Genomic DNA, 115,343 nt, shown 5'->3' on the forward strand with positions numbered 1-115,343 from the left:
AAAAGCCCCCGTGGCCCCAAGGTACCCAAGCCCAAAACATGGGTTAAAGGCACCGCGGTGAATGCGCATGTTTCAACGGACCGGATAATCAAGGCTGCCAAGACGAAAAGACCTTGAAAGGGCTGGCTGTAAAAGCGGAACCCATAGCAGCCGTTACCCAAATAACGGATATGTACTCGATCAAAGCCCAACATCCTGGCCGGCTCTTAGGCCGCCATCGAGGGCAAGCCCCCTCACACACGAGGCAAGCGGAGCCTGCATGACCGACTTCAATCTGCTGATTACCCTGGACGTTTTACTCGCCGAAGGCAGCGTCGCCCGTGCCGCCCAGCGGCTGCGCTTGAGCCCTTCGGCCATGAGTCGGGCCCTGGCGCGCTTGCGGGCGGCCACCGGTGACCCGTTGCTGGTACGCGCCGGTCGTGGCCTGGTGCCGACGCCACGGGCGCTGCAGTTGCGCGAGCAGGTCAGCCAACTGGTCCAGGATGCCCACGCCGTGCTGCGTCCGGCTCACGACCTGAACATGGCCGAGGTGCTGCGCACCTTTACCCTGCGCACCAGCGAAGAGTTTGTCGAACGCTTCGGCCCGGCCTTGCTGGCGCGTATCGCACGGGAGGCGCCTGACGTGCGCTTGCGTTTCGTCAATAAAAGCGACAAAGACAGCGTGCTGTTGCGTCAAGGTAGCGTCGACCTGGACATCGGCGTGGTCGATGCCGGTGCCAGCCCCGAGCTGCTGACCCAGGCGCTGTTTCGTGACCGCCTGGTAGGCGTGGTCCGCGCTGGCCATGCCCTGAGCCACGGCCCGATCAGCGCCGCACGGTTTGCCCAGGGACAGCACGTTTACGTGTCGCGGCGTGGGCAGGAGCGCGGCCAGATCGACGCTGCACTTGAAGCTCAAGGTCTGGTTCGACAGATCAGCACCGTGGTCGCCGGCTTCAACACCGCCATCGCCCTGGCGCGCGACACCGACCTGATCGCCAGCGTGCCGCAGCGTTACATCAGCGCATCGGCTCAGGGGCTACATTGCTTCGAATTGCCGGTCACGGTACCCACCTTCACCGTGGCGATGCTGTGGCACCCCCGTCAGGATGCCGACCTGGCACATCGTTGGCTGCGCGCTTGTTTGCGTGAGGTGTGCGGGCCATGAGCGGCCCGCAACGGGTACAATCGCCGCTGCCTTGACGCGAAACTCCAGGAATTTGCATGTTCAGCCTTACCCGTTACACCACGCCGTGCCCCGAACCGGTCAATAGCCAGATCCTGCAGATGGTGGTGGACAACCTCACCGACATCAGCAGCGTCGCGCTGGCACCCAGCAACTTGCTCTACAACATCTACCAGTACGCCATCGGTTTTGAGGTGCACCTGTACCTTGAAGCCTTGAATGGCGAAAAGGGCATTGCCGTCGAGCTGGTTGTGGCGATGCGCGACGAAACCGTTGTTGGCTTTTGCCTGTATCTACCGGTCAAGGACGATCCTCAAGCCTGTGGCATTGCCTTTATGGCGGTGCAGGCCGGCTTTCGTCGCCAGGGTGTGGCGACGAAAATGCTGGGCGAGGTGCTGGCGCGCTACCCCCACGCCGAGCTGGCCTGCGCGGTGGAGAAAGTCCCGGTATTCGAGGCCATGGGGTTTCAAGTGCGCGGCGCACGTGGCACCCAAGTGCTGATGAACACTCGGGACTATGGCACCGATGGCTTGATGGGCGTGTTGGATGTGGCAGCGATTTATCGCTCGCTGGAAGTGCGCCAGATCCACACTTACCTGCTGCAGAAGCACGGCAAGTGCGCCATGGTGGACGCCGAAAAACAGCGTGACCGGCATCTGGATCAATTGACGCGCAAGGTCCAGCTGTTCATTCAGGAGCGTTTTCCGACGATTTGACCCGCTTGACCATGCCCAGGATGGTCGCCAGCAATTCCTGCTGGGCCTCCTCGCGGCTGATCTCGCCAGTGGCTGCGGCATGAGACAAGGCTTCCGCCGCGCCGAGCATGGCGCGCAAGCCAGCCCTGGAAACGCTGCCCCCTGCGGCGAACAGTGACAGGGCGTTGTGGCATTTTTCCAGGAAGATCCCTTCATATTCACGCTTGAGCGCTTCCAGCTCCGGCGAACCGCTGAGCGCAGCAATCACCCCAGGGATCTCCCGGCCCTGCAACAGCACGCAATCGATATACCCCGAGGCGATCACCCAGGCGCGGTCTTCCAACGTCGCCTGGCTGGTTTCGATGTTATCGGTAAACACTTGGTCCTGGCGCGCATCGAAATCGGCATACAACGCGGCGAGCAATCCCGCACGCGTGGTGAAGTGATCGTAAACCACCGGCTTGGTCACACCCGCCAGTTCCGCCAGACGACCAAGGGTCAGGGCGTCGGTGCCTTCCTCACGGACCAGTTGCCAGGCCACGTCGAGTAGCTGGCGCAGACGATCCTCTCGGGATAAACGCCGACGTGGGGCAGGGGATTCGTTGCTTGACATGCCTATATACCAAAAGTAACTTAATGGGCGTAACTTACTAAAAGTAGCTTAATCCCGACCGGAGAAAAAGTCATGCACGCATTGATCGTAGTTGCTCATCACGACCGGCAATCGCTCACCCATGGCGTAGCGGCTCAAGTGGGCGCCGGTTTGACCGCCGCCGGCCATACCTTCGAAATTGCCGACCTTGCCGCCGAAGGGTTCGACCCACGTTACACCGCTGCCGACCATCGGGTGCACCGCGCTCATGCAACCCCGCCGGCCGATGTGCTGGCCGAAAAGGCCCGTATCGAGCGCGCCGACGCGCTGGTGATAGCCTTCCCGATCTATTGGTGGTCGATGCCTGCGCTGCTCAAAGGCTGGGTGGATCGCGTGTTCGTTAACGGCTGGGCGATTGAGTACGGCCCCGACACACCGGTCGTGAAAAAACTGCGTCATTTGCAGGTTCACCTGCTGGCCCTCGGTGCCGCAGATGACAGCGCCTTCGATCGACACGGTTATGCCAAGGCCATGCACACCCAGATCGACTACGGCATCTTTGATTACTGCGGGGCGCAGGTGCTGACATCCAAGCTGTTGCTGGACTCGGAAAGCGGGGGCGCTCAGGCGCATTTGCAAACGGCCAGAGCTGTAGGGCAGGGGATATTCGAGCGCGAGACGGTTGCGGGTTGATTCAGGTGTCGCGAAACAGGTCGTGGGCATCGAGCAAGCGATAGGCAATCTCGGGGCGTTTCTCCAGGCCGCGGCGGATCGCCGTCGGGATCGATTGACGGGTCTTGCGACACATGCCCGGCAGCTCGTCAATCACGATCTGGATCCCGCGCATACTCTTGACCTCGGTATGCCCCGGCGCAATATGCACGCGGATGCCCAATTGCTCGTACATTCGCTGCTGCATGTGTTCCAGGTCTTGCAGGCTCTTGAGGTTTTCAAGGCGCTCTAGGAGGATTTTCTCCTGCTGTCGCGTCAACTGGAGGATACGCAGGTCCGCGCCGTGTGCCTCCAGCAGTTGGTCACGCTCACACACACAGGCGCCGGGTGGGCAGGGTTGTCGAATGGTCATTGACGCTCCCGGCGAGGTTCAGTTGTAGGCGCGAGCAAGCTCGCGCCTACAGGTTTGTGTGTCAGCCGTTCAATTGAACGCCCAGGCTGGCCAAGGCTTTCCAGTAGTCAGGGTAAGTCTTGGCCACGCAGTCCGGGTCCTGGATGCGAATTCCCGAGACTTTCAGCCCGGCCAGGGCAAAGCACATGGCGATGCGGTGGTCGGCGTGGGTGTCGATCAAGGCAGTGCACGCAGTGCCGGCCAGAGCTGGGTCGCTCGCCACCAGCAGGTCGTCGCCCTCGATGGTCGCCAGGCCCGGGCGGATCTCATTGAGGCCGTCGTGCAGGGCCTGTACGCGGTCACATTCCTTGACGCGCAGGTTCGCCAGTTCAGTGAAACGCACCGGGGTGTTGTTGAACGCGGCAAGCACCGCCAGGGTCGGGATGGCATCCTGCATTTGCGAACCGACCACCGTGGCCTGCATGTTCGGGAACTGGGCGATCACGGCCTGGGCCTGGGCGTCCGGCTGGGTGAAATCCCGGGCCGCCACACCGATGTCGATACGGCCACCGGTCAGCACTTCGGCAGCCCACAGGTAAGTGGCGGCGGAGGCGTCGGGTTCGATCAGGTAATCATGGGCGGTGTAGCCGGTCGGGGCCACGCGCCAGGTGGTGTCGTTCACGGCTTCAACCTGGGCGCCAAAGGCGCGCATGCAATCCAGGGTCAGGTCCACGTAGCCACGGGCGCCAATGTCCTTGCCGGTCAGCGCCACATCAATCGGCGCCTCGCCACAGGCGGCGAGCATCAGCAGGGCCGATACATACTGGCTGGACAAGCCGCCATCAATCTCGAAGCGCTTGGCGTGTACCTTGCCCGTGCCATGCACGGTCACGGGTGGGCAGCCGGTGGGGCTGTCGACCTGAATTCCGTTTTGGCCGAGAGCGACCAGCAGCGGGCCAATCGGGCGTTTTTGCATGTACTCGTCACCGTCCAGTACCACGCTGCCTTGCACCGTGGCCACGGCGGCGGTGAGAAAGCGCATGGCGGTCCCGGCGTTACCGAGGAACAGCGGTTGGGCCGGCAATTGCAGCGAGCCCTGGCTGGTGACGACGAAGGTGGTGTCGTCTGGCTCATCGATACTCACCCCCATCTGACGCAGGGCTACCGACATGTGGCGAGTGTCATCGCTCTTTAACGCGCCGCTCAAGCGGCTGGTGCCCTTGGCCAATGCCGCCAGCAACAGGGCACGGTTGGTAATGGATTTGGAGCCGGGGGGCGCGACCTTGCCATTGAGAGGAAAGTTGGGCGGTGTAACGGTCACGGTTTTTTGCGAACTCAAGGTACAAGGCTCCTGGTCAAGGCGAGGTGGCGTGGAGTGGCCGACGTGCGGACCCGAATAATCAGGCAAACACGCCATGCTTGTCGAGCGAGCAGGTGATCTGCGTGAATTTTCTGGCATGTGCTCCGATTCAAATGTAGGAGCGAGCTTGCTCGCGAAATACGTTAACGAAAACACGTATTTGCTGAATGAACGCGGCGCCTGTAAGTTTTTCGCGAGCAAGCTCGCTCCTACAAGGGCAAGCCCGCCTTACCGCTGGCTCAGCCAGTAGTCATGCAGCGCCCGCGCAGCCGGTTCGATTTCGCTGACCTGCTGTTGATGGGCGTTTACATCCAGGTCCGCCGGCAGCTCGAAATTGTCCTGTTCGGCGCACCCGGTGATTTTCTCCAATTGCTCGGCTTGTTCAGCAGGCAGTTGCGGCCAGTTGCCAATCGTCACGCCGCGCACGTAACCAAAACACCATTCTTCAGCCAGCGTCACCGCCTGGTCTCGATGGTCGGTTTCATCGAAACGGGCTTTGAATGCCTGGGAGTCAGTGGCCAATTGCGCGGCCAGGGTATTCATATGGCGTACACACAGTTCGAGAAAAGCCTGGGCCTCGTCCATATTGTCCCATTCAGGGTTTTGCCCACCCCAGATCGCCGGGAACCACTCGGCCACGTCTACCTTGGCCGGGCTGGAAACCAGGGCGGTGAAATAACCGTCCAGTTCGGCCATGTTCAGCACCGAATGGTCTTCGCCGTATTTGAGCAAGGTGGCGTCAATGAAGTCGAAATCGGCGGGAGCGAGGGGTTGGGTGTGCATGGCATATCCTTAAAACGTCGAGCGCCGCTGACAGGGCGGCTTAAAGCGCAAAGGATGGCCTGTGCACCGGGTTTTATCCAGCGGCTTTTCCCTCACCGTGGCCAGTCCCGCTTTTGGCCGATGCGCCGTGGCGCACCCTTGATATAGTCTGGCCTTTCTTAATCGCCAGTCAGGGATCACTGCCATGTCCGAATACCAAGCCTTTGTCGTCGAACTGAGCGGCAACGTTGCCCATGTGCAGATCAACCGTCCGGAAAAGATCAACGCCATGAACGCGGCGTTCTGGACCGAAATCATCGACATCTTCCAGTGGATCGACGACACCGATGCCGTGCGCGCCGTGGTGCTCAGTGGTGCGGGCAATCATTTCTCCTCGGGTATCGACCTGATGATGCTGGCCTCGATAGCCAATGAGTTCAGCAAGGATGTGGGGCGCAATGCACGCTTGTTGAGGCGCAAGATCCTTGAGCTGCAAGCCTCGTTCAATGCGGTCGACAATTGCCGCAAGCCGGTACTTGCGGCAATCCAGGGCTATTGCATTGGCGGGGCGATCGACCTGATCAGCGCCTGCGATATGCGCTACGCGGCCGAGGGCGCGCAGTTCTCGATCAAGGAAATCGACATCGGCATGGCCGCCGACGTGGGTACCCTGCAGCGCCTGCCGCGCATCATCGGCGACGGGATGTTGCGTGAGCTGGCCTACACCGGTCGCCAGTTCGGCGCTGAAGAAGCACGCAGCATCGGCCTGGTCAATCGTGTGTATGCCGATCAGGACAGCCTGCTGGCCGGCGTTATGGAAATTGCCCATGAAATCGCCGCCAAGTCGCCGATCGCCGTGACCGGTACCAAAGCCATGATCAGCTACATGCGTGACCACACAGTCAATGATGGCCTGGAATACGTTGCCACCTGGAACTCGGCTATGTTGCAATCCAACGACTTGCGCGTGGCCATTGCGGCCCATATGAGCAAGCAGAAACCCGAATTCGTGGATTGATTGATATGACCCCAGGCTGGATTACCACAACGCTGCTGGACAACGACGCCGTCGGCGGCTGGGCCGTGGCCCGCAGCCGTGAGGGCTTTTTGCACGACGCCAACGGTCCTCTGTTCCCTCGGGCGTGGCTTAAACGCCAGGACCTGCCGGTGTTTGCTGAACACGGCATCGGTCACCTCGATGGTGAGCCGGTGTACTTACTGGAACTCGACAGTGCTGTCGACGTGCCGGAGTGCAGTTGGCAGGGGCTGCGCGGTTTCATGCTACAGGGCGATCACACCCTCTACCGAGTGCTGGGCTACGCCGCGCAGATCGGTACCTGGGCGCGTGAGCATCGCTTTTGCGGCAGTTGCGGCCAGGCCATGGTTCAGGTCCCGCGGGAGCGGGCGATGCACTGCGCACCCTGCGACCTGCGCAGCTACCCACGGATTTCGCCGAGCATGATCGTGCTGGTAACCCGTGGCGACGAGATTCTGCTGGCGCGCTCGCCACGCTTCGTCACGGGGGTCTACAGCACCTTGGCCGGCTTTGCCGAACCTGGTGAATCGGCCGAAGACTGCCTGATCCGCGAAGTGCGCGAGGAAGTGCAGATTGAAGTGAAGAATATCCAGTACATGGGCAGCCAGTGCTGGCCGTTCCCCCATTCGATGATGCTGGGGTTCCACGCCGAGTATGCCGGTGGCGACATCGTGCCCCAGGCCGACGAGATCGAGGATGCGCAGTGGTTCAACATCCACGAACTGCCGCCGTTGCCAGCGTCACGTTCGATTGCGCGTTACCTGATCGATCTCTATGTGGCCCGCCGCTTAGGCCACGCTGAACCAGTGCTGCCAGGCTAGGCGTACGGTCAGGCCCAGCACCACGGTGATAAACACCGGGCGAATGAATTTGGCGCCGCCGCTGATTGCGCTGCGTGCGCCAAAGAACGCGCCACACATCACTGACACGCCCATCGCCAGCCCGACGATCCAGTCTACCGAGCCATTGATGATAAACACCGTCAGCGCCGCCGCATTGCTGACGAAGTTCATGCTGCGCGCTACGCCGCTGGCCTTCACCAGGTCGATGGGGTGCAGCAGCATGGTGCTGACGGTCCAGAAGGCACCGGTGCCAGGCCCGGCCACGCCGTCGTAAAAGCCCAGGCCAAAACCCTGGGTGGCTTGCCACTTCTTCTTGATCGGCGCCTCGGCATCCACCGGCGCCTTTGGCGTACCGCCGAACAACAGGTACACCCCGCAGGCAAAGACGATCACCGGCAGCATCTTGTTCAGGGTTTCGGCGGGCAGGTAGTGGGCGACCACGGCACCGGTCAGCGCGCCAATCAATGTACCGACGATGGCATGCACCCATTGGCGTGGGTGGAACAGCTTGCGCCGGTAAAAGGTGAAACTGGCGGTGGCCGAGCCGAAGGTGGAGCTGAGTTTGTTGGTGCCCAGTACCAGGTGCGGCGGCATCCCGGCGGTGAGCAGGGCCGGCGTGGTCAACAACCCGCCGCCGCCGGCGATGGCGTCGATGAAACCGGCGATAAAGGCAACGACGGCAAGGACGGCCAGGGTGGTGAGGTCAACGCTGAGTTCGAAGGGCATGGGCAGGGCTTATTGTTGGAGGTGCGCTATGCGAAGGCCGCCATCTTACCTGCCGAATGCACGCAGAACCAAGTGTGGAGGCGGCGGGCGCTAGCGCCTGTAGGAGCGAGCTTGCTCGCGAAAAACCCATAGGCGCCGCGTTTATTCAGGAACCACGCGTTATCGTTGATGTTTTTCGCGAGCAAGCTCGCTCCTACAGGCATTCGGGCAAGCTGTACCCGTTTGGCTATTTGTGGGTTCCCAGCCACTCCAGCGCCGTACGCCAGATGCAAATGCCCAGGAAATACGCCGACATCAGCGACCACAATCCGAACGTCCACGGGTTGGTGTTGGGATAGTCCACCACCATCAAAAAGCTGCACAGTAACCAGATCGTAGTCACCGCAATATTGATCGGCATGAAGCGCTTGACCCGGAAAGGGTGCAAAAACTTCATCGGTGTCACGGTCAGCAAGGCCAGGCCGATCACGGTCAGCAACGTCACCCAGGCATCCGGCTGGATGATGTAGACGCACAGGGCGACCACGTTCCAGGCGGCGGGGAAGCCCACGAAGTAGTTGTCCTTGCTCTTCATGTTCACATTGCAAAAGCAGAACAGCGAAGACACCAGAATCACCGACACCGTAAACAGGTGAGTGAATTCCGGCAGGTCGATATAGCGGTAGATAAACAGCGCGGGGATAAACACATAGGTGAGGTAATCGATCACCAGGTCCAGAACCGAGCCGTCAAAGCTGGGCAATACCGTGCTGACATTCAGCCGTCGCGCCAGCGAACCATCGACGCCATCCACCACCAGCGCCAGGCCCAGCCACAGCAGGCACGCCTTGGGGGAGTTTTCCAGCAGCGCCAGGGTGGCCAGAAAGGCCAGTACCACACCGGTGGCGGTAAAGCCGTGGGCGCCCCAGGCTTTGAGTCTGGCTACATGCAGGGTCGATATCACGGGCGGTTCTCCAAAAGGTCAAACGGGGCAGCCGACAACTTAGCGCCGTCGAGTCTGGCCGGGGAATGCAGGTATCGACCGGGAAGGGGGGGATAAGGTTCACCGCCCGGTGTCTGCGTTAGCGTAGCAAGCGTAGGACGATTCGGCATCAACCCTGACGGAACACCAGGGCCTTTAACCCGCTTTGCGCATCAACATCGGGAAATTCCGGCGGGTTGTCCAGGCGCTGCACAAAGCGCAGGCCCGGTGCTTCGCGGGTCACGCCGTCGATCAGGAAGTCTTCGCCGAAGGCTGGATCGTTCATGCACGCCAGCACCGTACCCTGGGTGGTGAGCAAGTCCGGCAAGCGGCGCAGCACGCGCTGGTAGTCCTTGGTCAAAAGGAAGCTGCCTTTCTGGAACGACGGCGGGTCGATGATCACCAGATCGTATGGGCCGCTGTTGGTGACCTTGGCCCAGGACTTGAACAGGTCGTGGCCCAAAAAAGTGACTTTACCCAGGTCATGCCCGTTCAGGCGATGGTTGTCGCGGCCACGGCTGAGGGCTCCCCGGGCCATGTCCAGGTTCACCACATGGTCGGCGCCGCCTTCGATGGCGGCTACCGAAAAGCCACAGGTATAGGCAAACAAATTCAGCACGCGCTGGCCCCGAGCCTGTTCGCGTACCCAGTTACGCCCGTAACGCATGTCGAGGAACAGCCCACTGTTCTGCTTTTTGCCCAGGTCGATCAGGTAGCGCAGGCCGCCCTCGGTGATGTTCAGCTCATCGATGGCATCGCCCACCAGCCATTCGGTGGTGCTTTGCGGCAGGTAGCGGTGTTGCAGGGCCACAGTGCGCACGCCGAAAGCGGCCCAATCGATGTGCAGCAGCGTCTGCTTGAGGGCTTGCAGTTGCTCGGTTTCCTTGAACAAGGCCACCAGCACCACCCCTTGCAGCCAGTCCACCGTCAGTTGTTCCAGGCCCGGCCAGCAACGGCCACGGCCATGGAACAGGCGCCGGGTTTCCGCCGGCGCGTCAGCCAGGGCGGTCAGCAAGTGGGCATGCAGGGTAGCGAGTGCGTCTGGGTTCATCGTTGTGCGTCAGTCATCGGGCGGGCGGCATTTTAAACACAATTGGGTGGGAACTGGCTTGCTTGTGATGACCATAGGTATCTACACAGCTCTTTGGTGCGACGCCGGACCTGTGGGAGGGGGGTTGCTCCCGATGGCGGCCTAAGAGCCGACCGGGATGCTGGACTTTGATCGAGTACATATCCGTTATTTGGGTCACGGCTGCTATGGGTTCCGCCCTTACGGCGGGTCACTTTCGAAAAGCGCGAAAGTAACCAAAGCGCTCTTGCCCCACCACTCGGCACCTCGCTTAGGCTCGGTGTGCCCGTAATCCGCCATGGATTTGGGGGGCCGCCGCCACGCGCCATCCATGGCGCGGGGCGGCTAAACCGGCATCCCTGCCGGTTTACCCCCCAAATCCCTGTCGAATTCCGGCCAGCGTGGTTTGACGGGGCGCCTAAGATCAAGATCAAAAGCAGAGCAAGAGCAAGAGCGGCTCGCTTCGCATCGTGGTTACCGTCGGCGGTGGCTACAAAAGTTGTGTAGATACCCATGCTGCGATGACGGCCTGATAGTCGACGCTTATCTACCCGAGACTGCCCATTTGGATCGTGGGGCGTCAGTTAGCGCGTGGCAATCAGCGCCGGGCCGAATGACTCTTTCAAGAAAACCGGGGCGATATAGCGCTCGTAATGCGCCTCGGACAGTAGAAAAAACTCCCGGTCTATCGCATCGCGCAAATCCGCCAGGTGGCGCTCACGAAACTCCGGCAACAGCGCCAACCCATAGGCATCCAGCCTGGAAATCACCCGCGCCCCCCGTGCGATCAACTGGTATGCCCAACAATATGGCGACTGGTGCGGCATAAAACGAATCTTGCGCGCCTCCAACTGCTGTCGCAGGCAGTGCGCGTCAAAAACTTCCAGCTTGCTGGCCATCACCTGCACCAGCAATTGCTCCAGACGCAGCCACACCGCCTGTTTTTCCTCGGCGTTATAGCCATTCCATTGGATCACTTCGTGGTGATAGCGCTTGCAGCCCCGGCAGATCAGGTCACCGTAGACGGTGGAGCACAGGCCGACGCAAGGGGTCTTGATGGAGTGCGGCATTTTCAAGCCTTTGAAGAAAGTGTAAGCGTGTTTAGTCGGTGTTTCTTTGTCGCCAAGTGGGCAACGATGGCTTCAATCCATTGCGAGCGACACCCATGAGAACTCCGATCAAACCCTGGCTGTATGCCGTGATGTTCACCGCTGTTGCCGGCTGTTCCAGTCAACCCACTCAAAGAGACATCGCCATGCACAAACCCCTGGTATCCCTCGCCGTACTCAAGGCCAAGCCTGGCCAACAGCACGCTCTCAAAGCCGGCTTATTGAGCCTGATCGAACCGACACGAGCCGAACCTGGCAATCTGGATTACGTGTTGTTCGAGCGGCGTGATGAGCCCGGAACGTTCTATATGCGCGAGGCGTTCAAGAACCAGGCGGCACTGGATGAGCATTTTGCTACGCCATACTTCCAGCGCTTTGCCGCCACGGCGGATACTTTGCTCAGCGAGCCGTTGCAGTTGATTTTCCTGGAGCAGGTGTCGAACTGAAACCGTTGACTGTAGGAGCGAGCTTGCTCGCGAAGAACGTCAACGATAACGCGATCATGCTGAATGAACGCGGCGCTCTTGAGATCTTCGCGAGCAAGCTCGCTCCTACAGGGTTACGTCAGTCCCAGCTCAGCGCGCCGCCGGTCTGGTACTCGATCACACGGGTTTCGAAGAAGTTTTTCTCTTTCTTCAAATCCATGATCTCGCTCATCCACGGGAACGGGTTAGTCGTCCCTGGATACTCTTCCTTCAAGCCGATCTGCGACAGACGACGGTTAGCGATGAACTTGAGGTAATCCTCCATCATCGCCGCATTCATGCCCAACACCCCACGCGGCATGGTGTCGCGAGCGTATTCAATCTCCAGCTGCGTACCCTGCAGGATCATCTGGGTCGCTTCTTCCTTCATCTCGGCGTCCCACAGGTGCGGGTTTTCGATTTTGATCTGGTTGATCACATCGATACCAAAGTTCAGGTGCATCGACTCATCGCGCAGGATGTACTGGAACTGCTCAGCCACGCCGGTCATTTTGTTGCGACGGCCCATGGACAGGATCTGGGTGAAGCCGCAGTAGAAGAAGATGCCTTCCAGCACGCAGTAGTAGGCGACCAGGTTGCGCAGCAGTTCCTTGTCGGTTTCAACGGTGCCGGTTTCGAACTTCGGATCGGAGATCGAGCGGGTGTACTTCAGGCCCCAGGCGGCCTTTTTGGCGACCGATGGAATCTCGTGGTACATGTTGAAGATCTCGCCTTCATCCATGGCTAACGATTCGATGCAGTACTGGTAGGCGTGGGTGTGGATCGCCTCTTCGAAGGCCTGGCGCAGGATGTACTGGCGGCACTCCGGGTTGGTGATCAGGCGGTACACGGCCAGCACCAGGTTGTTGGCAACCAGGGAGTCGGCGGTGGAGAAGAAGCCCAGGTTGCGCATGACGATGCGACGTTCGTCGTCGGTCAGGCCTTCAGGGTTTTTCCACAGCGCGATGTCGGCGGTCATGTTGACCTCTTGCGGCATCCAGTGGTTGGCGCAGCCGTCGAGGTATTTTTGCCAGGCCCAGTCGTACTTGAAGGGCACGAGTTGGTTGAGGTCGGCGCGGCAGTTGATCATGCGCTTTTCGTCAACGGCGACGCGGGCGGAGGCGCCTTCCAGCTCGGCGAGGCCTTCGGCGACGTCGAGTTTGTCCAGGGCAGCCTTGGCGCGAATGATCGCGGCGGAGTCGTTGGCAGTCACGTTGCGCGCCTCCAGGGCAGCAGCGGCGCCGGCACCGTCGAGACGGTCCATGTTGGCTTCGCTTGCATGGCCGGCGTTGGCGCCTTTGATCACCGCTGCACCGGTGTCTTCGTTGTCGACTTCATCCCAACTCAGCATTGAAATACTCCCTTCTGATCTGTTCTGACGGTGTTCAACCCGTCCAAAAAATGTGCGATTTGCAGGCTACCAGGCATTGAAATACTGCGCTGAGTGTGGTCGGTATATACCGGTTCTGCACACTATGTAGTGGTCTGTTTTGTTTGTGGGCACACTATATGGTGTGTAACAAGGTTGGTCAACGCACAAGATGTGCGGTCATAAGTCGCTGTCAAACCTGAGGCGCCGGTCAGGTGGGCATGGAAGGTTATTTCTCTAATATATCCTAAAGGAATAGATAAATAGTTATTTATTCCTTTTAATGTTATCTCGCGAAGCGCATTTTGGGGGCCTGCGCATTCGTGCGGATTGACCCAACAGCCAAAAGGAAAGCCGACATGACCATCAAAGCGATCAACGTGCGCAACCAGTTCAAAGGCGTCATCAAGGAAATTCTGCTGGGGGAAGTGGTGTCGGAAATCGACGTGCAGACGGCGTCCGGCATTGTGACTTCGGTGATTACGACGCGCTCGGTACGTGACCTGGAATTGAAGGTGGGCAGTGAAGTCATTGCCTTTGTTAAGTCGACGGAAGTGTCCATCGCCAAGTTGTGAATGAATAATGTGGGAGGGGATTGCTTACCCCTCCCACGAATGTTTCGCTGGGCAAGTCAGCGCTGGCGCAAGGCACGTTCCATGCGCTGTATACCTTCCTCCAGCATCGCCCTTGGGCAACCGAAGTTCAGGCGCACGAACTGTTGGCTGTCATCGCCAAATTCAATCCCCGCACTCAGGCCGACCCTGGCCTGTTCCAGGAAGAACTGTTGCGGGTCATCCAGGCCAAATGCACTGCAATCGAGCCACGCCAGGAAGGTGCCTTGCGGTGCGTGCATCACCACGCCAGGCAGGCGGGTCTTTAGCGCATCGAGCAGGTAGTCGCGGTTGGCCTGCAGGTACTGCAACAGCGCAGCGAGCCAGTCGCCGCATTGACTGTAGGCGGCGCGGGTGGCTTCCAGACCCAGGGGGCTGACGCTGTCGACCATGCCGCAGCGCGCGTTAGTGAAGCGCTCGCGCAGCTCGGCGTTTTGCACCACGGCGAAGCAGGTCTTCAAACCGGCCACGTTATACGCCTTGCTCGCCGACATCAGCGTGATGGTGCGCTGGGCAATCTCGGGGCTGAGGCTGGCGGTGGGGATATGCCGACGACCATCGAAGCACAGCTCGGCGTGGATCTCGTCGCTGATGATCAGTGCGCCGCTGTCAAGGCAGGCGTTGGCCACGGCCAGCAGTTCTTCGCGGGGGAATACCTTGCCGATGGGGTTGTGCGGGTTACTCAGCAGCAACGCACCGGCACCGCTCAATGCCTGGCGCATCGCGGGCATTGGTGTGACGTATTCGCCGTTGATCAACTGGAACGGCATTTCGATGCGCGGCAGGTTCCAGTTACCGGGGGCCAGACGAATCGGCCGATAGTTGGGGGTTTGCAGCACCACCGCCTGGCCGGGTTGGACGAAGGCGTGCAGGGCCATGTTGAATCCAGGCTCGACGCCAGGCAGAAATAGCAGTTCTTCGGGTTGCACGCGCCAGGCGTACTTGGCCCAAAGGTCCGCGATGATGGCCTCGCGCACATCCGGGCCAGCCACGCTGTAGCCCAGAATCTGTTGGTCGAGGCGCGTGCGCAGGGCTTGCAACACGGCGGGCGGTGCGGCGATATCCATGTCGGCGATCCACATCGGCAGAACGTCTTGCGGGTAACGGCTCCACTTGGTACTGCCGGTGCCGAGGCGTGGGTGGATCGTGTCGAAATCAAAGCTCATGAAAAAGGCTCGTATCAAAGCGGCGGCGAAAAAGTGGCGCTGATTCTAGCGTCATTAACGTTATAAATGTGGGAGGGGCTTGCTCCCTGCCACGTTGGATCTATCCGCCGTTTTTTTGCCAGGCCGTTCCATGACCGACAAGTTCTGTAATAAAAACGCCACTGCACTGGGGATTGAATCGGGGAGGGGCTATTTTGGTGCATCTCAATAACCAGAGTAGCCATGGATGAAATACCAACCTTTCAGCCGTACCCTGATCGCCACCGCGTTGGTGTTGACGGTCAACGGTGTACAAGCCGCGTCCCAGGCACCGGTGGCCGGTGAAAATGGCATGGTGGTGACGGCCCAGCACCTGGCCACCCATGTCGGCGTGGACGTGCTCAAGGCCGGCGGTAACGCAGTGGATGCAGCCGTTGCCGTTGGCTACGCGCTGGCGGTGGTGTACCCGGCGGCGGGCAACCTCGGGGGTGGCGGTTTCATGACCGTGCAACTGGCGGACGGGCGCAAGACCTTCCTCGACTTCCGCGAAAAAGCCCCATTGGCGGCCACGGCCGACATGTATCTGGACAAGGCCGGCAACGTGGTCGAGGGCCTCAGCGCCAAAGGCCATTTGGCGGTCGGCGTGCCGGGCACCGTTTCCGGCATGGAATTGGCCCTGAGCAAATACGGCACTCTCAAGCGTGCCCAGGTGATTGCCCCGGCGATCAAACTCGCGGAAAACGGCTTCGAGTTGGAGCAGGGCGATATCGACCTGTTGCACACGGCCACCGGCGAATTCGAGAAAGATCAGGATTTGCGCGGGATCTTCCTGCACAACGGCCAACCCTTGCAGGTGGGCCACAAGCTGGTACAGAAAGACCTGGCCAAGACCCTCAAGGAAATCTCCGCCAAGGGCAGCGACGGTTTCTATAAAGGTTGGGTGGCCAAGGCGTTGGTGGATTCCAGCCAGGCCGGCAAGGGCATCATCACCCAGGCGGATCTGGACAAGTACAAGACCCGCGAACTGGCGCCCATCGAGTGCGATTACCGTGGCTACCATGTGGTCTCGGCGCCGCCACCCAGTTCGGGCGGTGTGGTGATCTGCCAGATTATGAACATCCTCGAAGGCTACCCGATGGCCGACCTCGGTTATCACTCGGCCCAGGGCTTGCACTACCAGATTGAAGCGATGCGCCATGCCTACGTGGACCGCAACAGCTACCTCGGCGATCCGGATTTCGTGAAGAACCCGATCGAGCATCTGCTGGACAAGAACTACGCCACCCAGCTGCGTGCCGCCATCGAGCCGCAAAAGGCCGGTGATTCCCAGGCGATCAAGCCGGGCGTGTCGCCCCATGAAGGCAACAACACCACTCACTATTCAATCGTCGACAAATGGGGCAACGCGGTCTCGGTGACCTACACCCTCAATGACTGGTTCGGTGCTGGGGTGATGGCGAGCAAGACCGGTGTGATTTTGAACGATGAAATGGACGACTTCACCGTCAAGGTTGGCGTGCCGAACATGTACGGCCTGGTCCAGGGTGAAGCCAACGCCATCGCACCGGGCAAGGCGCCGCTGTCGTCGATGAGCCCGACCATCGTCACCAAGGACGGCAAGGCGGTGATGGTGGTCGGCACGCCGGGCGGCAGTCGCATCATCACGGCGACCTTGCTGACCATCCTGAATGTGATCGACTACAAGATGAATATCCAGGAAGCGGTGGACGCGCCACGCTTCCATCAGCAATGGATGCCCGAGACCACCAACCTTGAGACGTTCGCGGTCAGCCCGGACACCAAGAAGATCCTGGAAAGCTGGGGCCATAAGTTTGCAGGTCCGCAAGATGCCAATCACTTGGCGGCGATCCTGGTAGGCGCGCCTTCCCTGGGTGGCAAGCCAGTGGGTAACAACCGCTTCTATGGGGCCAATGACCCACGGCGCAATACGGGGTTGTCGTTGGGTTACTAAAGCCTGGTACGGTAAAAAATGTGGGAGCGGGCTTGCCCGCGAAAGCGGTGGGTCAGTCTATGCATGTGCTAGCTGATACAGAGCATTCGCGGGCAAGCCCGCTCCCACAGGGGAAGTGTGTCAGCGCTTGAGCAACTGCTCTACTGCGGAAAATGCCGCCTGGCGACGCTGCTCCCAATCCCCGCGAATCACCACCACCGGCTGTTGATGCTCCTGCATCCACTCCAGGCTTGCCTGGAAAAACGCCCGGCGATCGGCCAGTTCAGGCTGGCAGCGCTGGCCGTCGGCGCTCCATTCCACGTCCTCGGGGGACAGCAGCAGGTGCAGGTCGTAATGCCGGGCGAGCAGCTCGTCATCGAGCCAGCCGGGATAGTCGCCAAACAGCGTCTGGCTCCAGAGTTTGTTAGTCAGCAGGTGGGTGTCGAGGATCAACAGCGCAGGGTGGCGAGCGCGGGCGGCATCCTCCCAGGCTAACTGGCCTTGGGCGATGGCGGGGATATCCGCCAGGCTCGTGTCACGCTGATGGTGATCGATGAAATGCCGCACGTATTCACCCACCATCAACCCGCCGAAGTGCGCGTGCAGCTGCGCAGCCAGCCAGCTTTTGCCGCTGGATTCGGGGCCTGCCAGTACCACCACCTTCATGCGTGCAACGCCGGGTCGGCGCGCCATTCGCGCCAGCCTTGTACGGCAATCACGGTAAACAATGCATAGAGCGCGGCGGTGAGGTAGAGGCCTTTGTAGAGGAAAAGGCCGACAAAAATCACGTCAACGACAATCCAGAGCGCCCAGCACTGCACGCGTTTTTGCGCCATCCACATCTGCGCCACTAGGCTGAAACCGGTGAGGGCCGCGTCGAGCCAGGGCTGGGCGGCGTCGGTCCAGTGGGCCATGGCGGCGCCAAGCAACAGGCTGCCGACCGCGCCCACCGCCAGGCTGGCCATGATCGCAGGCGCCCGCAAGCTGGTGACCTGACGGCCCTGTTTGACCTCGCCGGCACGGGTCCATTGCCACCAGCCATACACTTGCAAGGCGGCGTAGACCACTTGTAACAGCATGTCGGAGTAGAGCTTGACGTCGAAAAACACCCAGGTATAGAGCAGCACCATCACCAGGCCGATGGGCCAGCACCAAGGGTTTTGTTTGACCGTCAGCCACACAGCGATCACCCCCAGGGCGGCGGCGAACAGTTCAAGCCCGGACATGGTGGATCCTTGGGAGAGTGGGAGAGGGCGGTGATTGTACCCAGAGCTCACCGATCCTCAAAACACAGCAATACAAATGTGGGAGGGGGCTTGCGCCATGCCCTGTGTAGGAGCGAGCTTGCTCGCGAAAAAACCAGAGGCGCCGCGCTTACTCAGGAAGCACGCGTTACCGTTGACGTTTTTCGCGAGCAAGCTCGCTCCTACATGAGGCTAAGCAAGCCCCCTCCTACAATTTGCCCAGTGCTAGATTCTGAACTGACGCAACAGCCCGTCAAGCTGTTCACTCAAGCCCCGCAACTGCGCACTCGCTACGCTGGATTGCTCCGCCGCCAGCGCTGTGCTGTGGGACAACCCGGCCGCCTGGGTGACGTTCTGGTTGATGTCTTCTACTACATGGGCCTGTTGCAGGGTGGCGCTGGCAATCGACGCATTCAAACCGTTGAGGTTGTGCAGGGCCTGGCCGATAGCGGTGAGGCTGGCACCGGCCTGGCCGGCCTGTTCGATGGTCAGTTGCGAGGCGCTGTGGCTGTCGCTGATGACCTTGACCGCCGCTTCCGAGTGGCCTTGCAGGCGCTCGATCATTACCTGGATTTCGGCGGTGGATTTTTGCGTGCGCTGGGCCAGCAGGCGCACTTCATCGGCGACCACCGCAAACCCACGGCCTTGCTCACCCGCACGGGCGGCTTCGATGGCGGCGTTGAGGGCGAGCAAGTTGGTCTGGTCGGCGATGGAGCGGATCACTTCCAGTACCCCGCCGATTTGCGTGCTTTCGCTGGAGAGCGTGCGGATCACCTCCACGGCCTGGTTGATGGTGCTGGAGAGCTGATCGATCTGCTGCAAACTGCCGTCGATATTCACCTGGCCCTGTTGCGCCTGGGCCTGGGCATCGCGCATTTCGCTGGCTGCGTGCTCGGCGTTCTTGGCCACGTCCTGCACGCCGTAGGTGACTTCGTTGATGGCGGTGGCCACCAGTTCCATCTGCTGCGATTGCTGCTGGCTGCGGTCGTGGGCCTGGCTGGCGTTGTGGCCCAACTCGGTGGATGACTGGCCCAGTGCGTTCGCGCACGCCTGCAGTTGGCCGACCACCTGGCGCAACTTGGCGGTGAAGCCATTGAAGTGGCGGGCCAGTTGGGTGAGCTCATCGCTGCCGTGGGTGTCGAGGCTGCGGGTCAAGTCGCTTTCACCGCTGGCAATATTGCCCATGGCATTCACCGCCGCCTGCAACGGCTGCACGATACTGCGGGCGATCAGCACCACCAGCACGGCCATCATCAGCGCAATGCCCAGGCCGATCGCCGAGGCTTTCCATACCTGGGCTTTGAACTCGGCCTGCACATCATCCACATAGACGCCGGAGCCGATAATCCAACCCCAGGGTTCGAACAGTTGGATATAGGAGGTTTTTTCCACCGGTGCGTCGGCGCCCGGTTTCGGCCAGCGATAGTTGACGATGCCGGCGCCCTTGGCCTTGGCCAGGATCACGAACTCATTGAACACGGCGAAACCATCCGGGTCACGAATCGCCGAGAGGTTCTGGCCATCGAGTTTGGGGTTGGCCGCGTGCATGATCATCACGGGGGTGAGGTCGTTGATCCAGAAATAGTCATCGTGATCGTAACGCAGGCCACGCACCGCGCTCAGGGCTTGCTGCTGCGCGGCGTCGCGGGTCAGTACCCCGGTTTTCTCCAGGTTCTGGTAATACGCGAGCACGCCGCTGGCGGTTTGCACCACGTGCTGGGTCTGCTGGCGTTTGGCCTGGTAAAGTTCGCCGTGGATTTGGTTCAGCATCAGCACCCCCAAGGCCAGCAGCATCAACACGGCGACTATCAGGATCAGCCAAAGGCGGCGGCTGATCGACATGCTGCGCAAACTGTTCATCGTCCTGTCACTCCATGCTCTTTATAATTGTGGTGCTGCTTCGAGATTTCCGGCGTGTCTGATAGGCTTTCGGCCCGGAATCGAAAAACCTGAGTACTGCCTGATTTTTCACGGAATTTTTGCAGACCGGCGTTGAGAATCAACTGCGGGCGCTTGAGTGCGCTCGTCGTCAGTGAACTTTAAAAAAGACTAAGAGGCATGCCACGCGCATGACCTTTGGAGAGAGCATGGATTTTTGGACCGCCATACAGGCATTGATTCTCGGCATCGTCGAGGGGCTGACGGAGTTCCTGCCGATCTCCAGCACCGGCCACCAGATCATCGTCGCCGACCTGATCAATTTCGGCGGCGAGCGTTTCGAAGCCTTCAATATCATTATCCAGCTGGGCGCGATCCTGGCGGTGGTCTGGGAGTTTCGCCGCAAGATCCTCGATGTGGTCATCGGCCTGCCGACCCAGCCCAAGGCCCGGCGCTTCACTGTCAACCTGATCATCGCTGTGTTGCCGGCGGTGGTACTGGGGGTGATTTTTGCCGACCTGATCAAGCACTACCTGTTCAACCCGATCACTGTAGCGACTGCCCTGGTGGTCGGTGGTGTGATCATGTTGTGGGCCGAGCGCCGTCAACATGCCGTGCGTGCTGAAACGGTGGATGACATCACCTGGAAAGACGCCCTCAAGGTCGGCCTGGCCCAGTGCCTGGCGATGATCCCAGGCACTTCGCGCTCAGGTGCAACGATCATCGGCGGCCTGTTGTTCGGCCTGTCGCGCAAGACGGCTACCGAGTTTTCGTTCTTCCTGGCCATGCCGACCATGGTCGGGGCGGCGGTGTACTCGGGCTACAAGTACCGCGATTTGTTCCAGCCGGCGGACTTTCCAGTGTTCGCCATTGGCTTTGTCACTTCGTTCATCTTCGCAATGATCGCGGTCAAGGGCTTGCTCAAGTTCATCGCCAGCCACAGCTACGCGGTGTTTGCCTGGTACCGGATTGCCTTTGGCCTGGTCATCCTGGCGACCTGGCAATTCGGCTGGATCGACTGGACCGCGGTCAAGCCATGAGCATTCAGCATCCGCGCCTGAAGGCGCTGATCTTTGTGCTGCTGTGTGCCGCGCCACTGCTGGGCTCGGCGCTGCTTTGGTATCGCGGGGAAACGGTGATCCCGTTGATGGCCTACGGCGTGGTCAGCGTGGTGGCGTTTTTCCTGTACTGGAGCGACAAGCGCAAGGCGCAGACCGAAGGCTGGCGCACCCCGGAAAACATTCTGCATGCGGTCGAGCTGGCAGGCGGTTGGCCGGGGGCGTTGATTGCCCAGCAGGTGTTTCGGCACAAGACGCGCAAGGTGTCTTACCAGGTGTTGTTCTGGACGATTGTGCTGTTGCATCAGGTGTTTTGGCTGGACCAGCTGTTCCTCGGCGGTACGCTGCTTTCAATCCTCTAGCAACAAACCGACCTGCGTGCGCTTGGGCAGTTTGCTCACCACCAGTTGGTGGGAGCGCTGCAACAAACCACGCAGCTCGTCGGCGCCCAGCGGGTAGGGCGTATTCATGATGATCCACTGTGCCCGCGCCAGATACGGTGCGGGGTGGATGCCGGGGCGATCGACATGGCCCAGGAATAGTTCCTTGTCGACCTTGAACGCCAGCGACTCGCCGCGCAGGTTCTGCAAGGCGAACATCTTGTTGCCGGCAATCGAGAACACCCGCACGCCGCCCCATTTATAGTCTTCCCGCGCACCGGGCAGCGCCAGGCAGAACGCGGCCACTTGTGCTTCGGTCATGCTCATAACAGTCGATCTCCACAGCCTTTGAAGCCTTCCTCAAGGTAGTCGATCCACGCGCGGATGGCCGGCAGCACGCCGCGCCGATGCGGGTATACGGCCTGCAACCAGCCACCTGGCAATGACCACTGCGGCAGCAGTTGCACCAGGCGGCCGCTGGCCAGTTCTTCTTCGCAGTACATCATCGGCAGTACGGTGAAGCCGACGCCGAGCAAGGCGCTGGTCTTGCGCACGATAAAGTCCTCGATGCCCAGGCGAGCCTCCATGACCAGTTCGTGAGCGTTACCCTGCGGGTCAATGATGCGCTGATGCACCATGCGATCCGCCTCCAGTGCGCCGAGTATGGGCAGTTGTTTGAGGTCTTCCAGGGTTTCGACCTGCCGATCACGCATAAAGCCGGGGCTGGCGACCAGCACGGTATGCGCCTGGCGCAGGCGTTTGGTCACCAGCAACGGGTCTTCATCACCCAGTTCGCGTACGCGCAACGCCACGTCAATGCCCTCGGCGACCAGATCGACGCGGCGATTGACCAGGGTCATGTCCAGTTGCACTAACGGGTGTGCAGCAAGAAATCCAGCCACCAATTCCGGCAGAATCTGCTGGGCCAGGCCCACCGGGCAGCTGACCCGCAGGCGCCCACGCGGCTCGCTGGACATGCTGGCCACGGCCTCGTCGGCCATCTCCGCTTCCAACAGCATGGCCTGGCAATGGCGCAAGTAACGCTCACCCACGGCGGTCAGGGTCAATTGCCGAGTGGTGCGTTGCAACAGGCGTGCGCCCAGACGTTCTTCGAGCTCGGCAATGCGCCGCGACAGCCTGGATTTGGGAATCCCCAGCAGCCGGCCCGCTGCGGCGAAACCGCCGGCTTCGACGACTTTGGCGAAATAGTAGAGATCGTTGAGGTCTTGCATGGTCGGCCTATTGTCCTGTCAGTGGGACAAACTATCGCATTTCAGATGGCTTATCGACTATTGGTTTCATGAGTAGCATCACCACCATCTGATCGCCACTGTCGATCCCACCTCGGAGATCCACCATGAAACTGTTGCATATCGATTCCAGCATCCTCGGCGACAACTCCGCTTCCCGCCAACTCAGTGCCGGTGTGGTCAAGGCATGGCAAGCCGCTGAACCGGGTGTGCAAGTGACTTACCGTGACCTGGCCAGTGAAGGCATCAACCACTTCTCCGGCGCGACCCTGGGTGCACTGGGCACCGCGGCCGACTTGCGCGATGCCGCGCAACAGCACGAAGCTGAACTGAGTGCATCGTCGCTGGCTGAATTCCTCGCCGCCGATGCCATCGTGGTCGGTGCGCCGATGTACAACTTCACCATTCCTACCCAGCTGAAAGCCTGGATCGACCGGATCGCGGTCGCCGGCCAGACCTTTCGCTACACCGAAGCCGGCCCTGAAGGCCTGTGCGGTAACAAGAAGGTGATTATCGTGTCCACCGCCGGTGGTCTGCACGCAGACCAGGCGTCTGGCGCCGCCCATGAAGGCTACTTGAAACTGCTGTTCGGCTTCCTCGGCATCACCAACATTGAAATCGTTCGCGCTGAAGGCCTGGCCTACGGTGATGAAGTGCGCAGCAAGGCCTTGAGCGATGCCAACGTGCGTATCAACCAACAGTTGTTCGCCGCGGCGTAAGGCTTGTGTAAATTAAGCCGTTGCTCGGTTTCATTCTGAAGCCGGGCGCCTAAACTCTGTATTCTGATCGCCTGAGCGCGAGCGGAATACGGAGTTTTTTCGTTTGTGGCCCAGATTCTGCAGATATGGAGCCGATACCTGGACGTTTATTCGACATGCCGGTTCTTACGCAGCAAAGGTGGACATCCCCATGATGCGTCTTAGTGCTGTTCTGGTTCTTTCGCTGCTTGGCGGCCTGATTTCAGTGCACGCCGCACCGGCACCGCACCCGCATTGGAGTGTGGGGTTTCATCGCATGAGTGTGCTTGACCCGCTGGATTCGCAGCCGATGAAGGCCATCGCGTTTTACCCCTCCACCGATACCGAGCGCACCACGCCACTGGGCGCCTATCAGGTGGCGGCCAGTGAAGACGCCAAGGTTGCCATCGGCCGTTTTCCCATGCTGATGCTGTCGCATGGCAACACCGGCACGCCCCTGGCCTTGCACGATCTGGCGACCTCATTGGCGCGCAAGGGCTTTGTGGTGGTGGCGGTCCTGCACCCCGGCGACAACTATAAGGACCACAGCCGCCTGGGCACGGTGAGTAATTTGTATGGACGGCCAATCCAGATCTCCCAGGCGATCACCGCAACCCTGGCCGATCCGATGCTGTCGCCCTTCGTCGATGTCGATCAGATTGGTGTCATCGGTTATTCCGCCGGAGGTGAAACCGCGCTGATCCTGGCGGGCGCCAAGCCGGATTTCGAGCGTCTGCGGCGATACTGCCAGCAACGCCCGCAGGACCGCGATGCCTGCACCACCAAGGGTGAGTTGGTGGTCGACCGTGACGACTTGCAGCCACAGGCTGACCCGCGCATCCATGCCCTGATGCTGATGGCGCCACTGAGCCTGATGTTTGGCCGCCACACCCTGGCTGACGTGCACGTACCGGTGTTGCTGTACAGCGGCGATGGCGACCAACTGGTAGCGGTGGACAAAAACGCCGCCGCCCTGGCGCGCAAACTGCCAGAGCCACCGGACTTCAAGTTGCTGGCCGGGGCAGGGCACTTTGTATTCATGGCCCCGTGCGACAGTGATCAGTTGGCGACAATGCCGGGCATCTGCACCGATGCCGATGGCGTCGATCGCGAAGGGATTCACCGCGATATGGTCTCCGAGGCCGGGCGCTTTTTCAGCCGCACCCTCGGTGAGGCAACGCGTGCAGGCCTGCAAACGGCTGATCAGTAGGCGCGGCGCCTGAGCAGCACAGTCAGGGCGAGTGCGCTGACCGACAGCAACGCGGCGCAGAAGAAAATCCAGCCGTAGCCGAGGTTCAACGCCACGGCGCCCATCAACGGGCCGGCAATCGCCAACGCCAGGTCGAAAAACACCGCATAGGCACTCAGCCCCGCACCTCGGCTGCTGTCCGGTACTTGCTTGATGGCTTCAACGCCGAGTGCCGGGTACACCAGTGACAGGCCAAAGCCGGTCAACCCCGCACCGATCAAGGCGACGCCGGTGGACGGTGCCAGCCATAACAGCGCCAGGCCCAGGGTTTCGATGCTCATGCAGGCGATGGCGGCGGTAAAACCACCAAAGCGGCTGATGGCAGAAATGAACAGCAGGCGCGACAGAATAAAACACACGCCAAATACCGTCAGGCAATACGCCGCGCCGCTCCAGCCACGATTGAGGTAATAGAGAGTAATGAAGGTCGTCAGCGTGCCGTAGCCAATCGACGCCAGGCACAAGCTGGTGCCAAACGGCGCGATGCGCCCGAACACTGCCCAGAACGGCAGCCGCTCACCGCGCACCACCGGCACTGAAGGCTTATTACGGATCAGCACCAGCCCCAACCCCGCCAACACTGACAGGGCAATTCCCAGGCTGGTATAGCCATATTCCGCCACCATCACCACGCCGACTGGCGCACCAATGGCAATGGCGCCGTAGGAGGCAATGCCATTCCAGGAGATCGAGCGCGCGGTGTGTTCAGTGCCCACGGCGCCCATGCACCAACTGATGGTACCCACGCCAATCAGGCCCTGGGCCACGCCGAGTAACAGGCGACCGGCGATCAGAATACCCAGGCTCAAGCTCGGCAGACTTTCCAGCAGCGTGGCGATAAAGGTCAGTACACCGCTGATCAGAATGCCGGCCAGGCCTAGCACGATCGCGCGTTTGGTACCGACGTTATCCGACATCCGCCCGGCCATCGGACGGCTGAGCAGTGTGGCAAGGTACTGCGAACCGATGGTCACCCCGGCCACCACGGCGCTGAAACCCAGTTGCTCGTGCACATAGCCTGGAATCACCGCTATCGGCAGGCCGATGCAGATAAAGGCAATGAAGGTGTAGAAAACGATGGAAACGATCTGCAGGGTGATCGACAGGGAGGAGGGGGCGGCAGGCATGAGTACTCAATCGCTGGCGGGCGGTAAAGCATCATGGCATATCCCGCATTACTGTAGGAGCGAGCTTGCTCGCGAAGAACGTCAACGATAACGCGGGTTGCCTGATTCTGCGCGGCGTCCTCAGGTTTTTCGCGAGCAAGCTCGCTCCTACAGTAGTAGAGCGTATGCAAAAAAGCCCTGTCACAGGGACAGGGCTTTTGCTTGCAGCTAAGTGCTGTTCTTAGAACACCACACCCTGGCTACGCAAGTAGTCGTCATAGGTGCCGCTGAAGTCGATCACGCCGCTTGGGCTCAACTCGATGATGCGGGTGGCCAGGGACGATACGAACTCGCGGTCGTGGCTGACGAAGATCAGCGTGCCCGGGTAGTTCTCCAGCGCCAGGTTCAACGCCTCGATGGATTCCATGTCCAAGTGGTTGGTCGGCTCGTCCATGATCAGCACGTTCGGCTTTTGCAGGATCAGCTTGCCGAACAGCATACGACCTTGCTCACCACCGGAGATCACTTTGACCGACTTCTGGATTTCGTCGTTGGAGAACAACATACGGCCCAGGGTGCCACGGATCATTTGTTCGCCCTGGGTCCACTGGCCCATCCAGTCGAACAGGCTCACGTCGTCTTCGAAGTCGTGGGCGTGGTCCTGGGCGTAGTAGCCCAGCTCGGCGGCGTCGGTCCACTTAATGCTGCCGGCGTCCGGGGTCAGCTCGTTGACCAAGGTGCGCAGCAAGGTGGTCTTGCCGATACCGTTGGGGCCGATGATCGCCACGCGCTCGCCGGCTTCAACCTGGAAGCTGAAGTCTTTGAACAGCGGCTTGCCGTCAAAACCTTTGGCCATCTTTTCGACCATGACCGCCTGGCGATGCAGCTTTTTGTTCTGCTCGAAACGGATGAACGGGCTCACACGGCTCGAAGGCTTGACCTCAGCCAGTTGGATCTTGTCGATCGCCTTGGCGCGGGAGGTCGCCTGCTTGGCTTTCGAGGCGTTGGCCGAGAAGCGGCTGACAAAGGATTGCAGCTCGGAGATCTGCGCTTTCTTCTTGGCGTTGTCCGACAGCAACTGCTCGCGGGACTGGGTCGCCACGGTCATGTACTCGTCGTAGTTGCCCGGGAACAGGCGCAACTCGCCGTAGTCCAGGTCAGCCATGTGGGTGCACACGCTGTTCAGGAAGTGACGGTCGTGAGAGATGATGATCATCAGGCTGGAGCGCTGGGTCAGGATGTTTTCCAGCCAGCGGATGGTGTTGATGTCCAGGTGGTTGGTCGGTTCGTCGAGCAACAGCACTTCCGGGTCAGAGAACAGCGCCTGGGCCAGCAATACACGCAGCTTCCAGCCTGGAGACACTTCGCTCATCGGGCCGAAATGCTGCTCCAGGGGAATACCCAGGCCCAGCAGCAACTCACCGGCGCGGGATTCGGCGGTGTAGCCGTCCATTTCGGCGAACTCGGTTTCCAGCTCGGCCACGGCCATGCCGTCTTCTTCGCTCATTTCCGGCAGCGAGTAGATGCGGTCACGCTCAGCCTTGACCTTCCACAGTTCCTCGTGGCCCATGATCACGGTATCGAGCACGGTGAATTCTTCGTAGGCGAACTGGTCCTGGCGCAGTTTACCCAGGCGCACATTCGGCTCCAGCATCACCTGGCCGCCGGACGGATCGAGGTCGCCACCGAGGATTTTCATGAAGGTCGACTTGCCGCAACCGTTGGCACCGATCAAACCATAGCGGTTGCCGGCGCCGAACTTGACCGAGACGTTCTCGAAGAGCGGCTTGGCGCCGAACTGCATGGTGATGTTAGCTGTGGAGATCAATTACTTTACCTATCAATGGGTTGCGAGCGTGACGGCAGGTGCCTTCAGGCATACGTCAACAGCGACATCAAGGCACGAAACCCGGTCGCTGAGCGGAAAATTTGGGGTGTGTGTTGGAATTTGGCGCGCATTGTCGCATATGTCAGGCGACAGTTGTATGGCGAGCTAAGGATGGTTTTGCCAAGGTCTCCGGCATGGCCAGCCACAACAGCATCAAGGCAACGGCTGCAACCGCCGCCAACGTGAGGAAAGCCGCGTTGTAGCCAGCTTGCTGCACCACGAAACCGGCCAGGCTGTTGCTGAGTGCCGCGCCCAGGCCGAATACGGTGGAGAGGGCGCCCAGGCTGACGTTGAAGCGCCCGGTGCCTTGGGTCAGGTCTTTGACGATCACCGGGAACAGGGCGCCGAAAATGCCGGCGCCGATACCGTCGAGCATCTGCACGGCCACCAGCCAGTAGGGGTCGCTGGACAGGGTATAGAGTACGCCACGCAGCGGCAGTATCAGGAAACCGGCAAGCAACAGCGGCTTGCGCCCCCAGATATCGGCCTTCAGCCCGACCAGCCAAGCCATCGGCACCATCACCAACTGCGCCGCGACAATGCAGGCTGAAGTCAACGGGGTGGCCATCTGCAGATTGATCTGCGCCAGTTTCTGACTGACCAGCGGCAGCATCGCGGCATTGGCCAGGTGAAACAGTGCGCAGCAGATGGCGAACAGTAGCAGCGGTTGGTTGGCCAGCAATGCTTTCAGGCCCGAGGGCTGTTCATGGTCGGTGTGATGGGCCGGATCGAAACCACGAGCGACCTCATGGTCAATCGCCTTGGCCGGCACGCAACTGACCGCAATGACACTGGCGACGGCCATGAACGCCATCAGGTAGAACACCACCACCGGCCCGAACAGGTAGGCCAGCCCGCCGGCCAGCAACGCGGCCACGGCATTGCCGGCGTGGTTGAAGGTCTCGTTGCGCCCGGTACGCCGGGTGAAGGCGCGCGGCCCGGTGATCCCCAGCGAAATGGCGGAAATTGCCGGGGCAAAGACAGAGGCGGCTACGGCACTGGCGGCCTGGGTCAACGCCACCCAGCCAAATGAACTGACGAAGGGCAGCATCAGGCAACTGCCCGTCACCAACAGCGCGGCAATGGCAACCACCGCGCGTTTACTGCGAGTGCGGTCGATCAGCGCACCTGCGGGGCCCTGGGTCAGCAAGGCAGCGATGCCTGCCAGGGTCATGACCACACCAATACTGGCCGGCTCCCATTGATGCACGGCCAACAGGTAGATCGCCAGGTATGGTCCGAGACCGTCGCGCACATCGGCGAGAAAGAAGTTCAGGCTGTCCAGGGATAAAGCGATGCGCAGGTCTGAATGACGGGCCATGGTACGACCTTCAAGAGCGGCGTTCAGGGGCTGAACACGCGTTGGATTAATGACCGGCGGGCTGGGTGATAAGTTTCGCGGTGGGCCAGGGTTTCCTCCTGCGCACATTTAACTTACTTTCCGAAGCCCACTGTAACGAGTTACTGGAGAAGCAATGGACATGCCCTCAGCGCAAGAGGCGATCGCCAGCAATAAAAATGCCTGGGACGAATCCGCCGGGTTGCACAAAAATACCGCGACCTGGGCGGCACTGCTGGCCTCGGTAGCCGAGCCTGATTTTTCCTGCCTTGACCCGACCATCACCACCTTGCTGCAAGAGGTGGGCGTGGTGGGCAAGGACGTGGTGCAATTGTGTTGCAACAACGGACGCGAAAGCCTTTCGTTGTATGGCTTGGGCGCCCGTTCGATGGTGGGGGTTGATCAATCCCGGGCGTTTCTTGAACAGGCGCGGGAATTGGCCGAGGTCTCGCCACACAGCCCTGAGTTCATTGAGACCGATATCCACCATTTGCCCGATCGTTTGCAGGCACGGTTCGATATTGCCCTGGTGACCATTGGCGTGCTGGGTTGGATGCCGGATGTGGCGTTGTTCATGCGCCAGGTCGCCAGTGTGCTGAAGCCCGGCGGTACGTTGGTCATGTACGAAACCCATCCCTTTCTTGAGGTGTTTGACCCCTGTGGGGGCAACCCGATGCTGCCTGCCAGTTCTTACTTCCAGCGTGAACCCTTTGTGCTGCAGGAGGCCATTGTCTATGAAGGGAAGGACGAGCGGCCCGGGCCGACCTCCTATTGGTATGTACATACCCTGGGCAGTGTGGTCAGCGGGGCTATCGCAGCGCAGTTGCAGATCGCTCATTTGCAGGAATACCCGCATTCCAACCGGGAAGAACTCTACGATCAATATGAGCATCAGGCCGCGCAACTGCCCCTGTGCTTTACCATGACAGCGATCAGGCGTGATAGCTGATCAAGGTTTGCGCACACAAAAAAGGCCCGCGAGGAGAGGGCGGGCCAAGTGATTCACTGTAGGAGCGAGCTTGCTCGCGAAGAACGTTAACGATCACGCGTGTTGCCTGAATGAACGCAGCGTCTGTGAGTTTTTCGTGAGCAAGCTCGCTCTTACAAGCGCCGTACGAAGGTGCGCATGGTTTGCCCAGGGCCGGTGCTGAACACGGTGGGCCTGGGCATGCCTTCATCCGCTGCGATAAATACGAAGTCATCGCCGTCCAGCCGGTAACTGGCGGGGAGCTGCTTGCCTGCATCCTCACCCATGTCGTCCGTCCACGTAATGCTTTTGGGCTGCGTACCGGCGTCCAGCACGAACCGACCCGAGAGCAATATTTGGCCACTTACCGTGGTGACTTCGAAGCGATCTTCAATAATTGTGGTCAAGGCTCCGGGGGCACTGTGAATGTCCGCAGGGTTGAGAACGCCACTGTCTTCAAGAGTTGTTTGCTCCCAAGTGCCTTGCAGGGCTTGAAAATCGGAGGTTGAAAGCGGTGACATACAAGTTCCTTTTTGTAGAAGAGAAGTGTTCGCAACTAACAGGGCGCTAAGTTTTTTTCTTTATAGGACAGGTATTTGACAGCATTTTCATGTTGTATTGACTACGCTTGCAACAACGCTACTCCCACAGGGTTGCGACGTTTGTACTACGCGACGACTTAAAACCCGAAATAATCCCCTACATCGTGGGATATTTCAGCTGGCTAAGTGGTCACATCGCCACTGGTCCGGCGTATCAAGGGCGTTGTCCCTGATTTTTGAAGTCATTCAGGCTTCTGAGAATGATGGCCTTTTAGTATTATTTTAAGGTGTTCTTATTTTGAATCGCACTTCCCCGCTTCCGCCTTCCGTAGCTTCCGATGAAATTGATCTGTTTGAATTGTTTCACGCCATCTGGCGGCAAAAAAAGCTGGTAGTCGGTTGTACGCTTCTTGCAGGCGTATTAGGGGCGGGGTATGCGTTCCTGGCACCCAAGACGTATGAAGTCAGCAGTGTGTTACGGCCTGCGGCAATCAACGAGCTAGACGCCTTGAATCGTTCAGAAGTTTATAAGTTGCCGCCTGCCGATGCGCTGCTCAAAGTGGGCGCTCAGCTGGATTCCTATGATGCACGCCTGGGGTTCTTCAAGGACCATGAAGAGTTGTTCAAGGCGTTCAAGAAACCAGGGCAGACCCTTGAGCAGAGCTTTGAGGCGTTCAACCGTAATTCCGTCAACCTGATTCTGCCCGACCCCAAAAAATCCGATTCGCTGAGCAGCTATATTCGTCTGGAGCTGCAATACCCGGCCGACGTCGACGGTGTCGCCATCCTCAACGGCTTTGTGGATTACGCCATTGCCGCCGAGCGTCAGCAGGTGGGCGCTGACCTCAAAGTCATCGTCAACAACCGTCTGACCGAGCTCAAGGGCAAGATCGACGCTGCCCGTTCCAACTACGATACCGACAAGGAATCCAAGATCGCCAAGCTGCTTGAGGCTGACCGACTCAAGCGTGCCCAACTGCAGGATGAGCTCAGCGCGCTGCGCCTGCAGATGAAGATGGAGCGTACCAATCGCCTGGCCGAGCTGGCGGAAGCCATTTCCATTGCCAAGTCCATGGGCATCCGTACGCCGACGACGCCGTCTTCCATGGCGGACTCCACACGCAGTGGTTCCAGCCAGGTCATGCGCACAGAGGTCAACAATCAGAAGATCCCGCTGTACTTCATGGGCACCGAGGCGCTGGAAGCCGAGCGTGCCGCGTTGCAACAGCGCACCAGTGATGACTTCACCAACCCGCGCATTGCCGAGATCGGCAAGGATTTGCAACTGCTGGAAAGCAACCGCGAAGTCGAGGTGCTGCGCAAGCGTGGTAATGAGGACATCTTCTTGCAGGATGTCGAGCCGCTTCGTGCTGAAGTCGCCAGGCTGCGTGGCTTGAACATCGACATGAGCAACCTGAAGCTTGTGACGATCGACCGCCGCGCTCAGGAGCCTTTGGCGCCGATCAAGCCGAAAAAGCCGCTGGTCATTGCGTTGAGTTTGGTCGGCGGCCTGTTGCTGGGTCTGATGATCGCGCTGATCCGCCACTTCATCCGCAGTCGCAGCCAGGTGGTCCCCTATACCGCGTTGGCAGACGCCAGTTTGCCCCGCCGCGAGGGTAAGGACGCCCCGCAATAACGCAGTAAAGCCTTCAAACAGGCGGGCACACAAGCCCGCCTGTTCCCGCCCCCAGCACACTCAGTAGACAGCTTTTCACAATTCTTAGTTAACCTTTGGTTACAAAGTATGGCTAAATAACGGCCAATGGTTACACGCCGCAAGGTCGCCAGGCCTGGCGTGTCACCTGTACGTGAATTGTGATTTCAGGTGCTGCATATCCATCCTCGGCCGTTGTGGGCCCGCAGGAGCAGCCTGTTCTCTCCCTGACTTGTGACGAATCCCTTGAAACTCATCATTGTTGCTCTCTACGTTGCCTCCATTGCGTATGTACACCTGCGCGGTCGGGTGCGACATAAGCTGGGTCGCCAGCTTAGCGACCACTCGACGTTCCTGGCGCCGATCAACTGTTTCCTGTACCTGTTCTCCAGGCAGCCCAGCCGTCCCTTTCTTTCACCCAGTGATTTTCCGGACCTGAGCCCCTTGCAGGAACATTGGCAAGAGATCCGCGAGGAAGGCCAGAACCTGATGCGGGCAGGGGAGATCAAGCGTTCGGACCAGTACAACGACGTGGGTTTCAACTCGTTTTTCAAGTCGGGCTGGAAGCGTTTTTACCTCAAGTGGTACGGTGACAGCCACCCTTCGGCGATGAAGCTGTGCCCACGCACCACTGAGTTGGTGCAAGGCATCGGTTCGATCAAGGCTGCGATGTTCGCCGAACTGCCACCGGGCTCCAAGCTGGTGCGTCACCGTGACCCGTATGCGGGCTCCTATCGGTATCACTTGGGTCTGGATACGCCCAACGACCCAGGGTGCTACATCAATGTGGATGGTGAGAGCTACTACTGGCGCGACGGCGAGCCGGTGATGTTCGACGAGACCTACATTCACTACGCAGAAAACACCACCCAACAGAACCGCATCATTCTGTTCTGCGATATCGAACGCCCGATGAAGTACCGCTGGGCGGCGGCGTTCAACCGTTGGTTCAGTCGCAATGTGATGGCCGCTGCGGGCTCGCCCAATGATGATGGCGACAAGACGGGCGGCCTCAACCGCGCCTTTACCCGCTTGTACAAGATTCGCCTGCGCGGCAAAGAGCTCAAAAAGCGTAATCGCACGCGCTACTACCTGGAAAAGTGGGCTATTTTCGCGGGCCTGGCACTGATCTTTATTCTTATCTAAACCCTTTGCCGGGCGCGAATCACTGCGGTGGTTTTGCGCCCAGCTTGTCCCACATCTTCTTGCTGATCTTCTGCCGATTGGCATAGCCGGCCCACGGGTCGCCCTTCAACCCGTGCAGACGCTCATGCAGGTTCGCCACCGTCCACTGCTGGGCCCCACGCAATCCTTTCAATTCTTCCCGACTGACCGGCACTGATACCGGCAAGCCCGGCCTTGCACGCACGGAATATGCCGCGACGGTGCTGGCACCCCGGGCGTTGCGCAGGTAATCGATAAAGATCTTGCCCACGCGGTTTTTAGGGCCACTGGTGGCAGTAAAGCGTTCGGGCAGTTGCTGGCTCATAAACTGCGCAATGGCCTTGGCGAACGCTTTGACGGCGTCCCAGCCATCGCGCCGTGCCAGCGGCACAATCAGGTGCAAACCCTTGCCGCCGCTGGTCTTGACGAAGGTTTGCAATCCCAGTTCATCGAGCACCGACAGGGTCAGCTCGGCCGCTTCCAGCATGGACTTCCAGGGCAGGGCCGGGTCCGGGTCAAGGTCCAGAACGAACAGGTCAGGGGTTTCAATCTTGTCCGTGGTGGCGCCCCAGGTATGCAGCTCGACAGTGCCCATTTGCACGGCACCGGCCAGCGCCTCTGCGCTGTCCACCTCCATCAGGCGCGCATGGCCGGGATCCAGCGCCTGATCCAGTTGCTTGATGTGGGGAATGGCCATGCGCTCGGAGTGCTTCTGGAAAAACTGCTCCCCTTCGATGCCTTCGGGCGCCCGCAGCAGCGACACGGGGCGGCCGCGCAGGAATGGCAGGATCCATTCGCTGATGTCGGCATAGAACTGCGCTAACTGCTGTTTTTGCGTGCCACTGTGCTTGTCGATGATGCGATCGGGGTGGGTGATCTTCACGTTGTTCACCGCTTTACCGGCTTTACCGACTTTCTGCGTCTTCGCGGCCTTGACCGACTTGGCCGCACGCGGCTGTTCATGAATGATTTGCGCTGCTGGCTTGTCGGTGCGCAATGCTACGAAGGCGGCCTGGCGCACCACACCTTCACGCGTCCATTCGGCAAACTGCACTTCACCGACCAGGCGCGGTTCAACCCAATGCACGCCACGGGCCTGGGCGCTGGTCAACGGCTTTTGCAAGGGTGAGTCTTTACGCTCCAGTGGCGTGAGCTTGGCGTAGATGGATTTCAACGCGGCCTGATCAAATCCCGTGCCCACACGACCGGCATACACCAGCCCGGTTTCATCGTTGACCGCCAAAAGCAGCGCGCCAAACCCACTGCGCGAACCCTGGGGGCGGGTGTAACCGACAATTACGAATTCCTGGCGCAGGCGGCATTTGAGCTTGATCCAGTCGGCACTGCGCCGGGATACATAGGCGCTTCCGGCACGCTTACCGATTACGCCTTCGAGCGCCAGGTCACAGGCGCTTTCGAAAATATCACGGTGGTTGGCGGCAAAGGCTTCGGAGAAACGCAGCAGTTTGCTTTTGCTGCCGGCGAGCGCCGATTTAAGCGCAGCCCGACGTTCTTCGACCGGGTCCTCGCGTTGATCACGGCCGTTCAGGAAGGGCGCATCAAACAGGTAGTAAACGATGTCCAGGCTGCGGCCGATATCGAAGGCATTCTGCAACGCCTGGAAATCCGGCAAGCCTTCGCCGTTGAGGCTGACCACTTCACCATCAAGCCAACTGTCCTTGAGTTTGAGGGCTTGCAAGGCTTTGGCCTGGCGCGGCAGGCGCTCGGTCCAGTCGTGGCCATTGCGGGTGAACAGGCGCACTTCACCATCACGGATGCGCGCCAGAATGCGATAGCCGTCGAACTTGATCTCGTAGCTCCAATCGCCCTCGGGGGCGCGATCGACCAGGGTTGCCAACTGCGGGGCGAGTTCGTCAGGTATGGCGCTCACTTGCGTGGGGGCCTTGGCCTTTGGCGCGGCCTTTTTTTTGGCGGAGGCCTTGGGCTTGCCGACTACCGCGTCGCTGAGCACGCTGGCAGGCTCGGCGTCGACGATGTCGTATTCAGAAACCGGGCGTGCCTGCTGGTCTTTTTCCTTGATCAGCAGCCACTGTTCCTTATCGCCACTGCCCTTGAGCCGTGTGCGTACCAGGGTCCAATCCCCGGCAAGTTTTTCACCTACCAGGGTGAACTTGAGCTTGCCGGCTGCATAGGCTTTGCGCGGCTCGTCGTGGGGTTGCCAAATACCTCGGTCCCATACAATTACGTCGCCTGCGCCGTATTGGCCGGCCGGAATGCTGCCTTCGAAACCGCCATAGCTTAGGGGGTGGTCTTCAACGTGGACCGCCAAGCGCTTCTGGCTTGGGTCCAGGCTGGGCCCCTTGGGCACCGCCCAGCTCAACAACACACCGTCGAGTTCCAGACGAAAGTCATAATGCAGGTTGCGCGCATCATGCTTTTGAATCACGAAGCTCAACGCCGAGGCTTTGCGCTTGCTGGCGGGTGAGCTGCCGGCGGGTTCAGCGGTGATCTTGAAATCGCGTTTGCGGTTGTATTCGCTCAGGGGCTTTGCCATGGCAGTCTCCAGTCAATGGCAGGCTCAAGAGGCCTTTTTGTTGGATTTCTTCGCGGCGGTTTTTTTCGCCGCGGGTTTGCCCGCCAGGCTGCGTTTGAGCAGTTCGGTCAGGTCGATCACGTCAGCGGATTTGCGCTCTTCGCTGTCTTCGCTCGACTCCACGTCTTCGATCTTGCCGGCCTTGGCCTTCTTCGCCACCAGCGCCATGATCTTGTCCTGGAAACTGTCGCGGTATTCGTCGGGTTGCCAGTCTGCGCTCATGTCTTCAACCAGGCGCTTGGCCATGTCCAATTCGCCCTTGGCGAGGGTTGGTTTGGTGACATCGGCACCGAGCTCCAGCTCGTCCAGGCTGCGGACCTCGGCGGGCCAGCGCAGCATTACCAGAACCAGAGCCGATTCCAGCGGCATCAGCGCGGCCAGGTGCTGTTTGGTGTGCAGCACCACATTAGCCAGGGCGACCTTGCCGGTTTTTTTCAGGGTTTCGCGCAGCAGCGCATAGACCTTGCCGCCGCGCTTGTCGGGGGCCAGGAAGTAGGGCGTGTCGATGTTCTGCAGGGGGATCTGGTCGCTGGCGACAAACGCGATGATTTCGATGGTCTGGGTCGACTTGGGGTGGGCCGAGCGAATTTCATCTTCGCTGAGCACCACATAGCGGCCCTTCTCGAAGGCCACGCCCTTGACGATATGTTCCTTGGTGACTTCCTTGCCCGTGGTTTTGTTGATGCGCTTGTAGCCGACCGGGTCCATGCTGCGTTTGTCCAGCCAGTCGAAATCAACGCCCTGGGAAGACGTCGCCGAGACCAGCGACACCGGGATATGAACCAGACCGAAACTGATGGCACCTTTCCAGATTGCCCGTGGCATAACTTCGATTCCTTAAACAGTGAGCCTGTTCTGGTGACTCGCAGGCCGCGGCAAAAGTTTCGGCGGGCAGATACTCGGACAGATCGTGTTACACCTGCTGAAAAACTATTTAGTGTCGCGAGCCGAACCCATGGCGTAGCGTGTTATCGAACGCACGTAGTACTCGGCATAGAGAGGCTTCGTCATGAATGGTTATGTACGTCATCTTGCAGTACTCGCGCTGGGCCTGGCCCTGGCGCCCTGGGCCCAGGCGCAAAACCTGCCGGGCCAATATGACACCAACAACAGCCCGATTCACCGGGCCAACCCCAACAGCATGCAGGGCACCCAGCCCAACGCGCCGGCGGTACGCGGTATCCAGACTGCGCCCACCAGCCCGCGGCCGACCGTGGAAAACCGTGGGGTCGGCAATACATATCCCAAGCGCGACGTGGCTCCCAGTCGCCCGGCCACCGAAACCAAAGCACCCACCTATGATGCCAACGGCAATCGCCGGTAAGGACTTCGCCTTATGTTGCTACGCAAAACTCTACTGGCGGCCGCATGTGTTGCCACGCTGCTGCCGCTGACCACCGTTTACGCCGCCGATAGCCAGCAATTCCCCAGCGAACAAGGCAGCATCACCGTCACGCCGATCGCTAAAGGCCTGGATCATCCATGGGCCCTGGCGTTTCTGCCGGATCAGCAGGGCTTTCTGGTCACCGAGCGCCCCGGCCACCTGCGATTTGTCAGCCCCGACGGTAAGCTTTCCGCGCCGTTGACGGGGGTTGCGCAAGTGTGGGCCAAAGGGCAGGGCGGGTTACTGGATGTGGCGTTGTCGCCCGACTTCAAACAGGACCGTATGGTTTACCTGTCGTATGCCGAAGGCGGCGGCCAGGATGGCAAAGCCGGAACCGCCGTGGGACGTGGGCGCCTGTCTGCCGACTTGAGCGGCCTGGAGAACTTCAAGGTGATCCTGCGCCAGGAGCCCAAACTGTCTACCGGCAACCACTTTGGCTCGCGTCTGGCGTTCGACCGTGACGGCTACCTGTTCGTGACCCTGGGCGAGAACAACGACCGCCCGACCGCCCAGGACCTGGACAAGCTGCAAGGCAAGGTGGTGCGCATCTATCCGGATGGCCGCGTACCCGATGACAACCCCTTTGTCGGTCAACCCGGTGTACGTCCCGAAATCTGGTCCTACGGCCAGCGCAACCCACAGGGCCTGGCGCTGAACCCGTGGAGCGGCACAATCTGGGAAAACGAACATGGGCCACGTGGGGGTGATGAAGTGAACATCATCGAGCGCGGCAAGAATTACGGTTGGCCGCTGGCGACCCACGGCATCAACTATTCCCTGTTACCGATTCCCGAAGCCAAGGGCAAAACGGCAGAAGGTACGGTTCAACCTCATCATGTCTGGGAGAAGTCCCCGGCCATCAGCGGCATGGCGTTCTACGACGCCGACCGTTTCAAAGCGTGGCAGCACAACCTGTTTATCGGTGCACTGGGCACCCAGGAGTTGATCAGGTTGCAGTTCGACGGTGACAGGGTGGTTCACGAGGAGCGCTTGCTGGGCGAGTTGAAAGCGCGGATACGTGATGTGCGGCAGGGGCCGGATGGGTTTCTGTATGTGCTGACGGATGAGGATAACGGAGTGTTGTATCGGGTCGGGCTAAATCAGGACTGATGCCTTTCGGTAATCGCTTTTTGTAGGAGCGAGCTTGCTCGCGAGAAACCCATAGGCGCCGCGTTCATTCGGGAAGCACGCGTTATCGTTGAGGTTTTTCGCGAGCAAGCTCGCTCCTACAGAGGGTAAGAGAGCTACAGGCCCAGGTCCGACAGCCCAGGGTGATCATCCGGTCGACGTCCCAGCGGCCAGTGGAACTTGCGTTCGCTTTCCTGGATCGGCTTGTCGTTGATGCAGGCAAAGCGGTTGGCCATCAGGCCGTTCTCATCAAACTCCCAGTTTTCATTTCCGTAGGAACGAAACCAGTTGCCGGAGTCGTCATGCCACTCATAGGCATAGCGCACGGCGATGCGGTTGCCGGTGAACGCCCACAACTCCTTGATCAAGCGATAATCCAGTTCCCTGGCCCATTTACGGCTCAAAAACTGCTTGGCTTCTTCGCGGTTGTGCGCGAATTCGGCGCGGTTACGCCACTGAGTGTCCAGGGTGTAAGCGAGGGACACCCGTTCCGGGTCGCGGGAGTTCCAGCCGTCTTCGGCCAGGCGAACTTTTTCGATGGCCGACTCGCGAGTAAAGGGCGGCAGGGGCGGGCGAACTTCTGCATGTGCTGACATGGGGTGGCTCCTGTAAACAGTAGGGTTAGTACGAAATTGCCGGTTCCGAGTGTTCAAAGCCCCAATAACGTTCGCGCCATGCATTGCGCATTATCGGCAGCCGTTGAATCACCCATGACCAGGGCAACGGTAATGGCGCCGTCGATCAGGATCAGCAGTTGCGCGGCCTGCCGTTGCGGATCGGGGGTGCCATGTGCTTGACACAGTTCAAGTACGTACTCGAACAGTTTGTGTTTATGGGCCTTGGCCAGCAGGCGTACCGGGTCTTGAGCGTCGCCGGTTTCGCCACTGGTATTGATAAAGGCGCAGCCACGAAAATCCGCGGAACCGAACCAGCCCTTCAGGGCGCTGAACACTGCCAGCAGGCGCTCGCCGCTGTCGTCGCTGTGCTCCACTTCGCCGCGCAGCCACTGCATCCAGCGTTCGTCGCGGCGCTGCAGGGCGGCAATCACCAACTCATCCTTGTTGGCGAAATAGCGATAAATGCTTTTTCTCGACACGCCGGCGGTTTTTACCAGCAGGTCCATACCGGTGGCGGCAATGCCATGGCGATAGATCAGTTTTTCGGTGACGTCGAGTATAATGTCGCGGGTTATGTCGTTCATGCTTATTACAGTAGAACGATCGTTCTTCTTGGTCAACTGACTTTTTACATCCTGTGCGGCGAGACCTGAGCAGTCCCATGGTGTAAGCTTTGGACCTCTTCGGATTCGACCCATTGCGAGCCCTATGCCGTCGTTCTTCAAACGCTCCCTGTTGCCCAAACTGCGCGGTTTCCCGCTGTCCCCGGAGGCCATCGAGGTGTTGTCCGGCGCCGATGCCTATCGTCGCTGCCTGCTGGAAAAAATCTCCCAGGCGACGCGTCGCATCTACATCGTTGCGTTGTATCTGCAACACGACGAAGCGGGGCAGGAGATCTACGACGCGCTGCACGCCGCCAAGGCTGCACGGCCGGAGTTGGACATCGTGGTCATGGTCGACTGGTTGCGCGCCCAGCGCGGCTTGATTGGCGCCGGCAAGCAGCCGGGCAACAGCGCCTGGTACCAGGCCATGACGCAAAGCCACGCCAGCGAAGTGCCGGTGTATGGCGTGCCGGTGCAAACCCGCGAGCTGTTTGGCGTGTTGCACCTCAAGGGCTTTGTGATCGATGACAGCGTGCTGTACAGCGGCGCCAGTCTGAACAATGTGTATTTGCACAAGTTCGACAAGTACCGCTTCGATCGTTACCACCTGATCCACAGCCCAGTGCTCGCCGACTCCATGCAACACCTGATCGAGCACGGCCTGGTGGCCTCCAAGGCCGTGCACCGCCTGGACCTGCCCAACCCGCCGACCACCCGCAGCCTGCGCAACGATATCGGCGACCTGCGCAGCCGTCTCAAGCACGCGGCCTACGACACTACCGCAGGGCAGTTGCCCAATGGTCACCTCTCGGTCAGCCCGTTGCTCGGCGTCGGCAAGAACAACCCCCTGAGCCGGGTGATTCTGGAACTGATCGCCAGCGCCCAGCAGCAACTGACCATCTGCACACCGTATTTCAACCTGCCGTTGCCGGTGACCCGCGAGATCAACCGCGCTCTGGCGCGAGGGGTGAAGATCGACATCGTGGTCGGCGACAAGACCGCCAACGATTTCTATATTCCGCCCAGCGAGCCGTTCAAGGTGATCGCAGCCTTGCCTTATCTGTATGAGATCAGTCTGCGGCGCTTCGCCAAGCGCCACCAGCCGATGATCGACAGCGGCCAGTTGAACCTGCACCTATGGCGCGATGGCGACAACACCTACCACCTTAAGGGCATGTGGGTTGACCAGCGCTACACCTTGCTGACCGGCAACAACCTCAACCCCAGGGCCTTTCGCCTCGATCTGGAAAACGGTTTGCTGATCGACGACCCCAAGGGCCAATGGCTGGAGCCGCGGCGTACCGAGCTGGCGCAGATCTTCCAGCACTCCACGCGCATCCAGGGCTATCAGCAATTGCAGACATTGGTGGACTACCCGCCGGCAGTGGGTAAGTTCCTGCGTCGAGTCAGCCGAGTGCGCATCGAGCGTTTGCTCTACCGCATTTTGTAGCCGTTATCGCGCAGGCAAAAAAACACCCAGGCTCTTCAACAGGGCCTGGGTGTTTTTTTGCACGGTAATCTTTAGTTCAAACCCAGTTTGCCGCGCAGCATCGACAAGTCTTCAGCCAGGGTATTGACCGGGCCTACCAGGGCCTTGCGGTCGTTATCCTTGACCTTGTCGTAGGTTTCAAAGCCGCCATCCTGAGTCTTGTACTTGGCCAGGATCTTGTCGACGGTTGCGAAGTTCTTGTCGACCTTGGCCAGGAAAGCCTGGTCCTGCTGCCCGATCTGGCCACGGAACAGATCGACGATTTTCTTTGCGCCGTCGATGTTGCCCTGGAAGTCATACAGGTCGGTATGGCTGTAGCGATCTTCTTCGCCGGAGATCTTGGTGGCAGCGACTTCTTCCAACAGCGCCGCGGCGCCGCCGACGACTTTTTCCGGCGGGAAGGTCAGGCCATCGACCCGCGTCTTGAGATCGTTCACATCGGTATTGAGCTTGGCGGTGAGGGCTTGCAGGCCCTTGGTCGAGTTCTGCGCGAACAGTGCATATTCAATCCGATGAAAGCCGGTGAAATCTTCGGCCGTCACACCTTTTTCATGGTCGTCGACCCGCGAGTCGATGGATGCGTCAAGATCGCTGAACAGCTCGGCAATCGGCTCGATGGCTTCATAGTGCACGCGGGTCGGTGCGTAGAGCTTCTTGGCGGTGGCCAGGTCGCCTTTATTGATGGCGTCGGTAAACGCCTGGGTCTGGGTCACCAGTTCACCGATTTCTTCGGTGACGTAGATCTTGTAGTCCGATACCGGGCCTACCAGGTCGAGCGGCGCGGTAGCGGCGAAGGCTGCCAGCGGGGATAGGCTCATTAACAACGACAACGCGATAGACGACTTCTTCATGGGGTGCATTCCGCTCTGGTGTGTTCAGGTCTTGGCAGGGGTAGGTGAGTGCGTTGCAGCAAGCAGCGTGCGCCCGATGAAATCCTCAGGTCCGGTGACGCCGGGCAAGGTAAAGAAATAGCCGCCGCCGACCGGCTTGAGGTATTCCTCCAGAGGTTCGCCGTTGAGCCGCGTTTGCACGCTGATAAAGCCTTTCTCCAGGTCAGCCTGATAGCAGATGAACAACAGGCCCATGTCCAGCTGACCGTTTTTATTGACGCCGTTGGAGTAGTTGAACGGCCGCCGCAGGATCAGGTTGGCCTGGGTCTGCGGGGTGCGCGGGTTGGCCAGGCGGATGTGCGCATCGAGCTTGGTCAACTTGCCATGCGGGTCTTTGCTGTAATCCGGCACCTGGGTTTCATGCTGACCATCCATGGGCGCGCCAGTAGGCTTGACGCGGCCGATGATGCTTTCCTGTTCTTGCAGTGGGGTGCGGTCCCAGCGCTCGACAAAGTTGCGGATGATGCGCACCGCCTGGTAACTGCCATGGGCCGCCCAGGCCGGTTCGTCGCTGGTCGGTTGCACCCAGACGATCTGGTCCATGGCCTTGGCATCGTTGGAGTTGGGGTTGGCCGAACCGTCGCGAAAGCCCAGAAAGTTACGCGCACTCTGTGCCGGTTCGCCGGGCTTGGCCGGGGCCTGGGGCGGCACGCTGCCTTCCTGTTTCCAGCGCACCAGCAGCAAGTCGGGCAGGTTTTTCACGATATCGCGCAGGGCATGGATGTTGGTGTCGGGCGTGTTGGAACTGAACTGCAGGCTCAGGTCGCCATGGCACTGCGCCGGCTCTAATGCATCGTTGGGAAAGCCAACCATGCGGCTCAGGCGCTTTGGTTTGACGGCGCTGAGGCCGAAGCGCTCATCGAACAATGATTCGCCGACCGACACGGTGATGGTCAGGTTATCTGGCGTAACCACCGGGCCGAGGATGCCGGAGTCGGTGGGCGGCAGTTTCGGATCGACCTGCGCCACGGTGCCGCCGCTCATCAAGAATGCGATGCGCTCGTTCAAGGTGCGGAACAAACGCTCCAGATCCTCACGGTCGCTGGCCAGTACGTCGAAGGCCACCACCATGCCGCAGGCCGGGCGCGGGGTGACAATGCCGCTCTGATGCTGACCGAAAAAAGCCTGGTGGTCGTGGGTCTTGTCACTGCGCGGTGCGCTGGTGACTTGCTCGGCCGCTGCGGCCATGGCCGGGCAGGTCAAGGTGCTGCCGGCGATGGCCGCGCCGGTGGCGGCCATGCCCAGCAGGACACGGCGGCGCCCAAGGTTTAGCTGTTCTGAATCACTCATGTATGTGTTCGTCTCACTGCAGGCCGGAAAGGCCAAGGGCGGGGTCGATTCCATCGAGTGCGGCGGCCAGTGCCTTGGCCTTGTCGGCGATCTGCTGGCGCTGATCGGCGGTAATGCTGTCGTAGGTGCTATAGGTATTGCCGACTTTGAATGCAGCAAGTTGGGCGTCGAAGGCATTCAGCGCGCTGTCGATAGTGGGCAACAAGCCTGCTGCGGACTTGCCCAGGAGCGGGCGCATCAGGTCGACCACTTTACGAGCGACGTCCAGGTTGGCAGCAAAGCCGTTCAGGTCGATATGGCTGTAGCGCTCCTCTTCGCCGCTGCTGGCACGTACCTGCGCCAGGCTGTTGAGGTTGCGCACTACAATGCTCACCAGTTGCTCCGGGGGCAGCGATTGCGCCAGCAACTGTTGCTTGAGCGTGGTGACGTCGGCCACCAGCCGTTGCGCGACCGGCGCCAGGCCGTCGAGGCTGTGCTGCTGGAACAGCCCGTATTCGAGGCGGTGAAAGCCGCTGAAGGCGGGGTCCTGCTCACGTTTTTCGAAGTAGTCGGCGCGGGCGTTGATTGCGTTATCCAGTTCGGCCAGGCGTTGAGAGGCAGGCGCCAGGCGCTGATATGCCTCACGGGCTGGCACATACAGGGCCTGCGCCTGGGCCAGATCACCGGCGTCGATAGCCTGTTGCAGCGCCGTCACGGCCTTGATCAGCGCACTGCCCTGGCCGCTCAGGTACACACGGAACTCCGACAATGGGCCGATAAACGCCACCATCGACGGCTTGGCTTTGGCCTGGGCGTCGGACGCTGCGGTGGGGGTGACATGCAAGGTGCCACGCGGGTTGCTCAACAGGCCACAGGTAATGGCGTAGTCACCGGGCAACAGGTTGGCGTTGATCACCTGGCTCAGGCCCGGCGCAATGTTTTCCCGTTCCTCGACCACCAGCACACCGTCGAGGATTTCCCACTCCACTGCGCGATCGGAGCGGTTGATGATGCGAAAGCTTGCACGCCCGGCCGGCACGGTGAGGGCGTTGGGCTCGCAGGCGTGGGCGTGGATGGTCACCGCGATTTCATTGTGGTTGGTCTGGCGCTTGGTCGCGGCCAATTGTGAGGCGTAGTAGAACAGGCCACCGGCGGCGATCATCACCACCACCGAGCCGGCCACACCCCAACGCAAGGCGCGGGAGGGTGGGGCCGATTGAGGGGTTGGTTTGGACAAGAGACGGTCCTTACTGGCTGGAAACGGAAGAAGTCGTGGCGACGGGCTTGGCGGGGGCTGCGGGCAGGAAGAACATCACCAGGGCCACCACCAGGTAAATCACATAGGCACCCAGGGTGCTGACGGTTGGCGCTTCCTGGTAACCGAACATGCCGGCCAGTACCGAGCCCAACGGGCTATCCATGGGCAACGCAGCGCTGAAATCGAACAGCACGGTTTGCCAGTGGTTCCACACACCGGCCTCATGCAGCGCTTGCACCGAATTGGCGAGAATGCCGGCCGCCACCACCAGGATGAACAAGCCGGTCCAGCGGAAAAACGCGCCGAGGTTCAGGCGCATGCTGCCGGAGTAAATAAGAAAGCCTATGACAATGGCCAGAACCAGGCCGAGCAGGGCACCTATCGGCGCGCCCATGCCTTCGCTCTGCTGGAACACCGCCAGCAGAAAGAACACCGTCTCCAACCCTTCGCGGGCCACGGCAAAGAACACCATGGCGATCAGCGCGAATACCTGGTGCCGGGAGCCGGCCAGTGCATGGTCGAGGGACTCATGCAACGCGTGTTTGATCGAGCGCGCCACCTTGCGCATCCAGAACACCATGGAACTGAGAATGCCCACGGCGACGAGCCCTACAATGCCTTCGAACAATTCCTGCTGCTTTTGCGGGAATTCGGCGCTGACCAACTCAAGGCCGCCACCGACCAGCAAGGCGAGGGCAGCGGCAAGGAAGACGCCGATCCACACGGCGGGCATCCACTGGCCGCGCCCGGTCTGCTGCAAGTAACTGGCGATGATGCCAACGATCAAGGCGGCTTCAATGCCTTCGCGCAGCATGATTAAAAAAGGAACGAGCATCGGGCACCGGGGCGTAACTAGTTAGGAAGCTAAGTTGTAACATAATGATACTCATTGCTAAACAAGAAATATTGACCTTTGCTGAACGTGGGCTGAACAGTGGTGGCGAAGCGCAACCGCCCTTATGATGCAGGCCACGTAGGTACACGTCGGATTGGCCAACACCCCCATGTCAGAAAAAGACACCATCTCCATCCATCTTGTGCGCGAAGCCTTGCTGCAAAGCTGTGCGCCTGGAGCGCCCACCGTTGAGGCATTGAGTAAAGTCGGGATTGACCCTGCGTTGCTTGAACAGCCAGACGCCCGTGTCCCGGCCGCGGCCTACGCGCGCCTTTGGCGTTTGCTGGCGCGGCGCAGGGACGATGAGTTTTTTGGCATGGACCCGCGCGCGCTCAAATCCGGCAGTTTGGCGTTTCTGTGCCGTGCAGCCATGGCGCAACCGAACCTGGCGGCGGGCCTTGAAACCGGCCTGGGTTTTCTCTCGTTGATGCTGGAGCACATGCCAGCCCAACTGATTCGCCAACAGAGCGTCGCGGAAGTCGTCTTGCTCGAACCCGAACCTAAACGCGCGTTTACCTATTTCACCTATTGGATGATCGTCCACGGCGTCGCTTGTTGGCTGGCGGGTCGGCGGATTCCGATCCTCGCCATTGAACTGCGCTGCCCGCCACCGGAGTTTTGCGACGATTATCGTGTGGTGTTCTCCGACAACCTGCGCTTCGACCGGCCACGTACGCGCATGATCTTTTCCGCTGACTGCCTGAACCTGCCGGTAAAGCGCAGCCCGGAAGAACTCAAGCGGTTCCTGGCACACGCGCCGGCCAACATACTGGTCAAGTACCGCGACCCGACGAGCCTGGCCAATCGCATCAAAAATGATCTGCGCCATATGCCTGCCGATACGTGGCCGGAAACTGAAGGCTTGGCCGCCAACCTGTGTATTTCGGCGTCGACCCTGCGTCGCCGGCTGGCAGATGAAGGCCAGACGTATCAGGGGCTTAAGGATAGCGTGCGCAAGGAGTTGGCGATTGTCTGGCTTGCCGAGGCCGATATCAGTTTTGTTGAAATTGCTGCGCGTCTTGGATTTGCTGATGTCAGCTCATTCTACAAAGCCTTTCGCAAATGGTCCGGTTCAAACCCGGGGCACTACCGCAGCTTGATCCTGAGTGACGCGTTGCCGCCTTTGTGAAGCAGGCTCATGCAATGACCCGCAGGAGGAAATTCGTACATACACTTGATCCACGCGGCCTCGGAAAAAGCCTATCTCGTTGCGATACGTGATTTTCAGACCATTAGGCTCCTTTTTTCTGGAGTACTTTAATGAGCTTATCCTCTGCTGATTTACGTAACAGTCCGCGCTTGTATTCATCAAATCCGCCTCCCGCTGAGCTGAACCTGGCGACGTCAACCCCTGAGTCGGGCAAGCCAGTTGTTGCCGTTAAAACAACCGCTGAAGCTGACACTGAACTGGCCACCATGCTGGCAGATAGTCACCAGGACGACTGGAGCTCTCAACGTTTGCCGCCGGAGTCGTCATTTGCCCAGTGGAGAGGCCGTTTTGATAAAGCGTTGAGCTCGCCGGCCATGCAGGCGTGGATCAGCGCGCAAAATTTCCAGGCGCCCAGGCTCCACATAGTGGGGACCACCCTGACGGTAAAAGAGTATTCCGGCAAAATCACTACGTTTACCCCTTCTGATGGCAGTGGTTGGTGGCCGATCGGACGGCAAGTGATCGCCAGTGCTGCCATGCTTGATCCGCATGGAAAGGATCTGAGCATGCCCGGATCCAGGGTTATTCCCGCTGAGATCGCGGCGTTCTACGGCGTACGCTGGCCGATCAACAAGGCCGATGAAGAAGCACTCAAAGCCAACGGTTTTCCGGAGGATGACCCCCTGCGCTCACCTGAAATGCGCGCGCTGGCAGAGCGTGAGTTTATGGATGTAGAAAATGAAAGCGCATTGATAAAGACGCTGCTCAATGAGCTCAAGGGCAAACCAGATGACGAGGACATCGACCTCAGAGCGATTTCCCAGAAAATTGCACCGGGGTCGTCACTTGGCATTGCCAATCGCTCGGGGCTCAGAATATTGAAGCGCTTGATGCGTGACCCGCTGATGGCACCCATCTTGAGCGAGAAAGGGATAGATGTGAATGCGAAGTTTCGTTTGGAGAATGGGCTGTTTATGGTATGCGCCAACGGCGCATCTGGCCCGTGGCATGAGGTGACGGAGTCAGTGCTGGCCCACCCAACGCTTGCGCAACTGCTCAACACTGCCATTGAGCAATCGCAAACAACCGGACAAATAATCAGACAACAATCAGTCGGCGATATGTGGCAATTGCTTCGGTTTGCAACGTGGAAGGAGTTACCCGCTATCAATACGGCTGGCGAGTTGCGCAACATCTTGAACTGGAAACTCAACCCGCTGCCACCAGAACCCGCAATGGGCGGCTATGCCCGCAATTTTTTGGAAGATAAGCAATCACCCGACTCCCTGAGCGAGGAGCAACGTATCAGAGTCCGCCGGTCAGCCCCCGGCGCCAGCATACCGCCACAGTTGACACTGCTTGATTGCTCACCCAAACCCTGGGCAGGCCAGAGCCAGGAATACATCCGCGATAATGCCGACGAACTCATTAGCCAGGCATTGACTCAAGGCGCAGGACAGAGGCGCTGCGAGCCGATTCTTGCTGTATTGCAAGACGATTCGTCGCTAATCAAGAGTGTGTCCCCAGAGTATCGTCAACAATTGATCACGAGTCGCGATTTGCTCTGCATTGATCCAGAACTGGGTTCGAAACGTAATTATATTGCTGGCTACAACCTCTATTCTGTCTCAAACACAGGAAAAACACTGAGCAATGTGCGTGCTGAGCTTACACAGCATCTTGCCACTACCACGAAGCTGCCAACGATTGAGGCGGAACTGATCACCCATATGATGTTGGCAACCAGTGCGCCGGAATTTTTGGCCAAGGGGGCAGGAGATATTCGAGTAGGGACATCGGCGCACGTGAACTTACGTATTCAAACCGCACTGGTGGAAATGGTGTCGCCAGGCAGTTCCCGTGATATGTCGGTGGATCAGATTTGTCAGAGAAGTTTCATGACGGTTTCGTCCTCCGATCACGACGAGGTAGTGGCGGTGGCCAGTGCAGGGCCAATTTATGATTGGGCGGTAGGTATAGGGGTGGTGGAGGCCGATGACAATTACTCGGATACTGGCGTTCAGCGAGCGCTGAGTGCATACAGTCAACGCATGGAGGAGTACAGTGGCGCAGTAGCGGAATACGAAAAAGAAAAATCAAATTTTAATACCCGCAGCGAGTTGGGCAATAAAGAGCTCGAAGCTAAATGCCCGGGGGAGACTGATTTTTTATATAAAAAAATAATGTCTTCGGGATCCAGTAAGTATACAGCGGGACTCCTTGGCCTCCTGTTGAAAACCGATACTGAAACGTTGTTGACAGGTGGCTACTCCATCAGCGAGTTATACCTGTCTGGTGTCTTGACGGCGCAAAATGTTGATAAGACAGACTGGGAGCTCCTGGATTCCAAGGACAAGGCAAGGTTTAAGGCGCTCGTTCAGAACATCAAGCAGTTGACACCGATCGAAAGTGTTTTTGATATCCCGTTTTCAAGGGCTACTACGGCCTTGGAAGCACTTAATGTCACGGCGATGAAAACGCAGCTGAGCGAGTTGCCCGTCGAAGACAGGCGCAGGCTTGAATTCGGCGAGGTATTTATATGCGGCGCCTCCTCGGAACAGGATGACGACATTACTGCAGAGGAGGCTCAGAAAAAGATAGGCCAGATTATATTTGCCAAAGATGAATTCGGCGCCAAGTGCTACGAGTTTTTTCCATTGGAAAATCGTTACGTAGAACGCCATGAGTTGCTCGCCCGGTTCCAGCGTATGGCCGAAAATAACAATGAAGCCATTCGTTTTTTGATTACCCTGCCAAAGAAAGATGCTCCGTCATTGCCTGTAGATATTAGTATAAAAGGGTACTTTGCCAAGCGCGAACGACCGAGTGATGTTGACGAATTTGTTCCAGATACCTATTCCTCCATCCGAACCAATGCAATTATTAAAGTGCTACAGGATGAAAAGTTGCTGATCAATCGCGAGGATTTGCTGAAGAACGCTAAAGGCCTTACAGCTAATGAGAGGTTTAAAATGATAGCTGATGGCGTAGAAACATTTGTCATTAATACCCTTGTACCTTTTAAAGGGAGCATAGAAGATATTGCCTCGGGTGATCGTAAGCGTCTTGTCATGGGGCTTATTGGGCTTGGATTAGAGCTTGTCGGCGCGCTGTTCGTAGTCGGGGGGGCTATCCGTAGTTTGGGGAAAGGTGCAACACTCCTCACCAAGGCGATGCATTTTGCCAAGATGACGATGTCCATGTTTAATCTTCCAGGGGCTGTTTATGGTACAGGTAAGTCTGTATTAAAACTCTCCGCCACGGGGGTTAAAACCTTGGCGGGACTGCCATCGAAAGCATTGGGTAAAGGTATTGTGACACTCAAGAGGTTGGCGCATGGTGGTTGCCGTAATACTCAGAACATAATTAAGCTTGGATCTAATAATGGCGCATCCAAAGAAGTAGTAAACCTAATGAAAAACACAGGTTTGGTGAACACCGCAATCGGCATAGACGCTTATGATCGTGAACCCTTGCCGCAAGAGTCGTCCGGCTCTGTCCCAGAATTGGTAGTTTAAACACCCCCCCCCTAAGTTATGCGTTGAGCAAGGATGCTCTTTACGAGCCTGTTCCAATAAGTAGCACACGTTACATTGACATAATCCTCTCGTCGCCACACCCACCGCAACCGGTTCTTACTTTCTCCTTAAACGGTTGTGAAGTTTCGGTGGTCCACGCAATTGTCATCTTTTACCCTCCAATTCCCGGGAACTAACCCTAGGGGCTTCTTGAATGCAATGCATCCCTGTTTAGGGCTTCTACTGATATTCGGAAATGACGGGTGAGGGAATGCAACAGTCTCTGATGTCTATACCTTTCAAATTAGCCCAAAAAAAGCCCCGCGACCGAATGAGCCGCAGGGCTAAAAATTGGCTGGATGCGACCAACCAAAGGAGCTCTTTACATCACTTGCCGCTGGCGACGACCGTGTCCGGCTGCCAGCCACCACCCAGGGCCTTGTAGATCGCGACAATGCCGCGATACAAGTCCACTTCGGCCTGGGCCTGGGCGTCTTCAGCCGCCAAGCGCTCACGTTGAGCATCGAGCAGCACGAGGAAGTCCACGGTGCCTTCGCGGTAGCGGATCGCGGCGAGGTCAGCGGCGGCGCGGCTGGATTCGCTCTGGCGTATCAGCGAGACCAGGCGTTGCTGACGCTTGCCGTAATCGCTGAAGGCGTTTTCGGACTCTTCCAGGGCCAGCAGCACTTGCTGTTCATAGGTTGCCAGGGCGCCGTCGGCCTCGGCATTCGCACCGCGTAAACGCGCACGCACGCTGCCCAGGTCAAACGCGGCCCAGGTAATGCTCGGGCCCAGGGACCAGGCATTCGCTGCAGCCGAGCCAATTTGCGAACCGCGCCCGGCGGTGAAGCCGAGGAAACCGCTGAGGCTGACCCGTGGGAACAGGTCGGCCTTGGCCACGCCGATACGTGCGGTGGCGGCGGCCAGTTTGCGTTCGGCGCTGAGGATGTCCGGGCGTCGTTGCAGCAGTTGCCCAGGGTCGCCAATCGGCAACGCCTTGGCAATCGCTGGCAGGTCTTTCGGGCTCAGGTCCACGCTCAGCTTGTCGGGGCGCTGGCCGAGGAGGGTGGCGATGCGGTTGCGCTCGCGCACTTGTTCGGCTTGCAGTTGCGGCACGCTGGCTTCCACCGCCGCCAGGCGCGCATCGGCACGTTCCACGTCGAGCTGATCGCCCACGCCCGCATCGCGCAGGCTGACGGTGATGGTGCGCGATTCCTGCTGGTTCTTCAGGTTGTCCAGGGCAATGCGTTCGCGCAGTTGCGCTCCACGCAGTTGACCGTAGGCATCCACCAGTTCGGCAATCATGGTGACTTGCAGTTGGTACAGGTCGGCTTCGGCCACCTGTTGGTCAGCGTCGCTGGCTTCCAGGTTGCGGCGGATACGTCCGAACAAATCCACTTCCCAGGCCATGTCCAGGCCCAGGTCATAGCGCTCGCTGTTGACACGCCTGGTGGTCTGCCCCGGAATCTGGCCCTTGCCCACATCGCTGCTGGCGCGGGAGGTGACCACCGGCATGATGTCGTTGGCCGCATCATCACGGATGGCCCGTGCCGCCCGCAGGCGGGCGAAGGCCACGCGCAGATCGCGGTTGCCGCTCAATGACTGGGTTACCAGTTGGTTGAGGGTCGGGTCGTCGAACTGCTGCCACCAGATACCTTCGTATTTGGCGTGGTCGTAGCTCTTGGTGTCGGCGGCGGCCGTGATATTGGCCGCCTCCAGTGGCTGGGTCTTATAGTCCGGGCCTACGGCACAGGCGGCGAGCGCCAGCACCAACAGGCTCGGCAGGAATACTTTCACACTCATTGCTGTGTCTCCAGCTTCAAGGCCTTGGCCGCTTTGCGCGCTTCCTGGCGCTCAACATAGCGACGGATCAGTACGTAGAACACTGGCGTCAGCAACAGACCGAAGAAGGTCACACCGATCATCCCGGAGAACACGGCCACACCCATGGCATGGCGCATCTCGGCACCGGCACCGCTGGACAGTACCAGCGGCACCACACCCATGATGAACGCGAACGAGGTCATCAGGATCGGCCGCAGACGCAGGCGGCAGGCTTCCAGTACCGCGGCGAGCGGGTCGAGGCCTTCCTGCTGTTTATCCTTGGCGAATTCGACGATCAGAATTGCGTTCTTGCACGCCAGGCCCACCAGTACGATCAGGCCGATCTGGGTGAAGATGTTGTTGTCGCCGCCCGAGATGATCACCCCGGTAATGGCTGACAGCAGCGTCATCGGTACGATCAGGATTACCGCCAGCGGCAGGCTCCAGCTTTCGTATTGGGCGGCGAGCACCAGGAAGGCCAGCAGTACGCAGAGCGGGAACACGAACAGCGCGGTATTGCCCGAGAGGATTTGCTGATAGGTCAGGTCGGTCCACTCGTAGGTCATGCCGTTGGGCAGTTCATCTTTGAGCAGTTTTTCAATCGCGGCCTGAGCCTGGCCAGAGCTGTAGCCCGGCGCGGCGTTGCCGTTGATTTCTGCGGTGATGAAGCCGTTGTAGTGCATGACGCGGTCCGGGCCCGAGGTGTCGCTGACCTTGATAAAGGTCGCCAGCGGGATCATCTCGCCTTTGTTGTTACGCACTTTCAGTTGGCCGATCTGGTCGGAGTCCTGGCGGAACTGTTGCTCGGCCTGCACGTTGACCTGGTAGGTACGCCCGAAGCGGTTGAAGTCGTTGGCATACAACGAACCCAGGTAGACCTGCAGCGTGTCGAAGATGTCGCTGATCGCCACGCCGTGGGTTTTGGCCTTTTCGCGGTCGATGGCGGCGTCGACTTGCGGCACGTTCACGGTGTAGCTGGTGAACAGGCCGAACAGTTCAGGCACGCTGTGACTCTTGGCAATCACGTTCTGCACTTCTTTGTACAGCTCGTCATAGCCGAGGTTGCCACGGTCTTCGATCTGCAGGCGGAACCCGCCGATGGTGCCCAGGCCCTGTACCGGCGGCGGCGGGAAGATCGCCATGTAGGCTTCTTCGATATTGGCGTATTGACCGTTCAGTGCACCGGCAATCGCACCGGCGGACATGCTCGGGTCTTTACGCTCATCAAAGGGCTTCAAGGTCACGAACACGATGCCGCTGTTCGGGCTGTTGGTGAACCCGTTGATCGACAGGCCCGGGAAGGCAATTGCGGCTTCCACGCCGGGTTGTTTAAGGGCGATCTCCGACATGCGCTTCATCACGTTTTCGGTGCGGTCCAGGCTCGCAGCGTCGGGCAGTTGGGCGAAGGCCACCAGGTACTGCTTGTCCTGCGCCGGTACGAAACCGGTCGGCGTGTGGGCAAAACCGAAGAACGTCAGCACCATCAAACCCGCGTAGACGAACAAGGCAATACCGCTGCCGCGAATCACTCGGCGTACGGTACCCACGTAGCCATGGCTGGCCTTTTCGAAAAAGCGGTTGAAGGGACGGAACAGCCAGCCCCCGAAGACCTTGTCGAGGAACTTGGAAAAACGATCTTTGGGTGCGTCGTGACCGCGCAGCAACACGGCGGCCAGGGCAGGGGACAGCGTCAACGAGTTGAACGCCGAGATCACCGTCGAGATCGCAATGGTCAAAGCGAACTGTTTGTAGAACTGCCCGGTCAAGCCACTGATGAAGGCGGCCGGGATAAACACCGCACACAGCACCAGCGCCGTGGCGATGATTGGGCCGGTAACCTCGCTCATGGCTTTTTCGGTCGCCGGGAACGGCTCCAGGCCAAGCTCGATATTACGCTCGACGTTCTCCACCACCACGATGGCGTCGTCCACCACGATACCGATGGCCAGCACCAGGCCGAACAATGACAGGGCGTTGAGCGAGAACCCGAACAGGTGCATCACCGCAAACGTACCGATCAACGATACCGGCACCGCCACCAAGGGGATGATCGAGGCGCGCCAGGTTTGCAGGAACAGAATGACCACCAGCACCACGAGGATCAGCGCTTCGAACAGCGTGTGCACCACCGCTTCGATAGAGCCGCGTACAAAGATGGTCGGGTCATAGGCGATACGGTAATCCATGCCCGCCGGGAAGCTCTTTTTCAGCTCGGCCATCTTGCTGCGCACATCGTTGGAGATGTCGATGGCATTGGAGCCGGGACGCTGGAAAATCGGAATCGCAACGGCGGGCTGGTTATCGATCAACGAGCGCAGCGCGTATTGGCTGGAGCCCAGTTCGACCCTGGCGATGTCTTTGAGGCGCGTGATTTCACCGTTGGCGCCGGCACGAATCACAATGTTCTCGAACTCTTCCTCGGTGACCAGGCGGCCCTGGGTATTGACCGACAACTGGAAGCTGGTGTCACTCGGCGCAGGTTGCGCGCCCAGGGCACCGGCAGCCACCTGACGGTTCTGCTCGCGGATCGCCGTCACCACATCGGTGGCGGTCAGGTTGCGGGAGGCGGTCTTGTTCGGGTCCAGCCACACGCGCAGGGAGTAGTCGCCCATGCCGAACAGCTGCACATCGCCAACGCCACCCAGACGGGCCAGCTCATCCTTGATATTGAGGATCGCGTAGTTGGACAGGTACAGCATGTCGTAACGCTGATCCGGGGAGGTCAAGTGCACCACCATGGTCAGGTCGGGGGACGCCTTGTCCACGGTGATACCGATGCGTGTCACTTCCTCAGGCAGTTTTGGCTGGGTGCGCGTCACACGGTTTTGCACCTGCACCTGCGCGTTGTCCAGGTCGGTGCCCAGGGCGAAGGTGATAGTCAGGGTCAGCTTGCCGTCGGCGGTGGACTGCGAGGACATATACAGCATGTTCTCGACACCGGTGATGGCTTGCTCCAGCGGTGCCGCTACGGTTTCACCGATGACTTTGGGGTTGGCGCCCGGGAAGTTGGCGCGTACCACCACAGTCGGCGGCACCACTTCCGGGTATTCGCTGATCGGCAATTGGAACAGCGAGATCGCACCGGCGATCAGGATCAACAGCGACAGCACCGCTGCGAAGATCGGCCGTGAAATGAAGAACTTGGAAAAATTCATCTTAAGTATCCCTTAACCGCGTGGAGTCGCGACGCTTGCGAGCTTGGGCGCGGGTTTTTCCGGCGCTACTTGCTCCAGGTTGCTGGCTTCAAGCGCTTGTCGTTGTTGGGCCAGGGCGGCGAGGGTTTCCTTGCTGGCCATCGGGATGGTTTCCGGCGCCACCGGTGAGCCAGGGCGCACGCGTTGCAGGCCCTTGACGATCACGGTGTCATCCTTGGTCAAGCCGCTGCGCACGATGCGCAAACCTTCGATCTTGGGCCCCAATTCCACCGCGCGATAAGCCGGCTTGTCGCCGTCCATCACCAGCACGAATTTCTTGCCCAGGTCAGTGCCGACGGCTTCGTCGTTGATCAACACGGCCGAGTAGGTGCCGCTGCCCACCAGCTTCAGGCGCGCATACAGACCCGGGGTGTATTCGCCCTTGCTGTTATCGAACACCGCACGGCCACGGATGGTGCCGGTGGACGGGTTGACCTGGTTGTCGACGAAGTTCATCTGACCCAGGTGCGGGTTGCCGGTCTCGTTGGACAGGCCCAGGTACACCGGTGTGGTTGCGCCACGACGGCCTTCACGGGCCAGTTCGGTGTACTTGAGGAAGACACGCTCGTCGGCGTCGAAATAGGCGTAGACCTTGTCGGTGGAGACCACACTGGTCAGCGCGGTGGTGTCGGCGGTCACCAGGTTACCGGCAGTGATTTCCGCTCGGCTGACGCGGCCGCTGATCGGCGAAGTGACACGGGTAAAGCTCAGGTTCAGGCGGGCCAGGTCCAACTGCGCCTGGATCCCGGCCATGGCGGCGCGGGCTTCCTGGGCGGCGGTGGTACGCGAGTCGGCCAGTTCAGCGGAGATCGCGTTGCTCTGGCGCAGGCGTTCGCCACGTTGCGCTTCGTTTTCGCTGCGGGTGGCGGCGGCTTTGGTCTGAGCCAACTGGGCCTCCAGGCGGCGTACTTCGGCCTGGAACGGGCGCGGGTCGATCTGGAACAGCAGGTCGCCTTTCTTGACCAAAGCGCCTTCAGTAAAAGCGACTTGGTCAATCTGGCCGGACACCCGAGGACGAATCTGCACGGTTTCCGGGGCTTCCAACCGACCGGTAAATTCGTCCCACTCGTTGACCGGCTGTTCCAATACCTTGGCCACGCTGACCTTGGCAGGGGGCATGGCGGCCGCTTGTTCGGGAGACTTGCCGCACGCGCTCATCACCACCACGGCCAGAATCGCCAGGGGGAAGCGTAAAAGTTTGAGTGACTGTTCCATGAAGTGCATCCGCCAATGTATTTGAGATGGGCGGATCATGCGCGGGGAGGCGGTATGTCACGAATCGAATGAAGCAAAGGTAACTATCATTCGGAATGATATAAGCGAGGAGTCAGCCCTCTAGCATAGGGGTTTCGTTAGGGAGCTATCAACGGCCTTGATGACAAAACACTGTTGCCTAAGGCGCATCGAATGCCTCACCCAGAAAATCGATCAAGGCACGCACCGACGGCATCAGCCCACGTCTGGATGGAAACACCGCCGTGATAACGCCATGTGCGGGTTGCCACTCAGGCAGCACGACAACCAGGCGCCCAGCGGCGACGTCCTCTTTGACCACCACCCACGGCAGGTTGGCGATGCCTACACCCGCCAGAGTGGCGTCTTTGAGGGTCGGCACATCATCGCTGGCCAAGCGCGGCGTGTGCTGAATCTGCGTCGTCGCGCCATCCTGGCCGGTCAGTTCCCACAGGTACTGAAGCATCGGGTTGCCCCAATGCACAGTAGGCAGCGCGGCAAGATCGGCAGGTTGCGAGGGCAGAGCATAGTCCTGCAAAAAAGCCGCGCTCGCCACCAGCACCTGGGTGCTCTTACCCAGTAGTTTCATCACCAGTTCACTGCTTTCCAGCGGCGGAAAGCACAGGCTCAAGGCAATGTCATAGCCCTCGGCAATCACGTCGACCTTACGGTTAAAGCTCTTCACATTCAGTTCGACGTTGCCGCACTGCGCCATGAATTGCGCCAGCATCGGCGCCACCCAATAGTTGAGGAGCGCGGTAGTGCAGCTCAAACGAATCAAGCCGCGCGGCTCTGACTGGTTGAAGGCCACCACCTCTTCCGCCGACTCGGCCTCGGCAATCATCGACACACAATGCCGATAGTAAGCCAGGCCGACATCAGTGACCTGAAACTGGCGCGTTGAGCGCTGGATCAGCCGCGCCCCAAGCCTTGCCTCAAGCTGGCCGACCCTGCGACTCAAGGTTGACTTGGGCAGGTTCAACGCCCGGCCGGCCGCTGCAAAGCCGCCGTGCTCGACCACCTTGGCGTAGAGGAAGAGTTCGTTGAGGTCGAACATGGGCTGTGTTCCATTTTTGGGATGACCGAGCATAAACCAGCTTGGCTCGGAGGGGGGGCGATCTGATTTTCCGAGTAGGCGTTCGCCTGCCGACCAAGCCGCTGATCTTCGCCTCATCACTTCACTGGCATTCTGACAGCGGCCAGACTTCGCCACGTCAAGCATCTCCTCTTTCTCTTTGGTATCCTTTTGAGGGGCAGGGCTCGGCTGCTTGCTCGACTCGCAGACCCGCAATGCTGATTTAGCGTCTTTAAGGCGTGCTCCGTAAGGGGTGTTTTCCATTGGTCCTGCGAATTGACCGCTTCACCCGGATATCTATGGATGGGGGATGTGGGGAGCCAAATATATGGATTAAGCCGGAGGCCCCCAAGGACTGAATGGTCTGTTACGCCTTAATAATTCATCTCCAGCCCTGAGGGCACAACCAGTGGTTTCTTGGTATGGCTCAGGTGACGTGGTTGCCATTGCAAATGGACGCATTCGGCTCATGGCCGTTTGGTTAGAAATAACATAAAAAGGAATGAAGTATGAGTGGTTGTGCGTTAAATAAGAAAGCAGATAGAGATTTGAAAGATAGAGAATTATCAAAGGTTGTTCAGTCTATCATTATGGCCGTGATTGGAATTGCACTGGCGGTGGCGCTCTATACGGTAGCTTCAGTTGATAGTTGGATCTGTGGTTATTCTGCGATAATTGTGCTGTATGTTTTGTTTACTGTTCTCATATTTTCTATTATTAGGCCTTCCGCTTGGGAAGGGAGTATCGTTTTTCTGTTTTTTACCATGATAGCGCTGTTGTTTATATTTTTATTTTCAGCGCTTTATTATAAGCACGGGCTGTCCAGCGCTGGAAGTGATCAGTTTAGCCTTCTGAGTGGTTATACAAGTCTGGAAAGCGTGTATTTTTCCACCGCCGTTTTCACTACATTGGGTTTTGGTGACATTCTACCGTCCGGAACTGCCGGAAAAGTGGTGGCAGCGACCGAAGCAGTGATGGGCATGACCTACGGAGCTACGGCAATTATCACGTTCTTAGGCCACAAAGGTTGGGTGGCTGCGAGGGGAGTGGAAAGTACGCCGAGTACCACTGAGTGCCCCGCGATAGACCTCACCGGCTTAGCATTGCGTGACATACAATCCGATCAGAATAAGGCTCTTGAAGATATATCATCAACCTTGGCCAAGCTACGCACACAGCTTCAATCAGCCCATACTATCAATCGATTGGCGATCGTATTTGCCGCTCTAGGTGGCGCACTGTTAGTTTCGCTGGGTTACTGGATAGGTCGCCTCACCATTTGATGGTGTGGGGCTCATTCGCGCTATATTGGAACGTCGGCCTCAATGATTCTGACCAGGGCAATCTGCCCCGTATCCGAGATACGTTATGAACTCAGAATTGAACGAAATAGAGATGAGGCGAGCGTAATTTGGTACTCGGACGCTTGTGGCGCGAACCTTGGTACTGACAGTTGGTGGGAGTGGTCGTGCGTCATGAGTTTAGTCGCTCAGTGATGAGCCCTGTGCGCGCCCGTGCTTGGATTGAAGTGCGTTTTTGCTATCTGGTTTCGGCCAGTCAGCATGAGCTGCGCATGTTTTTTGGTTAATGGCTGAGGTAATGATCAGTGCCATACGACGCCTAAAGACTATCCGGATCCCCAAAAAACATCTGAATCCGCGACCGCAACCACCGCTCCCCCGGATCATTATCCTGCGACCCGCGCCACGCCATATGCAATTCAAACGAGCGCACCGGCAGCGGCGGGTCTTCCGCGCGTAACCCGCCCGCCGAGGTCAGCGCTTCAGCCGCATAATCCGGCACCGTCGCCAGAATGTCCGTGCCCGCCAGCAAGGTGCCCAGCCCGTTGAACTGCGGCACGGCCAGTACCACGTGGCGCTTGCGATCGAGCTTTTCCAGCTCTTCATCAATAAACCCGCTCAGGTCGCCGGCGAATGACACCAGTGCATGAGGACGTGAGCAGAAGTCGTCCAGGCTCAGTGAGCCGGGTACGCTGTCGGCGCGCAGCAGTTTTGGCAGGCTGCGGCGCAGTACCTTGCGCTTGGCATTGGCGGGCAGGTCGGCGGTGTAGCTGACGCCGATGGAGATTTCACCGGAGGCGAGCAGGCTGGGCATCAGGATGTAATTGACGCGACGTACCACCAGCACAATGCCGGGGGCTTCGGAGCGCAGGCGTTTGAGCAGCTGCGGGAGCAGGGCGAATTCCACGTCATCGGACAGGCCAATGCGAAACACTGCGGTGCTGGTGGCCGGGTCGAATTCGGCGGCGCGGCTGACGGCGGTGGAAATCGAGTCCAGGGCCGGGGAGAGCAGGGCGAAGATTTCCACGGCGCGGGCCGAGGGTTCCATGCTGCGTCCGGTGCGCACGAACAGCGGGTCATCGAACAACCCGCGCAGGCGCGACAAGGCCGCGCTGATGGCCGGCTGGCCGAGGAACAATTTCTCGGCGGCGCGGGTCACACTGCGCTCATGCATCAAGGTTTCGAATACGATCAAGAGGTTAAGGTCGACACGACGCAGGTCGTTACGGTTCATCTTGTGTCCTGGAAGAGTCTGCAAACTTGATGTGAGCGGCCACACAGAAACCCATGAGGTTCTATTCAGACGCGTGACCGGCATGAATCTTACGGGGAAAGGCTGGTACTCTGCACCGGCTAATTGATTTTTCCTTCGATAGTTGAGGTGTGCTCCTCCTTCGCGGAATCAATGACAGGCATGTCGACTATTAACGGCGACCGGTGGTCTTACCTGGAAAGCCCAGATAAAGTTCATGGCATTAGAGGTTACTTTGACGAGGTTTGCGATGTCCCGCACGATCCGTTTTCACAAGTTTGGTCCGGCCGAGGTGCTCAAATGCGAAGAGCATGCAGCCGCGCAGCCCGCACCGGGCGAAGTGCAGGTGCGTGTCGAGGCAATTGGCATCAGCTGGTACGACATTTTGTGGCGCCAGAACCTGGCGTCCTCCCATGCACGCCTGCCTTCGGGCCTTGGTCATGAAATGGCTGGCGTGGTGGTCGCCCTCGGTGACGGCGTGGATGATTTGGCAGTGGGCGATAAAGTGGCCAGTTTTCCGGCCGAGAGCCCCAATGATTACCCGGTGTACGGCGAGCAGATCGTCCTGCCCCGTTCGGCCCTGACCCGTTACCCGGATGTCTTGAGCCCGATTGAAGCCAGTGTGCACTACACGCCGTTGTTGATTGCCTACTTTGCCTACATGGATCTGGCGCGAGTCAAACCTGGGCAGTTTGCCTTGGTGACTGATGCCAGTCATTGTTCCGGCCCATCGTTTGTGCAACTGGGCAAGGCCTTGGGCGTGCGGGTGATTGCTGCCACCAAAGACAGCTCCGAGCGCGAATACCTGCTGTCCCTTGGGGCGGAAAAGGTCATCGTTACCGAAGAGCAAGACCTGCTTATGCAGATCAACAAGATCACCGATAACCGTGGCGTGGATGTGGTGTTCGATGGCTTGGGCGGCCCGCAGATGTCGCTGCTCGGTGACGTACTGGCACCGCGTGGCAGCCTGGTGCTGTATGGCCTGCAAGGTGGTAACCAGACGCCGTTCCCGGCCTGCGCGGCGTTTCAGAAGAACATTCAGTTCTTCGTGCACTGCATCGGTAACTTCACCGGCAAACCTGAGCTGGGCATCATCCAGGACCAGGTGGCAGTGCAGCGCGCCTTGCGTGATATCAACCAGTTGACTGCCGACCGGGTGCTTGTCCCACTGAAAACCACGGTGTTTCCGTTCGGTAAGTTCGTGGAAGCGCATCGGTATATGGACGAATGCCCGTGCCGCGAGCGTGTGGCGTTGCAGGTTGAAGCTGTTTGAGCTGTAGGACTATTCGCAAATGAATACATTGGCGTCCGAGCCTATGAGGCAAATACGCCATTTGACAGGGCTTAACCCGCACCGGGGTTGAGCCGCCGCGAGGGTGTCGCGCCCCGCAAACAATACCTTTTTTCCTTACGCCGCCCTGAAATCCAGCGCGGCGTTGTTGTGTGTGCGCCAATAAAGTTAGGTGGTCTGCTCATCTGAACTGCTTTCTGGCGTTGTTCTGTATCTGTTAATCATTATTTGAGTGCCGATAATTGTGTCTTCGCTGTCATCTCAAGGATTGAGCAATGATTGAATACCTGACATTAACGTCTCGCACCTATGAAACTAACGATGCACGGGTCGCTTTTTCAAAAGTGCAAAACAAATACGCAGTCGCTTTGCCTGAGCCCACAATGAGAGGGTAACTAATATGCGTCGGACGTTTCTTTAGTTGCTTAGTAAGAGTGGTGTAGGACGCTGTCAGAATATTCCTAAGGCTCACAGCCAGCCGCGCTGGAAGCCTTGCAGGCACAGGATTCAGCATTGAGAGAGCCATTGACCGCTTCTGTGAGCGGTCCTGCAAATTTGTTGCAGGGTGCTAATGTTGAATCAACCTCGCACGATGCAATTGACGACAAACCTATAGATGTAATGGGTCAAGCAACGACAATTGATAATTGCTTGGAACTAATATTTCAATTCAGGTAGTAGAACGATGAGCGCTATTCATGAGCAAGCCATGAACTATGTTTACCAGCAAGTTCTGCAACGGTTGGTCGGGCACTTTACGCGTGACGAACGTACCGCACTGCAACTGTTGATTCAGCGAATTGTGGTAGCGGCCGGGGGCATGGAACAAGTAGGCAACTACAAAGTGTTAATTGCTCACGGCGGGGGCGAGGTCAGCAGCTACACCCTGGCGCTGCTGCGTGCGGCGCAATTGAGCATCGCCGGGCGTGCCCCCAAGACTTTTCATCTGCGCGTGGCAACGCTGCGGCACCCGGGCATGACTCAGGCAACGCTTGATTCACTGCATCACAGCTATGGCGCGTTGTTCTTCCATGATGATTCTCGGGTGGAGCTGCTGATGGTCGAAAACCATGAGGTATTGCCCTTTAATCATCAGCGCCCGGCGTCCAGTGCCGGGCGTGAAGTCAGTCAGCGCAATATGCGGATGATAGGGCACCTGACATCCGGGGACATCCGCGCCATCCTGTGCAACGACGCGTATCTGGCCCTTGGGGATTTCTATCAGCGGGTCGCGACCTGGAACGGCGGTGTGCACGCTGTGGTCAGTGGCGATTCAGTGCGCAAGCAAAGCCAGTACATCGCGTGGCTGAAGAAAAATGCCCTGGCAACCGGGCTCGCGTTCGCGCCCGGCAAGCCGACATCGCTCAACGGGTTGTTTGCACGCATGGAAGAATGGAGCGTCGGCTGCTACCGCGACCTCTATGGCGAGCACTATGCGGGCACCGAGAGTCCCGGCCGAGGCGGGCACCGGCATCTGGCCTATATCGGTATTGCCGACCTGCTCGACGATGTCGACGTAGCCCGAGCGCCACTGCTTACTCAGTTTCTGGCTCACCGGCGGGATCCGTTCGAGTTCCAGTTCAGCCATCCGGCCTATCCAAATCCATTGCTCATGGCCCATTTGTATGGGTTGCAGGCCCAATGCCTGCGTGAGCTCTCCTATGAGCACGGCGTCGAAGGGTTTGTTCGTCAGGCGGCAGACTACATGCTGCGCAGACGCGTCCCTGTTGAGTTGATCACCGAGGCGTCCAGCCCGGATGGGCGGGTATTGTCGAACACCTACGGCCAAGAGTTTTTTGGTCTGGACGAAAGTCAGTTGACCTGCCTGTTGTTCGCGCCTTTCGTTCAGCATGGCGAACGGCTGGAGGGTTTCTTGCGTCAATGCCATCCGGGCATGTTGGTGGCGCTGCCCGAACTGCACAAGGCGCTGCAGGGCAAGCCTGCTGCGGACATGCTGCATCAGTGGCTGGTCGACACCAGTGGGTTGCCGCTGGCGTTATTGCAGCACCTGTATCGCAAGCGACCGCTGCAGGCTGCGCACGGCTCTGGTATCCACAAACAACTGTTTAGCCGGTCCGAGGCCCGGATCGCCCAAGTGTCGGGGCGCTAGCGGCGTGGAGTGGCGTATAGATACTGGTGAGCGGCGATGAACCTGAGGGGAGAGCGCCAGGCTGACTTTGCCTATCAGGCGGTGTACCGCTACATGATCAACCTGATCAACGAAGTCAGCCTGGAGACGCCGGTCAAGTTGCCGTCGTTGCGTCAGTTGTCGACGAGAATGAACGTGTCGATCTCGACGATTCAGTACGCTTATTCGTTGCTGGAAAAGGAAGGGCGGGTCTACTCGGTGGCCAAGTCCGGCTACTTCGCCTGGCCGGTGGCGGCAAACCCGCCGGCCATGGCGGACGCCGACCTGCTTGAGCGCCTGTATGCGGCAGCGCGACGCCCGACCATGGTGGTACTCAGTGGCGATGAACCGGCGTTGTTGGGCTCATTGGATGGCGCTTTACTGGCGTTGGAGCGTCAGCTGGTGCGCAGGTATCCACACCACCTGCAACCGTCGCAACCTTGTGGTGTGTGGGAATTACGCGCGGCATTAGCGGCCCGTTATACCTCCTCGCCCACCCATTGCTGGCAGGCTGATGAGGTGTATATCGGCGCCGATCTTCAGGGCGTACTGGAAATCCTGATCGACGCACTCGGCCTCAAGGGCACGGTGGTAGTGGCTGAATCGCCCTGCGATTACCTGGTCTTGCGCCTGTTACAGAGCGCCGGCGTGCGAGTTATCGAACTGCCCTGGCACGCCGATGGCAGCTTCGACCTGGCTGCGTTCGAGCACCTGCTCAAACACGAACCGGTGCAGCTTGTGCTGCTGTCCTCGGTGGTCAGTATGCCAGCGGGGAACACACTGACCGTACCCGAACGGCTGCAAGTCGCGCATTTGCTGGAGCGGCACGGCTGTTGGCTGCTGGAGAACGACACGTTTGGTGAGCTGAGCTTCGCGTCGTCGCAGACGGCCTTGCGCAACCTGGTCAACCCGCAGCGGCTGATTGTATTTTCTTCGTTCGAAAAGGTGCTGGGGCCGGAAGCGCCGTTTGGGTATCTGCTGGCACAGCAGATGGGCAGTGAGTTACAGCGCCAGTTTTTGCTGCGCTCATTTCGACTCTCATCCATTCGGCAACGCGCCATTGCTCGGCTATATGAAAGCGGGCGGCTGGATCAGCACTTGCAGACGTTATGCCAGCGTCTCCAGGAGCAGGCACAAGCCATGAACCATCGATTGGAGGGCCGTCTGCAAGGGCGTGTGAGCTATCGAATGCCGATCGCCGGGGCAAGTTTTTGGTTGCAGTCGGTGGCGCCGGTGGACATGCGCCAGGTATTCCAGCGCATGCTCGCCCAGCAGGTCGTGATTGCGCCGGGGGAGTTGTTCAGCCTCAGTGGCTTGCATCACCAGCATATGCGCTTGAGCCATACGTTCAGCGGTCACCCCAATCTGGATATTGCCCTGGATGCGCTGGCTCAGGCGCTGCTCCAGGCACAGACCGGTTAATGTATGAAACTTCTCTGCGGATTGTGGGATCGATAACATCGCTCAGTAGTCCAACTCTGAGTAAACTGTCATTTTTTCCGAATCCTTATTTTTCGAGGTTTATGCATGACTATCAGTCCTTTTGCGGGCAAACCGGCGCCGGCCCAATTGCTGGTGGATATCCCGCGACTGGTCACGGCCTATTACACCGGCCAGCCTGATGCAGCAATCTCTACCCAACGTGTAGCCTTCGGCACCTCCGGGCACCGCGGCAGCTCGTTCGAGCTGAGCTTCAACGAGTGGCATGTGCTGGCGATCAGCCAGGCGATCTGCCTGTACCGTGAAGCCCAAGGCATCACCGGGCCTCTGTTTGTTGGCCTGGATACCCATGCACTGTCCACGCCTGCCGGTGCCAGCGCCCTGGAGGTGTTGGCTGCCAATGGCGTGCACGTCATGCTGGCTGAGGGCGATGAGTACACGCCGACCCCGGCGATTTCCCACGCCATCATTTGCTACAACCGCGGCCGTACCAGCGGTCTGGCGGACGGCATTGTGATTACGCCGTCGCACAACCCGCCGCAAAGTGGCGGTTACAAGTACAACCCGCCCAATGGCGGCCCGGCCGATACCCACGTCACCAAGTGGATCGAAGCCAAGGCTAACGAACTGCTGGCCAACAAACTCGCCGGGGTCAAGCGCATCACCCATGCCCAGGCGCTGAAGGCGGACACCACCCATCGCCATGACTACCTCAACAGCTATGTGGCCGACCTGATCAATGTGATCGATATGGACGCGATCCGCAGCGCCGATCTGCGCCTGGGCGTGGACCCATTGGGCGGGGCGGGGGTGCGCTACTGGTCGGCGATTGCCGAGCACTATCGCCTGAACCTGGAGGTGGTGAACACTGAAGTGGATTCCACCTTCCGCTTCATGAGCGTGGACTGGGATGGCCAGATCCGCATGGACCCATCCTCCAGCTACGCCATGCAGAGCCTGATTGGTCTCAAGGAACGCTTCGACGTGGCGTTTGCCTGCGATCCGGACCACGACCGCCACGGTATTGTCACGCCATCCGGCGGCCTGCTGGCACCGAATAACTACCTGGCGGTGTCCATCGACTACCTGTTCCAGAACCGTCCTGACTGGCGAGCCGATGCTGCCGTGGGCAAGACCGTGGTCAGCAGTGGGCTGATCGATCGCGTGGCGGCACGTATTGGCCGGCGTCTGTATGAAGTGCCGGTCGGCTTTAAATGGTTTGCCGATGGCTTGTTTGAAGGCTCGTTGGGCTTTGGCGGTGAAGAAAGCGCCGGTGCCTCGTTCCTGCGCAAAGATGGCACGGTCTGGAGCACCGACAAGGACGGTCTGATCCCGGCCTTGCTGGCGGCAGAAATGACCTCGCGCAAGGGCCAGGACCCCAGCCAGATCTACCGTGGCCTGACCGATGCCCTCGGCGAGCCGTTTGCCATCCGCGTCGATGCCAAGGCGACCCCGGCGCAGAAAGCCCTGCTGGGCAAGCTGGCGCCGGAGCAGGTGACGTCCACCCAATTGGCCGGCGAGAGCATCCAGCAGATTCTCAGCCACGCACCGGGCAACAACCAGGCGATTGGCGGCTTGAAAGTCATGACCGAAAACGGCTGGTTTGCCGCACGGCCATCGGGTACTGAGGACATCTACAAGATCTACGCCGAGAGCTTTATTGGTGAGGAGCACCTCAAGCAGCTGGTAGAGGAAGCGCAGGTATTGGTAGATGGTGCAATTTCCCAATAACTGACACTCAGCATTATTGTCCTCTGTAGGAGCGAGCTTGCTCGCGAAAAACGTCAACGATAACGCGTGCTTCCTGAATAAACGCGGCGACGGTGGGTTTTTCGCGAGCAAGCTCGCTCCTACAGGGTTTGAGATCAGGCCAGGTCGACCAGTACGATCTCGCTGTCTTCTATCGCCGTTACCCGCAACACCTGCTCACTCTCTACCGCCACACCGTCTCGGGCCTGTGCCCGCAAGCCGTTGACCTCAATCACGCCGGTGGCCGGCACCAGGTACGCCCGGCGTCCGCTGTCCAGCCTGTATTCGGCGCTTTCCCCGGCTTTCAGGTTCGCCGCCACCAAGCGCGCATCGGCACGAATGCGCAGGCTTTCACTGTCGCCCGCCTTACCGCTGGCCAGCGTTACAAAGCCTTCTCGATTGCCTTGCGGAAACGGCTTGGCACCCCAGGACGGCGGCAAACCGGCCTCATTCGGGATAATCCAGATCTGGAAGATCTTGGTCGGGGTGGCCTCCAGGTTGTACTCGCTGTGGGCGATCCCGGTGCCAGCACTCATTACCTGTACATCGCCAGCCTCGGTGCGGCCTTTGTTGCCCAGGTTATCGGCATGGCTGATTGCGCCTTCGCGTACGTAGGTGATGATTTCCATGTCCCGGTGCGGGTGCTGGGGGAAGCCGCTGCCTGGCGCGATAATATCGTCGTTCCATACCCGCAGATTGCCCCAGTGCATACGCTCGGGGTCGTGGTACTCGGCGAATGAAAAGTGGTGATGGGCGTCGAGCCAGCCATGATGGGCGCCGCCGAGGGTATTGAAAGGTCGAAGTTCAAGCATGATCGTCTCCTGTGAATGAGCCCATCATCCAGCAGTGCATGATCGATAAAAAGCGTAAAAAATGCCTGATTCCTATCCATTAATTCGATCATGGAAAGCTGCTTCAACTTTCACTTCATCGCCTAACTGCATGACAGTAAAGCAATTGGCTGGAACTGAGCGCCGATTCCGGCGACCATGACGCCCTTGTCAAAGCCAAGCTCATCGCAGGAGTCCGCGTGCCGCAACAAAAGCCTGATCTGCCCCCAGAACTGCGCCCCTTGGCTGAAATGCCCTTATTGAAGCGGCTGGCCGCGCGCCTGTTCGGCCATGGCCTCACCCGTTTGCGCGCGCAGCACCGGTATTCCTGGCTGCATGGCCAAGCCGACGGTTTTCGCAATGGGCATGAAGCCGGTGTGGAATATGGGTATCGCGAGGGCAAGGCCGAGGGTCTTGAAGAGGGTCGGCAAGTCCTGTTGATTCGCGACTTCCGCCCTGATGAGCATCGAGCGCCCGGCGTGGACGACAGCCTGTTCGACGATTGGCGTTTGCCGCTCACCGCCGATGTGAAAAAGCGCATGAAGGCGGACGTGGCGCGCCTGCTGCCAGCTCACGCGCAGCCGAGCACAGCGCAGTGGAAGATGATCTTCAGCGACACGCCCTCGACCTCGGTGATTGCCGGCGCCGGCGCAGGTAAATCGACCTCCCTGGTGTTGCGTATCCTGCTGCTTACCCATTACCTGGGTTTTGAGCTGAGCTCGATGACCGTGGTGACGTTTACCCGCGAGTCGCGCAAGGACTTCATCAACAAGCTCATGGAGATTCTGAGCCTGTGGGGCCAACCCCTTGACATCAAACAAGCCCAGGCCGTTGTGCGTACGTTTCACTCGCGCATCCTGCCGATGGTGCGCAGCCTGCCGGGTTTCGAACGACTGCAAGCCTTTGAAAACCTCAGTGGCGGCTTTGAAGACGCCGATAGCAACGCCTTCGATCTACGTATCAGTGATGCCCAGCGTCAGCATATGAACGCCTGTTATCACCGTTTGCAGGGGCATCATGCGCGTTTTCGCGAATTGATTGCGCCGCTGGCTCGCCAGGGTCTGCAGCTTAAGGAACTGGAGCGCGATCATCCGGACGTGCAAAAGCGCATGGCCGTGACTGAGCTGGCGGCCAAGCGTGATGAAGAACTCTGCGACTTGATCGAGGACCTGTGGTTCCGCGCAGGCGCCTGGCCGATCAAAGGCATCGAACCCAGCCGTCAAACCTTTGAAATCAACGGCGCCAAATTTCATTGCCACGGCTATATCCCGCAGTTGGATGCCTGGGTAGTACTGGGTTTCGACGCACGGGAAAACGCCGGGATCAGTCGGCCAAACTCAAAACTATCGGTGCGCGCAGAGTGGGCGGTAAAGCGCACCCTGTTTCAAGCTTTCTGTAATAAGCCATTGATATGGCTTGATAATTACGAGTCATCAAAGCGCCTTTTAAGCAGTCTGGCCGGCGATGCAATGGCTGGGCCCGGCTTTGATTACAAGGTCAAGGGCGAACTCGCTTCAGCGCCACTGCTGGACAGTTTTGTCATGGCGGCGGGGTTTATCGAGAACCTCGGGCTGGACGTGCCGACAGCAGTAGGCCAAATGAGGTTCGCCAAGGATGACCCGGATCGGTTGTTCTTTGAGGCCCTGAGCATTTTCTGGAAGGCTCTGGAAGACCACCTGCTCGATCAATCACCGCCGATCATGACCTACAACCGGATGTTTTCCCTGTTTGGCGAAAATACCCCGGAGAACCTCAAGCTGCTCAGTGATCCGCTGCTGCGGCCGATGTCGCACCTGATGATCGACGAATTTCAGGATGTATCACCGCAGATCGTCTCGTGGATCCGTGCCACCCTGCGAGAAATCCGCAGTCGCGGCCCGGCCATGCACGTGGGGCGTGGGGCGCAGCGCTCATCCCTGCTGTGCGTCGGCGACGACTGGCAATCGATCTACGGCTGGCGCGGCAGTTCGCCCAAGTACTTCATGGAGTTCAACCAGGAATTTGTCGCACCGAGCACTACCCGCGTGATGCTTGGCGAGAATTACCGCAGCCACCAGCACATCATCGATGCGGCCGAACATATCGTGCGCAGCGCACCGGCGATCCCCGGCAAGAAGGCCAAGGCCAGTGGCGAGCCCAAGGCATTAGTGCCGGTCAGCGTGCTGGAGCGGGATGATGCGGCGCTGGGCCAGCGGTTGATGGAGCATTATCAACGCGGGGATACGGTCTTGATGTTGTATCGAAAAAGTAGCGATAAGTTATTGATTCAAGAGCATATCCAATCTGTAGTTAATGTGGATTCGAGCTTGCCGATCCACGAGCGCCGTTTGAAGCAGTTGACGTACCACAGCGCCAAGGGCCTGCAAGCCGACGCCGTTTTTCTGCTTGGGGACTGTCAACATCTCACCAGCTCGCCCTACAAAAACCAGGTCTACCGCATGGCGGGCCTGGGCAAGGACGGTGACAGCGAGCCATACGACAATGCGCAAAAGGACGAAATACTGCGCCTGGCCTACGTCGGTATTACCCGAGCGATCAGCCACTGCTACTGGTATGTGGAAAAGCCGGAAGGCCAGGGTGTGAATGTGCCCAGGGCCTCTGAGCGAGTGGATGGCAAAAAATCGTTTTTCGACGATCAGCGCTGAACCTTCAACTGACACACCGCTAAATATGGAAGGGCTGGCCCTAATGTGTGTAGGAGCGAGCTTGCTCGCGAAAAACGTCAACGATAACGCCTGTTTGCTGAATAAACGCGGCGCCTATGGGGGTTTTTCGCGAGCAAGCTCGCTCCTACAGACCTGGGAACTTTCCCCTCTCACATCAGGTAATCGACGGCTGACAAATACTATTCAGGCCCGCAACGACAACGGCGGTACAAAACACTCCAGTTCATCCTCCACCGCCTCGATGATGCGCTCCACATCAGCGGCGTTCATCACCGTGGCGCAAGGAATGCCGGCGATGGCGATCAATGTTTCACCGCTGGCCCGGTCGAACAGGCGGGCGACCATGCTGCCGGGGGCGTCCATACTCCCCTCGAAGCCCATCGGATGAAAATGCCAGCGCATCAACTGGCACGCATTGGGGAAAGTCACTTTGTTCATGTTGCCCACCTTGTTCATTGAGCGCTTCCTTTAGCTCGCGGCAGGGGTCAGGACCTTCGTTGGTCCAGACATCGAAGAATTTAAAAATAGCATTCGTTCGCAAGTACAAGGTGAGTTTTTTGGCCCCGTTCGGCGGTTCTTTTACCTGATTTTGACGTGGATCATGTCCTACAGCGGATTAGGCAAAAGGCCATTGTTCAGAATGGCCACTTGGCCATTGTAGGGGTGAGCAAATCAGCATGGCTTCCCATACCTGTCATGGGGGTTTGGGTGCGACGCCGGAGCTGTGGGAGGGGGGTTGCCCCCGATGGCGGCCTGGCAGCCGGTCAGGATGTTGGATCAGATCGAGTACATATCCATTCCTGCGGTAACGGCCACTAAGGGTTCCGCTTTTACAGCGGGTCACTTTCGAAAAGCGCGAAAGTAACCAAAGCGCTCTTGCCCCACCACTCGGCACCTCGCCTGGGCTCGGTGTGCCCGTAATCCGCCATGGATTTGGGGGGCCGCCGCCACGCGCCATCCATGGCGCGGGGCGGCTAAACCGGCATCCCTGCCGGTTTACCCCCCAAATCCATGGCGAATTCCGGCCAGCGTGGTTTGACGGGGCGCTTAAGATCAAAGGCAGATCAAGAGCAAGAGCGGCTCGCTTCGCATCGTGGTTAGCGTCGGCAGTGGCTACAAAAGTTGTGTAGATACCTATGCATACCTGGGGCGGCACCGGCATCGGCTACAACATCCCCAGGGAGAACGCGGCAAATTGATTGGGTTCGCGCGCGTGTGGAACACTATTCGAATCGGACGTTAATTGCCGCTTTTGGGATAATAACCGGCTCCTCGTTAAACAAATAATGGCGTCATGGTTAAGAAATTTAATGTCAACTATTCAGGATGGAAAACCCTGTTGTCCTTGTGAGAGATTTTAGCCGCAACCCGTAACACTCTCATATTACTGACTATCAATAGGTGACTTATATGTCTTCCATACAGAGCCTTCCAGTTGGCGGCACATGGACCCAGTCTGAATTACGAGGCACAGACGCGCGCGAGCGCCTGGAAGCCAGGCGCGGCGAGCCCTCAGTGTTGGTCGGTGGTGCGGGGGGCGACCAGTTGGTAGGTCGCCAGGGCGCGAATACATTTAAATATGAAAAAAGCACCGACTCCCTCAGTGATGATCCGGACACGATCCTGAACTTCAATCCCAAAGAGGATGAGATCGATGTGTCTGAAATGTTAAAAGACCACGCTATAACGGCGATTAATATCCAATCAGGCCCGCCTGTGGAGGTCGGTGATGTGCAACTGACCCACGCGTTCGGCGTGAGTGCCTTGACTATTAAGGTGACGGCGCAAGGGCCGAACTTTTCCGTACGGGTTGATGGCGTAAATCTGTTACCGCAGCATATTAATTTCTTTCATTCGGATTAAACCTATGGATTTTCCAGGTCATGCCCCAGCGACTGGATAAACAGTGAAAACAACTCGGGCTGTGACGAGATATCCAGCTTGGCGTAAAGGTGCCTGCGGTGCACTTTGACCGTGTCCGGCGAGATCTTCAGGCGTTCGGCCATGGCTTTGGAGGAAAACCCCCGCAACACCAGGCGAGCGATTTCCAGCTCTCGGTCCGACAGCACACCACTGCCGAAATGACTCAGCGCGTCTCGGATCTGGCTGTCTATTGCCGGTGCTCGCTGAGTGCTTTGCTGCCAGTGCTGCTGCATCAAGGGCAGCACCCAGGCGGCCAGTGTGGTCAACAGCCCGGTTTCCTCGAAGCTGAAGCGTCGCTGCATGCCCAGAGATAGCGAAAGCGTGCCCTCGCCGGGCAATTGCAGGATCAACTGCACTTCGTCTTCCAGCACGTTGTCGTGGAAGTAGTTGAGGAAGTACTCGCTCTGGCGAAAATGATCCGGCGCCACTTCCTCCAGGCGGTACACGCCGCTGGCATAGTTTTCGCGGTACGCCTGGTAAAACGGGTCGAGCAGATACAGCCCATTGAGGTACACCAGCATCGACGCCGGTTTGCTGCTGGGCTGGGCGTCGTATTCCTCTAGAGCCTGGGGCGGGCCATCCAACGGGTAGAAAATCGCCAGGGCATTATCGAAGGGCAGGCATTGGTGCAATAGCAGCACCAATTGCTTCCAGAACCGCTCGGTGCCGATCTGTGACAGGGTACGCCCCAATCCCGCGTGCATGCCGATTTCCCGGAACAGGCTCATTTCACTGGCTCCCCCTCAAAAGATCGGCCAAGGGTTCGGCTTTTAGCGGGCACCGTCAAGGGGAGTACGCCAATAGGGGAATTGGCCTGCCGGCCCGCCAGCCGATAACGTCGCCACTATTGAACGGGAAGGCTATCCCGTACACACACACATCATTTTTCGTTTCTGCCTCACACCAAAAAAAACGACAGAGGATAACGATATGAGCGCTACCCCCACGCCCGATGGCGTGCTCAAGCCCACCTTGAGCGTCTTCGATGTAGTGGCTATCACCGTTTCCGCGGTGACGCCGGCCAGTTCCGTATTTGTGATCGCCCCGTTCGCCATTCAGCAAGCGGGCAGCGGCGTGTTCCTGGCGTTTGTGATGGCCGGGTTGCTCGCATTGATGTTCGCCTTCTGCTACGCCGAACTCGGCCGCGCCCATAACAGTGCCGGTGGTGAGTATGTGTATGCCAAGCGCGTGTTTGGCGGCATGGCCGGTTACGCCACGTTCCTGACAGTGCTGGTGATGTTGCTGTTTATCCCGCCGGTATTGGCGACTGGGGCGGCGACTTATTTGAATAACGCCCTGGGCACAACATTCGACTCCCAGACTGTCGCCCTGGTGATCGTGGTGTGCAGCTACGCCCTGGGCATTCTCAATATCAAGCTCAATGCCTGGATTACCGGCACCTGCCTGTTGCTGGAAGTGGCAGCCTTGCTGGTGATTGTGGTGATCGGCTTTGGCAATCCGGTGCAGCCGGCCAGCGTGCTGTTTGAGCCGCAGATCGTTGAAAACGGCGTGTTGCACCTGGCGCCCTGGGCCCTGGTGATCGGTGCCGTGGGTATTGGCCTGTTCTCGTTCAATGGCTACGGCCCGGCTGTGCTGCTGGCCGAAGACATGAAATGCGGCGGCAAGGGCGTACACAAGGCGGTGTTGTGGTCCCTTGGGCTGGTGGTGGTGATTGAGCTGGTGCCGATCACCGCACTGTTGATCGGTGCGCCGTCGCTGAGTGCGATGATCAGCAGCCCCGACCCCATTGGCTACCTGTTGACCAGCCACGGCAATGAAACCCTGTCGCGGTTGGTCAGTGCCGGGATCTTTCTGTCGGTGTTCAACGCAATTGTGGCGATCGTTATCCAGATCGGCCGGGTGGTGTTCAGCAGTGGCCGTGATGCACTGTGGACGCCGAGTATCAACAAGCTGTTCACGCGTATTCATCCGCGCTGGGATTCGCCATGGCTGGCGACGTTGTTCCTGGCGATTCCTTCGGCGCTGTTGAGTTTCAGCTCGAACCTGGCCGACCTGACCTCGTTCAGCGTATTGCTGATCATGCTGGTGTATCTGGTGGTGGCGCTGAGCGCGCTGATGAGCCGGGTGCTGCTGCGCGATCGCGAACACCCTTATCGTATGCCGCTGTGGCCTTTGCCGGCGGTGCTGGCGGTGCTCGGCGCGGGTTATCTGTTGGTGACCCTGATCCTTGAGGCGTCAATGCGCGACATCATGGTCATCATCGGCCTGCTGGCACTGTCGGTGATTTTGTATTGCATCAGCGGCCGGTCGAGTCCGGTTTTTCAGAAATTGTAAGGAGTGGGTATGCGTGCACGTCAATTGGGTATCACGCTGGGACTGGGCACACCTGGCGAATTGAATGCCATCACCGATGTTCCCGGGGTTCGGGTTGGCCACACCACGCTCAAAACGCGTATCGACGGCAAGCAGGTGCGTACCGGCGTGACGGTGATCCAGCCGCGCGCCGGTGAGGCCCGGTATCAACCGTGTTTTGCCGGGTACCACGTGCTCAATGGCAACGGTGATGCCACTGGCCTTGAGTGGATCAACGAGGCCGGGTTGTTGACCACGCCAATGGCCATCACCAACACCCACAGCGTCGGGATCGTGCGTGACACCTTGATTGCCCTGGAGCGCGAACGCCTGCAAGACCCTGCGGTGTACTGGTGTATGCCGGTGGTCATGGAAACCTACGACGGCCTGCTCAACGATATCTGGGGCCAGCATGTGCAACCTGAGCATGTGCGCCAGGCACTCGACCATGCCGAAACCGGCCCGGTGCAGGAAGGCGCCGTGGGCGGTGGCACCGGGATGATCTGCCATGAGTTCAAGGGCGGTATCGGCAGCGCATCCCGGCGTTTATCGGCGGAGCAGGGCGGCTGGACCGTCGGCGTACTGGTGCAGGCCAACCATGGCAAGCGCCAGGAACTGCGGGTCGATGGCTACCCGGTGGGCCGTCACTTGATGGACAACGCTTCGCCATTTGCCGAGCAAGGTACGCCCGGCATGGGGTCCATCGTGGTAATTATCGCCACCGATGCACCGTTGCTGCCCCATCAGTGCCAACGCCTGGCGCAGCGGGCGTCCATCGGCATCGCGCGCACCGGTGGTGGCACCGAGGATTCCAGTGGCGACCTGTTTCTGGCCTTTGCCACCGGTAATCAGGATTTGCCGCCGGCAGACTACGGGCGCAAGGACCTGCCACTGCGCACCGCGTTGCAGATGGTCAATAACGATCATATTTCTCCACTGTTCAGCGCCGCAGCGGAGGCGGTGGAAGAAGCAATCATCAACGCGATTCTGGCGGGAGAAGACATGACCACGCAGGCGAATGTCCAGGTGCCAGGCCTGGCCGGCGAAACCCTCTTGGCAGCATTGCACAAGTGTGGCTGGAGTATGCCCCGGCAATAGGGGACACTGCACTTTAATAGTGCAAGTGGTGGCTATTTAATGTCGCCAATGACACCGTGACAATATATTGGATCCATTACTCAAGTGCGCCGCTCAACTTGGAGCGGCTTTACTGCTATTTAATATTTAAATACTGCTGCGCTCGGATTAGGCGCGTAAAAGCTAACGTTCCCAATAAACACTGCTTGCGACTTCCCCAAGTTGAACCTGTGTCACATTTGCGCTGTGGAAATAGGTGTAGACGAAAGATTTCAAGTTGTGTCAGTTTTCTTACGCCTTCAAAAGAGGTGAGTGATAGGACTATGCTCGCCCGCGAGGTTCCTATCGAACAAAGACTGATGCACTTGCAAACAAGGAAGTACGTTTATGTCAAAAGTAAAAGACAAAGCTATTGTATCTGCCGCGCAAGCCAGCACTGCTTACTCGCAAATCGATAGCTTCAGCCATTTGTATGACCGTGGCGGTAACCTCACAGTCAATGGCAAACCGTCCTACACCGTGGACCAGGCGGCGACCCAGCTGCTGCGGGATGGCGCCGCGTATCGGGACTTTGATGGCAACGGCAAGATCGATCTGACCTACACCTTCCTCACCTCGGCTACCCAGAGCACCATGAACAAACATGGCATCTCAGGGTTCAGCCAATTCAACGCCCAGCAGAAAGCACAGGCCGCACTGGCCATGCAATCCTGGTCGGATGTCGCCAACGTGACCTTTACCGAAAAGGCTTCCGGCGGTGACGGTCACATGACCTTCGGCAACTACAGCAGCGGCCAGGACGGCGCCGCGGCCTTCGCTTACCTGCCCGGCACCGGTGCGGGCTACGATGGCACATCGTGGTACCTGACCAACAACAGCTACACGCCGAACAAGACCCCGGACCTGAACAACTATGGCCGGCAGACCCTGACCCACGAAATCGGCCACACCCTGGGCCTGGCTCACCCTGGCGACTACAACGCCGGGAACGGCAACCCGACCTATAACGACGCCACCTATGGACAGGACACGCGTGGCTATAGCCTCATGAGTTACTGGAGCGAGAGCAACACCAACCAGAACTTCAGCAAAGGCGGCGTCGAGGCTTACGCTTCCGGCCCGCTGATCGACGACATCGCCGCGATCCAGAAGCTCTACGGTGCCAACCTCAGCACCCGCGCCACGGACACCACCTACGGGTTCAACTCCAACACCGGGCGTGATTTCCTCAGCGCCACATCCAACGCCGACAAGCTGGTCTTCTCGGTATGGGACGGTGGCGGCAACGACACTCTGGACTTCTCCGGCTTCACTCAAAACCAGAAGATCAACCTCACTGCCACTTCGTTCTCCGATGTTGGCGGCCTGGTGGGCAACGTGTCGATCGCCAAGGGCGTAACTATTGAAAACGCTTTCGGCGGTGCGGGCAACGACCTGATCATCGGTAACCAGGTGGCTAACACCATCAAGGGCGGGGCCGGCAGCGACCTCATCTACGGTGGCGGCGGTGCAGACCAGCTGTGGGGTGGTGCCGGCAACGATACCTTCGTGTACGGTGCCAGTTCCGACTCCAAACCAGGGGCCGCAGACAAGATCTTTGACTTCACCTCCGGTTCCGACAAGATCGACCTGTCGGGCATCACCAAGGGTGCGGGCTTGAGCTTCGTCAATGCGTTCACCGGCCATGCCGGTGATGCTGTGCTGAGCTATGCCTCGGGTACCAACCTGGGCACCTTGGCCGTGGACTTCTCCGGGCACGGCGTGGCGGATTTCCTCGTCACCACCGTTGGCCAGGCAGCCGTCAGCGACATCGTGGCCTGATGCACGGCGCGGCGCTTCGGCGCCGCGCTCCAGGATGGAGTTTCACATGCCACGTTTTTCTCATTTGATCGCCTGTGCTTCGCAGGTGTTGTTCGTGTCGGCAGGAGCCCACGCCATGGCTAGCAGTCTTGTATTACCCACCCGCGCCCAGTTGGCCGGGCATTGGGAGTTGAAGCAGCAGGACCAGGTATGCGCACTGGAGTTACTGGAGCAGGCCAACGCCCTGGGGGGGGATATCGCTTGTGTGGAGCAATGGCTGGGTGAAAAGCCGCAGACCTGGTCGCCCACACCGGATGGTATTTGGCTGTTTAACGCCGAAGGCTCCGGGATCACGCATTTGAATCGCCAGCAAGAAGGCCAATATCAAGCCCGCACTAAAGCCGGGAAAGTTGTCGAGCTGAAACGAACACCTTAATTAAAAGTTATAAGCATATAACTCGATTTTGTAGTTGGCCGTGCGCTTCATCGGCAGGGGTGACTATGACGTGCAGTGCGCTCCCAGGAAGATAAAACAATATGGCGAAGTCCCACGGGGTTGCGCCCTTATTCAGGGCGCTGGGTGAATACAAAAGTATTTTGATCAGCGTTGGCTGTTTCACGGCATTGATTAACCTGCTGATGCTGGTGCCGTCTATTTACATGCTGCAAGTGTATGACCGTGTGTTGTCCTCCCAGAATGAAACCACCCTGGTGATGTTGACGCTGATGGTCGTGGGCTTCTTTGCCTTTATTGGCCTGCTTGAAGTTATCCGCAGCTTTATCGTGATTCGTATCGGCAGCCAGCTGGAACGGCGTTTCAATCTGCGCGTGTACAAGGCCGCGTTCGAACGCAACCTGCAACGCGGCCAGGGTCACGCCGGGCAATCTCTGGGCGACCTGACTGCACTGCGTCAATTCATCACCGGGCCGGCGTTGTTCGCGTTCTTTGATGCGCCATGGTTCCCGATCTACCTGTTCGTGATTTTCCTCTTCAACGTGTGGCTCGGCGTGCTGGCCACAGCGGGCGCGGTGCTGTTGATTGCGCTGGCCTGCCTGAATGAATACCTGACCAAAAAACCATTGGGCGAGGCGGGGGTGTTTTCCCAGCAGTCGACCCAGTTGGCCACCAGCCACCTGCACAACGCCGAGACGATCCAGGCCATGGGTATGCTCGGCGCCTTGCGCAAACGCTGGTTCGGGGTGCATTCGCAGTTTTTGGGCTTTCAGAACACCGCCAGCGACACCGGGTCGGTCATTACTTCTCTGAGCAAATCCTTGCGCCTGTGCCTGCAATCTTTGGTATTGGGGCTGGGCGCCTACCTGGTGATCAAGGGGCAGATGACTGCCGGGATGATGATCGCAGGCTCCATCCTGATGGGCCGCGTACTGAGCCCCATCGACCAGTTGATCGCGGTGTGGAAGCAGTGGAGTTCAGCCAAGCTGGCCTACCAGCGCCTCGATGGGCTGCTGCGTGAATTCCCGCCGGAGGGCGAGCAAATGGCTCTGCCCGCGCCCAAGGGCCACGTCAGTTTCGAGCAGGTCAGTGCAGGCCCACCGGGGCGGCGTATGGCGACCTTGCATCAAGTCAGCTTCAACCTGGCGGCCGGTGAAGTGCTGGGTGTGCTGGGCGCGTCGGGCTCCGGCAAGTCCACCCTGGCCCGCGTGCTGGTGGGCGTGTGGCCGACCCTGGCCGGCACCGTGCGGCTGGACGGTGCGGATATTCACCGTTGGGACCGCGACGACCTTGGGCCGCACATCGGCTATATGCCCCAGGACATCGAGCTGTTCAGCGGCAGCATCGCCGACAACATCGCACGCTTTCGCGAGGCCGACCCGGAGCAGGTGGTCAAGGCCGCGCAACAGGCCGGTGTGCATGAACTGATCCTGCGCCTGCCCCAAGGCTACGACACGGTGCTGGGCGACAACGGCGGCGGCCTGTCCGGCGGCCAGAAACAACGCGTGGCCCTGGCCCGCGCCCTGTACGGCGGGCCGCGCCTGATCGTGCTGGATGAGCCCAACTCCAACCTCGACACGGTCGGCGAAGCGGCGTTGGCCAGCGCCATCGTACAAATGAAAGCTCAGGGCAGCAGCGTCGTGCTGGTCACTCATCGCTCCTCGGCGCTGGCTCAAGCCGACAAGTTGCTGGTCCTCAACGAAGGCCACCTGCAAGCCTTCGGGCCCAGCCAGGAAGTGCTGCGGGCATTGTCCGGGCAGCAGGAAGCGCCGAAAGAAAAAACCGGTGTCAGTTTCAGTCGTCAGTACCCGGCCGCAAGGAATCCAGGCGCATGAGCAGCACTACTGTAGAACCTCGTTTCAAAGAGCGCGACGCCCGTTTCTTCGTGCGCATGGGCTGGCTGATGACGGTCGTCGGTGCCGGTGGTTTTTTCCTCTGGGCCAGCCTGGCGCCGCTGGACCAGGGCATTCCGGTGCAAGGCACCGTGGTGGTATCGGGCAAGCGCAAGGCCGTGCAAACCTTCAGCCCTGGGGTGGTCAGCCGCATCCTGGTCAAGGAGGGCGAACTGGTCAAACAAGGCCAGCCGCTGTTTCGCCTCGACCAGACCCAGAACCAGGCCGACGTGCAATCCCTGCAAGCCCAGTACCGCATGGCCTGGGCCAGCGTGGCGCGCTGGCAGAGCGAGCGCGACAATCTGTCGAGCGTCACCTTTCCTACCGAGCTGAGTGCCAATCCCGATCCCGCCCTGGCGTTGGTGCTGGAAGGTCAGCGTCAGCTGTTCAGCAGCCGCCGCGACGCATTTGCCCGTGAACAAGCCGGGATTCGCGCCAGCATCGAGGGCGCTACCTCGCAGTTAAGCGGTATGCGCCGTGCCCGCAGTGACTTGACCGCCCAGGCTCAATCCCTGCGCGAGCAATTGAGCAACCTGCAACCTTTGGCTGATAACGGCTACATCCCGCGCAACCGGCTGATGGACTACCAGCGTCAGTTGTCCCAGGTGCAGCAGGACCTGGCGCAAAACGCCGGTGAAAGTGGCCGGATAGAGCAGGGTATTGTCGAATCGCGGCTCAAATTGCAGCAACACAGCGAGGAATATCAAAAGGAGGTACGCAGCCAATTGGCCGACGCACAATTGCGCAGCCTGACCCTGGAACAACAACTCACCTCCGCGGGCTTCAACCTGCAACACAGCGAAATCAACGCGCCGGCCGATGGCATCGCCGTCAACCTCAGCGTGCACACCGAAGGCGCCGTGGTGCGCGCCGGGGAAACCCTGCTGGAGATCGTGCCCCAGGGCACGCGTTTGGAAGTGGAAGGGCACCTGCCGGTGCATCTGGTGGACAAGGTCGGTACGCACTTGCCGGTCGATATCCTGTTCACCGCCTTCAACCAAAGCCGCACGCCACGGGTGCCCGGCGAAGTCAGCCTGATTTCCGCCGACCAGATGCTCGATGAAAAAACCGGCGCGCCGTATTACGTGCTGCGTACCAGTGTCAGCGAAGAGGCGATGGAAAAACTCCACGGTTTGGTGATCAAGCCCGGTATGCCTGCCGAAATGTTCGTGCGCACCGGCGAGCGCTCCTTGCTCAACTACCTGTTCAAGCCGCTGCTGGATCGCGCCGGCTCCGCGTTGACCGAGGAATGAGCATGAAGCCAGTGTTCATTTCGCTGTTACTGATGTGTGGCAGTGCCCAGGCCGCGATGGGCCCGTTCGATGTGTACGAGCAGGCCCTGCGCAACGATCCGGTGTTCCTCGGCGCCATCAAGGAGCGCGACGCCGGCCTGGAAAACCGCACCATCGGCCGCGCCGGGCTGCTGCCGAGGCTGTCTTACAACTACAACAAGGGCCGCAACAACTCCGAGGCGCACCTGCCCGACGGGCGCGGTGGCAGCTATCGCGACGACCGCAACTACAACAGCTACGGCTCCACCTTCAGCCTGCAACAACCGCTGTTCGATTACGAAGCCTATGCCAACTACCGCAAGGGCGTGGCCCAGGCGCTGTTCGCCGACGAAAGCTTTCGCGACAAGAGCCAGGCGTTGCTGGTGCGGGTGTTGAGCTATTACACCCAGGCGCTGTTTGCCCAGGACCAGATCGACATCGCCCGCGCGAAGAAAAAAGCCTTCGAGCAGCAGTTCCAGCAGAACCAGCACTTGTTCAAGGCCGGTGAGGGCACGCGCACTGACATCCTTGAAGCCGAGTCCCGCTACGAGCTGGCCACCGCCGAAGAGATTCAGGCCCTGGATGAGCAGGATGCGTCACTTCGGGAGCTGGGTGCGTTGATCGGCGTGCAAAGCGTCAACATCAACGACCTGGCGCCGCTGAACCAGAGCTTTGCCGCGTTCACCCTGACCCCGGCCAACTACGACACCTGGCATGAACTGGCGCTCACCAACAACCCGGTGCTGGCTTCGCAGCGCCAGTCGCTGGAAGTGGCGCGCTATGAAGTGGAACGCAACCGTGCCGGGCATTTGCCGCGAATTACCGCGTATGCCACCTCGCGCAAGCAGGAATCCGACAGCGGCAACACCTACAACCAGCGCTACGACACCAACACCATTGGCGTCGAAGTCAGTATGCCGCTGTATGCCGGTGGCGGTATCTCCGCCTCCACCCGCCAGGCCAGCCGCGCGATGGAGCAGGCCGAGTACGAGCTGGAAGGCAAGACCCGCGAAACCCTGATCGAGCTGCGCCGCCAGTTCAGTGCGTGCCTGTCGGGGGTGAGCAAGCTGCGTGCCTACCAGAAAGCCCTGGTGTCTGCCGAGGCACTGGTGGTGTCGACCAAGCAGAGCATTCTGGGCGGCGAGCGCGTCAACCTCGACGCGCTGAACGCCGAACAGCAGCTCTACAGCACCCGCCGCGACCTGGCCCAGGCGCGGTACGACTACCTGATGGCCTGGACCAAATTGCACTACTACGCGGGCAACTTGCGTGACACCGACTTGGCCAAAGTGGACGAAGCCTTCGGCCCGGATGGAAAACTGTAGGAGCGAGCTTGCTCGCGAAAAACGTCAACGATGACGTGGACATCCTGGCTATACGCGGTGCCAGTGAGTTCTTCGCGAGCAAGCTCGCTCCTACAGGGGGAATAACAATAAACAGGAGTGTGTAGATGATCACCGATTCACCACGTTTCAAACCCTTCACCGCAGGTTCCTTGCTCTTGCTGTCCGTTGCGGCACAGGCGCAATACGCCGAGACCGGCCAACCGGGTAACCCCGCCAGTTGGCGCTCCGCCGAGTACCAGAGCGACTGGGGCCTGGGCCGCATGAAGGCCGATGAAGCCTACGCCGCCGGGATCAGCGGCCAAGGCGTGAAAATCGGTGCGCTGGACTCGGGGTTCGACCCCAATCACCCGGAAGCTTCCAAAGACCGTTTCCACCCGGTCACCGCCACTGGCACCTATGTCGATGGCAGCGCCTTCAGCACCACCGGCGCGCTCAACCCCAACAACGACTCCCACGGCACCCACGTCACCGGCACCATGGGCGCCGCCCGCGACGGCGTGGGTATGCACGGCGTGGCGTACAACGCGCAAGTCTATGTGGGCAACACCAACGCCAACGACAGCTTCCTGTTCGGCCCTACGCCAGACCCCAAGTACTTCAAGACGGTGTACACCGCGATGGTGGATTCCGGTGTGCGCGCCATCAACAATAGCTGGGGCAGCCAGCCCAAGGACGTCAGCTACCAGACCCTGGACAACATGCACGCGGCGTACGCCCAACATTACAACCGGGGCACCTGGCTGGACGCTGCGGCGGATGTGGCCAAGGCCGGCGTGATCAATGTGTTCAGCGCCGGCAACAGCGGCTATGCCAATGCCAGCGTGCGTTCGGCCTTGCCGTATTTCCAGCCGGAACTGGAAGGCCACTGGCTCGCCGTGTCCGGGCTGGATAAAGCCAATAACCAGAAATACAACAAATGCGGCATCGCCAAGTACTGGTGTATTTCTACCCCGGGCGCGCTGATCAACAGCACCATTCCCGACGGCGGCTATGGCGTCAAATCCGGCACCTCGATGTCGGCGCCCCATGCCACCGGCGCATTGGCGTTGGTGATGGAACGCTATCCCTACATGACCAACGAGCAAGCGTTGCAGGTGCTGTTGACCACCGCCACGCAACTCGACGGCTCAATCACCCAGGTGCCCAACGCGATCGTCGGCTGGGGTGTACCGGACCTGGGCCGGGCGATGCACGGGCCGGGGCAATTGCTCGGGGCCATGGATGTGAACCTGGCAGCCGGGCAGGGCGATGTGTGGAGCAACGGCATCTCCGACCAGGCGTTGCTTGCACGCCAGGCCGAAGACCGTGCCGAACACAGCGCCTGGCAACAAACCCTGATCGACAAAGGCTGGCAAAACGGCGTTGGCGCCAATGCCAGCCAGCAGGACCAGACCGATTACGCCATCGGCAGCGCCCGCGACCAGGCCGCCGCCAACCGTGTGTACGAAGGCAGCCTGATCAAGTCGGGCGCCGGCAGCCTGGTACTCAGTGGTGACAGCACCTATCGGGGCGCCACCCTCGTCAATGGCGGCCTGTTGGCAGTGAACGGCTCGCTGATCTCGGCGGTGACGGTGAATGACAGCGGCACCCTCGGCGGCTCCGGGCGTATCGCCGCGTTGTCGGTCAACAGCGGCGGTCGCGTGGCGCCAGGCAATTCCGTGGGCACCTTGCAGGTAGCGGGAGATGTGAACCTCGGCGCCGGTTCCACCTATGCCGTGGAGCTGACGCCCACCAGCAGCGACCGCATTGTCGCGGGCGGCAAGGCCGTGTTGGGCGGCGGCACCGTCACCCTGGCGCTGGAAAACAGCCCAACCTTACTCAGTCAAAGCCAGGTGCAAAGCCTGATCGGTCGCCAATACTCGATTCTCGAGGCAGCGGGCGGTATCCAGGGCCAGTTCGGGCAAGTGCTGCCCAACTACCTGTTCCTCGGCGGCACCCTCGACTACGCCGCCAACGCTGTGCAACTGAACGTGGGACGCAACGATGCGAGCTTCGCCAGCGTCGCCGCCACCCGCAACCAGCGCAACGTAGCGGCCGCTGCCGAGCAATTGGGCGCCGGTAACCCGGTGTACGAAAGCCTGTTGCAGTCGCAGTCGGTCGCCACGGCTCAGCAGGGTTTGCAGCAACTGTCCGGTGAAATTTACCCCGCCGTCGGCGCGATGCTGATCAACGACACCTTGCAACTGCGCAACGCCGTGGGCGAGCGCCTGCGCCACGTACCGGTGAGCGGCGAAAGCAACCTGTGGTTCAAGGCACTCGGCGCCTGGGGCAAGAGCGACAGCCGTAGCGAAACGGCCGGTTCTACCACCTCCATCGGCGGCCTGCTGGCGGGTGTCGATGGCGCGCTGGATGAGCAGACCCGTGTGGGTGTGGTCGCCGGTTACAGCGACAGCTCTGTGAATATGGGCAGCGGGACGCACTCATCGGCGTCCATCGACAGCTACCACTTCGGCGCGTATGCCGGGCGTGAGCTGGGCGACTGGCGTCTGAGCGTCGGCGGGGCCTACAGCTGGCATCGCGGCGATGTGAAGCGTGACCTGCAACTGGGTGACGTCGGCGCCAAGCAAAAAACCAAGCTGGATGCGACGACCGCGCAGCTGTTCACCGAAGCCGCGTACCGCATTCACCTGCAACCTCTGGCACTGGAGCCGTTCGCCAACCTCGCCTACGTGCACCTGGACAGTGAGTCATTCCACGAAAAAGGCGACGCCGCCGCCCTGGAGCGCGGCAGCGACCGGCGCGATGCGGTGCTCAGTACCCTGGGCGTACGGGGGATGAAAACCCTGGCCCTCAATGATCACCAGCAGTTGGAGTTGTCCGGTTCGTTGGGCTGGCAACACAGCCTCACCGCCGTGGAGTCCGAAGAACACTTGGCGTTTGTCGCAGGCGGGCCTTCATTTGCCGTGCGCAGTGCGCCGTTGCAGCGTGACGCCGCTTTGGTGGGGCTGCAAGCCAGCCTGGCGCTGAATGCCTCGACGCGGGTCAACCTGGATTACAACGGCCAGCTGGGTGGCCGCGCAAAAACCCAGGGTGTGGGTTTGAGCTTGAACTGGCAGTTCTGAACAAAAATGTGGGAGAGGCAAGTCCTAAGCCTGTAGGAGCGAGCTTGCTCGCGAAAAACGTCAACGATTACGCGTGTTTCCTGAATAAACGCGTCGCCTATGGGTTTTTCGCGAGCAAGCTCGCTCCTACAGTCATCCCACAGGGAAAGCGATTCACCTACCAGCAATAAAAAAACTAAGGAAGGTCACCGTGAAAAAACGCAAGTCAGGGTTAACTACCGCCATCCACACAGGCCCGGGCTATCCGCTCAAGGCGCTGAGCTGCGTGCCATACGGCGCGTTGCTGTGTTGCCTGGCAAGCCTGGGGACCGCCCAGGCTGCACCCTATGTGGAAACCGGCAAACTGGGCGACGCCGCCAGTTGGCGCAGCAATGAGTTCAAGGCCGACTGGGGCCTGGGCGCTGTGCAAGCCGATACCGCCTATGCCGCGGGTTATACCGGCAAGGGCGTCAAGCTGGGGATATTCGACCAGCCGGTGTATGCCCAGCATCCGGAGTTCGCCAGTCCCAACAAGGTGGTGACGATTGTTACTGAAGGCATCCGTCAATACACCGACCCGTATATTCCAGTGAAAGCCGGCGATGCGTTCCGCTACGACGGCACGCCATCCAAGGACTCCAATGGCAAGCTGGGTAACCATGGTACCCACGTTGGCGGCATTGCTGCGGGTAACCGCGATGGCGGGCCGATGCATGGCGTGGCGTTCAATGCGCAGATCCTCACCGCCGAAAACGGTGACCCGGGCCCGGAAGACGGGATCATCCTCGGCAACGATGGCGCCGTGTACAAGGCCGGTTGGGACGGGCTGGTCGCCAGTGGCGCACGCATCATCAACAACAGTTGGGGTATCGGCATCGGTGACCAGTACGCCAAGGGCGGACGCGATCCGGCGTTTCCCAATTTCACCGTCAATGAAGCTCAGGCGCAGTTCAACACCATTCGGCCGATCCTCGGCACCGTCGCAGGGGGCGCTTATCAAGGCGCTATCGATGCGGCTCGCAGCGGTGTACTGACCATTTTTGCCGCAGGCAATGACTACAACCGCAACAACCCGGACGCGATTTCCGGCCTTGCGTATTTTGTGCCAGAGATCGCGCCGAACTGGCTGTCGGTGGCAGCCTTGCAGCAGAACCCGGATCCCGCCAATCCGTATGTGATCAGCACCTTCTCTTCACGCTGCGGCTATGCGGCGAGTTTTTGCGTGTCGGCACCCGGCACCAAGATCTACAGTTCGATCATCAACGGCACCGACCTCAGCAACCTGACCACCGACTGGGCCAACAAAAACGGCACCTCCATGGCCGCCCCCCATGTGGCTGGCGCAGCAGCGGTGCTGATGGAGCGTTTCCAGTACATGAGCGGCGACCAGATCTCCACACTGCTCAAAACCACCGCCACCGACCTCGGCGCGCCGGGCATCGACTCGCTGTATGGCTGGGGCATGATCAACCTGGGCAAGGCGGTCAACGGTCCGGGCATGTTTATCACCGCCGAGGACATTCCTGCCGAGTTCCGCATTGAGCGCGCTTATGGCAGCGGCCAGTTCGTCGCAGACCTGCCCGGCGTTGGCGCGGTGGTGGATGCGGGCAAACCGACCCAGCGCATTTGCAACGACGTGCACTGCGGGCTGGACGTGTGGAGCAATAACATCTCCGGCCATGGCGGCCTGACCAAGCAGGGCATCGGTACCCTGGTGCTGGCAGGCGCCAACACCTACAGCGGCCCGACCCTGGTCAATCAGGGCTTGCTGGCGGTCAACGGTTCGGTCACCTCCGATGTCATCGTCAGCCAGACCGGCGTCATTGGTGGCTCGGGGCGTATCGGCTCGCTGACGGCCAATAGCGGCGGCGCGGTGGCGCCGGGCAATTCCATCGGCACCCTGAACGTGGCGGGCGATGTCACCTTTAACCCAGGCTCAACCTACGCCGTGGAATTGTCGCCGACCAGCAGCGACCGTATCGTCGCTGGGGGTACCGCTACGCTCAATGGCGGCACCGTGACCCTCGCCCTGGAAAACAGCCCGACACTGTTGAGCGCAACTCAGGCCCAAAGTCTGATTGGCCGCCAATACAACATCCTGCAAGCGGCAGGCGGTATCACCGGCAGTTTTGATGCAGTACTGCCTGACTATCTGTTTGTCGGCGGCACCTTGAACTACGCGGCAGGCGGTGTGCAGTTGGACGTGACGCGCACCAACAGCTTCGCCAGTGTGGCGGCCACACCGAACCAACGCGCGGTGGCCGCAGCTGCCGAGCAATTGGGCGCGGGCAATGGTGTGTATGAAAGCTTGCTGTTGGCCCCGACGGCCGCTTCGGCCCAGGGTGCGTTCCAGCAACTGAGCGGTGAAGTCTATCCGGCGCTGCAAACTGCGCTGGTCAATGACAGCCGTTACGTACGCGAAGCGGTGGGCGAGCGCCTGCGCAATGGCGAGATGGGCGCAACCAGCCAGGCCATCGACAGCCGTGGCAACGTATGGGTCAAGGCCCTGGGCGCCTGGGGCAAGACCGACAGCCGCAGTGACACCGCAGGCTATAACACCTCCATCGGCGGGATGCTTGCCGGGGTGGACGGTGCTCTCGACGACGCAACGCGCATCGGCTTGGTGGCCGGCTACAGCGATACCTCGCTGAACATGGGCAGCGACACCCATAGCCGCGCCTCGGTCGACAGCTACCACTTTGGCGCCTATGCCGGGCATGAAATCGGCGCCTGGCGTTTGAGCGGCGGCGCGACCTACAGCTGGCACCGCGCCGATGTGAAGCGCGACCTGCAATACGGCGACGTCGCCGGCAAGCAAAAGGCCAAGGTCGATGCGCACAGCACCCAGGTGTTCACCGAAGCGGCGTATCGCATCAACCTGCAGCCGCTGGCTCTGGAGCCGTTCGCCAACCTGGCCTACGTACACCTGGGCACTGACAGCTTCAAAGAGAAGGGCGATGCCGCTGCGCTGAAAAGTGGCGACGACAGCCGTGACCTGGTGTTGAGCACCCTGGGTGTGCGCGCCTTGAAAACCTTCAACGTCAACGATCACCAGCAACTGGAGGTCTCCGGCACCCTGGGCTGGCAGCACAACCTGAGCAGCACCGATTCGGAACAGCACTTGGCGTTTGCCTCGGGTGGCCCGTCGTTCACGGTGGAAAGTGCGCCGATGGTGCGCGATGCCGCACTGGTTGGGGCTCGGGTCAGCCTGGCGTTAAGCAAGGATGCGCGGGTGAACTTCGATTACAACGGCCTGCTGGCCAGCAAAGAGAAGGTGCATGGCGTCGGTTTGAGCCTGGACTGGGCGTTCTAAAGCTTCAAAAACCACCGTAGGAGCGAGCTTGCTCGCGAAAAACTCAAGTGCGCCGCGTTCCTTCAAGTAGAACGCGTCATCGTTGACGATCTTCGCGAGCAAGCTCGCTCCTACAGTAGGTAACGGATAACAGGTGTTTTGGCTTTCTCTACAAATCCAACAACAGAGAGGCACTACCAATGGGTATCTTTGACTATAAAAACCTCGGTACTGAGGGCTCCAAGACGCTGTTCGCCGATGCGATGGCGATCACGATGTATTCCTACCACAACCCGGATAACGGCTTTGCCGTGGGCTACCAGAACAACGGTCTCGGCCTGGGCTTGCCCGCCACCCTGGTCAGCGCGCTGATTGGCGGCAGCAATGCCCAAGGGGTCATCCCCGGCATCCCCTGGAACCCCGATTCGGAAAAGGCCGCCCTTGAGGCAGTGCAAGCAGCCGGCTGGACGCCTATCAGCGCCAGTACCCTGGGCTACAGCGGCAAGGTCGATGCGCGCGGCACCTTCTTTGGCGAAAAATTCGGCTACGGCACGGCGCAGGCCGAGGTGCTTGGCAAATACGATGACGCAGGCAAACTGCTGGAAATCGGCATCAGTTTTCGCGGGACTTCGGGGCCTCGGGAAAGCCTGATCACCGATTCCATCGGCGATGTCATCAGCGACCTGCTCGCCGCCTTCGGGCCCAAGGATTATGCCAAGAACTACGCAGGGGAAGCCTTTGGCGGCTTGCTCAAGAACGTGGCGGACTACGCCGGCGCCCAGGGCCTGAGCGGCAATGACGTCGTGGTCAGTGGTCACAGTCTGGGTGGCCTGGCGGTCAACAGCATGGCCGATTTGAGCGACAGCACCTGGTCGGGGTTTTATAAGGACTCCAATTACGTGGCCTACGCATCGCCTACCCAAAGCGCCGGCGATAAGGTGCTCAACGTTGGCTATGAAAACGACCCGGTGTTCCGTGCCCTGGATGGCTCGTCATTCAACCTGTCGTCCCTGGGCGTGCACGACAAGCCCCACGAGTCGAGTACCGATAACATCGTCAGCTTCAACGACCACTACGCCTCAGCCCTGTGGAACGTGCTGCCGTTCTCCATCCTCAACCTGCCGACCTGGGTCTCGCACTTGCCCACCGGTTATGGCGATGGCATGACGCGCATCCTCGACTCGGGCTTCTACGAGCAGATGACCCGTGACTCCACGGTGATTGTCGCCAACCTCTCCGACCCGGCACGAGCCAACACCTGGGTGCAGGACCTGAACCGCAATGCCGAGGCGCACAAGGGCAACACTTTCATCATCGGCAGCGACGGCAATGACCTGATCAAGGGCGGCAGGGGCGCGGACTTTATCGAAGGCGGCAAAGGCAATGACACGATTCGCGACAGCAGCGGGCATAACACGTTTTTGTTCAGCGGGCAGTTTGGTAATGATCGAGTGATTGGCTATCAGGCGACAGACAAACTGGTATTCAACGATGTGCAGGGCAGTACCGATTATCGCGATCATGCCAAGGTGGTGGGTGGGGATACGGTGATCAGCTTTGGCGCTGATTCGGTGACGCTGGTGGGTGTGAGCAGTTTGTCGGGGGAGGGGATAGTGATCAGCTAAATCACAATGGTGGGAGAGAGCTTGCCCTCTCCCACAATTGCTCAATGGTGAGTCAAAGATTAGTTTTCCTTGCGCACCGTGGCCACATCATCAGCCTTGATGCGAATGCGCTTGCCGGCGATGTCGGTGAACTCATAGAAACCATCAGCCGTCTTGGCGTTGGGCGTGTCCTTGGTCAAATATTGCGTGCCATTTTGCAATGTCACTACCGTTTGCGTGGAGCAACCGGCCAATACCAGAAAAGTGAGTGCAACCAGCGGAAGACCCAAATTCTTCATGTTCATAACCCTTACCTTTAACCCTGAAAAGTCCCGCAGCGTGTGGCTGGGGGCTATAAATGTTACGCGATCAACCCCCTCATCTGATCGTTTTTTTGCAAAAAGTTGCAGGCGCCATTTATCTATTACCGATTGCAACAACGGCTTTGCAACGGCACTCTGTATGCATAACCAGTATTTGATTCCCTTGCGCCATGGCCAACCCCCTCGAAGACCCCTTGTATTACCTGCATAACTTCCGCCAGGTCCTGGCTTGGCTGGGGCAACGCTATGCCGATCTGCTCGATGCGCACGAACAGCATTTCATTCAGCAATTTGACAGGTTGCCCCAGGCGTCCCAGGCGTTATTGGTGCGCATGGTGATGCGCAAGGGCGTGCATTTTCGCGGTGCCAAGCTTAATTATGTGGAAATCGGCTGCCCCCACGCAGCAGCCAGGCCATTGCGGGAACTGGGATGGGTGGATGACCAAAGCCCGCTGCCGTTTGCCACCCTGTTCGCCTTGCTGCAAAAGGGCGAAATCCTCGGCGCGTTCAGCCCCTGGATCGATCAGCCCAAGGGCAACAAGGCCGCCTGGCTCGAACCATTGGCGGCGCAGTTCAGCGAACCGCGCAGTTTTGCCCAGTGGTGCCCGGGCGTGGACGATGTGCTTTATAGCCTTACGGTCATGGAGTTGTGTGATCGCCTGCGCTTGATGTTCTTCGGCAACCTGCACCAGGACTGGTCCGAGTTTGTGCTGGCAGACCTGGGTATCTACACCTATGAAAAAGTCGAGATTTGCGCCGAGTCCCGTGGTCTACGCACGCGTGACGACGTATGCGGGTTCTTGTACTTGCACCAGTGCCAGCAAGCGTTTGAAGCGGGAGAAGCATTGGACACGCTGCTGGTGCAGATCGCGGGCCTGTGCACCGACAACCCCTGGCTGGAAAAACGCCGCGCCAAGCTGTTGTTCCAGATCGGTCAGTATTGCGAACGCTGCGCCGAGCTTGTGCTGGCCGAGCAGATCTACCTGGCCTGCGCCTATCCCGGTGCGCGTGCGCGGTTGATCCGCGTCCTTGAGCGCCAGGAAGATTACGCCCGAGCGCTGGCCCTGGCCACCGCGGCCCAACAGGCGCCGCAAAGCGCTGCTGAACAGCAGCACTTGCTGCGTGTAGTGCCGCGCCTGCGCCGCAAACTCGGCGCACCGGCGTTGCCCAAGGCCAAGCCGCAAGCTGTTGCACGCCTTGATCTGGAACTTGCCCAAGCGCCGCTGATGTCAGTGGAATACTGCGTGCAGGCGCACCTGAGCGAGCCCGAGGCACCGGTGCATTACGTCGAGAATGGGTTGATCAATTCGCTGTTCGGCCTGTTGTGCTGGGAGGCGATTTTCGCGCCGCTGCCGGGTGCGTTTTTCCACCCGTTCCAGCGTGGGCCGGCAGACCTGCACAGCGAAGACTTCCATCAACGCCGCGAGGCGTTGTTTGCCGCCTGTTTCGAGCAATTGGAGGATGAGCGCTACAAGGCCACCATCCGCCAGCGCTACGTGGAAAAATGGGGCATCCAATCGCCGTTCGTGTTCTGGAACCTGCTCAGCGAAGAATTGTTGGAGCAAGCCCTGGCTTGCCTGCCCGCCGAGCACTTGCGTCACTGGTTTACACGACTGCTGCTGGATATCCGCGCCAATCGCACCGGGATGCCGGACCTGATCCAGTTCTGGCCTGCACAAAAGACCTACCGCATGATCGAGGTCAAGGGCCCGGGCGATCGCCTGCAAGACAACCAACTGCGCTGGCTGCAATTTTGCGGCGAGTACCAGATGCCGGTCACCGTCTGCTACGTGCGCTGGGCGGAGCAACCCGCTTGAGTTACAGCGTGGCCGTGCGGGCGTTGTGTGAGTTCACGGCCAAGGTCGGCGACCTCGACCTGCGCTTTACCCCGTCGCCCAGCGCCCAGGAAGGCATCGTCGGCCACCGTACGGTGGCGTCCCGGCGCAGTGCGCACTACCAGAATGAAGTCGCGCTTGAGGGGCAATACCGGCAGCTCAACGTGCGGGGCAGGGCGGACGGCTACGATCCCGACGCCAACCGCCTTGAAGAAGTCAAAACCTACCGCGGCGACCTCGCTGCCCAGCCCGCCAACCATCGGCAACTGCACTGGGCTCAGGTCAAGGTGTATGGCTGGTTGATGTGCCAGAAGCTCGGCCTTGAGGAGATCGACCTGGCGCTGGTGTATTTCGATATTGTCGGCGAGGGCGAGACGCTGTTGAGCCAACGTTTCGACGCGGCGCAGCTCGAATGCTTCTTCAATCAGCAATGCGCGCTGTTCCTCGATTGGGCCCAACTGGAAATGCAGCACCGCGATCAGCGCAACAAGGCCGCGCAGACCCTGGCATTTCCCCATGCCGATTTTCGTGCCGGGCAGCGTACGTTGGCCGAGTCGGTGTACAAGGCGGTCAGCACCGGCCGTTGTCTGATGGCCCAGGCGCCCACCGGCATCGGCAAGACCGTCGGCACGATCTTCCCAATGCTCAAGGCCCTGGCGCCGCAACAACTGGACAAGCTGTTCTTTCTCACCGCCAAAACCCCGGGGCGCAAACTCGCCCTGGATGCCGCCCAGGTGTTGTACGACAGCAGTCCTGATCTGGCGCTGCGTGTGCTTGAGCTGGTGGCGAGGGACAAGGCGTGTGAACACCTGGATAAAGCCTGCCATGGCGATTCCTGCCCACTGGCCAAGGGGTTTTACGACCGTTTGCCCGCCGCCCGCCAGGCCGCGTCCAGGGTTCGCCTGCTCGATCAACGCAGCCTGCGCAGCGTGGCGCTGGCCCATGACGTCTGCCCGTATTACCTGAGCCAGGAAATGGCACGCTGGGCCGACCTTGTGATCGCCGACTACAACTATTTTTTTGACTTCGGCGCCCTGTTATTCGGCCTGGCGCAGTTGAACCAATGGCGCGTTGCGGCGTTGGTGGACGAGGCCCATAACCTGGTGGAGCGCGCCCGTTCGATGTACAGCGCCAGCCTCGACCAATACAGCCTCAAGACCTTGCGCGACACCGCACCCGAGCCGCTGAAAAAAACCTTGCAGCGCCTGAACCGCGAGTGGAACGCGTTGCACAAGGAACAAGTTGCGCCGTATCAGGCTTATGCCACCCGGCCCGACAAGCTGTTACAGGCCCTGAGCCTGTGCACCAGCGCCATGGGCGACTACTTCAACGATCACCCCGAGTCCCTCACTGGCGACCTGCAAGCCTTCTACTTTGAGGCGCTGCAATTTTCCAGGGTGGCGGAGCTGTTTAACGAGCACTTCATTTTCGATATCAGCAAACGCCCGTTCAGTGGCAAGCGCAGCAGCTCGACCCTGTGCCTGCGTAATGTGGTGCCGGCCGAATTCATCCGGCCCCGATTGACGGCAGCTCGCAGCAGCGTGCTGTTTTCCGCGACCCTGAGCCCACGCCATTATTACGCCGACTTGCTCGGGTTGCCGGCGGATACCGCCTGGGTCGATGTGGAGTCGCCGTTCAAGGCCGAGCAATTGCAGGTCAGTATCGTTGAGCGCATCTCCACACGGTTTGTGCACCGCCAGGCGTCGCTGGAACCTATTGTGGAGTTGATCGCCCGGCAATTCGCCGAGCAGCCGGGCAATTATCTGGCGTTTTTCTCCAGTTTCGATTACCTGCAACAAGTGGCGCAGTTACTGGCCGAGCGGCACCCGCAGATTGCACTGTGGTTGCAGTCACGCGGCATGGCTGAGGTCGAGCGCCAGGCTTTTCTGGACCAGTTTACCCAGCACAGCCAAGGCATCGGCTTTGCGGTATTGGGCGGCGCATTTGGCGAAGGGATCGACCTGCCGGGGGCGCGTTTGATTGGGGCTTTTATTGCCACCCTGGGCTTGGCGCAACTCAACCCTGTGAATGAACAAATGAAGGCCCGCATGGGCGCGATCTTCGGCGCCGGCTATGACTACACCTACCTTTATCCCGGCATTCAAAAGGTGGTGCAAGCGGCGGGGAGGGTGATCCGCAGCCAGCAGGACCGTGGCGTGGTGATGTTGATCGATGACCGCTTTGGCGAGGCGCGGGTGCGGCAGTTGTTGCCGCGTTGGTGGGCGATTGATGCCCTGTAGGAGCGAGCTTGCTCGCGAAAAACGTCAACGATAACGCGGGCTTTCTGATTAAACGCGGCGCCGGTGAGTTTTTCGCGAGCAAGCTCGCTCCTACAGTTTTGTGCTAGACCACTTCCAGGTAAGAGCTGTGTATCGCCCGGGCCAACTCGCGCACGGTGTCGATAAAGTCCGTCAACCGGGCGTGCAGCCCGGCTTCCAGAATCTCATCGATCCCGGTGTATCGCAGTCGCGCCTCGAACTCGGCTGCCAGGCGCTGCGCCGTGCGCCCGTAACTGCCGGGTAAGTCGGCGAGAATATGGCTCAATTCCTCGATGCACGCGTGCAGCGAGCGCGGAACGTCGCTGCGTAACAGCAGTAGCTCCGAGACCGAGCGTGCGTTCAGGGCGTTGGGGTATAACTCGGTATACGCTTCGAACGAGGACAGCGCACGCAACAGGGCGCTCCACTGGTAATACCCGCGAGCCGACAAGTCGCTGACTTCTTCGGATTCTTCACCAAACATCTCATAGCGTGCATCCAGCAGGCGCAAGGTGTTGTCGGCGCGTTCAACAAAGGTGCCCAGGCGAATAAACCGGTAGGCGTCATTGCGCATGATGGTGCCCGAGGTCGCGCCGCGAAACAGGTGCGAGCGTTGTTTGACCCAGTCGCAGAAGTGGCTGATGCCATGCCGCGCCAGGCCGCCGGCGGCGATACTGCGCATTTCCAGCCAGGTGGCGTTGAGGTTTTCCCACATGTCGGCGGTGATACGCCCGCGCACGGCATGGGCATTGCCACGAGCGGCGCGCAGGCAGTTGTAGATGCTGGCCGGGTTTTCTTCGTCGAGGGCGAAGAAGTGCAACATGCGCTCGGCATCCAGGGTCTGGTGACGCTCCAGGTAGCTGTCCAGGGTGCCGCTGCTGAGCAACGACATCGCCAGTTCATCCAGGCCATCGCTGCGCCCGGCTTGAGGCATCAATGACAGTGAATAACTGACTTCCAACATGCGCGCCAGGTTCTCGGCGCGCTCCAGGTAGCGTGACATCCAGTACAGATCGGCAGCGGTTCTACTCAACATATTCAGCCCTCCACCACCCAGGTGTCCTTGGTTCCGCCGCCTTGCGACGAGTTAACGACCAGTGAACCTTCCTTGAGCGCCACGCGGGTCAAGCCGCCCGGCACCAGACGGGTTTCCTTGCCCGAGAGCACGAAGGGGCGCAGGTCGATATGCCGGGGCGCAATGCCGTTTTCGACAAAGGTCGGGCAGGTGGACAGGCTCAGGGTCGGTTGGGCGATATACGCGTGGGGGCGCGCCTTGATGCGTTGGCGGAAGTCTTCGATTTCGGCGGCGCTGGAGGCGGGGCCGACCAACATGCCGTAGCCGCCGGACCCCTGGGTTTCCTTGACCACCAGTTGCTCCAGGTTGGCCAATACATGGGACAGTTCAGCGGGTTTGCGGCACTGGAAGGTCGGCACGTTTTGCAGCACCGGTTCTTCGTCCAGGTAGAAGCGAATCATCGCCGGCACGTAAGGGTAGATTGACTTGTCGTCAGCCACCCCGGTGCCGATGGCGTTTGCGAGCACCACATTACCCGCGCAGTAGGCCGCCACCAGGCCGGGTACGCCGAGCATTGACTCAGGGTTGAACGCCTCGGGGTCAAGGAAGGCGTCGTCGATGCGCCGGTAGATCACGTCCACGGCCTTGGGGCCATCGGTGGTGCGCATGAATACCTTGAGGTCGTGCACAAACAGATCGGCGCCTTCGACCAGTTCGACGCCCATTTCCCGGGCCAGGAACGCATGTTCGAAAAAAGCGCTGTTGAAGCGCCCAGGGGTCAATACCACCACATTGGGGTTGTCGAGGCGGCTGGCGCTTTTCAAGGTTTTAAGCAGCAGGTTGGGGTAGTGGTCCACTGGCGCAATGCGCTGCCTGGCGAACACTTCCGGAAACAGGCGCATCATCATCTTGCGGTCTTCAAGCATGTAGCTCACGCCACTGGGGGTGCGCAGGTTGTCTTCCAGCACGTAATAGGTGCCGTCGCCGTCGCGCACCAGGTCGACACCGGAGATGTGCGAGTAAATATCGCGGTGCAGGTCCAGGCCGACCATCGCCTTCTGATAGCCCTCGTTGCCGAGCACCTGTTCTGCCGGAATGATCCCGGCCTTGATGATGCGCTGATCGTGGTAGATGTCGGCGAGGAACATGTTCAGTGCGTTGACCCGCTGGATGCAGCCGCGCTCGATCAGGCTCCACTCACTGGCAGGGATGCTGCGGGGGATGATGTCGAAGGGAATCAGGCGTTCGGTGTCTTGCTCGTCGCCATACAGGGTGAACGTGATCCCGGCGCGATGGAACAGCAAGTCGGCTTCACGACGACGCTGGGCCAGCAGTTCCGGCGGCGTATTGGCCAGCCAGCGGGAAAAATCCTGATAGTGCGCACGGCATACGCCGTTTGCGTCATTCATTTCATCGAAGAAAGTTCGAGCCATTCCAGTACCTTGTCAGTGCCCAGTGTGGCTTTGGGTGGCACTGCCGCTTAAAAAAACGCATGTTTTTATGAGCCCGTGGCTGAAGGTGCCAACAGGCCTGGTCCTTACTTTCTTATGGAGTCGGCTCTGGGTCGGGGGGTAACGCATGCTCCTGTTTTCCGGGTGGTGAATGGATAAAGCAATGCCTGTGCCGGAATGCGGTTAATCACCGGTAAACTTCCTGTCGGAGCGAGCTTGCTCGCGAAAAACCCACCAGCACCGCGTTTATTCAGGAAACCCGCGTCCTCGTTGACGTTTTTCGCGAGCAAGCTCGCTCCGACAGAGGGCGGCGGTCGCCCCAAACTGGTGCGGCAACCCACTTGAACTTCACCGAACCCCGATTCTTCTAAGAAGTTTCGTCACCTTGTGGAGCACCGTCGTGTCCAGAATCATCTCCCCCCACACTCCGGAAGCGGCTCTGAATGATCACAGCGAACACAACGCCAAGATTTTCGGTTCGCCCAAGGACCGCCTCGACTTCTACCGGCGCGAGATCCAGTACGAAACCAGCATCCTGGCCAACCGCACCGACGCCTACCTCACTGCGCAATCGTTCCTGGTGATCGCCTTCGTGTCCGGCATGGGCAACCTCAACCCCGAATGGGGCAAGCTGTTCACCCTGGTGGTGCCGGTGATCCTCGCCGCGCTGGGTATCCTCAGCTCGCTCAATGCCTGGCCGGGCATACGCGCGGCCTACCAGATCATTGATCACTGGCACTACAAGCAAAGCGAGTTGCTGCGCAGCGAGCCGGTGATGGGCATGGCCTACGATGAATCGCCGCTGTTTTCCGAAATGGAGTCCAGCCACAAGGGCTATCGCAAGTCGTTGCTGTTTTCCATGCGTGCACCGTGGTTGTTCATGGTGTTCTGGCTGGTGCTGGGCATCTATGCGTTTTATATCCAGGTGGACAACCCACTGCGCTGAGCAATCGGACGGAACTTCACTGGGGCACGTGGCGCCTTAGCTTTACGCGGTAAAGATTTATCACCGGTCTGTGAAGAGGTATGCCATGTCTACATCCAACGATCCCCAAACCAGCAACCGCAATGACCCTGCCATCGATGGTGGCGAGCCCGCTCCGGGCACCGCTGCCGATGCGCCCAAGGACCCGACGCCTGCCAGCGACCTCAAGGCCAAGGAAAACGACTACAGTCCAGACTTCAAGCCTGAGCGCGAGCACAAGCCTGAAACCGATGCCGATATCGATACCCAGGGCGGTTAACGGAGACGGTCATGTCAAAAGAACTCGACGAAGAACTCAACGACCCCGGCAATGAAGATCCGGGTTCGCTGATGGATGATGCGCAAGTGCCGCTCAACGATCTGGATGAAGCGGCCGACGTCGGCAATACCGACAGTCAGGATTGATCCGGCGGCGGGCCAAAGGGATCGGTGAGCTTGAACAGTAGGTATTCTTACTGTCCTTGATCCACTGAAACCTTCTGGCCCGGTACGCGGTTATCCGTCACGCCAAGCGCGGCGCAGGATTCATTTTTTGTGCGCGGCGCGTCGTTCGTACCACGCCAGCAAGGGCTGGGTGCTGAGGCCATGCACCATCACGCTCAGCGCGATCACCGAGAGGGTCAGGTTCACCGCCACCGCGCTGCTGGTGCCGATCAATCCATGGTTGAGCGCATAGAACAGGTAGTAGATGCTGCCGATCCCGCGAATACCGAACCAACTGACCAGGCTGCGTTGCCGCCGATCCAGCAGGCTGCCCCAAGGCATTGCAAATACGCTGAGCGGGCGAACCACACAGAACAGCAGCGCCGCCACGGGCACCGCGCGCCAATCCCAGTGGCTGACCAGCACGATACCCAGGACGCTGACCAGGAACACCTCCATGGAGCGTTCCACCAGGCTGCCGAACGCCAGCATGTCGCCCATCATTACGCCGGCGGCAATCTGGGTGTCCTTCAACTGGCTGACGTCGCCGTGCAGCGCCTGCTCGGGCTCAATCTCAAGGTGGCCCACCACCGGCTGGGCGAGGTGCTCGGCCGGCGTTTGCGCATAGCCGGTGGACTTGACCTCGGCCTGGCGCAACCCCAGGCCCGCTGCGAACACCGACAGGAAACCGTAGCCGCCCACCGCTTCTGCCGTCACATACGCCAGGGCAATCAACGCGAGGGTAAGGTAGTCATTCGGTGACAGGGTGCTATCGGCATTGATCAAACGCAGGTGCAGGGTGACACGGCCAATGCCGCGGCCCATCCAGTAACCAATCAATAGCCCGGCCGGTACCGCCCACAGCAGGTTTTTCAGCACCCAGCCGCCTAACCAATGGCCGTCGAAACCGCCATGCTGCATGAACAACAGGCCGAAAATCACAAAGGGAAACGCGGTGCCGTCGTTCAACCCTGCTTCGCCAGACAGCCCGAATCGCAACGCGTCATAGTCTTGGGCGTTGTTGACCTGCACCAGGCCAGCGAGCACCGGGTCGGTGGGCGCCAGCATCGCCCCCACCAGCAGCGACACGCCCCACGCTAAATCAAACAGGTAGTGCAGCAACAGGCAGGTGCCGAGGATGGTCAGCAGCATCACGGGCTCGGCCATAGCAAAGGCGATGCGCCAGGTACGATGCTTGAGCGGCAGGCGCAGTTTCAAGCCGCTGACGAACAGCGAAAACAGCACTGCCACTTCCGTCAGGTGCTCCATCCAGCGCGCCGAACCCTTGAGGTCCAGGTGCAACAGGTCCACGCCCAGCGGGCCAATGGCGATCCCCAGCAACAGGCAAACCGCCGAGGTGGTCACCGGCATCCAGCGCAGGTAGGAGGAGGTGAGGGCGAGGGTGAGCAATACGGCGCCCAATACGGCCAACCATAGAATGAAAGTCATTGTGCGTGTTCCAGGGCCGTGGTCTATGCAGGTTTGAGAACGGCGACCGGAAGGGGGTTCAATGTGATTGCCTGCCAGGGGGACAAGGCCCTGTTTACCCATTGAACGACGGTTTGCTATGCACTAAGTTGAGCGTTTGTTGCCCGCGCGCGTATCCATGGATGTGCGTCTTTCTTCTTTAATCAGAGGCTCTGGCATGAGGTTTTCCCCCTTCGTTGAACACATTGCAGGGCAGGGCGTTGCCGCCTGGGACATCCACCACGCTGCGTTCGACGCTGCCAGCCAGGGCGAAGATGTCATCATCCTCAGCGTCGGCGACCCGGATTTCGCCACGCCGTCCTTTATCACTGACGCCGCCGTTAATGCCTTGCATGCGGGGGATTCCCACTACACCGAAATCGCCGGTCGCCCGGCCTTGCGCGAGGCGATCGCGGCCCGTTACAGCCAGACCCTTGCACGCCCCTTGGCCGCTGACAATGTCATCATCGTGCCCGGTGCGCAGAACGCACTGTTTATCAGCTCGCTGTGCCTGTTGCAGGCCGGCGACGAAGTGCTGGTGCTCGACCCGATGTACGTCACGTACGAAGCCACGCTCAAGGCCAGCGGAGCCACCCTGGTGCGGGTGCCCTGCAGTGCGGAATCCGGCTTTCGCCTGGATCCGCCATTGTTGGCCGCTGCGATCACGCCGCGCACCCGGGCGATATTCTTTTCCAACCCGAACAACCCCACTGGGGTGGTGCTCAACCGGCAAGAGCTGCAAGCGATTGCCGACCTGGCCATCGCCCATGACCTCTGGGTAGTGGTAGATGAGGTTTACGAAAGCCTGGTGTTCGAGGGGCAATACCTTAGCCTTGCGGCGTTGCCGGGTATGGCGCAGCGCTGCGTTGTGATCGGCAGCTTGTCCAAGTCCCATGCCATGACTGGCTGGCGTATTGGCTGGCTCATCGCTGCACCACAGATGGTGCAGCACGCCGAAACTCTGCTGTTGAGCATGATGTACGGCCTGCCCGGCTTTGTGATGGAGGCGGCGACGGCGGCGGTGTTGGCCCATGAGGAAGTCGCTGAGGGCATGCGTGAGACCTACCGACGTCGACGCGACCTGGTGGTGACCGCCTTGAGCGCCTGCCCAGGCATTCGGGTGCAGGCGCCGCAAGCCGGCATGTTTGTGCTGGTGGATGTGCGTGATACGGGCCTGGGGTCCCTGGATTTTGCCTGGCGCCTGTTTCGTGAAGCGGGCGTGTCGGTGCTGGACGCGGCAGCCTTCGGCGAGCCGGCCCAGGGGTTCGTTCGGCTGTCCTTTACCTTGGGCGAGGATCGCCTGGCGCAAGCCTGTCGGCGTATTGTGGCGTTTGTGGAAAAGCTGACCAGTGAGCGGGCCTTGCACTGGGCATGAGTACCTGAACAACTCATTTAGTCAGCCAACGGCGGCAAACGCCGTTTCACCGGGGTTTTCTTGACGATAGCGGTGTTGGTTTCGGCATAGGAATTAAGCCGGTCCAACAGCGTGTCGAGATGCTCCATGGTGCGCACGTGCAGGCGTGCGATAAAGCAGTCGTCCCCGGTGACCTTGTCGCACTCTGTGAACTCGGGGATCGCCTGGATCTGGCGCTCCACTTCCTGCAATTTGCCGGGCAGGGGACGGATGCGCACGATGGCTTGCAGCAGGTAACCGAAGTGTTTGGGGTCGATATCGACGGTGTAGTGGGTCAGCACGCCGCGCTCTTCGAGGCGCCGCAGGCGTTCGCTGACGCTGGGCGAAGACAGGCCCGTGATACCCGCCAAAGCCTTGAGGGACAGGCGCGAGTCGTCCATCAAGGCGGCGATCAGTTGTTGGTCGATGGTGTCGATCATGATGTTTGCCTAATAACAAAAGGTGATTATTGATTTTTGCCTTTTTTAGTCGCTGTAGCCGTGTCGAGCAGATTGCCATAATTGAGGCTCATTTGAGGAGCATCAATCATGGATACATCAATCCGTCGCGGGACCTGGGAAATGATCGCCGCCATGCTGATCTCCGGCACCATTGGCTGGTTTGTGCTGGTGTCGGGCGTGTCGGTGATCGAGGTGGTGTTCTGGCGCTGCGTGATCGGGGCGCTGACGCTGTTGCTGGTGTGCGCCTTGCTGGGTTATTTGCGCCTGGATCTGCTCAACTGGGCCAAACTCGGACTGGCAGTGCTCAGCGGCGTGGCGATCGTTGGTAACTGGCTGCTGCTGTTCGAGTCCTATTCCCGCGCGTCCATTGCGATCAGCACGGCGGTGTACAACGTGCAGCCGTTCATACTGGTGATGCTGGCGGCGGTGTTTCTCGGTGAGAAGATCACGCTGCAAAAAATGGCATGGCTGACTGTGGCGTTCCTGGGCATGTTGGCGATTGTCACCGCCCATGGCGAGCAGTCGGGTGGCGGGAATTATCTTGCCGGCATCGCCCTGGCCCTGGGCGCGGCATTTTTGTACGCGGTGGCGGCACTGATCATCAAGCGCCTGAAGGACATACCGCCGCACCTGATGGCGTTGATCCAGGTGACAACCGGCGCCGTGCTGTTGGCACCCCTGGTGCCGTGGCACAGTTTGCCTGTGTCGACCACTGCCTGGGCGGCACTGGCGACATTGGGCGTGGTGCATACCGGTTTGATGTATGTATTGCTGTACGGGGCCATCCAGAAGCTGCCCACGGCGATGACCGGCGCGTTGTCGTTCATCTACCCGATTGCGGCGATCCTGGTGGACTGGATGGCCTTTGGGCATCGCCTGGGGTGGCTGCAATGGTTGGGAGTGGCGGCGATTCTGCTGGCAGCGGCAGGGTTGCAGCGGGGCTGGTGGTGGCCCCGCAACCTCGGTAGGCGCGAGCTTGCTCGCGAGGAAGGCTAACGATAACGCAGCGCTTCTGGTTAAAACGCGGCGCTCTCTGGTTTTTCGCGAGCAAGCTCGCTCCTACAGATGAGGGTCAGTGTGTGCCCTGATAGATGAGGTTTTCCGGGTTGAAATGCTCTACAGCACTGCCCGGCTGCGGCAACCCAAGAATATGCCCCTTGATCTTGCCCACCACATGCATTTCGCAGGGTTTGCAGTCGAACTTCAAGGTCAGCACTTCGTCACCGTGGATCAATTGCATCGGTGCAACCTTGGTCTTCACCCCGGTCACACCCTTGGCCTGTTTGGGGCACAGGTTGAACGAGAACCGCAGGCAGTGCTTGGTGATCATCACCGGCACTTCGCCGGTTTCTTCGTGGGCTTCGAAGGCCGCGTCGATCAGCTTCACGCCGTGACGGTGGTAGAAGTCGCGGGCCTTTTGGTTATAGACGTTGGCCAGGAACGACAGGTGCGCATCCGGGTACACCGGAGGCGGGGTGGTCTCGGCCTTGCGTCCACCCCGAGGGTGGGCCTTGATGCGTGCGGCAGTCAGCGCTTCGATTACTTCACGGCGCAACGCCTTGAGCTGCGAGTTGGGGATGAAGAACGCCTGGGGCGCGTCCAGCTCGATGCGGGTGGCATGGTACTCGGTGGTACCGAGCTGGCCGAGTAGATCGCGCAGGGTGCCCAGTGCCTGTTCCGGCTTGTTGGCTACGCCAAACGGGCCGGACAGGGTGACACTGGCGCTGATGCCTTCTTCGCTGGTGGCGGTAACGTGCAACTGCTCTTCACGCAGACGCGCCACCCACGCCAGGCCGATACGGCGTTCGGCGGAGGTCTTGAGCAGCGCCTGTTGCCAGTTGTGGTCCAGGTTACGGTTCAATGGATGATTGGGGCGCAACTGATGCAGGCCGGCCGGCATTTCATTCGGCTCGACGCGGTAGCGGTAGCGCTTCTGGCCGTCTTCCTCGAACTCGCCCTTGGGCTCGGCGATGTTGGCGCGAAAGCCCACCACTTCACGCTTGACCAGCACATTCAGGCCATCGCCGTTGGACAGCGGCTCATGGGTGACCACCTGCAAGTCGCGCTTGCCGGCTTTTTCTACCATGCCCACCGGCAGGCCGGTGAACGTCGGAGTATCGAACGCGCCGATGTCGATCTTGCGATCGCTGACGAAGTAGTCGGTGCTGCCGCGGTGGAAGGTTTTTTCCGGGTCCGGCACGAAGAAATGCGCGGTACGCCCGCTGGACGCGCGAGCCAGGTCCGGACGGTCTTCAAGGATTTCGTCAAGGCGCTGGCGGTAATAGGCGGTGATGTTCTTCACATAGCCCATGTCCTTGTAGCGGCCTTCGATCTTGAACGAACGCACGCCGGCTTCGACCAGCGCGCGCAGGTTGGCGCTCTGGTTGTTGTCTTTCATCGACAGCAGGTGCTTTTCAAAGGCCACGACGCGGCCCTGGTCGTCTTTCAAGGTGTACGGCAGGCGGCAGGCCTGGGAGCAATCGCCACGGTTGGCGCTGCGGCCATTCTGCGCGTGGGAGATGTTGCACTGCCCGGAAAACGCCACGCACAGGGCGCCGTGGATAAAGAATTCAATGGCGGCATCGGTCTCGTCGGCGATCGCGCGGATTTCCTGCAGGTTCAGCTCACGGGCCAATACCAACTGCGAGAAACCGGCCTGGTCGAGAAACTTGGCCCGGCCCAGGGTGCGGATGTCGGTCTGGGTGCTGGCGTGTAGCTCGATGGGCGGAATATCCAGCTCCATCACGCCCAGGTCTTGCACGATCAATGCGTCTACACCGGCGTCATACAGCTGGTGGATCAGCTTGCGCGCCGGCTCCAGCTCGTTGTCATGCAAAATGGTGTTGATGGTGGTGAACACGCGGGCATGGTATCGGCGGGCGAATTCCACCAGCTGCGCGATATCGCTCACCTCGTTACAGGCATTGTGACGGGCGCCGAAGCTTGGGCCGCCGATGTAGATGGCGTCGGCGCCATGCAAAATGGCCTCGCGCGCAATGGCAACATCGCGGGCAGGGCTGAGCAATTCAAGGTGATGCTTGGGCAAGGACATAGTTTTTTTAGTCAGGCTTGTCACGGTCGAGGCGCGCATTGTAGCTGTGAAATGCCTGAACAGCATCTACCACAGGGCTATCGGGCCCAGCTCAGTCTGACTGAGCTGGGCCCATCCAAATGTGGGAGGGGGCTTGCCCCTGATGGCGGTGGGTCAGCACAGATGTATTTGTTGAAGACCCTCATCGGGGCATAGGTATCTACACAATTTTTTGGTGCGACGCCGGAACTGTGGGAGGGGGCTTGCCCCCGATGGCGGCCTGATAGCCAACCAGGTTGTTGGACTTTGATCGAGTACATATCCGTTATTTGGGTCACGGCTGCTATTGGTTCCGCCCTTACGGCGGCTCACTTTTGAAAAAAGCGCAAAAGTAAGCAAAACGCTCTTGCCCCACCACTCGGCACCTCGCTTAGGCTCGGTGTGCCCGTAATCCGCCAGTGATTTGGGGGGCCGCCGCCACGCGCCATCCATGGCGCGGGGCGGCTAAACCGGCATCCCTGCCGGTTTACCCCCCAAATCCCTGTCGAATTCCGGCCAGCGTGGTTTGACGGGGCGCCTGAGATCAAGATCAAAAGCAGAGCAAGAGCAAGAGCAAGAGCGGCTCGCTTCGCATCGTGGTTACCGGCGGCAGTGGCTACAAAAAGTGTGTAGATACCTATGCTCATCGGGGGCAAGCCCCCTCCCACAGTTGCTATAGCGCCCTGAGATATCAGGCCTTGGCAGCCATCGCCGTCACTTCAACGCGCATTCCGTCCACCGCCAACGCGGCAACACCCACCGCAGCCCGTACCGGCCATGGCTTGGCGAAAAAGCGCTTGTAGACTTCGTTGAACGCGGCACGGTCGGCCATATCGGTGAGGTAAATGGTCAGGTGCATCACCCGGTCCATGGAACTGCCGGCTTTTTCCAGTGCGACTTTCAGCGCTTGCAGGGTGCATTCGCTTTGCAGGGTGATATCGCCCAGCTCCAGGCTGCCGTCGGCGCGGGTGGGGATTTGGGTTGAGACCAGAATGCCGTTGAAACCGATCACATCGGAGGAAATGGAGTCGGCATCCGGGTCGGGGGTGTAGCACAGGTCGTGGTTGGCCATGGGCACCTCTTGTTGGCTGGAACAGAAAGGCGCCCATGGTCCGCGAAATTTACAGCAGTGGCAAACGCTGCGCCCCGCGCTACGGGGCGTCATTGAAGCTACTCTTTAACGTCCATGAACTCTTCAGCCCACGCCACATAGCTCTCCGGCAATGTGTAGGTGTGGGTCAGCTCCGTGGCGCTGAGATTGGACGTGCTCTGGGTCAGCTGGCGTTGCGCACGCAGGCTGTCGTAGGTGGCCTTGATCGCGGCGAAATAAGCGCCATGCCCGGCGACGACGATGCGCACGCCCAGGCTGGCCAGGCGCTCGCTGTCATGCAGTTGCGGGTTGCCGTAGGTCACCAGCATCAACGGCACGCTGAGGTTCTCGGCGATTTGCTCCAGGTGCTCGAAGTCTTTGACGCCGACCATGCAGATGCCATCGGCGCCGGCCTTTTCGTAGGCTTTGGTGCGGGCGATAACGTCGGCGGTGGGCAACACGCCGGCGTTGGTACGGGCAATGATCGACAATGCAGGGTCGACGCGCGCCTCAATGGCCGCCTTGACCTTGCCGATGCCTTCTTCCACCGAAATCAGATCGGTGGACTTGCGCCCGAATTGCGCCGGCAGCAGAGTGTCTTCGATGGTCAGCGCGGCGACACCGGCGCGTTCCAGCTCTTCGACGGTACGCATCACGTTCAGCGCATTACCGTAGCCGTGGTCGGCGTCGGCGATGAAGGGCAACTGGGCGACACGGCCAATGCGGGTGGCTTGCTCAACGAACTCACTCAGGGTAATCAACGCAAAATCGGGGGCCGCCAGCACCTGCAGGGAGGCGACTGAACCGCCCAGGATCCCGACTTCAAACCCCAGGTCTGCCGCGATGCGGGCAGACATGGGGTCGAATACGGAAGCGGTTTCAACGCAGATCGGCGTTGCCAGCAGGTCACGGAAGTTACGGCGTAGCGCTGAGTGAGAAATCTTGGGCATGTTCTTTCCTGGCTTTGGTCATCGTCAAGTGACGATCAATGTCTATTCGTGGTGCCGCAAGATTACCACGCAGACAGCCAGGGGATTATGACGTTTGAGCCGGGGGGCTTGCTAACGAGCGATGCTGCCGTATGACTGGCCCAGGTCGCGAGCCCAGCCGTCGAGCACTTCTTTTACGTTGTCTGCGGTCATCACTTGCTTGTTGTTGTCCAGGGGAATGCCGGTGCCGTTGCTCACGATGGCAGCCACGACATCACCGGTCGAGCCATCTTCCAGGGACAACTGCGTGGCGATTTCGCTGTCCTGATCACGGACTCCAGCGGCGGTGCTCACGCCTGCTGCGACCAGAGTGACCGGCAGCCATTCATATAGGCGCAAGCCTTGGGGGGTGGTGGCGATCCGGGTAATGGCGGGGCGTATCGTGAGTGTGTCGGGCCCGGGCTTTGCGGCCAGGTATACGTGTTTGCCGAGCTCCGACCTCAGCACCAGGTCGTAATACCCGGTGACGTGGGCGAGGGTGCTTTGCGGTATCTGGGCGCTGGGTTCAACAGCCGGGAAAAACTGGCTGGGTGCCAGGTACACCTGCTTGTATCGGCCACGCTTCAAGGCTGGGCTGACCCAACTCAGGACGGTCTGGCCCGAAGGGCTTTGGTGTTCTTTAAGCAGGCTGTAATCGTGAAGAAAACCCGCGTTTTCGGGCTCGATGTGGTTGCTGCTGCAGGCCGCCAGGCTCAGAGTGGCCGCTATGAGTAACGGCAGTGAGCATTTACGAGTGATCAATGGGCTACCTGTTCGTTCGCAGTGTCCTGGGAGCATTCAACGTGCAACTGGCCATGGGTCATGATCCAGTGGACCAGCTCAGCGGTGGAAATGGAGTGGGCGTACTCGACCCAGCGTCCGGCGTCGGGGCTGTAATGTTCGAAGTAGCGGCGCAGCACGATACGGTCCTGGTCCGCCGTCAGGCCCAGGCAGGATTCCTGAAACAGCATGGGACTGTCCTGTGCGGGGGACGATGTGCGCTGACTCAGCACCAAGGGCCGCCCGGTGTCCTGTGCCTGCTCGGTATACCTGCTGCTTGAAAGCTTCATGAATGTCTCCTTGAATGGAAGGCGTGCAGGATGCCCGAGTGGGTTTTCCCGAAGATGTCCGGGTTGTGTCGGTGGCGAAGGAATGTTGCTCGATTGAAATAAATGACCCTGGCGCCGGAATGGTTTTAGATGTCTTCCTTTTTTGCCGGGGGGCCTGGGAACGTGAGCAGACTGCTGATCGTTGACGACGACGGAGAGATTCTGGCATTGCTGAAGAAGTTCTTCGTGCAGCACGCCTATGAAGTCGACGTGGCTGCCGACGGTGAAGCCATGTGGGCGGCCATCGCCCGGCAGCGCCCGGACACCATCATCCTGGACCTCATGCTGCCCGGTGAAGGCGGCCTCAGCCTGTGCCAGAAAGTCCGGGCGCAGATGGGCATTCCCATCATCATGCTCACCGCCATGGGCGAACTCAGTGATCGCATCGTCGGCCTGGAGCTGGGCGCCGACGACTATCTGACCAAACCATTCGCCCCCCGCGAATTGCTGGCCCGCCTGCGTGCGGTGCAACGGCGCGCGGGGCAGCCCATCGGCGCGGCCAGCGAGCACTCCCGACCCGTCATTGCCTTCGCCGGTTGGCATCTGGATATTACCTGCCGCGAGCTGCGCTCCCCCGAAGGCGTAATGATTCCGCTGTCCGGTGGTGAATTCGACTTGCTGGTGGTGTTTCTCGAACACCCTCAGCGTATCCTCACCCGCGACCAATTGATCGACCTCACCCACGGCCAGGGCCACGATGCCTTCGACCGCAGCATCGACGTGCAGGTCAGCCGGTTGCGGCGCAAGATTGAGCCCGATTGCAAACGCCCGGACTTGATCCGCACGGTACGCAATGGCGGCTATTTGTTCACCTCCCTGGTCACCCGCTCATGATCCGCCGCCTGTTGCGTCGCGACACCCTGAACCGGCGTATCGCCCTGACCATTCTCGCCGCGATGCTCGCTTCGCTGGCGCTCAATGCCTTGTTCGTCCAGGTGGCCGGGGTCTGGGCGCGCCCGCCTATTGATCGCACCGGGTTACTGGAGCAGATGGCCGCGACCACCAAAGTCATCGAAGCCGCCCCTGCAACGTTGCGCCCGCAACTGGCGACAGCGGCCAGCGATGCCCGGCTGCATGTGGCCTGGCATAACGACACAGCGGATTTCGGCCTTCCCGACGGCAACACGGCGCTGCAAGCGGGCGAAGTCCCAGGGATACAAGCGCTGTTTGGCACGGGGCGACAAATTCAGGTGTTCAGCCCGGACGATTGGCCGCGTGGCAGCCCCGACGCGCACTATGTGGCGCTCGTGCAGTTGCTCGACGGCAGCTGGTTGTCATTCATTCCGCCTGAACGCACGTGGGGGCTGAGCGCACCTACGCGAATCGCGGTGATCATTACCCTGGGGTTGATCGCGACCTTGTTGGTGGCCTGGTTCGCGACTCGGCAATTGGCCAGGCCGTTGCAGCGTTTCGCCAGTGCCGCCCGGCGTTTTGGGGGGGATCTGCGTGCTCCGCCTATCGACAGCGAGGGCCCCGACGAAATACGCCAGGCCATCATCGCCTTCAACACCATGCAAGCGCAGATCCAGCATTTCATCGGCGAACGCACCCATATGCTCGCGGCCATTTCCCACGATTTACGCGCGCCCCTGACGCGCATGCGCCTGCGTTGCGAGTTCATGGAGGATCTGGACCATCAGCACAAACTGATTCGCGATGTCGAAGAAATGCAGTCGATGATCAACGCCGCGCTGGCGTTCTTTCGCGATGATACCGTGCTGGAGCAAAGCACCGTGTTTGATCTGTCGGAGCTGCTGCAAACCATTATTGACGACTATCGCGACCAGCATCTTGCGGTTGATTTCAGCGGCCCGGCCCACCTGGTTTATCAAGGGCGGCCACTGGGACTTAAGCGGGTGATCGTTAACCTGTTGGAGAACGCCGGCAAATATGCGCGCCACCCTGGCATCGCCCTGAGTGGCGACGATCAGCGAGTCTATATCGAGGTCCGTGATCAGGGGCCGGGGATTCCCGAGGCCGACCTTGAGCGCGTATTCGACCCCTTCTTTCGTCTGGAAACCTCGCGCAATCGTAATACCGGTGGCGTAGGGCTCGGGCTTTCAGCGGCGCGCGCCATTGTGCGCGAGCAGGGCGGCGAACTGACGCTCAGCAACCGTCTGCCTGGCCCAGGCCTGGTGGCGCGGGTCGAGCTGCCTCGATAGCCCGACAGGCACAACCCGTCACCCTAACGGGTGATTTCGATGACTTGGCGGCTGTGGGACTATCACTTCAGTCCCGGGCGCCAGTGACGTGGCGCCGCACCCCAGCATTCTGACGGCGAGTCTTCGAAGTGGAAAATGACCGGTTTTCTTCAGCCCAATGGTTCGAGCAGATGGCCCGCGTCACCGCGAACATCGGCAATGCCGGCTTTGCCGCCGCACTGTTTGAGGCCCTTGGGTGTATCTGGCCGATTCAGGCCACGACCCTGTACTTGTACCCCCGCGACGGGATGCCCAGCGCATTGTTCGAGCTGGACGGGCCATGGCTGCCGCAAGGCAACGTGCGCCAGTACCTGTCGGGTTTCTATCTGCTTGATCCGTTCTACGGTGCCTGCGTGGAGGGCGCCGCGTCCGGCTGCTACGACCTCGCCGATGTAGCCCCCGATCACTTCGAACACAGTGAGTATTACCAGTCGTTCTACCGGCATTCGCACCTGGAAGATGAGCTCAATTACATCCATCAGGCAGGCAATGGCCTGAGCCTGGCGGTGTCGCTGGCCTTCACGCAAAAGCTCGATGCCACCACCACGCAACAATTCAAGCGCATCACGCCGTGGGTGCTGGCGGTGCTGGGCAAGCACTTTGTCGGCCTGGATGCGCAGGGCGCACGGTTTGAGAGCTTGCTGGAGCAGCGTATTCATTCGGCACTCAATAACTTCGGCTCGTCGCTGTTGACCGAGCGCGAATGCCGGATCGCCCAGTTGATCCTGCGGGGCCACTCCACGCGCTCACTGGCCGAGCGCCTCGGGGTTTCCGAGGACACCATCAAGTCCCACCGTAAACACATCTACAGCAAGCTCGATATCGGTACGCAATCGGAACTGTTTTCGTTGTTTATCGATTCGTTGGCCGAAGCCCAGGGCGTGCTCAGCAAAGACCCCCTTGAAAGCTACATGAGCAAGAACCGCTGAGCCGGGCCGCTCACCCAGGCATGACTACCCACAACAAGAGAAAAAGCCATGAACTTACCCTTCGAACCCAAGCGCCGGACCCAGGACTATCAGCAGTCTGATGCGGCTCACCATATCCATGCCTTTGTGGATCAAAAGGCGCTGAATGCCGAAGGTCCCCGCGTCATGGTCCGTGGTGAGGGCCTGTACCTGTGGGACAGCGAAGGCAAGCGTTATCTGGACGGAATGTCGGGCCTGTGGTGCACACAACTCGGTTACGGGCGCAAGGACCTGACCGCTGCCGCCGCGGCGCAGATGGACCAGTTGGCCTACTACAACATGTTCTTTCACACCACCCACCCGGCGGTGATCGAGTTGTCCGAGCTGTTGTTCAGCCTTTTGCCGGCTCACTACAGCCACGTGATCTACACCAACTCCGGCTCCGAAGCCAACGAGGTGCTGATCCGTACCGTGCGCCGTTATTGGCAAGTGCTCGGCAAGCCGCAGAAGAAAATCATGATCGGCCGCTGGAACGGCTATCACGGCTCGACCCTGGCGGCGTCAGCCCTGGGCGGCATGAAGTTCATGCATGAGATGGGCGGCTTGATTCCGGACGTTGCGCATATTGATGAACCGTATTGGTTCGCCCAGGGCGGGGATTTGACCCCGGACGAATTCGGTCGGCGCTGTGCGCTGCAACTGGAAGAGAAGATCCTGGAACTGGGCGCGGAAAACGTCGCAGGCTTTATCGCCGAACCCTTCCAGGGCGCAGGCGGCATGATCTTTCCACCGCAAAGCTATTGGCCGCATATCCAGCGGATCTGCCGTCAGTACGATGTGCTGCTGTGTGCAGATGAGGTGATTGGTGGTTTTGGCCGCACCGGCGAATGGTTTGCTCACCAGTATTTTGGGTTCGAACCCGACACCCTGTCGATCGCCAAGGGCCTGACGTCCGGCTACCTGCCCATGGGTGGTCTGGTGCTGAGCAAGCGCATGGCCGAGGCGTTGGTGGAGCAGGGCGGGGTCTTCGCCCATGGCCTGACGTATTCCGGGCATCCGGTCGCGGCGGCAGTGGCGCTGGCCAATCTCAAGGCGCTGCGCGATGAAGGCATCGTGCGCCAAGTGAAGGAAGACACCGGGCCGTATTTGCACAAGCTTTTGCGCGAAACCTTCGCCAATCACCCGCTGGTTGGCGAGATCCAGGGTGCCGGAATGCTCGCGGCCTTGCAGTTCGCCGAGGACAAGGACACTCGCAAACGCTTCGCCAATGAGAACGACCTGGCGTGGCAGTGCCGCACCTTTGGCTTTGAAGAAGGCGTGATCATTCGCTCGACCCTGGGCCGCATGATCATGGCACCGGCCCTGGTTGCCACACGCGCGGAGCTCGATGAACTGGTCGACAAAACCCGCATCGCGGTAGACCGCACCGCACGGATCGCGGGAAAGCTGTGAAGGGCTGAGCGACTTCGCTTGTCGGTGGATTGAACCGGGTGGGCACCGAACATTGGGCTGCCCACCCAACCCCATGGATGACTCATTAACGGTGTCGATCTGATCGAACGCCGCGGCGCCCTGCATTCCCATTTCCAGGAGTCAGCAATGAATACAATAACAAACGCAGCCGATACTCCCGCTCACCACACGCCGTCCCCATCAACCTCATCGCGCCGTTTTCGACAACCCCTGGGCCTGGTCGGGCTGGTGCTGTTTGGACTGGCGTATATGGTGCCGCTGGCGGTGTTCACCACCTACGGGCTGGTGACGCAAATGACCAAGGGCCACCTGGCCACCGCTTACCTGTTGACGCTGGCGGCCATGTTGCTCACGGCCTACAGCTATGGCTGCATGGTCCAGGCGCATCCCTATTCGGGCTCGGTCTATACCTACACGCGCAAGGCGTTTGGCGCCTGCTTCGGTTTTATCGCCGGATGGACCTTGCTGCTGGATTACATCTTCCTGCCGCTGCTCAGCTATTTGTTGATCGGCATCTACCTGTCCGAATACTTTCCCGGCGTGCCGACTGCCGTATGGGTACTGGGCTCCATTGCCCTGGTGACGGCGCTCAACCTGGTGGGTATCGAGTCGATCACCCGAGTCAACTGGGTGCTGATCGTGGCGCAACTGGTGTTCATCGTGGTGTTTGTGGCGTTGTCGATCCACAACCTGAGCGGGCAGGCCGAACCGGTGTCGTTGCTCAAGCCGTTTCACCATGACGGCTTCAGCGTACCGCTGATCATGACCGGCGCGGCGGTGCTGTGCTTGTCGTTTTTGGGCTTTGATGCGGTGTCGACCATGGCCGAAGAAACCCCCAACCCGCGCCGTACCATCCCTATTGCAATCATGGCGGTGTCGTTGATCGGTGGGCTGTTGTTCCTGGTGGTTTCCTATTGCGCGCAGTTGGTATTCCCGCAATGGAGCAGCTTCGCCGACCCTGACTCGGCGTCGGTGGATGTGATGCGCCGCGTAGGCGGTGAGCTGTTGGTCAGCGCCTTTACCGCGACCTATGTAGCGGGCTGTTTCGCCTCGGCGATGGTCTCCCAGGCCAGTGTGTCTCGCGTGCTGTTCGCAATGGGCCGCGACGGTGCGCTGCCCAGGGTGTTCGGCAAGCTGGTAACGAAGAAACGCGTGCCGGCCAACGCGATCATGCTGGTCAGCCTGTTCTCGCTGATCGCTCTGTTTATCACGCTGGACACCGTGGCCAACATGATCAGCTTCGGCGCGCTGTTTGCGTTTTCGGCGGTCAACCTGGCAGTGATCAAGCATTACCTGGGCGACCAGAAACTGCGCGGCACCCGCAACTACCTGCTTTACGCCGTTCTACCGGGCCTGGGGTTTCTCAGCACGCTGTGGCTGTGGACGAGCCTGTCGGGCATGTCATTCACCATCGGCTTGTGCTGGATGGGCCTGGGGCTGCTGTGTTTGTTCTGCGTCACACGTGGCTTCCGGGTACGTATGCCGGACCTGCAAATGGCTGAATAAACATCAACCCCTCGGTTCATTTGTAGGCGCGAGCTTGCTCGCGAAAAACGTCAACGATAACGGGTTTTTCTTGAGTGAACGCGGCGCCTATGGGGTTTTCGCGAGCAAGCTCGCGCCTACAAAAGCCTTAAGGCTGACCAGATGTTTACCTATCCATCCCCCTTCAGGAATACAGCATGTTCAACCTCGAATACTGGCAGCAACGCGCTGCCCGCCAAACCTTCATCAACACCGCCCTGATCGACGGCCAACCTGTGAGTGCACGGTCCGGTGTCACGTTCGACACCATCAACCCGGCGACCCAGCAACGGCTTGCGCAGGTCGCCGCTTGCGGTGACGCAGAAGTTGAGCTTGCGGTGCGGTCCGCGCGCCGTGCGTTTGACCAGGGGCCCTGGCGGCGAATGCCACCAGGCGAGCGCAAGAAAATCCTGCTTAAACTCTCCGAGCTGTTGATGACCCACCGTGAAGAACTGGCGCTGCTGGACTCCCTGAACATGGGCAAGCCGGTGATGGACGCCTATAACGTCGACGTACCCGGTGCCGCTCATGTGTTCGCCTGGTACGGCGAAGCCTTGGACAAAATCTACGACCAGGTCGCGCCGACCGCCCACAACGCCTTGGCGACCATCACCCGCGAAGCGTTGGGGGTGATTGCGGCAGTGGTGCCATGGAACTTCCCGCTGGACATGGCCGCCTGGAAACTGGCGCCTGCTTTGGCGGCGGGCAACAGTGTGGTGCTCAAGCCCGCTGAGCAGTCACCGTTCTCTGCACTGCGCCTGGCGGAATTGGCCCTTGAAGCGGGGATTCCGCCGGGTGTACTGAACGTGGTGCCTGGCATGGGCGAGAGCGCCGGCAAGGCCCTGGGGTTGCACTCGGACGTGGATTGCCTGGTGTTTACCGGCTCCACCCAGGTGGGCAAATACTTCATGCAGTACGCCGCCCAGTCCAACCTCAAGCAGGTCTGGCTGGAGTGTGGCGGCAAAAGCCCGAACCTGGTGTTTGCAGACTGTCAGGACCTGGACCTGGCGGCCGAAAAGGCGGCGTTCGGGATTTTCTTTAACCAGGGCGAAGTGTGCTCGGCCAACTCGCGCCTGTATGTGCAACGCTCCATTCACGATGAGTTCGTCGAGCGCCTGGTCGCCAAGTCCCGGGCATGGATACCCGGCAATCCCCTGGACCCGCGCAGCGCTGCCGGTGCAATCGTCGACAGCGGGCAAACCGCACGCATCATGCAAGCCATCAGCCAGGCGCGCACCGACGGCGCCACGCTGTTGGTGGGGGGCG

94 protein-coding genes and 1 pseudogene (1 of these 95 running past the window's edge) are annotated in these 115,343 nt (G+C 59.7%); 50 read left to right on the forward strand and 45 right to left on the reverse strand.

Features of this window, described 5'->3' with window-relative positions; translation table 11 throughout:
* Positions 1 to 259: 259 nt before the first annotated feature.
* On the forward strand, positions 260 to 1,144 hold the full coding sequence (locus JFT63_RS10940) for a LysR family transcriptional regulator (protein ID WP_198843927.1): 885 nt from the start codon (positions 260 to 262) through the stop codon (positions 1,142 to 1,144).
* A 56-nt stretch (positions 1,145 to 1,200) separates the two neighbouring features.
* The gene (locus JFT63_RS10945) at positions 1,201 to 1,878 is read left to right on the forward strand and encodes a GNAT family N-acetyltransferase (RefSeq protein WP_198843928.1); all 678 of its coding nucleotides are present in this window, start codon (positions 1,201 to 1,203) and stop codon (positions 1,876 to 1,878) included.
* On the opposite strand, the gene JFT63_RS10950 is transcribed toward JFT63_RS10945, so the two are convergent.
* Positions 1,850 to 2,470 carry a TetR/AcrR family transcriptional regulator gene (locus JFT63_RS10950; protein WP_198843929.1) on the reverse strand — a complete coding sequence of 207 codons (621 nt, stop codon included), beginning with the start codon at positions 2,468 to 2,470 and terminating at the stop codon, positions 1,850 to 1,852. The genes JFT63_RS10945 and JFT63_RS10950 overlap by 29 nt on opposite strands.
* A gap of 72 nt (positions 2,471 to 2,542) precedes the next feature.
* Between JFT63_RS10950 and JFT63_RS10955 the strand changes: the two genes are divergently transcribed.
* Positions 2,543 to 3,142 (forward strand): NAD(P)H-dependent oxidoreductase, encoded by a 600-nt coding sequence (locus JFT63_RS10955; RefSeq protein WP_198843930.1) that lies wholly within the window; start codon positions 2,543 to 2,545, stop codon positions 3,140 to 3,142.
* 1 nt (position 3,143) lies between these two features.
* Here JFT63_RS10955 and JFT63_RS10960 read toward each other — a convergent pair whose 3' ends face one another.
* The 3 genes from JFT63_RS10960 to JFT63_RS10970 all read right to left on the reverse strand — a co-directional run bounded on the left by JFT63_RS10960 (position 3,144) and on the right by JFT63_RS10970 (position 5,655).
* A complete protein-coding gene (locus JFT63_RS10960) occupies positions 3,144 to 3,533 on the reverse strand; it encodes a hypothetical protein (RefSeq protein ID WP_198707682.1) in 390 nt (129 codons plus the stop codon).
* A gap of 61 nt (positions 3,534 to 3,594) precedes the next feature.
* Complete coding sequence (gene aroA / locus JFT63_RS10965) at positions 3,595 to 4,851, reverse strand: 3-phosphoshikimate 1-carboxyvinyltransferase (RefSeq protein WP_198843931.1); 1,257 nt, start codon at positions 4,849 to 4,851, stop codon at positions 3,595 to 3,597.
* A 249-nt stretch (positions 4,852 to 5,100) separates the two neighbouring features.
* On the reverse strand, positions 5,101 to 5,655 hold the full coding sequence (locus tag JFT63_RS10970; RefSeq protein WP_198707684.1) for a UPF0149 family protein: 555 nt from the start codon (positions 5,653 to 5,655) through the stop codon (positions 5,101 to 5,103).
* Between the two features lie 184 nt (positions 5,656 to 5,839).
* Between JFT63_RS10970 and JFT63_RS10975 the strand changes: the two genes are divergently transcribed.
* Together JFT63_RS10975 and nudC are read left to right on the forward strand one after the other, a co-directional pair.
* The gene (locus JFT63_RS10975; RefSeq protein ID WP_198707685.1) at positions 5,840 to 6,652 is read left to right on the forward strand and encodes a crotonase/enoyl-CoA hydratase family protein; all 813 of its coding nucleotides are present in this window, start codon (positions 5,840 to 5,842) and stop codon (positions 6,650 to 6,652) included.
* 5 nt (positions 6,653 to 6,657) lie between these two features.
* On the forward strand, positions 6,658 to 7,491 hold the full coding sequence (gene nudC / locus JFT63_RS10980; RefSeq protein WP_057702951.1) for an NAD(+) diphosphatase: 834 nt from the start codon (positions 6,658 to 6,660) through the stop codon (positions 7,489 to 7,491).
* Here the strand turns inward: nudC and JFT63_RS10985 are convergent.
* The 4 genes from JFT63_RS10985 to JFT63_RS11000 form a co-directional block, all read right to left on the reverse strand.
* The gene (locus tag JFT63_RS10985; RefSeq protein ID WP_198707687.1) at positions 7,459 to 8,238 is read right to left on the reverse strand and encodes a TSUP family transporter; all 780 of its coding nucleotides are present in this window, start codon (positions 8,236 to 8,238) and stop codon (positions 7,459 to 7,461) included. The genes nudC and JFT63_RS10985 overlap by 33 nt on opposite strands.
* 226 nt (positions 8,239 to 8,464) lie before the next feature.
* Positions 8,465 to 9,181 (reverse strand): phosphatidylcholine synthase, encoded by a 717-nt coding sequence (gene pcsA / locus JFT63_RS10990; protein ID WP_057702953.1) that lies wholly within the window; start codon positions 9,179 to 9,181, stop codon positions 8,465 to 8,467.
* 148 nt (positions 9,182 to 9,329) lie between these two features.
* Positions 9,330 to 10,250: a class I SAM-dependent methyltransferase gene (locus JFT63_RS10995; RefSeq protein ID WP_198843932.1), complete on the reverse strand. Its 921-nt coding sequence runs from the start codon at positions 10,248 to 10,250 to the stop codon at positions 9,330 to 9,332.
* Between the two features lie 602 nt (positions 10,251 to 10,852).
* Positions 10,853 to 11,338, reverse strand: coding sequence for a DUF1289 domain-containing protein (locus JFT63_RS11000; protein ID WP_057702955.1), 486 nt, complete (start codon positions 11,336 to 11,338; stop codon positions 10,853 to 10,855).
* Positions 11,339 to 11,523: 185 nt separating this feature from the next.
* On the opposite strand from JFT63_RS11000, the gene JFT63_RS11005 reads away from it, so the two are divergent.
* Entirely contained in the window at positions 11,524 to 11,823 is a 300-nt protein-coding gene (locus JFT63_RS11005) for a putative quinol monooxygenase (protein ID WP_057702956.1), read from the forward strand.
* Positions 11,824 to 11,941: 118 nt separating this feature from the next.
* Here JFT63_RS11005 and JFT63_RS11010 read toward each other — a convergent pair whose 3' ends face one another.
* Positions 11,942 to 13,192 (reverse strand): ribonucleotide-diphosphate reductase subunit beta, encoded by a 1,251-nt coding sequence (locus tag JFT63_RS11010; protein WP_076955315.1) that lies wholly within the window; start codon positions 13,190 to 13,192, stop codon positions 11,942 to 11,944.
* 377 nt (positions 13,193 to 13,569) lie between these two features.
* Here JFT63_RS11010 and JFT63_RS11015 point away from each other — a divergent pair, with 377 nt between their 5' ends.
* On the forward strand, positions 13,570 to 13,785 hold the full coding sequence (locus JFT63_RS11015) for a TOBE domain-containing protein (protein ID WP_003173733.1): 216 nt from the start codon (positions 13,570 to 13,572) through the stop codon (positions 13,783 to 13,785).
* Positions 13,786 to 13,841: 56 nt separating this feature from the next.
* Here the strand turns inward: JFT63_RS11015 and JFT63_RS11020 are convergent, their stop codons facing one another.
* Positions 13,842 to 14,987 (reverse strand): MalY/PatB family protein, encoded by a 1,146-nt coding sequence (locus JFT63_RS11020; protein WP_198843933.1) that lies wholly within the window; start codon positions 14,985 to 14,987, stop codon positions 13,842 to 13,844.
* Positions 14,988 to 15,213: 226 nt separating this feature from the next.
* Between JFT63_RS11020 and ggt the strand changes: the two genes are divergently transcribed.
* Positions 15,214 to 16,938 carry a gamma-glutamyltransferase gene (gene ggt / locus JFT63_RS11025; protein WP_198843934.1) on the forward strand — a complete coding sequence of 575 codons (1,725 nt, stop codon included), beginning with the start codon at positions 15,214 to 15,216 and terminating at the stop codon, positions 16,936 to 16,938.
* A 120-nt stretch (positions 16,939 to 17,058) separates the two neighbouring features.
* Here ggt and JFT63_RS11030 read toward each other — a convergent pair whose 3' ends face one another.
* The 3 genes from JFT63_RS11030 to JFT63_RS11040 all read right to left on the reverse strand — a co-directional run bounded on the left by JFT63_RS11030 (position 17,059) and on the right by JFT63_RS11040 (position 20,021).
* A complete protein-coding gene (locus tag JFT63_RS11030; RefSeq protein ID WP_198844056.1) occupies positions 17,059 to 17,583 on the reverse strand; it encodes an AAA family ATPase in 525 nt (174 codons plus the stop codon).
* Positions 17,580 to 18,143: a nicotinamide riboside transporter PnuC gene (gene pnuC, locus JFT63_RS11035; RefSeq protein WP_186562884.1), complete on the reverse strand. Its 564-nt coding sequence runs from the start codon at positions 18,141 to 18,143 to the stop codon at positions 17,580 to 17,582. Before pnuC ends, JFT63_RS11030 begins: the two co-directional genes overlap by 4 nt.
* A gap of 243 nt (positions 18,144 to 18,386) precedes the next feature.
* A complete protein-coding gene (locus tag JFT63_RS11040; RefSeq protein WP_057702962.1) occupies positions 18,387 to 20,021 on the reverse strand; it encodes a methyl-accepting chemotaxis protein in 1,635 nt (544 codons plus the stop codon).
* A gap of 227 nt (positions 20,022 to 20,248) precedes the next feature.
* Between JFT63_RS11040 and JFT63_RS11045 the strand changes: the two genes are divergently transcribed.
* Together JFT63_RS11045 and JFT63_RS11050 are read left to right on the forward strand one after the other, a co-directional pair.
* Positions 20,249 to 21,079, forward strand: coding sequence for an undecaprenyl-diphosphate phosphatase (locus JFT63_RS11045; RefSeq protein ID WP_057702963.1), 831 nt, complete (start codon positions 20,249 to 20,251; stop codon positions 21,077 to 21,079).
* The gene (locus JFT63_RS11050; RefSeq protein ID WP_198843935.1) at positions 21,076 to 21,459 is read left to right on the forward strand and encodes a DUF1294 domain-containing protein; all 384 of its coding nucleotides are present in this window, start codon (positions 21,076 to 21,078) and stop codon (positions 21,457 to 21,459) included. Before JFT63_RS11045 ends, JFT63_RS11050 begins: the two co-directional genes overlap by 4 nt.
* On the opposite strand, the gene JFT63_RS11055 is transcribed toward JFT63_RS11050, so the two are convergent.
* Together JFT63_RS11055 and JFT63_RS11060 are read right to left on the reverse strand one after the other, a co-directional pair.
* Positions 21,448 to 21,804 (reverse strand): MmcQ/YjbR family DNA-binding protein, encoded by a 357-nt coding sequence (locus JFT63_RS11055; protein WP_186562888.1) that lies wholly within the window; start codon positions 21,802 to 21,804, stop codon positions 21,448 to 21,450. The genes JFT63_RS11050 and JFT63_RS11055 overlap by 12 nt on opposite strands.
* Entirely contained in the window at positions 21,801 to 22,709 is a 909-nt protein-coding gene (locus tag JFT63_RS11060; protein ID WP_057702965.1) for a LysR substrate-binding domain-containing protein, read from the reverse strand. Before JFT63_RS11060 ends, JFT63_RS11055 begins: the two co-directional genes overlap by 4 nt.
* A gap of 125 nt (positions 22,710 to 22,834) precedes the next feature.
* Between JFT63_RS11060 and JFT63_RS11065 the strand changes: the two genes are divergently transcribed.
* Positions 22,835 to 23,446 carry an FMN-dependent NADH-azoreductase gene (locus JFT63_RS11065; RefSeq protein ID WP_057702966.1) on the forward strand — a complete coding sequence of 204 codons (612 nt, stop codon included), beginning with the start codon at positions 22,835 to 22,837 and terminating at the stop codon, positions 23,444 to 23,446.
* A gap of 190 nt (positions 23,447 to 23,636) precedes the next feature.
* A complete protein-coding gene (locus JFT63_RS11070; RefSeq protein WP_057702967.1) occupies positions 23,637 to 24,674 on the forward strand; it encodes an alpha/beta hydrolase family protein in 1,038 nt (345 codons plus the stop codon).
* Here JFT63_RS11070 and JFT63_RS11075 read toward each other — a convergent pair.
* The 3 genes from JFT63_RS11075 to JFT63_RS11085 form a co-directional block, all read right to left on the reverse strand.
* Positions 24,668 to 25,840 (reverse strand): MFS transporter, encoded by a 1,173-nt coding sequence (locus tag JFT63_RS11075; RefSeq protein WP_198843936.1) that lies wholly within the window; start codon positions 25,838 to 25,840, stop codon positions 24,668 to 24,670. The genes JFT63_RS11070 and JFT63_RS11075 overlap by 7 nt on opposite strands.
* Before the next feature lie 220 nt (positions 25,841 to 26,060).
* A complete protein-coding gene (locus JFT63_RS11080) occupies positions 26,061 to 27,647 on the reverse strand; it encodes an ABC-F family ATPase (RefSeq protein WP_003191057.1) in 1,587 nt (528 codons plus the stop codon).
* A 142-nt stretch (positions 27,648 to 27,789) separates the two neighbouring features.
* Positions 27,790 to 29,028 carry an MFS transporter gene (locus JFT63_RS11085; RefSeq protein ID WP_186562896.1) on the reverse strand — a complete coding sequence of 413 codons (1,239 nt, stop codon included), beginning with the start codon at positions 29,026 to 29,028 and terminating at the stop codon, positions 27,790 to 27,792.
* A 154-nt stretch (positions 29,029 to 29,182) separates the two neighbouring features.
* Between JFT63_RS11085 and JFT63_RS11090 the strand changes: the two genes are divergently transcribed.
* Positions 29,183 to 29,995 (forward strand): class I SAM-dependent methyltransferase, encoded by an 813-nt coding sequence (locus tag JFT63_RS11090; protein WP_198843937.1) that lies wholly within the window; start codon positions 29,183 to 29,185, stop codon positions 29,993 to 29,995.
* Positions 29,996 to 30,147: 152 nt separating this feature from the next.
* On the opposite strand, the gene JFT63_RS11095 is transcribed toward JFT63_RS11090, so the two are convergent.
* Positions 30,148 to 30,534 (reverse strand): TIGR03067 domain-containing protein, encoded by a 387-nt coding sequence (locus tag JFT63_RS11095; RefSeq protein ID WP_198843938.1) that lies wholly within the window; start codon positions 30,532 to 30,534, stop codon positions 30,148 to 30,150.
* 319 nt (positions 30,535 to 30,853) lie between these two features.
* Here JFT63_RS11095 and JFT63_RS11100 point away from each other — a divergent pair, with 319 nt between their 5' ends.
* The gene (locus tag JFT63_RS11100) at positions 30,854 to 32,191 is read left to right on the forward strand and encodes a Wzz/FepE/Etk N-terminal domain-containing protein (protein ID WP_057702972.1); all 1,338 of its coding nucleotides are present in this window, start codon (positions 30,854 to 30,856) and stop codon (positions 32,189 to 32,191) included.
* 264 nt (positions 32,192 to 32,455) lie between these two features.
* Complete coding sequence (gene lpxO / locus JFT63_RS11105) at positions 32,456 to 33,355, forward strand: lipid A hydroxylase LpxO (RefSeq protein WP_186562902.1); 900 nt, start codon at positions 32,456 to 32,458, stop codon at positions 33,353 to 33,355.
* Positions 33,356 to 33,374: 19 nt separating this feature from the next.
* Here lpxO and ligD read toward each other — a convergent pair whose 3' ends face one another.
* Positions 33,375 to 35,888, reverse strand: coding sequence for a DNA ligase D (ligD, locus tag JFT63_RS11110; RefSeq protein WP_198843939.1), 2,514 nt, complete (start codon positions 35,886 to 35,888; stop codon positions 33,375 to 33,377).
* Between the two features lie 24 nt (positions 35,889 to 35,912).
* Complete coding sequence (gene ku / locus JFT63_RS11115; protein ID WP_186562906.1) at positions 35,913 to 36,752, reverse strand: non-homologous end joining protein Ku; 840 nt, start codon at positions 36,750 to 36,752, stop codon at positions 35,913 to 35,915.
* 184 nt (positions 36,753 to 36,936) lie between these two features.
* On the opposite strand from ku, the gene JFT63_RS11120 reads away from it, so the two are divergent.
* Positions 36,937 to 37,251, forward strand: a complete 315-nt coding sequence (locus tag JFT63_RS11120) for a hypothetical protein (RefSeq protein WP_057702976.1) — start codon at positions 36,937 to 36,939, stop codon at positions 37,249 to 37,251.
* Positions 37,252 to 37,263: 12 nt separating this feature from the next.
* Positions 37,264 to 38,421, forward strand: coding sequence for a PQQ-dependent sugar dehydrogenase (locus JFT63_RS11125; protein ID WP_057702977.1), 1,158 nt, complete (start codon positions 37,264 to 37,266; stop codon positions 38,419 to 38,421).
* Positions 38,422 to 38,555: 134 nt separating this feature from the next.
* Here the strand turns inward: JFT63_RS11125 and JFT63_RS11130 are convergent, their stop codons facing one another.
* The gene (locus JFT63_RS11130; RefSeq protein WP_198843940.1) at positions 38,556 to 39,035 is read right to left on the reverse strand and encodes a nuclear transport factor 2 family protein; all 480 of its coding nucleotides are present in this window, start codon (positions 39,033 to 39,035) and stop codon (positions 38,556 to 38,558) included.
* A 53-nt stretch (positions 39,036 to 39,088) separates the two neighbouring features.
* Positions 39,089 to 39,640, reverse strand: a complete 552-nt coding sequence (locus tag JFT63_RS11135; protein ID WP_057702978.1) for a TetR/AcrR family transcriptional regulator — start codon at positions 39,638 to 39,640, stop codon at positions 39,089 to 39,091.
* A gap of 124 nt (positions 39,641 to 39,764) precedes the next feature.
* On the opposite strand from JFT63_RS11135, the gene pssA reads away from it, so the two are divergent.
* On the forward strand, positions 39,765 to 41,108 hold the full coding sequence (gene pssA, locus JFT63_RS11140) for a CDP-diacylglycerol--serine O-phosphatidyltransferase (protein ID WP_198843941.1): 1,344 nt from the start codon (positions 39,765 to 39,767) through the stop codon (positions 41,106 to 41,108).
* 71 nt (positions 41,109 to 41,179) lie between these two features.
* Here pssA and efeO (JFT63_RS11145) read toward each other — a convergent pair whose 3' ends face one another.
* Genes efeO (JFT63_RS11145) through efeU form a run of 4 tightly spaced genes read right to left on the reverse strand, consistent with a single transcriptional unit; the run spans position 41,180 to position 45,399 of the window.
* Positions 41,180 to 41,998, reverse strand: a complete 819-nt coding sequence (gene efeO, locus JFT63_RS11145; protein WP_057702980.1) for an iron uptake system protein EfeO — start codon at positions 41,996 to 41,998, stop codon at positions 41,180 to 41,182.
* A 24-nt stretch (positions 41,999 to 42,022) separates the two neighbouring features.
* Positions 42,023 to 43,327 (reverse strand): iron uptake transporter deferrochelatase/peroxidase subunit, encoded by a 1,305-nt coding sequence (efeB, locus tag JFT63_RS11150; RefSeq protein ID WP_198843942.1) that lies wholly within the window; start codon positions 43,325 to 43,327, stop codon positions 42,023 to 42,025.
* Between the two features lie 13 nt (positions 43,328 to 43,340).
* The gene (efeO, locus tag JFT63_RS11155; protein WP_057702982.1) at positions 43,341 to 44,543 is read right to left on the reverse strand and encodes an iron uptake system protein EfeO; all 1,203 of its coding nucleotides are present in this window, start codon (positions 44,541 to 44,543) and stop codon (positions 43,341 to 43,343) included.
* A 10-nt stretch (positions 44,544 to 44,553) separates the two neighbouring features.
* Complete coding sequence (gene efeU / locus JFT63_RS11160; RefSeq protein ID WP_057702983.1) at positions 44,554 to 45,399, reverse strand: iron uptake transporter permease EfeU; 846 nt, start codon at positions 45,397 to 45,399, stop codon at positions 44,554 to 44,556.
* A gap of 169 nt (positions 45,400 to 45,568) precedes the next feature.
* Between efeU and JFT63_RS11165 the strand changes: the two genes are divergently transcribed.
* Positions 45,569 to 46,588 carry an AraC family transcriptional regulator gene (locus tag JFT63_RS11165; RefSeq protein ID WP_198843943.1) on the forward strand — a complete coding sequence of 340 codons (1,020 nt, stop codon included), beginning with the start codon at positions 45,569 to 45,571 and terminating at the stop codon, positions 46,586 to 46,588.
* A 131-nt stretch (positions 46,589 to 46,719) separates the two neighbouring features.
* Entirely contained in the window at positions 46,720 to 50,127 is a 3,408-nt protein-coding gene (locus JFT63_RS11170) for a hypothetical protein (RefSeq protein WP_198843944.1), read from the forward strand.
* Between the two features lie 387 nt (positions 50,128 to 50,514).
* Here the strand turns inward: JFT63_RS11170 and JFT63_RS11175 are convergent, their stop codons facing one another.
* The 4 genes from JFT63_RS11175 to JFT63_RS11190 form a co-directional block, all read right to left on the reverse strand.
* Positions 50,515 to 51,930: an efflux transporter outer membrane subunit gene (locus JFT63_RS11175; protein ID WP_198843945.1), complete on the reverse strand. Its 1,416-nt coding sequence runs from the start codon at positions 51,928 to 51,930 to the stop codon at positions 50,515 to 50,517.
* Positions 51,927 to 55,106 (reverse strand): efflux RND transporter permease subunit, encoded by a 3,180-nt coding sequence (locus tag JFT63_RS11180; protein WP_186562703.1) that lies wholly within the window; start codon positions 55,104 to 55,106, stop codon positions 51,927 to 51,929. The genes JFT63_RS11175 and JFT63_RS11180 overlap by 4 nt, the downstream gene beginning before the upstream one ends.
* Before the next feature lie 12 nt (positions 55,107 to 55,118).
* Positions 55,119 to 56,360, reverse strand: a complete 1,242-nt coding sequence (mexE, locus tag JFT63_RS11185) for a multidrug efflux RND transporter periplasmic adaptor subunit MexE (RefSeq protein ID WP_198843946.1) — start codon at positions 56,358 to 56,360, stop codon at positions 55,119 to 55,121.
* A gap of 178 nt (positions 56,361 to 56,538) precedes the next feature.
* Positions 56,539 to 57,435 carry a LysR substrate-binding domain-containing protein gene (locus tag JFT63_RS11190; RefSeq protein ID WP_198843947.1) on the reverse strand — a complete coding sequence of 299 codons (897 nt, stop codon included), beginning with the start codon at positions 57,433 to 57,435 and terminating at the stop codon, positions 56,539 to 56,541.
* Between the two features lie 527 nt (positions 57,436 to 57,962).
* Between JFT63_RS11190 and JFT63_RS11195 the strand changes: the two genes are divergently transcribed.
* A complete protein-coding gene (locus tag JFT63_RS11195; RefSeq protein WP_198843948.1) occupies positions 57,963 to 58,736 on the forward strand; it encodes an ion channel in 774 nt (257 codons plus the stop codon).
* Positions 58,737 to 59,073: 337 nt separating this feature from the next.
* Here the strand turns inward: JFT63_RS11195 and JFT63_RS11200 are convergent, their stop codons facing one another.
* Positions 59,074 to 59,988 carry a LysR family transcriptional regulator gene (locus JFT63_RS11200; RefSeq protein WP_057702989.1) on the reverse strand — a complete coding sequence of 305 codons (915 nt, stop codon included), beginning with the start codon at positions 59,986 to 59,988 and terminating at the stop codon, positions 59,074 to 59,076.
* 268 nt (positions 59,989 to 60,256) lie between these two features.
* Here JFT63_RS11200 and JFT63_RS11205 point away from each other — a divergent pair, with 268 nt between their 5' ends.
* The 4 genes from JFT63_RS11205 (at position 60,257) to pgm (ending at position 66,596) form a co-directional block, all read left to right on the forward strand.
* Entirely contained in the window at positions 60,257 to 61,279 is a 1,023-nt protein-coding gene (locus JFT63_RS11205) for a zinc-dependent alcohol dehydrogenase family protein (protein ID WP_057702990.1), read from the forward strand.
* Between the two features lie 703 nt (positions 61,280 to 61,982).
* Entirely contained in the window at positions 61,983 to 63,407 is a 1,425-nt protein-coding gene (locus tag JFT63_RS11210) for a hypothetical protein (RefSeq protein ID WP_198843949.1), read from the forward strand.
* Between the two features lie 36 nt (positions 63,408 to 63,443).
* On the forward strand, positions 63,444 to 64,847 hold the full coding sequence (locus tag JFT63_RS11215; RefSeq protein WP_198843950.1) for an aminotransferase-like domain-containing protein: 1,404 nt from the start codon (positions 63,444 to 63,446) through the stop codon (positions 64,845 to 64,847).
* Positions 64,848 to 64,952: 105 nt separating this feature from the next.
* A complete protein-coding gene (gene pgm, locus JFT63_RS11220; RefSeq protein ID WP_005788462.1) occupies positions 64,953 to 66,596 on the forward strand; it encodes a phosphoglucomutase (alpha-D-glucose-1,6-bisphosphate-dependent) in 1,644 nt (547 codons plus the stop codon).
* Positions 66,597 to 66,730: 134 nt separating this feature from the next.
* Here pgm and JFT63_RS11225 read toward each other — a convergent pair whose 3' ends face one another.
* Entirely contained in the window at positions 66,731 to 67,426 is a 696-nt protein-coding gene (locus JFT63_RS11225; RefSeq protein ID WP_198708848.1) for a pirin family protein, read from the reverse strand.
* 218 nt (positions 67,427 to 67,644) lie between these two features.
* Here JFT63_RS11225 and JFT63_RS11230 point away from each other — a divergent pair, with 218 nt between their 5' ends.
* Positions 67,645 to 70,089: a UvrD-helicase domain-containing protein gene (locus tag JFT63_RS11230; protein ID WP_198843951.1), complete on the forward strand. Its 2,445-nt coding sequence runs from the start codon at positions 67,645 to 67,647 to the stop codon at positions 70,087 to 70,089.
* Between the two features lie 204 nt (positions 70,090 to 70,293).
* On the opposite strand, the gene JFT63_RS11235 is transcribed toward JFT63_RS11230, so the two are convergent.
* Complete coding sequence (locus JFT63_RS11235) at positions 70,294 to 70,566, reverse strand: DUF1652 domain-containing protein (RefSeq protein ID WP_026013572.1); 273 nt, start codon at positions 70,564 to 70,566, stop codon at positions 70,294 to 70,296.
* A gap of 954 nt (positions 70,567 to 71,520) precedes the next feature.
* Between JFT63_RS11235 and JFT63_RS11240 the strand changes: the two genes are divergently transcribed.
* Complete coding sequence (locus JFT63_RS11240; protein WP_198843952.1) at positions 71,521 to 71,973, forward strand: M10 family metallopeptidase C-terminal domain-containing protein; 453 nt, start codon at positions 71,521 to 71,523, stop codon at positions 71,971 to 71,973.
* Positions 71,974 to 71,975: 2 nt separating this feature from the next.
* On the opposite strand, the gene JFT63_RS11245 is transcribed toward JFT63_RS11240, so the two are convergent.
* Complete coding sequence (locus JFT63_RS11245; protein WP_186563365.1) at positions 71,976 to 72,761, reverse strand: helix-turn-helix transcriptional regulator; 786 nt, start codon at positions 72,759 to 72,761, stop codon at positions 71,976 to 71,978.
* A gap of 202 nt (positions 72,762 to 72,963) precedes the next feature.
* Between JFT63_RS11245 and JFT63_RS11250 the strand changes: the two genes are divergently transcribed.
* From JFT63_RS11250 to JFT63_RS11295, 10 genes are all read left to right on the forward strand, one after another.
* Positions 72,964 to 74,328: an APC family permease gene (locus JFT63_RS11250; RefSeq protein WP_057702997.1), complete on the forward strand. Its 1,365-nt coding sequence runs from the start codon at positions 72,964 to 72,966 to the stop codon at positions 74,326 to 74,328.
* A 9-nt stretch (positions 74,329 to 74,337) separates the two neighbouring features.
* The gene (locus JFT63_RS11255; RefSeq protein WP_198843953.1) at positions 74,338 to 75,444 is read left to right on the forward strand and encodes a DmpA family aminopeptidase; all 1,107 of its coding nucleotides are present in this window, start codon (positions 74,338 to 74,340) and stop codon (positions 75,442 to 75,444) included.
* Between the two features lie 366 nt (positions 75,445 to 75,810).
* Complete coding sequence (locus JFT63_RS11260) at positions 75,811 to 77,244, forward strand: serralysin family metalloprotease (RefSeq protein WP_057702999.1); 1,434 nt, start codon at positions 75,811 to 75,813, stop codon at positions 77,242 to 77,244.
* 46 nt (positions 77,245 to 77,290) lie between these two features.
* Positions 77,291 to 77,659 (forward strand): AprI/Inh family metalloprotease inhibitor, encoded by a 369-nt coding sequence (locus JFT63_RS11265; protein ID WP_057703000.1) that lies wholly within the window; start codon positions 77,291 to 77,293, stop codon positions 77,657 to 77,659.
* A 101-nt stretch (positions 77,660 to 77,760) separates the two neighbouring features.
* Positions 77,761 to 79,512: a type I secretion system permease/ATPase gene (locus JFT63_RS11270; RefSeq protein ID WP_198843954.1), complete on the forward strand. Its 1,752-nt coding sequence runs from the start codon at positions 77,761 to 77,763 to the stop codon at positions 79,510 to 79,512.
* A complete protein-coding gene (locus tag JFT63_RS11275) occupies positions 79,509 to 80,822 on the forward strand; it encodes an HlyD family type I secretion periplasmic adaptor subunit (protein WP_198843955.1) in 1,314 nt (437 codons plus the stop codon). The genes JFT63_RS11270 and JFT63_RS11275 overlap by 4 nt, the downstream gene beginning before the upstream one ends.
* 2 nt (positions 80,823 to 80,824) lie before the next feature.
* Complete coding sequence (locus JFT63_RS11280) at positions 80,825 to 82,165, forward strand: TolC family outer membrane protein (RefSeq protein ID WP_057703003.1); 1,341 nt, start codon at positions 80,825 to 80,827, stop codon at positions 82,163 to 82,165.
* 125 nt (positions 82,166 to 82,290) lie between these two features.
* Entirely contained in the window at positions 82,291 to 85,248 is a 2,958-nt protein-coding gene (gene eprS, locus JFT63_RS11285) for an autotransporter serine peptidase EprS (protein ID WP_198843956.1), read from the forward strand.
* Between the two features lie 190 nt (positions 85,249 to 85,438).
* Positions 85,439 to 88,540, forward strand: a complete 3,102-nt coding sequence (locus JFT63_RS11290; RefSeq protein ID WP_198843957.1) for an autotransporter domain-containing protein — start codon at positions 85,439 to 85,441, stop codon at positions 88,538 to 88,540.
* A gap of 179 nt (positions 88,541 to 88,719) precedes the next feature.
* Entirely contained in the window at positions 88,720 to 90,144 is a 1,425-nt protein-coding gene (locus JFT63_RS11295) for a polyurethane esterase (protein ID WP_198843958.1), read from the forward strand.
* A 59-nt stretch (positions 90,145 to 90,203) separates the two neighbouring features.
* On the opposite strand, the gene JFT63_RS11300 is transcribed toward JFT63_RS11295, so the two are convergent.
* Positions 90,204 to 90,428, reverse strand: a complete 225-nt coding sequence (locus JFT63_RS11300; RefSeq protein ID WP_005788446.1) for a YgdI/YgdR family lipoprotein — start codon at positions 90,426 to 90,428, stop codon at positions 90,204 to 90,206.
* A 188-nt stretch (positions 90,429 to 90,616) separates the two neighbouring features.
* Between JFT63_RS11300 and JFT63_RS11305 the strand changes: the two genes are divergently transcribed.
* On the forward strand, positions 90,617 to 92,263 hold the full coding sequence (locus JFT63_RS11305; RefSeq protein ID WP_198843959.1) for a VRR-NUC domain-containing protein: 1,647 nt from the start codon (positions 90,617 to 90,619) through the stop codon (positions 92,261 to 92,263).
* Entirely contained in the window at positions 92,260 to 94,521 is a 2,262-nt protein-coding gene (locus tag JFT63_RS11310; RefSeq protein WP_198843960.1) for an ATP-dependent DNA helicase, read from the forward strand. Before JFT63_RS11305 ends, JFT63_RS11310 begins: the two co-directional genes overlap by 4 nt.
* Before the next feature lie 103 nt (positions 94,522 to 94,624).
* Here the strand turns inward: JFT63_RS11310 and JFT63_RS11315 are convergent, their stop codons facing one another.
* Both JFT63_RS11315 and JFT63_RS11320 read right to left on the reverse strand, forming a co-directional pair.
* Positions 94,625 to 95,575 (reverse strand): alpha-E domain-containing protein, encoded by a 951-nt coding sequence (locus tag JFT63_RS11315; RefSeq protein WP_057703009.1) that lies wholly within the window; start codon positions 95,573 to 95,575, stop codon positions 94,625 to 94,627.
* 2 nt (positions 95,576 to 95,577) lie between these two features.
* Complete coding sequence (locus JFT63_RS11320) at positions 95,578 to 96,987, reverse strand: circularly permuted type 2 ATP-grasp protein (RefSeq protein ID WP_057703010.1); 1,410 nt, start codon at positions 96,985 to 96,987, stop codon at positions 95,578 to 95,580.
* A gap of 418 nt (positions 96,988 to 97,405) precedes the next feature.
* On the opposite strand from JFT63_RS11320, the gene JFT63_RS11325 reads away from it, so the two are divergent.
* The 3 genes from JFT63_RS11325 to JFT63_RS29890 all read left to right on the forward strand — a co-directional run bounded on the left by JFT63_RS11325 (position 97,406) and on the right by JFT63_RS29890 (position 98,395).
* A complete protein-coding gene (locus JFT63_RS11325; protein ID WP_057703011.1) occupies positions 97,406 to 97,951 on the forward strand; it encodes a hypothetical protein in 546 nt (181 codons plus the stop codon).
* 85 nt (positions 97,952 to 98,036) lie between these two features.
* On the forward strand, positions 98,037 to 98,249 hold the full coding sequence (locus tag JFT63_RS11330) for a hypothetical protein (RefSeq protein WP_198843961.1): 213 nt from the start codon (positions 98,037 to 98,039) through the stop codon (positions 98,247 to 98,249).
* Positions 98,250 to 98,260: 11 nt separating this feature from the next.
* Positions 98,261 to 98,395, forward strand: coding sequence for a hypothetical protein (locus tag JFT63_RS29890; protein WP_005788437.1), 135 nt, complete (start codon positions 98,261 to 98,263; stop codon positions 98,393 to 98,395).
* A gap of 120 nt (positions 98,396 to 98,515) precedes the next feature.
* Here the strand turns inward: JFT63_RS29890 and JFT63_RS11335 are convergent, their stop codons facing one another.
* Positions 98,516 to 99,862, reverse strand: coding sequence for a cation:proton antiporter (locus tag JFT63_RS11335; protein WP_198843962.1), 1,347 nt, complete (start codon positions 99,860 to 99,862; stop codon positions 98,516 to 98,518).
* Between the two features lie 196 nt (positions 99,863 to 100,058).
* On the opposite strand from JFT63_RS11335, the pseudogene JFT63_RS11340 reads away from it, so the two are divergent.
* Positions 100,059 to 101,234, forward strand: a pseudogene (locus JFT63_RS11340) (pyridoxal phosphate-dependent aminotransferase); the annotation flags it as partial.
* Between the two features lie 38 nt (positions 101,235 to 101,272).
* On the opposite strand, the gene JFT63_RS11345 reads toward JFT63_RS11340, so the two are convergent.
* On the reverse strand, positions 101,273 to 101,713 hold the full coding sequence (locus JFT63_RS11345; protein ID WP_057703016.1) for an Lrp/AsnC family transcriptional regulator: 441 nt from the start codon (positions 101,711 to 101,713) through the stop codon (positions 101,273 to 101,275).
* Positions 101,714 to 101,821: 108 nt separating this feature from the next.
* On the opposite strand from JFT63_RS11345, the gene JFT63_RS11350 reads away from it, so the two are divergent.
* Complete coding sequence (locus tag JFT63_RS11350; protein ID WP_198843964.1) at positions 101,822 to 102,730, forward strand: DMT family transporter; 909 nt, start codon at positions 101,822 to 101,824, stop codon at positions 102,728 to 102,730.
* Positions 102,731 to 102,806: 76 nt separating this feature from the next.
* Here JFT63_RS11350 and JFT63_RS11355 read toward each other — a convergent pair whose 3' ends face one another.
* The 5 genes from JFT63_RS11355 to JFT63_RS11375 all read right to left on the reverse strand — a co-directional run bounded on the left by JFT63_RS11355 (position 102,807) and on the right by JFT63_RS11375 (position 107,932).
* A complete protein-coding gene (locus JFT63_RS11355; RefSeq protein ID WP_198843965.1) occupies positions 102,807 to 104,786 on the reverse strand; it encodes a peptidase U32 family protein in 1,980 nt (659 codons plus the stop codon).
* 709 nt (positions 104,787 to 105,495) lie between these two features.
* Positions 105,496 to 105,876: a RidA family protein gene (locus JFT63_RS11360; protein WP_057703018.1), complete on the reverse strand. Its 381-nt coding sequence runs from the start codon at positions 105,874 to 105,876 to the stop codon at positions 105,496 to 105,498.
* A gap of 98 nt (positions 105,877 to 105,974) precedes the next feature.
* On the reverse strand, positions 105,975 to 106,844 hold the full coding sequence (locus JFT63_RS11365) for an isocitrate lyase/PEP mutase family protein (protein ID WP_057703019.1): 870 nt from the start codon (positions 106,842 to 106,844) through the stop codon (positions 105,975 to 105,977).
* A gap of 111 nt (positions 106,845 to 106,955) precedes the next feature.
* On the reverse strand, positions 106,956 to 107,621 hold the full coding sequence (locus JFT63_RS11370; protein WP_198844057.1) for a DUF3313 domain-containing protein: 666 nt from the start codon (positions 107,619 to 107,621) through the stop codon (positions 106,956 to 106,958).
* Positions 107,621 to 107,932: a hypothetical protein gene (locus JFT63_RS11375; RefSeq protein WP_057703020.1), complete on the reverse strand. Its 312-nt coding sequence runs from the start codon at positions 107,930 to 107,932 to the stop codon at positions 107,621 to 107,623. The genes JFT63_RS11370 and JFT63_RS11375 overlap by 1 nt, the downstream gene beginning before the upstream one ends.
* Positions 107,933 to 108,061: 129 nt before the next feature.
* On the opposite strand from JFT63_RS11375, the gene JFT63_RS11380 reads away from it, so the two are divergent.
* The 6 genes from JFT63_RS11380 to JFT63_RS11405 all read left to right on the forward strand — a co-directional run.
* A complete protein-coding gene (locus JFT63_RS11380; RefSeq protein WP_198843966.1) occupies positions 108,062 to 108,805 on the forward strand; it encodes a response regulator in 744 nt (247 codons plus the stop codon).
* Positions 108,802 to 110,133: an ATP-binding protein gene (locus JFT63_RS11385; RefSeq protein WP_057703022.1), complete on the forward strand. Its 1,332-nt coding sequence runs from the start codon at positions 108,802 to 108,804 to the stop codon at positions 110,131 to 110,133. Before JFT63_RS11380 ends, JFT63_RS11385 begins: the two co-directional genes overlap by 4 nt.
* A gap of 170 nt (positions 110,134 to 110,303) precedes the next feature.
* The gene (locus JFT63_RS11390; RefSeq protein ID WP_057703023.1) at positions 110,304 to 111,101 is read left to right on the forward strand and encodes a helix-turn-helix transcriptional regulator; all 798 of its coding nucleotides are present in this window, start codon (positions 110,304 to 110,306) and stop codon (positions 111,099 to 111,101) included.
* A 48-nt stretch (positions 111,102 to 111,149) separates the two neighbouring features.
* Positions 111,150 to 112,532, forward strand: a complete 1,383-nt coding sequence (locus JFT63_RS11395; RefSeq protein ID WP_198843967.1) for an aspartate aminotransferase family protein — start codon at positions 111,150 to 111,152, stop codon at positions 112,530 to 112,532.
* Between the two features lie 147 nt (positions 112,533 to 112,679).
* Positions 112,680 to 114,059, forward strand: a complete 1,380-nt coding sequence (locus JFT63_RS11400; RefSeq protein ID WP_186562723.1) for an APC family permease — start codon at positions 112,680 to 112,682, stop codon at positions 114,057 to 114,059.
* A 176-nt stretch (positions 114,060 to 114,235) separates the two neighbouring features.
* On the forward strand, positions 114,236 to 115,343 hold the 5' portion of the coding sequence (locus tag JFT63_RS11405; protein ID WP_057703026.1) for an aldehyde dehydrogenase. It continues 383 nt past the right edge of the window; 1,108 of the gene's 1,491 nt are visible here — the first part of the coding sequence; it begins with the start codon at positions 114,236 to 114,238; the stop codon falls past the right edge of the window.

Origin of the sequence: Pseudomonas sp. MF7453 (assembly GCF_016405455.1) — a bacterium.
Classification (GTDB): domain Bacteria; phylum Pseudomonadota; class Gammaproteobacteria; order Pseudomonadales; family Pseudomonadaceae; genus Aquipseudomonas; species Aquipseudomonas paralactis.

Bases quoted from the DNA above. Each gene is read 5' to 3' on its own strand.
- ku (WP_186562906.1), bottom strand. From the start codon at position 36,752: ATGCCACGGGCAATCTGGAAAGGTGCCATCAGTTTCGGTCTGGTTCAT.
- JFT63_RS11245 (WP_186563365.1), bottom strand. From the start codon at position 72,761: ATGAGCCTGTTCCGGGAAATCGGCATGCACGCGGGATTGGGGCGTACC.
- JFT63_RS10950 (WP_198843929.1), bottom strand. From the start codon at position 2,470: ATGTCAAGCAACGAATCCCCTGCCCCACGTCGGCGTTTATCCCGAGAG.
- JFT63_RS11355 (WP_198843965.1), bottom strand. From the start codon at position 104,786: ATGTCCTTGCCCAAGCATCACCTTGAATTGCTCAGCCCTGCCCGCGAT.
- JFT63_RS11055 (WP_186562888.1), bottom strand. From the start codon at position 21,804: ATGAGCATGACCGAAGCACAAGTGGCCGCGTTCTGCCTGGCGCTGCCC.
- JFT63_RS10985 (WP_198707687.1), bottom strand. From the start codon at position 8,238: ATGCCCTTCGAACTCAGCGTTGACCTCACCACCCTGGCCGTCCTTGCC.
- JFT63_RS11390 (WP_057703023.1), top strand. From the start codon at position 110,304: ATGGCCCGCGTCACCGCGAACATCGGCAATGCCGGCTTTGCCGCCGCA.
- JFT63_RS11385 (WP_057703022.1), top strand. From the start codon at position 108,802: ATGATCCGCCGCCTGTTGCGTCGCGACACCCTGAACCGGCGTATCGCC.
- JFT63_RS10940 (WP_198843927.1), top strand. From the start codon at position 260: ATGACCGACTTCAATCTGCTGATTACCCTGGACGTTTTACTCGCCGAA.
- JFT63_RS11075 (WP_198843936.1), bottom strand. From the start codon at position 25,840: ATGCCTGCCGCCCCCTCCTCCCTGTCGATCACCCTGCAGATCGTTTCC.
- JFT63_RS11195 (WP_198843948.1), top strand. From the start codon at position 57,963: ATGAGTGGTTGTGCGTTAAATAAGAAAGCAGATAGAGATTTGAAAGAT.
- JFT63_RS11130 (WP_198843940.1), bottom strand. From the start codon at position 39,035: ATGTCAGCACATGCAGAAGTTCGCCCGCCCCTGCCGCCCTTTACTCGC.
- JFT63_RS11030 (WP_198844056.1), bottom strand. From the start codon at position 17,583: ATGAAGGTGGTGGTACTGGCAGGCCCCGAATCCAGCGGCAAAAGCTGG.
- JFT63_RS11275 (WP_198843955.1), top strand. From the start codon at position 79,509: ATGAGCAGCACTACTGTAGAACCTCGTTTCAAAGAGCGCGACGCCCGT.
- JFT63_RS11000 (WP_057702955.1), bottom strand. From the start codon at position 11,338: ATGCCGCACTCCATCAAGACCCCTTGCGTCGGCCTGTGCTCCACCGTC.
- eprS (WP_198843956.1), top strand. From the start codon at position 82,291: ATGATCACCGATTCACCACGTTTCAAACCCTTCACCGCAGGTTCCTTG.
- JFT63_RS11125 (WP_057702977.1), top strand. From the start codon at position 37,264: ATGTTGCTACGCAAAACTCTACTGGCGGCCGCATGTGTTGCCACGCTG.
- JFT63_RS11380 (WP_198843966.1), top strand. From the start codon at position 108,062: ATGTCTTCCTTTTTTGCCGGGGGGCCTGGGAACGTGAGCAGACTGCTG.
- efeB (WP_198843942.1), bottom strand. From the start codon at position 43,327: ATGAGTGATTCAGAACAGCTAAACCTTGGGCGCCGCCGTGTCCTGCTG.
- JFT63_RS11065 (WP_057702966.1), top strand. From the start codon at position 22,835: ATGAAACTGTTGCATATCGATTCCAGCATCCTCGGCGACAACTCCGCT.
- JFT63_RS11040 (WP_057702962.1), bottom strand. From the start codon at position 20,021: ATGAACAGTTTGCGCAGCATGTCGATCAGCCGCCGCCTTTGGCTGATC.
- JFT63_RS11015 (WP_003173733.1), top strand. From the start codon at position 13,570: ATGACCATCAAAGCGATCAACGTGCGCAACCAGTTCAAAGGCGTCATC.
- JFT63_RS11400 (WP_186562723.1), top strand. From the start codon at position 112,680: ATGAATACAATAACAAACGCAGCCGATACTCCCGCTCACCACACGCCG.
- JFT63_RS11350 (WP_198843964.1), top strand. From the start codon at position 101,822: ATGGATACATCAATCCGTCGCGGGACCTGGGAAATGATCGCCGCCATG.
- JFT63_RS10970 (WP_198707684.1), bottom strand. From the start codon at position 5,655: ATGCACACCCAACCCCTCGCTCCCGCCGATTTCGACTTCATTGACGCC.
- JFT63_RS11270 (WP_198843954.1), top strand. From the start codon at position 77,761: ATGGCGAAGTCCCACGGGGTTGCGCCCTTATTCAGGGCGCTGGGTGAA.
- JFT63_RS11330 (WP_198843961.1), top strand. From the start codon at position 98,037: ATGTCTACATCCAACGATCCCCAAACCAGCAACCGCAATGACCCTGCC.
- JFT63_RS11265 (WP_057703000.1), top strand. From the start codon at position 77,291: ATGCCACGTTTTTCTCATTTGATCGCCTGTGCTTCGCAGGTGTTGTTC.
- JFT63_RS29890 (WP_005788437.1), top strand. From the start codon at position 98,261: ATGTCAAAAGAACTCGACGAAGAACTCAACGACCCCGGCAATGAAGAT.
- JFT63_RS11175 (WP_198843945.1), bottom strand. From the start codon at position 51,930: ATGAGTGTGAAAGTATTCCTGCCGAGCCTGTTGGTGCTGGCGCTCGCC.
- JFT63_RS11280 (WP_057703003.1), top strand. From the start codon at position 80,825: ATGAAGCCAGTGTTCATTTCGCTGTTACTGATGTGTGGCAGTGCCCAG.
- pnuC (WP_186562884.1), bottom strand. From the start codon at position 18,143: ATGTCCGGGCTTGAACTGTTCGCCGCCGCCCTGGGGGTGATCGCTGTG.
- JFT63_RS11070 (WP_057702967.1), top strand. From the start codon at position 23,637: ATGATGCGTCTTAGTGCTGTTCTGGTTCTTTCGCTGCTTGGCGGCCTG.
- JFT63_RS11120 (WP_057702976.1), top strand. From the start codon at position 36,937: ATGAATGGTTATGTACGTCATCTTGCAGTACTCGCGCTGGGCCTGGCC.
- JFT63_RS11085 (WP_186562896.1), bottom strand. From the start codon at position 29,028: ATGGCCCGTCATTCAGACCTGCGCATCGCTTTATCCCTGGACAGCCTG.
- JFT63_RS11045 (WP_057702963.1), top strand. From the start codon at position 20,249: ATGGATTTTTGGACCGCCATACAGGCATTGATTCTCGGCATCGTCGAG.
- JFT63_RS11020 (WP_198843933.1), bottom strand. From the start codon at position 14,987: ATGAGCTTTGATTTCGACACGATCCACCCACGCCTCGGCACCGGCAGT.
- JFT63_RS11365 (WP_057703019.1), bottom strand. From the start codon at position 106,844: ATGCCCAAGATTTCTCACTCAGCGCTACGCCGTAACTTCCGTGACCTG.
- JFT63_RS11300 (WP_005788446.1), bottom strand. From the start codon at position 90,428: ATGAACATGAAGAATTTGGGTCTTCCGCTGGTTGCACTCACTTTTCTG.
- JFT63_RS11200 (WP_057702989.1), bottom strand. From the start codon at position 59,988: ATGAACCGTAACGACCTGCGTCGTGTCGACCTTAACCTCTTGATCGTA.
- JFT63_RS11225 (WP_198708848.1), bottom strand. From the start codon at position 67,426: ATGCTTGAACTTCGACCTTTCAATACCCTCGGCGGCGCCCATCATGGC.
- JFT63_RS10995 (WP_198843932.1), bottom strand. From the start codon at position 10,250: ATGAACCCAGACGCACTCGCTACCCTGCATGCCCACTTGCTGACCGCC.
- mexE (WP_198843946.1), bottom strand. From the start codon at position 56,360: ATGGAACAGTCACTCAAACTTTTACGCTTCCCCCTGGCGATTCTGGCC.
- nudC (WP_057702951.1), top strand. From the start codon at position 6,658: ATGACCCCAGGCTGGATTACCACAACGCTGCTGGACAACGACGCCGTC.
- JFT63_RS10975 (WP_198707685.1), top strand. From the start codon at position 5,840: ATGTCCGAATACCAAGCCTTTGTCGTCGAACTGAGCGGCAACGTTGCC.
- JFT63_RS10945 (WP_198843928.1), top strand. From the start codon at position 1,201: ATGTTCAGCCTTACCCGTTACACCACGCCGTGCCCCGAACCGGTCAAT.
- pgm (WP_005788462.1), top strand. From the start codon at position 64,953: ATGACTATCAGTCCTTTTGCGGGCAAACCGGCGCCGGCCCAATTGCTG.
- JFT63_RS11305 (WP_198843959.1), top strand. From the start codon at position 90,617: ATGGCCAACCCCCTCGAAGACCCCTTGTATTACCTGCATAACTTCCGC.
- JFT63_RS11345 (WP_057703016.1), bottom strand. From the start codon at position 101,713: ATGATCGACACCATCGACCAACAACTGATCGCCGCCTTGATGGACGAC.
- JFT63_RS11205 (WP_057702990.1), top strand. From the start codon at position 60,257: ATGTCCCGCACGATCCGTTTTCACAAGTTTGGTCCGGCCGAGGTGCTC.
- JFT63_RS11165 (WP_198843943.1), top strand. From the start codon at position 45,569: ATGTCAGAAAAAGACACCATCTCCATCCATCTTGTGCGCGAAGCCTTG.
- JFT63_RS11260 (WP_057702999.1), top strand. From the start codon at position 75,811: ATGTCAAAAGTAAAAGACAAAGCTATTGTATCTGCCGCGCAAGCCAGC.
- JFT63_RS11190 (WP_198843947.1), bottom strand. From the start codon at position 57,435: ATGTTCGACCTCAACGAACTCTTCCTCTACGCCAAGGTGGTCGAGCAC.
- JFT63_RS11295 (WP_198843958.1), top strand. From the start codon at position 88,720: ATGGGTATCTTTGACTATAAAAACCTCGGTACTGAGGGCTCCAAGACG.
- JFT63_RS11320 (WP_057703010.1), bottom strand. From the start codon at position 96,987: ATGGCTCGAACTTTCTTCGATGAAATGAATGACGCAAACGGCGTATGC.
- JFT63_RS11250 (WP_057702997.1), top strand. From the start codon at position 72,964: ATGAGCGCTACCCCCACGCCCGATGGCGTGCTCAAGCCCACCTTGAGC.
- JFT63_RS11050 (WP_198843935.1), top strand. From the start codon at position 21,076: ATGAGCATTCAGCATCCGCGCCTGAAGGCGCTGATCTTTGTGCTGCTG.
- JFT63_RS11240 (WP_198843952.1), top strand. From the start codon at position 71,521: ATGTCTTCCATACAGAGCCTTCCAGTTGGCGGCACATGGACCCAGTCT.
- JFT63_RS10960 (WP_198707682.1), bottom strand. From the start codon at position 3,533: ATGACCATTCGACAACCCTGCCCACCCGGCGCCTGTGTGTGTGAGCGT.
- JFT63_RS11315 (WP_057703009.1), bottom strand. From the start codon at position 95,575: ATGTTGAGTAGAACCGCTGCCGATCTGTACTGGATGTCACGCTACCTG.
- JFT63_RS11180 (WP_186562703.1), bottom strand. From the start codon at position 55,106: ATGAATTTTTCCAAGTTCTTCATTTCACGGCCGATCTTCGCAGCGGTG.
- JFT63_RS11090 (WP_198843937.1), top strand. From the start codon at position 29,183: ATGGACATGCCCTCAGCGCAAGAGGCGATCGCCAGCAATAAAAATGCC.
- JFT63_RS11375 (WP_057703020.1), bottom strand. From the start codon at position 107,932: ATGAAGCTTTCAAGCAGCAGGTATACCGAGCAGGCACAGGACACCGGG.
- JFT63_RS11395 (WP_198843967.1), top strand. From the start codon at position 111,150: ATGAACTTACCCTTCGAACCCAAGCGCCGGACCCAGGACTATCAGCAG.
- JFT63_RS11135 (WP_057702978.1), bottom strand. From the start codon at position 39,640: ATGAACGACATAACCCGCGACATTATACTCGACGTCACCGAAAAACTG.
- JFT63_RS10955 (WP_198843930.1), top strand. From the start codon at position 2,543: ATGCACGCATTGATCGTAGTTGCTCATCACGACCGGCAATCGCTCACC.
- JFT63_RS11095 (WP_198843938.1), bottom strand. From the start codon at position 30,534: ATGTCACCGCTTTCAACCTCCGATTTTCAAGCCCTGCAAGGCACTTGG.
- JFT63_RS11235 (WP_026013572.1), bottom strand. From the start codon at position 70,566: ATGAACAAGGTGGGCAACATGAACAAAGTGACTTTCCCCAATGCGTGC.
- JFT63_RS11360 (WP_057703018.1), bottom strand. From the start codon at position 105,876: ATGGCCAACCACGACCTGTGCTACACCCCCGACCCGGATGCCGACTCC.
- ggt (WP_198843934.1), top strand. From the start codon at position 15,214: ATGAAATACCAACCTTTCAGCCGTACCCTGATCGCCACCGCGTTGGTG.
- efeO (WP_057702980.1), bottom strand. From the start codon at position 41,998: ATGAAGAAGTCGTCTATCGCGTTGTCGTTGTTAATGAGCCTATCCCCG.
- JFT63_RS11170 (WP_198843944.1), top strand. From the start codon at position 46,720: ATGAGCTTATCCTCTGCTGATTTACGTAACAGTCCGCGCTTGTATTCA.
- JFT63_RS11215 (WP_198843950.1), top strand. From the start codon at position 63,444: ATGAACCTGAGGGGAGAGCGCCAGGCTGACTTTGCCTATCAGGCGGTG.
- JFT63_RS11210 (WP_198843949.1), top strand. From the start codon at position 61,983: ATGAGCGCTATTCATGAGCAAGCCATGAACTATGTTTACCAGCAAGTT.
- JFT63_RS11255 (WP_198843953.1), top strand. From the start codon at position 74,338: ATGCGTGCACGTCAATTGGGTATCACGCTGGGACTGGGCACACCTGGC.
- ligD (WP_198843939.1), bottom strand. From the start codon at position 35,888: ATGGCAAAGCCCCTGAGCGAATACAACCGCAAACGCGATTTCAAGATC.
- JFT63_RS11005 (WP_057702956.1), top strand. From the start codon at position 11,524: ATGCACAAACCCCTGGTATCCCTCGCCGTACTCAAGGCCAAGCCTGGC.
- efeU (WP_057702983.1), bottom strand. From the start codon at position 45,399: ATGCTCGTTCCTTTTTTAATCATGCTGCGCGAAGGCATTGAAGCCGCC.
- JFT63_RS11335 (WP_198843962.1), bottom strand. From the start codon at position 99,862: ATGACTTTCATTCTATGGTTGGCCGTATTGGGCGCCGTATTGCTCACC.
- JFT63_RS11010 (WP_076955315.1), bottom strand. From the start codon at position 13,192: ATGCTGAGTTGGGATGAAGTCGACAACGAAGACACCGGTGCAGCGGTG.
- pssA (WP_198843941.1), top strand. From the start codon at position 39,765: ATGCCGTCGTTCTTCAAACGCTCCCTGTTGCCCAAACTGCGCGGTTTC.
- JFT63_RS11060 (WP_057702965.1), bottom strand. From the start codon at position 22,709: ATGCAAGACCTCAACGATCTCTACTATTTCGCCAAAGTCGTCGAAGCC.